This window comes from Winogradskyella sp. SYSU M77433, assembly GCF_029911945.1.
GTDB lineage: Bacteria > Bacteroidota > Bacteroidia > Flavobacteriales > Flavobacteriaceae > Winogradskyella.
The window spans coordinates 173,014-288,356 of sequence record NZ_JARYTG010000005.1 but is presented as its reverse complement, the minus strand read 5'-3'; the positions used below and the strand labels follow the sequence as shown (position 1 = coordinate 288,356).

The following is a 115,343-nucleotide window of genomic DNA, read 5'->3' as shown; positions in this document are numbered from 1 at the left end:
TAGAAAACACTAACATTTTTGCCGCTTCTTTATCTGATGATGGTGAATTTTGCCACCAGTTTTTGTAAAAATATGCTGTGCGACCAGTAGCATGACCACTTACGGGATCTACAATTCTTATAAGATAACGACCACGTTCATTCTCAGGAATTTTTAGTTTGAAACTACCTTTTCCGTTCGCATCTGTGCTGACTAAAAAATCTTGTACAGGTCTGTGATAACTACTAGAGACGTAGCTTGAAAGGTTGTCGTAAGAGGAATTCCACCACCAACGCCATTCTATTTTATAGACTTTTACTTCCAAGTTTTTACGTTGTACAGGTTTGCCGTCAGCAGTAACTGTAGCGACATTAAAAGTGTGATTCTCATCTGTGAAGTACGAGCCGTAACGGCTACCTTCAGGTGACTTTAAGCCGACAAAACTCTCGTAAGGAGCATAAGGCATCGTAAAGGCATCGAGTGAAAAATCTCCACCATTTTCAAAAGCTCTTACCAAAAATTGAGCGTTAAGCATGCCTGGAGCATTTTTTCCAATATTGAGTTCGGTGTTTATTTTAGCATTACCTTCGGCGTCTAAATTACCTTCATAAACATTGGTTTCTTCGCCATTAAAAGTTCGGGTTGGATCGGTAAAAATGTAATCATCGTAATTCTTGAATCCAGTGTAAGAGCTTGTGAATTTTGCTTTAATTTCAGCTTTAAGGTTTTTTGCTGGTGCACCATGTAACCATGCTACATTTAGATCTCCATTTAAAGGAGCGTTATTGGTTAAAATTTCACCTTCAAAATCGATATTTATTTTTAATCGATTCGGTTTTACAGTTTCTATTTTTAAGGCTTTTGAAAAATTAGCTCCACCTACAGAAACTTTTGCGTTGTAATTTCCGGTTTTGTAATCTGTTGAAGTTGGTACTTTAAAATCGTATACATTGTTAACGTTGTCTATGCTAACTTTTCTGTAAACTAGTTTGCCAACAGGATCTGTAATTTCTAGTTTTACAGGATGTCCTTTAGGTAATTTATTAGCAACATCATTGAGCATAAAGGTTAAAAATAGACTGTCTCCAGGTCTCCAAACACCGCGTTCTCCATAGATGTAACCTTTAAGTCCTTGTTGTAGTCGGCTACCAGAAACGTCAAACTTACTTAAGGAAAGCGAGTTGCCGTCCATAAGTTTTATGTAACTTACACTTTTTCCTTTTTCTACAATGGCAAATGTAGCACGTTTGTTAGCTTTAATTTCAACAATACCTTCTCTATTAGAAACAGCATCTTCTAGTTTTTGTTGCTGAAAATTGTAGAGTGTAACTTTTGCTCCACGCTCAGGTTCGGTAGTAAGTATGTTGGTAACTGCAAACAAGTAGGTGTTATTGCTCCCTTGCTTGGCGATAACTCCAAGTTCTGAACCAATTAGATTTTGGGCTACAACACGGTTGCCATAATTATAATAAGAATCGGTACATGGGTTGTCTCTGTCTCTCCATCTATAATTATTGTTTCTGTAGCTGTAGGTTAAATTATCCCAATAGCGTTCTTCTCTTATTTCTGCTTGTTCATCAGAAATATCTTCAGACGTGTAATAATCGTCTTCGTAGTAATAGTCGTCATAATAATCATCCTCTTCAATTTCTGTAGTTTCAGCATTAGACTCACAATCATAAAGTGAATACTCACGCTTAAAACTAAGCTCTACACGGTAAATAGCGCCAGGATTAGCATTCAAATATTTAGACAAATCAATGCTGTAAGCTCTCCAATTCCCAGGGTTAATAGCTTCATCCTGAACTAAAGTGATAGTTTCTTTTGCAATACGTCTTCCAACTTTTTTAATGTTATAGTCGTTATTGCTATTAATGTCATTGTCTTGTAAAAATTGAAGCACATTGTCTTCAAATATTTTAATGATTCTAACATCGACTTTACTAAGATTAACCGCTTCAAAATTGAATTTTAAATCTTTTGAATTTGGTAAAATAGTACCATTATTGATGAGTCTAACTTGTGGTTTTAGAGCATCAAAACGTAGTTGTTCTGAAAAGGCTGTTTTTAATTTATAGCCATCTTCATTTTTTATACCTGTAAATACATCAACTTGAATATCGCCAATTAATTTAGTGTCTGGATAGATTTTTAAAACATTACCATCAACAATATATTTTGGATTTTTTGAACCTTGAAGACTTACTAAACCTGAAAAGTTTTGTTGCTTTTTTATTGGATCTGAAAAATTAATCAAAAGAAATTGTTCTGGACTTTGAACCACTTTAGTGCTAATAATTGTAAAGTTATTTTTTCCAGGAATGACTATTGTGTTTTCACCTTCATTATCAGCGTTTATTGCATCTCCATCCCATTTTACCAAAACTTCACTATCTTCAACAGGACGATTAATACTATCTATTTTAAATTCAAAAAACTTAGAGTTTTCAGAAGCTTCATTCCATACAATTGAAAGTTTTTTATTATTCTGAGATGCCGTTACAAGCTTTTTTGCATTTTTTAGAGAAATGATGTCCGCAGAGCGTAATTGAGCACTTAAGTATTGCCACTCTTTACTGTAAGACTGAAGGTCGTTAGTTACAATATTAAAACTAGGTATTATAGTTTTAAACTGAAACGTATAATCTTCATAATCTGATGGTATTGACTTGTAAATTTCACCAAGTTTCACATTAACTGTATATTCCGTAGAAGGTTCTAAATACTCATCTGGTGTAAAAACTAAAGTATGCTTATTTAAAGCTTTAAGTTTTCCCTGTACATGAGGTTTTACAGTAACTATATTGGCATCTATATCCTGTTCTTCATTCCATGTTTCAACTGGCTCTGAAAGATTAATCCTAATTGGGTCAGCAACAGAAACTAAACCAGAAGTTGTGTAACTAATATAGTCTCTGAATTTGTAAATATTGTCTGTGTTTACAGGCTTTTTTTTGCAGGAAATGGCTAGAGCAACTAGTGCTACAATAGCGAGTAGCTTTTTGATTTGCATGTTGAAATGGTATTAAAATAAAACGTCTACGAAAAAGAAGGGTAGGCACATTCTTGTTAAATAATTACGCTGATTTTTTATGATTTAGTCTTTGAGTAAATGTTAAAAAAAACACAAAGTTTATTATTCGTAAATTTTAATGGTTATTTCACCGCCATCAGTCATACTTGCACGATACATTCCTGCGGTATTAAACTCCATAACCATGTAACCGTTTTTATCAACCGCAACAATGCCTCCATTACCACCAAGGTTAGGTACTTTTTCTTGTATGACCAATTGTGCAGCTTCTTTTAGGGATAAGCCTTTATACTCCATTAAAGCAGAAATATCATGAGCAACTTGAGCCCTGATGAAATATTCTCCCCAACCAGTACTAGACACAGCGCAAGTTGCATTGTTTGCGTAAGTACCAGAACCAATAATTGGAGCATCACCGATTCTGCCATAACGTTTGTTAGTCATACCACCAGTGGATGTACCTGCTGCCAAATTTCCATTTTTATCTAGAGCTACACAACCAACCGTTCCAAATTTTGAATCTTTAATCATGGGATCGTAGAATGCAGTTTTAGCATCATGGTCTAGTTCAGTTTTTTCTTTGTCTTTGATCTTTTTCAAAGATTGGAATCTGTTTTCGGTATAGAAATATTCTGGTGCAACGATTTCTAGACCTTGTTCTTCAGCAAATGTTTCTGCACCTTTCCCTGAAAGCATAACGTGTTCCGATTTTTCCATAACAGCTCTAGCTAAATTTATAGGGTTTTTTACAGTAGTTGTTCCAGCAGACGCACCAGCATTTAAGGTTTTTCCATCCATTATAGAAGCATCGAGTTCATTGGTTGCGGCATTGGTAAAAACAGCACCTTTTCCTGCATTGAAAAGTGGAGAATCTTCCATAACATTTATAGTTTTTTCAACCGCATCGAGACTGCTTCCTCCGTTTTTCAGAATTTCATAACCAGTTCTTATGGCCTCTTCTAATTTAGCCTTGTATGCCGCTTCTTTTTCGGGAGACATGTTTTTTCTTAAAATAGTACCAGCACCTCCATGGATTACAATGGCAAATTCTTGTTGCTTTTCTTCTGTTTTTTCAGAAGAATCTCTGGTAATATTGTTTGGATTTTCATCTGGATTGGGTACCAATTCACCACATGAAAAACATAAAAGTAAAATGACTAAAGCGCATAAAAATCTATTCATAGAAACAACTAATTTTAAGTGCATTAAAGTTACGTTTTTTAAACGCCAAGACTCAAGGGAAACTGACTTTTTATTAGTAACTTCGCATAAAAATTTAATAATTCATAAAAATTAGACATAAATGGAAGCAATTGCTACCGATTTCGGAATAAAAGAAGCTTTAAAACAATTAGGTGTTAAAGATGTTAACGATGGAACTTCTACAGGCTCTAACGGTTTTGGAAGTGGAGACTTAATTTCATCTTACTCTCCAACAGATGGACAATTAATTGCAAAAGTTTCTACTACAACAAGAGAAGACTACGATAAAGTTATAAAAACAGCTCAAGACGCCTTTTTACAGTTTAGAGCAATGCCTGCACCACAAAGAGGTGAAATAGTAAGACAGTTTGGTAATCGTTTAAGAGAATTAAAAGAACCATTAGGTAAATTAGTCTCTTACGAAATGGGTAAATCTTTACAAGAAGGTTACGGAGAAGTGCAAGAAATGATAGACATCTGCGACTTCGCTGTAGGTTTATCAAGGCAGTTAAACGGTCAAACCATTCCTTCTGAAAGACCAGGACACGTTATGAGAGAGCAGTGGCACTCTTTAGGTATTGTTGGGATCATTTCAGCATTTAACTTTCCAGTTGCTGTTTGGTCTTGGAACACAGCTTTAGCATGGGTTTGTGGTGATGTCTGCGTTTGGAAAGCTTCCGAAAAAGCACCACTTTGTGCGGTAGCTTGTCAAAATATTATTGCTGAGGTTTTAAAAGAAAACAACTTACCAGAAGGTATTTCTTGTATTATAAACGGAGATTATAAAGTAGGAGAGTTTATGACAACAGATCATAGAATTCCGTTAATCTCTGCAACAGGATCTACACGTATGGGACGCATTGTTGGTGCTACTGTTGCCGAGCGTTTTGGTAAATCTTTATTAGAATTAGGAGGAAACAATGCTATAATTATTACACCAACTGCAGATTTAAAAGTAGTGGTGCCAGGTGCTGTATTTGGAGCTGTTGGTACATGCGGACAACGTTGTACAAGTACACGTCGTTTAATTATTCACGAGTCTGTTTACGATAAAGTAAGAGACGCCATTGTTGGTGCATACAAGCAATTAACCATTGGTAATCCGTTAGACGAGAAAAACCACATTGGACCATTAATTGATAAAGATTCTGTAAACACGTATTTATCTGCAATAGAAAAAGCTAAAGCTGAAGGCGGAAATGTACTCGTTGAAGGTGGTGTTTTAGAAGGTGAAGGATACGAGTCTGGTTGCTACGTAAAACCAGCAATTATCGAAGCTGAAAATGATTTTGACATAGTACAAACCGAAACTTTTGCACCAATTTTATATCTAATGAAATACTCTGGCGATGTAGAAAATGCCATCGACATGCAAAATGGTGTTGCACAAGGATTATCGTCTGCAATCATGACTAACGAAATGAAAGAAGCAGAAAAATTCTTATCCTTTGCAGGAAGTGACTGTGGTATTGCTAACGTAAATATTGGTACTTCTGGTGCTGAAATTGGAGGCGCTTTTGGAGGTGAAAAAGAAACTGGTGGCGGACGCGAATCTGGATCTGATGCTTGGAAAGTGTACATGCGTAGACAAACCAATACTGTAAACTACTCAGATCAGTTGCCTTTAGCACAAGGTATTAAGTTTGATTTGTAATATTCGAATTAGAGATAAACTATATAAAGCCATATCGAAAGATGTGGCTTTACTTTTTCTATAGTTTTTAAATTCTATTAGATGCTATAATAAGTTACTACAACGAAAAAACCTTGTTCCAATTTAGCTGCTGGCCGTATGAAACAAGGTTTATGTAATTGATTAATAGCAATACAAATATGAGCATAAATATCATTCGAAAATAAAATTTGTGATGAATGGTAGAAAAAAATGTATAATCTGCACAGGCTGAAAAAATAGTTCGACAAGGTGCAAAAATTGGCGTTGAAATTTTGTAAAAATCCGACGAACTAGTTGTATTTCACCTTTCTCAATATTCTGTAAGTCTCTTTATATGAGTTGTAAAGTTCAGTGCTATATTTCTTCAAGTAAATTTTTGATATTTCTAGTTTGGGTAAGGCTTCTTCAAATCCGTTGAGGTAACAAATGAGATAACTTGCTGCTAAATTCTTCAAATCTGAAGTTTCATTTTGAGTCAAAGAAATACCTTTTTCAAGTTTTTCTAAAATAGCATTGTTGGCATTATAAATATGATGCAAAACTTTGCGGTCGAATTGAGGTGGCTCAAAAATCAATTCTGCATCAATGGAATAACTAACATTATTATTGAATTGAATGGTTTTCTCTTCGAGCTTATAGTACTTGTATGAATTATGAAGCCCCAAACGTACATATTCTACTATTTTAAAAGAGTTTTCATCATATTCAATAGAAACTTCATCTAAAGCTGAGTAAAATAACCGTACTTGCTCGTTGACTAGTTCTATATCTACACGCGAAAAGAAAACTTCATCCTTCACTTGTTTCCTTTGTCCAGACCAACAAAGCACAAAATATTCTTTAAAGACTTTATATTTTGGTTCGTAGTCTTTACGCTTATTCATAAAGTCAAAAACACCATCAAGCGTTAGTTGAATATTATTTTGCGCATGATTTTCAATTGAGGCGACAATCTTAGAATTAACATCCTTAATTTCTATATCAAAAACTTTGGGCATACTCATGCTACCATCTCTAAAAAAGACAGAACCACCATAATATTTCCAAATGTTTTTTCTGAGTGAGGTTATTTTTTCGTTGGGTCTTATGGTTACAAGACCAACGACTCTATCGTCAGGTAAGTGAGGAAATGGAATATTTTCATACTGAACAATTGGTGGATTGGTAAGATAAGCGTTGATGAGGTTTTGAATTTTACTGTCATCAAAAAAATCGACACCAACGATTTTATTGTCGTCATTTTCAATACCAATAACAATGTACGAGTTGTTTTTAGGGTTACTGTTAGACAGTGCGCAGATATGTTTTAGAAACTTTGCCTTTCCTTCTCTGTAACTAATATCAATTTTTCGCTTTTTGTCATAAAAACTGTTCTCATCATTATGAGCTAACAAATTTTTTATGAGGAGGCGTTTGTTGATCATAGTTCCTTTTCCGAAACAGGAATCTTTTTAAAGTGTTTCTAATTCTCTTTTTATATTTTCTCTGGCCTTATTTTCAAATTGTGTTTTATAACTTTCTGTAAAGTACAACGTTTCTCGTTCTAAAAAATGTAGAAGTACTTTTTTTCTTCCTGGGTTATACAAAAAATCAGGATAAATTTTATACTCCTGTCGTATCTGTTGCGTGTAATTTTTATAGGTTTCCCAATCTTTTCCAAGAATGGATAAATCAAAATCTAAAAGATAGGCATTATCCGAATTTTTGTCTAAAATAACTTGGTGCTTTTTTGTTGAAATAATCAAATTTTTAACATTTTCAATCTGGTTTTCAGTAAAATTGAGCTTTTTTAAGCTTTTTTGGGTAAAAAGTGCACTTTTTTCTTCGTTGTCTTTTTTTGTTGATTTATAGATTATATCATGATACCAAATAGCATAAAGTAAGGCTGGAAAATCCTCAATATGACTTTTGATGTTTTCTGCTTGTAGAAGCATACTTTCTATATGAGAAAGATTATGATAATGCCTGTTTTTATGAGCGTATTTTTTGTGTAATTCTGACCAAAGCGTGTTTATTAACGCTTCATCGTTTGTGTATTTTGAAGTTAAATCAAACCAAGAAGATTTAATCTTCTCTATCATAGCTCTTTCTTCACAATAGTAGAACTCGCCTGCGCGGTGCAAAACATTAAAACATCAGCAATATTAACATGTGGTGGACGAGACACAGCAAAATAAATCACTTCAGCAACGTCTTCGGCTTGTAAAGCTTTGTATCCTGTATATACATTATCGGCTTGGTTTCCACCTTTAAAACGTACTTGAGAAAATTCGGTTTCTACTAAACCAGGATTTACAGCACCAACTTTTATACCATATGGATTCAAATCTATGCGCATGCCTTCCGTAATGGCTAAAACAGCGTGTTTACTTCCGCAATAGACATTTCCATTTGGATATACTTCTTTTCCGGCAGAAGAACCAATATTGATGATATGTCCAGACTTTCTTTCGGTCATGCCTGGAATGATAGCTTTACTGACATATAGCAAACCTTTAACGTTAATATCCATCATGGCATCCCAATCGTCTAAGCTTCCTTGGTCAATGGGATCTAGGCCATGAGCATTTCCGGCATTATTGATTAAGATATCAATATTTTTAAATTCTTCTGGAAGGGATGCTATAGCTTCTAAGGTTTTTTCGCGGTCACGAACATCAAAGTTTAAGATATGTACATCAGTTTCTTTTGATAGGGCTTTTTGAATACTTTCTAAACGTTGTCGTCTTCTTCCACAGAGTACAAGATTAATACCGTGTTTTGCAAACTCGTGAGCAGTTGCTCTACCTATACCGCTTGTTGCACCAGTTATTAGTGCTATTAGCCCCTTTTTGTTTCCCCTTAGGGGAAAATCATCATTGTTCATAATGCTCTTGGTTTAATAATTTTTTGATGTTTTGAAAGTTCTATCGTATTACTTTAAAAGTTATTATTTGTAGCCCTTCCTTTTGGGAAGGGTTGGGATGGGCTTATTTTAAGGTACTTTATGCCCTTGACTTGCCACCAAAATTAAAAACCAGTCTTCTAATTCCAAATCTATTTTAGAAGCTTCTACTGCCTTAGTTAATCTAGTTTTGTTTGTAGTGCCTACAACTGGATGAATACCAGCAGGATGTTTCATAATCCAAGCTAACAGTAATTGATCTTCAGTAGCATTGTATTTGTCTTTTAATTCTCCAAGTTGCTTATGAATACGTCTCGTTTGCTCATTATCCTCTTTAAATACAGAACCCAAAGGCGACCAAGCCATAGGCTTAATACCACAAGTTTTTAAATAATCTAAAGTACCATCATGCATGGCTGTATGTTGGGTTAAGGAAAACTCTATTTGATTAACACCAATATCTGTTCGCAACCCAATCATTTCCATTTGGGAAGGGGTGAAATTAGAAACACCAAAATCTTTTATTTTTCCTTCTTTCTTTAGAATTGTAACAGCTTCAGCAATGTCTTCAGCAACCATTAACGGACTGGGTCTGTGTAATAGTAAAAGATCTAAATATTCGGTTTGTAGATTTTTTAAAGAGTCTTCTACAGAGCAAATAATATAGTCTTTACTATAGTCATAGTGTTTCACCTTGTTAGGTCTCTTATCACATAAATATTGAATGCCGCATTTTGAAATGAGTTGAATGTCTTCACGATTTATACTAGAATCCGCAAAGGCTTTCCCGAAATCTGCTTCGGTAGTATAAGCTCCGTAAATATCAGCGTGGTCAAAAGTGGTGATGTGGTTTTCAATGCAATGATGCATTAAAGTTTCCATGTCTTTTTTTGAAAGTTGTTTTCCCCAACTTCCCCAGGTCATGGTGCCTGCAATTAATCGAGAATATGTCACGTTAAAATCAGTTTATAAGGGTTTTTGTGCAATTCGTGTATAAAAATACTCAAAACATAAGAAAATCGGTATTATTGAGTGCTATTAATTCCAAATCTATTCGTTATGAAATCATTAATTTCTAGACCGTTACTTTTTGTGTTGTGTATTTTACTTGCTATGACTAGCTGTTCTAAAGATGAAGCTGGTTATGATGGTGAGCTATCTGGAGTTACTGTAAAACTAAAAAGCATTTCTAATGACTTAGGTGATGTGTATTTAGATATTAAAGATGTTCAATTAAAAGTTGAAAACAGTAACAATGCCAATTCTTGGATAAGTCTAAATGTCTTGCAGGAAACATACGATGTTTCAAATTTAGATACAGAACTACTGCTTGTTGATAATTTTGAAGTAAAGTCTGGTGCTATTTATGGAATAAGACTAGTACTTGGAGATAATAACTTTTTAAACCTAAATAATATACTTTATAGTTTGGATGTTGAAAATTTAGGTAATGCAACACCTTCTAATTTGGTTAACACGGAATTACTACGTAACAAATTTTACGATTTTACAATTGAGGTTGATTTAACTAAATCTTTAAGCTTTAATGAATCTGAAAACATGATGGTTTTAAACCCAAAACTGTATACAGAAATAAGAGAAATTCATATTTATTAATTTAATCCGATTTTATAAATATAATAGAGTGATAACCAAGTTGTCACTCTATTTTTTTAACTAAAGTTTAACTGGTTTTTTGGTCTTAATAGGTTATGCTAAATAATCTAAGAACGCTTTTCGTGCGTACCTAATTAATGAACCATAAAATCTAAAACATGAAATTTCTTAAACAAATTCTTTCAATTTTTTCAATGGCATTGTTACTAGTTGCATGTAATGATTCAGAAAGTTCTAACGATTCTGGAACAGCAACGCTATCGGTTAAACTTGTTGATGATCCAGGAGACTATCAAAACGTTTACGTTGAGGTAGAAGATATAATGGTAAAATATGACAGTGATGATTTTGATGAGAATGATGAAGGAGGATGGGAATCTATAGGGATTCTAAATCCGGGAGTTTATGATTTGTTAGAGCTTACAGGAGGTGTAAGTTTAGAGTTGGTAAACAATGAAACAATCCCAACAGGTCTTATTAAACAAATACGTCTAATATTAGGTGATGATAACTCAGTATTATTAGAAGGTGAAACAGAACCAAGACCGTTAAACACTCCAAGTGCTCAACAATCTGGATTAAAGATTATGATAGATCAAAGTATAAATCCTGGATATAATTATGATTTTATCCTAGATTTTGATGTTGAAGAATCTATTGTAATGGCTGGTAACTCAGGGAACATTAATCTTAAACCAGTTCTTAGAGCCAACCTAGAAGTTAATTCAGGAATTATTGCAGGTAATATTCAACCAAACGATATAGCTGCTGAAGTTACAGTAACTAACGGATTGTTCTCTACAACAACCTATACAAATGACTTAGGTGAATTTGAAATTTTAGGACTTCCTGAAGGAATTTATACCGTAACCGTTACTCCAGAAGCTTCTTCATTATTTACTCCAGTGGTAATTGATAACGTAGAAGTCAATATTGGTCAAACAACAAATTTAGATACCGTTATTTTTGAATAGCTTAACATAGTTTGTGAAAATTATTATAAAGCGCAGTACTACATAGTACTGCGCTTTATTTTTTAACCAATTGTTAACAGCAACTAAGAAATAATTTTAACACTTTGCGATGTCGAAAAAATTACTAATCATAATTTTGCTTATAATCCCTTAAAATAATGGAAGAAACGAGTACAGTTGATATTAAATCAATTAATGAAAAGATAGAAAAAGAAAGTGCTTTTGTAGATTTATTAACCTTAGAAATGAATAAGGTTATTGTGGGTCAAAAGCACATGGTAGAACGATTACTTATCGGATTGCTTGGTCAAGGACATATTTTATTAGAAGGTGTTCCTGGTTTGGCAAAAACCTTAGCAATAAACACTTTGTCTAAGGCTATTGATGCAAGTTTTAGTAGAGTACAGTTTACACCAGATTTATTACCAGCAGACGTTGTTGGTACTTTAATCTACAACATAAAGGAAAATGATTTTTCAATAAAGAAAGGACCAATCTTTGCTAATTTTGTCTTAGCAGATGAGATCAACAGAGCACCTGCTAAAGTACAGTCAGCTTTACTAGAAGCGATGCAGGAAAAACAAGTTACTATTGGAGACGAAACTTTTGTCTTAGACAAACCTTTCTTAGTAATGGCAACGCAAAACCCAGTAGAGCAAGAAGGAACTTATCCTTTACCAGAAGCTCAGGTAGACCGTTTCATGTTGAAAACCGTTATTGATTATCCAAAATTAGACGAAGAACAACTTATTGTAAGAGCAAATTTAAGGGGAACTTACGATAAAGTAAATCCTGTGGTTTCTATCGCACAAATTCTTAGTGCCCAGAAAGCTGTTAGGGAAGTTTATATGGATGAAAAAATTGAGAAATATATACTAGATATCATATTCGCAACACGTTATCCTGAAAAATATAAGTTAGGAGATTTAAAAGCTTTAATTTCTTTTGGAGCATCTCCTCGTGGTAGTATCAACTTAGCAACTGCTGCAAAATGTTATGCATTTATAAAGCGTAGAGGTTATGTAATTCCTGAAGATGTAAGAGCTGTAGTGCATGATGTTTTACGTCACAGAATCGGAATTACTTACGAAGCCGAGGCAGAAAATGTAACTTCAGAAGATATCATTAACAAGATTGTAAACGAAATCGAAGTACCTTAATCAGTTGGCAGTATTTAGTCAATAGTCTTCAGTAAAATGCAATATCCTGAAAACTTATAACTAAATACTATTTTAGGACTGCAAACCAAACTGCACACTGAACACGCATACTGAAAAAATGGATACAAAAGAACTTCTTAAAAAAGTACGAAAAATAGAGATTAAGACACGTCGTTTGTCTGATCACATATTTGGAGGCGAATACCATTCAACCTTCAAAGGACGAGGTATGACTTTTTCTGAAGTACGTCAATATCAATTTGGTGATGATGTAAGAAACATTGACTGGAATGTTACTGCACGCTACAACGAACCTTATATAAAAGTTTTTGAAGAAGAACGCGAGCTTACCATGATGTTGGTAGCGGATGTCTCGGGTAGTAAATTTTTTGGTACAAAGAATCAGTTTAAAGACGAAATAGTTACAGAAATAGCAGCAACTCTTGCATTTTCTGCAACTCAAAATAATGATAAAATCGGACTGATTTTATTTTCAGACGAAATAGAACTTTACATTCCGCCAAAGAAAGGACGCTCTCACGTACTTAGGATCATTAGAGAACTTTTAGAGTTTCAACCTAAAAGTAAAAGCACAAATGTTGCTGAGGCTTTAAAGTTTTTGTCTAGTGTTATGAAAAAGAAAGCCATAGTATTTGTGCTTTCAGATTTTATAGCAGATGACTATAAGCAAACACTCAAAATCGCTGCAGGAAGACACGATATAACTGGAATTAGAGTGTACGACAAACATGAAGAAAACATTCCAAATATAGGAATGGTGCAGATGGAAGATGAAGAAACAGGTGAATTACTACTTGTAAATACAGCTTCCAAAAAGGTGAGGTTGAACTACGGAAAATACTATAATGACCGAGTGAATTATTTTAGAGACAGTTTTACTAAATCAGGATCTGGTACTATAGATTGTAGAGTAGATGAGAGCTACGTAAAAAAATTGTTGGGTTATTTTAAAAGAAGAGGATAGAATTAAGTAAGAAGTGAAAAGTATAAAATTAAATAGCATTCTTAAGTTTTGTGGAAAAAGGACATTATTATCTCTAGCCTTTGTTCTAACATCTTTTTTCTCTTTTTCTCAGGTTACAACCGAAGTTGATACGACCAAAATAAGAATAGGCGAACAAATTAATTATAAAATTAATGTTGAAGCAGATTCAACAGCTTTAGTTGTTTTTCCTGAAGGGCAAACCTTTATGCCTCTAGAAGCTGTAGAAGCTACTGAAATAGATACAACAAAGAAAAAAGCAAACTTTTTACTGTCTAGAATATATAAATTAACCCAATTTGATTCGGGTTCGTACACTATTCCACAGCAAAAAATAATCATTGGAGATAAATCATTTCTAACGGATTCTTTACGAATCGACGTCAATACAGTAGTTGTAGACACTACAAAACAAAAGCTTTATGACATCAAACCAATCATTGAAGTTGAAGAACAAAGTGATTTTAATTGGATAGCACTTTTAATTGCTTTGGGTGCAATTCTTCTAGTTGCATTTTTGCTGTATTGGTTTATATGGCGAAAAAAACCACTAACCGAAGAAGAGGAAATAGCGTTGCTACCTCCTTACGATCGTGCAAAACTGGCTTTGAAAAAGTTAGATGAAAGCCAATATTTGATGCGTTCTGAAGTCAAAGATTTTTATTCTGAATTAACGTTTATCATCAGAAAATATCTAGATGAAAAAGTTTATGACAGAGCTTTAGAAAGTACAACAGATGAACTTGTCACTAGATTGCAATTACTCAAAGAAGGTAATCAAGTACCATTATCAAAAGAAACAATTGCCAATATAGAATCTATCTTAAAACGTGCCGATTTAGTAAAATTTGCAAAGTCTGCACCCGATACGGCTTTGGCAGAAATGGATAAAGCAACCATTGATAAAGAAATAGATCACGTCAAGGAAAGCTTGCCAGAACCTTCTGAAGAAGAAAAGTTATTAGATCAGCAATACAAGGAAGAGCAAGAACGCAAAAAGAAGCGTAAAAAAGTAATCCTTACCATTGCTATCTCTCTGTTCTTAATTGTAGCAACATTTGTTGGCTTTGGTATTAAATACGGCTTTAAATATGTAAAAGATACTATTATTGGTCATGAAAGCAAAGAACTTCTAGAAGGCAATTGGGTAGAAAGTGCCTACGGTTTTCCACCGGTTTGGATAGAAACTCCTAAAGTGTTAAAGCGTGTTGAGTTAGAAGTGCCTGAGGTTGATGATGAAAAAATGAAAGTTTCAACATTTATGTATGGAACTTTACTAGATGTTTTTAGTGTTACTGTAAATAACATAACGCTTACGGTTCCTCAACAACAAGCGCCAGGTCAACAAGGTCAGAAAAATGAAGAGTCTACTTTTGATCTTTTAAAAATGTCTGAGGAAACCATAAAGTTACTCGAGGCTCAAGGTGTCACTGATATTATTGTTAAAAACGATAAGATTATAACACCTAATGGTGCAGAAGGCTTAAAGACTTTCGGAACTATGAGCATAAAAATGCCAAATACCGAAAATAAGGTTAAAGCTAACTACATGTTTGCATTTTTTGCCAATAAAAATGTGGCTCAACAGATTATGGTGACATGGCCAGTTGACGATGAATATGCAGATGAAATGGTAAATAGAATAGTAGATTCAATTGAGTTAAACCCAGATGAAGCTGTAGAAGAAGAAAAGTAATGTTTGACAATATAGAATTTTTAAATAAAGAGTTTTTTTGGTTGTTCCTATTGTTGCCAATAGCAATAGTTTGGTACATTTTTAAGCATAACAAACAAACAGCAGAATTAAAAATTTCGACAATCAAAGGCTTTAAAGTAACGTCTTCAAAATGGTCAAAATTGAAACACGTACTTTTTGTTTTGCGATTATTGGCTTTAGGGTTATTAATCGCAGCCTTAGCCAGACCAAGAACAGTTGATGTATCTACAAGAACAAAAACCACAAGAGGTATTGATATTGTTATGGCCATTGATGTATCGGCAAGTATGCTGGCAAAAGATTTAAGTCCAAATAGATTGGAAGCTCTTAAAGAAGTTGCATCAGATTTTATAGATGGTAGACCAAACGATAGAATAGGTTTAGTTGAATATGCTGGTGAAGCCTATACTAAAACACCGATTACAAGTGACAAATCTATAGTGCTTAGATCATTGAGAGATATTAAGTACAACACTATCATTGAAAGTGGGACCGCAATAGGGATGGGATTAGCAACTTCTGTAAATAGACTGAAAGATAGTAGAGCTAAAAGTAAAGTTATCATTCTCTTAACGGATGGTGTGAACAACTCAGGATTTATAGATCCAAAAATAGCAAGTGAGTTAGCTATGGAATATGGGATTAAAGTTTACACTATTGGTTTAGGGACAAATGGTATGGCTTTATCACCAATCGGTATTAATCCAGATGGATCTTTCAGATATGGTCGTCAGCAAGTAGAAATTGATGAAAAATTGCTGGAAGAAATTGCTAATGTTACAGGTGGAAAATATTTTAGAGCCACTAACAATAAAAAATTAGCTGAGATTTATGATGAAATCAATAAGCTAGAAAAAACAGAAATAGAAGAAAAGAAATATTATAATTACGACGAAAAGTATAGACCTCTAGTACTTGCGGCAGGTATACTTTTGTTAATCGAATTATTATTTAGAAATACAATATTTAGAAGCTTTGTTTAGATTCGACGAAAAAATATGGTTTTGGACATTACTGGTTATTCCGGTAATCATACTATTGTTTATAATGCTTCAAATTTGGAGAAGATCTGCACAAAAAAAGTTTGCTGATAGCCTTCTATTAAAGCGTTTAAGTCCTAATCAATCTACATTTAAAAGTGTATTAAAAATACTAGTCCTTTGTGGAGCTTTTGCATGCTTATCTTTGGCTTTAGTCAATCCTAAAATTGGCACAAAACTTGAAACCGTTAGGAGTCAAGGAGTAGATATTGTTTTTGCAGTAGATGTTTCCAAGAGTATGTTGGCTGAGGATATTGCGCCAAACCGTTTAGATAAATCGAAACAATTGGTTACGCAAATTATCAATAGCTTAACGAGTGATAGAGTTGGTATTATAGCTTATGCAGGTAAAGCGTTTCCGCAGTTACCAATAACAACGGATTATGCTTCCGCAAAAATGTTCTTGCAAAACATGAATACTGATATGCTGTCTTCACAGGGAACTGCTATCAGCGAAGCAATTCAGTTAGCAAAAACCTATTATGATGATGAAGAACAAACTAATAGGATTCTTATCATTATTTCTGATGGTGAAGATCACGATGGTGAAGCAATAGATGTGGCAGAAGAAGCTAATGAAGAAGGCATCCGAATTTTAACCGTTGGTGTAGGAGATGTAAAAGGTGGTCCTATTCCTATAAAGCGAAATGGAGTTGTTTTAAACTATAAAAAGGATAGTAAAGGAGAAACAGTAATTACACGCTTAGACGAAACAACCTTGAAAGAAATTGCTAGTGAAGCCAATGGAGTTTATGTTAACGGTAGAAACACAAACGAAGTTGTTACGGCTATTAAAGATGTTTTGGACAAAACGGATAAAACCGAGTTCGAATCGAAACAAATAGCAGATTTCAAAGACCAGTTTCAATGGTTTTTAGCCTTGGGTATTTTATTGTTGTTTGTAGATATCTTTTTCTTAGAACGTAAAACAGCTTGGTTAAAGAAATTAAATTTATTTAATGAGAACTTTTAACTTTAAAATTTCTTTAACGCTAAGTAATTAAAGGGTTTGGTAATTTTAATTAATAAAGTCGGAAATAAAAAAATAAGTAAAATGAAGATAAATTTTGTAGTTGTAGCATTGCTTACTTTTTTTTCAGGTTTCGCTCAAGAAATTAATAAAGCACAATTAAAAGCAGAGCAAAACGCTAATAATTTTGTGTATAAGGCTAATGAATTGCTCAACGAGGATAATTATGTTGAAGCAGAAATGGAATATAGAAAAGCCATTTCCGAAGCACCTAATAAAGCAGTTGGAGCCTATAACTTAGCACATTCCTATTTCAGAAAAGGCAGTTTTGAGGAGGCTCTTTTTAGAGGTGAAGAAGCTGCTAAGAATGCTACATCTAAAGATGAAAAGCACAGAGCCTACCATAATATTGGTAATATTTTAATGCAAAACAAAATGTGCAAAGAAGCCGTAGAAGCTTATAAAAATGCATTGAGAAACAATCCGACAGATGAAGAAACCCGTTATAATTTTGCTCTAGCAAAAGAATGTGCAGAACAGCAACAAGACGATGGTGGAGGTGAAGATAACAAAGAGGACGAAAACCAAGATAGCGAGCAGGATAAAGAAGATCAGGAAAAGAAGCAAGACGAAAATAAGGACGATCAAGATAAGAAAGACGAAGGCGACCAAGACAAGAAGGATGGAGACAAAGAAGAAGATGAAAATGGTAAACCTAAAGACGATAAAAAGGATGATGGTAAAGGAGATAAGGAAGACCAAAATAAAAACCAGCAACAGAAGCCGAAGCCTGGACAAATGTCTCCTCAACAAATGAAGAATATCCTAGAAGCTATGCAAAACCAAGAACAAAAGGTTCAGGAAAAGATGAATGCAGAAAAGCAAAAAGGAGCCAAAGTAAAAACTGAAAAAGATTGGTAACAAATTGTAATAATTTGTAACCCTTAACTAAATGAAAATCGCAAAATACATATCAATTTTAATACTGATGCTTTCTTCAAGTTTAGCTTTTTCTCAAGTTAAATTTGAAGCTAAAGTCAGTAAGAAAAAATTAGGTGTTAACGAACGCCTAAGGATTGATTTTGAAATGAACCAAGATGGAGACAATTTTGTACCTCCTAATTTTGCAGATTTTGATGTAGTTGGAGGTCCAAACACGTCTATGAGTAATTCATGGATAAATGGAAAACGTACTTATAAAAAAACGTATAGCTACTTTTTAGCCCCCAAAAAAAGAGGGAGTTTTACTATAAAGCAAGCGACTATAGAGATTGATGGTGAAACCTATAAAACTTTTCCAGTAACCGTAGAGGTTACGGCAGCAGTAGATCGGCCTAATGCTCCACCTCAAGCTTCAGATATTGCTGATGATAACATCCATTTGGTAGCTGAGGTTTCTAAATCAGACCCGTATCTCAATGAAGCTATAACAGTAGTATATAAACTTTATGTTTCAGCTGAAACAGGTGTAAGTAGTTGGCGAGAAAAGGACAATCCTAGATATAATGATTTCTGGAGTCAGAATATCGAAATAAAGGGTCTTAATATTCAAAAAGGGCAATACAAAGGTGAAGATTATCGCTATGTTGTACTGAGAAAAACAGTATTGTACCCTCAAAAAACAGGAAAATTAAAATTAGAGCCATTAGTATTGGATATCACGGTTGAAGTGCCAACTAATAGATATGATATTTTTGGACGTCCATTAATGACAAAAGTACCTAAGCTCGTCACAGCTGGTAGTAGAACTATTGATGTAAAACCATTACCAGAAGAAGGTAAGCCAGCAGATTTTAAAGGTGCAGTTGGGGATTTTTCATTTAAAGTTACAACCTCAAAAACTGAGTTAGATGCATCGGAATCTCTTCAAGCTAAAATAGAAGTTTCAGGAAAAGGAAATTTAAAATTATTTGAATTACCTAAGTTAACCGTTCCAAGTTCTTTGGAAGTTTATGAGCCAGAGCATAAAGAAAATGTTCGCACAAACTTAAGTGGAATGCAAGGTGGTATTTCCGATACTTATACTATTGTCCCACAATATAAAGGGAAGTATCCTATTCCTTCAATTTCATTTTCTTATTTCGACTTAAAGACTGAAAGTTATCAACGTATTACTTCCGATGAAATAATAATTGATGTGTTAGACGGTCCAATGGCAAATACAAATACTAAAGAAAATGCTACCACAGAAAGTACAAAACAAGCCGTAAAAGCTAATACAAATACGTTTGCTTTTATAAAAACATCAACAGATTTCGTAAGTACAACGAATGAGTCTTTCTTTAAGTCTAATGCATTTTGGTCATTATTATTAGTACCATTTTTAGCAATCCCATTAGCGATTGTTATAAGAAGAAAACAAGACGAGCGTGCGGCAGATGTTGAAGGTAACAGAATTAGAAAAGCAGATAAACTTGCCAAGAAATATCTTGGTGCTGCCAAAAAATCTTTAGGACAAAAAGAAGCATTCTACGTGGCATTAGAAAAAGCTTTGCATAATTACCTTAAGGCGAAGTTGCATATTGAAACTAGTGATTTCAATAAAGAAAAAATAGAAAGTATTCTTACGGAGAGACAAGTTGAAGCACCTGTAATTTCAGACTTTATTTCTATTTTAGAAAGTTGTGAATTGGCACGTTATACACCAATTACGCAAGTTACTATGGAGAATGATTATGAAAAGGCAGCTAAGACAATTTCATTAATTGATAAGCAATTAAGATAGTATGAGAACACTAATTTTTATAGGTCTATATATTTTTAGTCTGTTGGGTTGGTCTCAGAATAATAGCCAATTGTTTGATGAAGCCAATGCCTTATACAATGATGGTAAATATGCAGAAGCTATAGACAAATATGAGTCAATTCTTGGCACTGATGTACATTCTGCCGAATTGTATTTTAATTTAGCAAATGCCAATTACAAACTCAATAATGTTGCTCCAAGCATTTACTATTACGAAAAAGCGCTTTTGCTTAAGCCAAACGATAAAGACATTCAGAATAATCTAGCCTATGCTCAAAATATGACCATAGATGCAATTGACAAAGTTCCTGAAGTTGGTTTTGCGAGAATCACAAAAAACATTGTAAATACATTTTCTGCCGATACTTGGGCTATCATAGCCGTAGTAGGAGTTATTTTGTTTGTTTTAATATTTTTAACCTACCACTTTTCTTATAGAACAACCAAGAAAAGAATTGCATTTGTAAGTAGCGTTGTTATTTTATTCATAGCCTTATTCTCTGTAGCTATGGCATTTCAAAAAAGCGCATTAGAAAAGAAAGATAATCCAGCGATTATCTATGTTCAAGAGAGTAGGGTAAAAACTGATCCTAACCAAACAAGCGAAGAAGTTTTTAGACTTCATGAAGGCACAAAAGTCAAGGTTTTAGAAACCTACGAAGATTGGAAAAAAATTCAATTAGCAGATAATTCTACAGGTTGGGTGCCATCAAAAGACCTACGATTAATCAAAGATTTTTAGTTTATATTTTGAATTTGTTAAATTCTTAATGCTATATTTGAGGTAAATGCAAAAAACCTCAAGACATATAAAAGCACTTTATTTGGCATTACTATTTTTAGTTTTAATATCTGCTCCAACAGTTATTATGTCTATTGATAGCTCTATCGACGTGTCAAGTTTTTACAATGTTAATGAGGAAGAAGAGCATGAAAACCTAAAAATAGTTTTCAAAACTACCGCTTTGGATTCACAAGCTTTATTTGAAGAACTTATTAGCTCAAATCATATAGGCTTTTCTTTTAAAAACTACTCTAAGCCTTATCTAAGTGTAGTTTCTCCACCGCCAGAATATATTTTATAGTTTTAATAAATCCCTTCTAAAAATTATAAAATAGCTCATGAGAAATTCTCATTGGCAAAACAATACATATTATGTTTAAATATTTAAAAAACGATATACCGGCAAGTATAGTCGTATTCTTTGTAGCCTTACCTCTTTGTTTGGGTATAGCTTTAGCTAGTGGAGCACCATTATTTTCAGGATTAATAGCAGGTATTATAGGTGGAATCGTTGTTGGCGCTATGAGTGGCTCTAAAATTGGAGTTAGTGGACCAGCAGCTGGTTTAGCAGCTATAGTGTTTGCTGCCATTAATAGTTTAGGCTATGAAGCCTTTTTGGTAGCCGTAGTTTTGGGTGGAATTATTCAAATAGTTTTTGGATTGCTTAAGGCAGGAGTTATTGGGTATTATTTTCCCTCATCCGTTATTAAAGGCATGTTAACAGGTATTGGAATTATTATTATATTAAAACAAATTCCTCACTTTTTTGGCTTAGATAAAAACCCAGAAGGAGCTTGGGACTTCTTTCAGAGCGATGGTGAAAATACATTCTCAGAACTCTTCAAGATATCTGATTTCTTAAGTCCTGGTGCTACTTTAATTGCATTTATATCTATTGGTATTTTATTGTTATGGAGCAATGTCTTGTCTAAGAAAGGAAAGATCTTTCAAATTATTCAAGGACCATTAGTAGCTGTAGTTGTAGGTGTTGTTTTTTATCTTTTGACAAAGGATAGTTCAACTTTAGGAATTGCTAAAGAGCATTTGGTAAACGTTCCAGTTCCTGGAAGTGTAGACGATTTTTTAGGTCAGTTTGCCACTCCAGCATTTAGTGCTATTACAAATCCAGAAGTATGGCTTACGGCTTTCACTATTGCTTTAGTAGCAAGTTTAGAAACTTTACTTTGTGTTGAAGCAACAGACAAGTTAGATCCAGAAAAAAATGTAACACCAACTAACCGAGAATTACTTGCTCAAGGTACAGGAAATATTGTTTCAGGACTCATAGGAGGCTTACCAATAACCCAAGTAATTGTACGTAGTAGCGCGAATATTCAGAGTGGAGGTAAAACCAAAATGAGTGCCATTATTCACGGATTCTTGCTCTTAATATCTATTGTAACTATTCCTGTTTTATTAAATAAAATTCCACTTTCAGTCTTAGCAGCTGTGCTACTTATTGTTGGTTATAAACTAGCAAAGCCAAGTATTTTCAAGGAAATGTGGAAATCTGGATGGAGACAATTCGTTCCGTTTATTTTAACGGTTTTAATTCTTCAATATAATTTATTAGTTGGAGTTGGAGTTGGTTTAGCAGTTGGAATATTTATAACTTTATACCAAAGTTTTAAAAACAGTCACTTTTTACATAAAGTTGAAGAAGATACCAAAGGTGAACATCATGTAAAGATGACTTTAGCAGAGGAAGTTACGTTTTTAAACAAAGCAACGATATTGAAAGAATTGGATGCTTTACCAGAAAACACTTATTTAGAAATTGATGTTAGAAAAACAACATATCTCGATTTTGATGTCATTGAAATTCTAGAAGATTTTGCAGTGAAAGCAAAACAGAAAAATATTCATATAAAACTATATTCGCAACGAGGAACAATAGAAAATCCTGATAGTTTTGTAACGTTTTTTAAACAGAAAAAAGAAGATATTAATGTATGATCAACTTTTATTGGTCATACAGACAAAGAATAATAATTAACTATATTTAGAAGTCTTAGAGGACTTAAGAGTTTGAATAAAAAAAGAAAAACTGATATGAAAGCACATACAAGAGAGACACAGGCAACTATGACTCCAGAAAAGGCTTTGGAATTTTTAAAACAAGGAAATGTACGTTTTCAGAGCAATTTAAAAGCCAATAGAAATTTACTAGAACAAGTTAACGATACTGCTGAAGGCCAATTTCCATTTGCAACGATTTTGAGTTGTATAGATTCAAGAGTTTCTGCAGAATTGGTATTTGACCAAGGTTTGGGTGACATTTTTAGCATAAGAATAGCAGGTAATTTTGTGAATCAAGATATTCTCGGTAGTATGGAATTTGCTTGTAAACTTGCTGGTACAAAACTTATTGTTGTTTTAGGACATACAAGTTGTGGTGCCATAAAAGGTGCTTGCGATCACGCTAGAATGGGTAATTTAACCACGCTTATCAATAAAATAGAACCTGCGGTTTATGCCGTAGACGAACCTGAAGAAAAGGCGCAACGTAACTCGTCTAATTTAGAATTTGTTGATGCAGTTTCTAAAAAGAATGTAGAAATGGCTTTAGAAAACGTAAGAAATCAAAGTGTGATATTGCATGAAATGGAGGAGAAAGGAGAAATTAAAATTGTAGGAGCTATGTACGATATTAGTACTGGTGAAGTTGAGTTTTATTAAAAACTTAAACACATAAAAATAAAAAAACCAGAATTTGTGTTCTGGTTTTTTTATTTTTACTATTTAATTTTTAGAACCAAGGCTTCTTTCCAACTTGGTAAGTATTGTAGAAGTCCGCATCAGATTTAGTAAGATAAATGATACCTTCAATAAGACCGATGATGCTCATTATCCATACGACAAAAACACCAACTCCAATACATGATAAAACAATACCAATAAGAGTAACACCAAGCATTATTCCTCCTTCTTTACTATAGCCTAAAATAAATTTATGAACACCAAAACAGCCAAAGATTATACCTAGTATTCCGGCTAAAATCTTTTTGTTGTCACCACCTGTTTTGTCAAAAGCTTCTTTAGCTCCTTGAGTAAATTCATTAGCGGTTTCTTTGGCTTCGTCAGAGAATTCCTTTGCTTTTTTACTGATGTTATCAGATGCTTTTTTTGCACCATCTTTTGCGTCATCTAACATATCGTTAAGATCGTCGCCCAAATTTTTGTTATCGTCAGACATTTTAAATTTTTAATTGGTTAGTATTATACGGTTTAAATTTAGTAAAAAAATTGAATGCATTACAGAAAAGTCTTATCAATAGGTTCCCATAATTCAATTTTATTACCATCATTATCAAGGATCCACCCAAACTTTCCATATTCATAAGTCTCCATTTCCCCTACAATTGTTACACCTTCTTCTTTTAAAACTTTTAATAATTCTTCAAGATTTTCAACCCTATAATTAAACATGAAGTCTTTTTTAGAAGGTTCATAATATTTTGTGTCTTCTGCAAAAGGACTCCATTGTGTAGAGCAATCTTTCCCTTCTTTATCTTTCCACCAAAAGGTGCAGCCATAATCATCTGTGTTAAAACCTAAATGCTTTTTGTACCATTCTTTTGAGGCTTTTGGGTCTGTAGTTTTAAAAAATAATCCACCGATTCCTGTTACTCGTTTTTTCATTTTACTTCTTTTTTAATGCTGATTCATAAATTTTTATCCATTCCTCACTAGACATTTTTCTGGTGAGTTCGCCTAATAGTTCATAGGGTATTTCGTCTATGTTTTTAAATCGAATACAACTTTTACCCATGTCTAATTTGCGTTTACAATGCTTCGGATACTCACTAACAAACCAATCTAGTAATTCCTTTTTTGCATAAATTCCCATATGATAAAAGTTGATTGAATTTTTCTGGGAAGCAAAACTCATGAAAGGTAAAGGAATTTTAGGATCACAGTGATAGCCATCTGGATATACAGAATGTGGTACATAGTAACCAATCATTTTGTATTGTATACCTTCTTCAAAACCTTTAGGTAGGTTAGCATTAATTATTTTTCTTAGTTTTTTTAAAGCGTCTTGTCGCTCTTCTGGAACTTGACTAATATAGTCCTCAGGTGAAATTGCATCGTATTGCATTTTAGAGTGGTTTAGTAGTTATTTCTTTTGGAGAATCAATCCTGAAATTAAAGATATAATAAATCCTATTAAGACCACAGTGATAAACATAAGTAATGCCATAAAACCAGATCCTCCATAGTCCTCCATCTGTTTACTCAGTTCAGCTTTTTTTAGGGCTAATTCTTCTCCAGAGTAGAGTGTCTCATAACTTTCTAAGGTTATAGCTAAGTATTCTTCAGCAAAGTCAGGATTTATAACTGTAGTATATAAATAATCCATTAAGCCAACACCAAGCCCAACAAAAGCAGAAATTAATAGACCTATTAATAAAGCTTTACCAAATGTAACTTTTCCATTATTAACATTGTCTCTATAATGTCTTATGCCAAAGTAAACAAAAGACAAAGAGGCTATCATTGAGCCATAGCCAATAATTTCTTGAGTCGTATAACTTAAACCGTTACCAAAGGTTAGAGCTAAACCAAAAATAATAGCTCCAAGTAAGAGTCCATACCCACCAAATTTCAACACTGTATTTTTCATATATTTTCAATTTTAGTTTAAAGCAAATGTATCTGTATACACCATTTTTGGGCTCATACTAAAGTACCAAAAAGCTAATACTAAAGTCTAGAAGTTTGTTTTTTAGATGATTTTCAGAGATTTTGCAATTTGAACAGCTTGCGTTCTTCGTTTGGCATTAAGTTTCAATAAAAGATTTGAAACATGAGTTTTAATAGTGCTTTCAGAGAGAAATAATTTTTCACCAATTTCTTTATTGGAAAGACCTTCAGAAATATGTTGAAGAACGTCATATTCTCTAGTTGTAATTTCTAATTCACTTATTTTGTTTGTGTCTATTTCTGCTGAATCTATATCTTTTTTACGAAGAGATTTCTTATTGATATAAATACCTATAAAGAAAAAAACGAAGGCAATAACCGATACAATTATTTCTGTACTAACATCTCCGGTTATTAGAGCAAATTTGCTAAATTGAAAGAGTAGTAAAATTGCTAAAATTAGCAATCCAAACACGAGAATAGTTTTCTTCATGTTTTAAAATTAGCAAAATTTTGCTTTGATCTTATCAACAATAGTTTGAGCGAGTTTTACTTTGCTTTCTATAGTCCAGCCAGCAACGTGAGGAGACAACAAAACATTTTCAGCGTTGATTAAATACTCAAAAGCTTCTGGCATATCTTCTGAAGTAAAAAGATTTTCAAATGATGATTTTTCATACTCCAAAACATCGAGTCCAGCACCTAAAATTTCACCTGTTTTTAAGGCTTCTACCAAGTCTTTTGTCACAACACTTTTACCTCTTGCAGTGTTGATTAACCAAAATGGTTTTTTGAATTTACTGATGAATTTAGCATCCACCATATTTAAAGTTAATGGTGTTTGCGGTGTGTGAAGACTTAATACATCAGCTTTAGATTGCAATTCTTCTAAAATAACTTGATTGGCATTGGCGTCACCAACTCCATGCTGTATATCATAGCAGAGGACTTCAACATCAAAACCACGTAGTTTTTTAGCAAAGGCTTTTCCCATATTACCATAACCAATAATACCAACGGTTTTACCATCGAGTTCAATGCCACGATTAGCTTCACGAAGCCATTTGCCTTGGCGTACTTCTTTATCCGCTTTGTTGAGTTTGTTAAAAAGAGAAAGTAGCATTCCTAAAGCGTGCTCACCAACAGCATTTCTATTGCCTTCAGGAGCAGAAATGAGATACACACCTTTTTCTTCGGCATAATCGCAATCAATGTTTTCTAAACCAGCACCAACACGACCAATAAATTTAAGGTTTGTAGCAGCATCTAAAAATGTTTTGTCAATAGTAAATCGGCTTCTGATGATAATACCATCATATAGAGCAATTTTATTTTCAATTTCAGATTTTGAAGATGTAAAATCTTCATGGTTTTCAAAACCCAAGGTGTTGAGTTGTTCAATGAGTAGTTCGTGGTTACTGTCTAAATGAAGAATTTTCATAGTCTAAAATCCAATAATCCAACCTGAAAGTACAAAGAATAGATAAATACCTAAGATGTCATTACTGGTTGTAATAAAAGGTCCTGTAGCAATGGCAGGATCAATACCTCGTTTATCTAAAATAATAGGAACAAAGGTACCTATTAAAGCAGCTACGGTTATAACACACATCATAGATATTGCTATAGCAAGACTTTCCGTAGTATTCTGTCCAATTAAAAATCCAAATAGCACCACTAATAAAGCCAAAGCAAACCCGTTAATTAAGGCTAAGCCCACTTCTTTTAAGAGACGGTTTAGTAAACTACCTTTTACATTATCATTAGCCAAACCTTGAACAATAATAGCGCTAGATTGTACACCAACATTTCCTGCCATTGCGGCGATAAGTGGTGTGTAAAAGAATAAAGAAGGTACGGTTTCCATAACTTCCTCAAAACCTTTCATAATAAATACACTACCTAAACCACCAAAAAGTCCAAGAACCAACCATGGTAATCGTGCTTTTGTTAATTCTAAAATGCTATCATCAGCTTCAACTTCTTGGGTAATACCTGCTGCTAATTGGTAATCTTTATCAGCTTCTTCTTTTAAGACATCAACAATATCATCAATGGTAATTCTTCCCAATAAAGTCTGGTTATCGTCTACAACAGGAATAGCTTCCAAATCGTATTTTGCCATAACCTTTGCAACATCTTCAACATCATCATTGACATGTACCCAATCCACACTTTCTTTGGCGATATCTGCAATTTTCTGTTCACTTTTGGCAACGATTAAATCTTTTAGAGATAATCTACCAATAAGTTGCTCTTTTTTATTGACGACATAAATAGAATGTACTCGGGTGACATCTTTTGCCTGACCTCTAATACGTCGCAAACAGCCAGCAACCGTCCAAGTTTCATAAACTTTTACGAGCTCTTTTGCCATGAGACCACCTGCAACATCTTCATCATAAGCTAAAAGCTCTTGAATTTCTGCCTTATGATCTTCATCTTCAATTTCTGAGATAACGGCTAGTTGGCGTTCTTCAGGAAGTTCTGCAATAATATCTGCTGCATCATCGGTATCTAATTCTTCAATCTCTTCAGCAATTTCTTTGGCAGATAGTTGCTCTAAAATCTTCTCTCTGTTATCCTCATCAAGTTCCATAAGGATATCAGAGGTTGTTTCAGAGTCTAAAAGTTTAATAAGGTATAGCGCATCTTCAAGATCTAATTCATCAAGAATTTCGGCAATATCAGCATAGTGGAAATCATTTAAAAGTCTTTTGAGTTCTTTGTCGTTTTTATCTTCGACAAGCACTTCAACTTTTTCAATAAGTTCTTCTGTGAGCTGAAATTGTATGTTATCTTGAGTTTCTTCCACGCGATTATATTATGTCATTTTCGAGAATGAAGAACGTTGTCATTTCCTAAATTTAGCTGTTTGAGCTATAACGATTTTAATGACAGCGTTTTAAATATCGTTTTCAATAAGCGAAGTCAGTTCAATAAAATCTGAAACGCTCAATTGTTCTGGTCGTTGCCCAAATATAGTATTTGCTTTTAAATTATCCGACAGATTGAATGTTTTTAAACTGTTACGTAGTGTTTTTCTGCGTTGCTGAAAACCTGTCTTTACGACTTTGAAGAAGAGTTGTTCATCACAAGGAAGTGTGAAATTTTCTTTTCGTTTTAATAACAATACTCCTGAATCTACTTTTGGAGGTGGATTAAATACTGAAGGTGGAACAGTAAATAGATATTCGGCATCATAAAAAGCCTGAGTTAGAACGGATATAATGCCATAAATTTTTGAACCTTCTTTAGAACAGATGCGTTGCGCAACTTCTTTTTGAAACATCCCAGAGAATTCAGGTACTTGATGTCTTAATTCTAAAGTTTTAAACACAATTTGCGACGAAATATTATAAGGAAAATTACCTATGATTGCGAAAGGTTTTTCGTTAAACACTTCCGTTAAATCATACTTTAAAAAGTCTTTTTCGTAAATTCTGTTAGATAGCGTATGGTAATTATTTTTTAAATACTCAACGGACTCGGTATCTATTTCTACAACATGTGTGGTAATATCTTTTTTGAGGAGATATTTGGTGAGCACACCCATGCCTGGACCAATTTCCAACACATCTTTATAACCATCTAAAGATAATGTGTCTGCAATTTTTTGTGCGATATTTTCATCTTTCAAAAAGTGCTGACCTAAATGTTTTTTTGCTTTTACTTGATTTTGATTATCCATTAGGGTTTGTCAGTTTTAGATTCTTTTATTGCTACAAAGATGATTAATAATCCTAAACCAACACCACAAAGAAACCCACCAATAGTTTCCCATGGTTCAGTATTGTGAAAGTAATAAGCCATAACTAAACCAATTAAAATGAGAAGTAGACTAATACTTCTGAAAAGAAATCGGTTTTTGTATATCTTTTTACGGGCTTTCATATAAGTCTAAGGAACATTAATAGTTCTATTTGTTTCTTTTGAAGCATCATAGATTTCCAGTAATAACTCAATTATGTTTGAGAAAAGTACTATAATCGGTCTTGAAAGAAATCTTAATAAAGGCTTTATAAAATAATCAAGCATAAATACTTAGTTGTAATCTTTCGATAAAGATTAGAACCACTAAATTACTTGAAATTTACCGAATATTCATCAACAACCTCAAGTTCAGTTCTAAAGGCGAGCATTTTGTCGGCAAAACGTTTTAGACCATCTTGTCTTAAACCTTCAGCGTGGTTAGCATAATAGTTTTCTAAAGCTTCTCTGCTGTGCGCTCTGTACTGAATAGAGTAAGTGACTCCACCCATTTCCTCTTCAACTAAAACTTTGGTCAGTTTAGCTTCTTTAAAGTGACCTGTTGCTAACACTTGCGGAATGTGTTCTTTTATCCAAGTAAGCCATTCTTTATGAATGCTGTCGTCTATATTTACTGTGACGTTGTATATGATCATTGTTTGAATTACATAATGAAATTAGATACAAAAGTAAATAAATGAAAGTTGATTGCTTTGTGTTGAAATATCTAGAATCAAAGTTTTTTGACTAAAGACTATAAATCAATTAATACTATCACCTCTCAGCATTCTAAATTTCTTACGCGATTCAATAAAATAAATACTGTCTTCGTGTTCAAAGATAATTTTTTCGTAAAGCTGCTTGGCTTCTTCTGGTTTTGCTAATTGTGTGTTGTATAACTCTGCAAGATAATAATAGGCATCATCTGCTAAAATATCTTCACTATAGTCGCTGATAATTCTTTGGTAGTTAACTTCTGCTTTTTCGTATTGCTTTTTCTTTTCAAATAGTTTGGCTTGCTGAAATAGTGCTTGGTCAACTATACTTTCAGTGCTATGTTCTTTCAAAATTTTATCTAAAAGTGAAATCGCTTCATCTGTTCTGTTTTGAAACGCTAACAAATCGGCTTTGGCATAATATTTTAAAGCGGTTTGTGTGCTGTCTTCAAACTTATTGTCCGAAATCAAAAGTTTTAAGTCTAAAGCATCATTGGCAATAAGTTGCGATGTGGATGCTTTAAGAATTTTAAGTTGGGATTCTGCCCAGTCAAAATCGCCTTTGTAGTAGCTGGTCTTGGCAACTTTAAAACGTGCTTCTTGAGAAATTGTGCTATTCTTTAAATTCATCTGAATTTGAGAATAGAAAATTAGCGCTTCATTAAATTTCTCTTGAAGTACCAAGATATCTGCTAGAAGCAACTTTACTTCAGCCTCTTGAAATTCTGAAATATTGAGCTTCATACTTTGTCTTAAAAAAGCTGTAGCACTTTGTGTGTCCTTTTTGTAAAAGGCTAAAAATTTCCCGTATGCTAGTTGAAGTGGAATGGTGAGTTCTGATTTCCCAAATTCATCAAAAAGCATGCTGTATTTTTCATCTATTGCATCTAGCTCTTTTGTAGAAGTAGCATTGTTAGTGTCAATTTCCAAAATATACTGATGCGCTGTTAAAGCAGTTGAAGCATCTTGAGTGGTTTCAATGATGTAATTAAAAATATCTTTTGCAGTGTCATCATCGTTATCATTATGTGCGGTAACAGCAAGTTCAATGATACGATCTAAACTTACAGGATTGCGTTTGTAAAGTGCCTTTTCTTGTATAAAGGATTTGCTATAGGCTTTTTCTTGAACGTACAGCCAACTCAACATTTCGTACCAATACGGATTAGGCTCTTGTTGCAGTTTTTTTAGTAGTAAACGTCTAAGGAAAATATTATTTTCATTATCACTGTTTTCCGATATAAAATCGCTAATAGCACGTTTTATATTGTTAAGATAATTTGGTCTGTAAGCAACATATTCTATATAATTAGAAAACATTTTTTCTACATCTCCCTGATCTCCATAAATTCTTGCTAACTGAATGCTGAAATCCTTATCTGGTGTAAGTTCTTTACCTTTATTATAAACCCTTATGGCTTGGTCTAATAAGGAATGATCTTCAAATTTTTTAGCGACACTATAAATGTAATTAGGATTTTCGTTTATGTATGAAATAGCCTCTTCATAGTATTTATTGGCTAAATCTAAGCTACCTTTTAATTGGTAGTTGTAACCCAATTCTATCACTATGGTTGGATTACGTCTTTTTTCTAAGCGTTGTACAAGGATATGTTCAGCTTCATCATATTGCTCTAATTGTTGATGGGTTTCAACAAGTTTAAAGATATAATTATAGCTATATGGTTTTTCTTTATTGAGTTCCTCGTAAATGATAAGTGCTTTTTTGAACTCACCACGTTTAAAATAATTGTCTGCAAGCACTTCACTATTTTGAGCAAAACCCAAATGAAGTCCAAATAGGATAGATAATATTAAAATGCCCTTTTGCATGTTACAATTTTTGTAAATATAACAAATGCTAAACCGAGATATTGTAAATGTTTTGATAAAAAAAATGCCTAAACTGAGCGTTTAGGCATTTTGACCAGCAAAATAAATGTGCTATTAACCATTATTCGTTATAAATATGATTCAGTTACTTTGTCTTGGTGTTTTAAAATTTCTTATAGTATTAAAACAGAACTTTAGATACTAAAACTATCAAAGCTACTAGTAAAACAATTCGTTTTATATTTTTCATAATGAGGCCAGTTGTAGTTTGGGATAGCTAACTTCATAAAAATAATTAAAACAAACGAAGAAATACCTAAAAAATCGATAAAAGACCAATATTTTTAACAATCGAACTGTTTTCTTGGTTACTAATCGGTATTAAGAAATCATATCAAAGCCTGTGTATGGTACTAAAACATCTGGGATTTTTATACCATTTTCTGTTTGATAATTTTCTAAAATACCAGCTAAAACTCTTGGCAATGCTAAAGAGCTTCCATTTAGTGTATGGCAAAGTTCATTTTTACCATCACTATTTTTAAAACGGAGCTTTAAGCGATTCGCTTGAAAAGTTTCAAAGTTTGAAACTGAAGAAATTTCTAACCAACGATCTTGCGCTGTAGAAAACACCTCAAAATCATAAGTTAAAGCAGAAGTAAAACCTAAATCTCCACCACAAAGGCGTAATATTCTGTATGGTAATTTTAGTTCTTTAAGGATGTCTTTTACATGATCTACCATGCCATCAAGTGCATTATAAGAATTATCAGGATGTTCAACTCTTAGAATTTCTACCTTATCAAATTGGTGTAATCTATTAAGTCCTCTTACATGAGCACCCCAATTTCCAGCTTCACGTCTAAAACAAGGTGTATAACCTGTAAGGCCAATTGGGAGATCACTTTCATTTAAAAGTGTATCTCTAAAAATGTTGGTAGCAGGAACCTCTGCCGTTGGAATTAAGTATAAATTGTCAGCTGTAACATGGTACATTTGTCCTTCTTTATCTGGTAATTGACCCGTGCCAAAACCAGATGCTTCATTTACTAAATGTGGGACTTGTACTTCAGTATAACCTGCAGCTGTATTTTTATCTAGAAAATAAGAAATTAAGGCGCGTTGTAATCTAGCTCCTTTCCCTTTATATACAGGAAAACCTGCGCCTGTAATTTTGTTTCCTAATTCAAAATCAACAATATCATATTTTTTTATCAAATCCCAGTGAGGTAAAGCTCCTTCAAACAACGTAGGAACGTCTCCTTCACGGTAAACCTCTTCGTTATCCTCATCAGTGTTACCAGCAGGTACAATTTCATTTGGTACGTTCGGAATTCTATATAACAATTGATAAAGTGCGTCGATTTTTTCGTTAAGTTCTTGCTCTAAAGATTTAGTGTTTTCTTTTAAAACACCTGTTTTTTCTTTAAGAGCATTGGCTTTATCTACCTCTCCAGATTTGAATAGGTTACCAATTTCTTTGGATATGGAATTAGATTCTGCTTTTATGTTATCTAAATTAGTTTGAATAGCTCTACGCTCTTCATCTAATGCAATAACTTCATCTAACATTTCTGTAGGATCGATGTTACGCTTTGCTAAGCGTGCAATAACATCGTCTTTGTTTTCTCTAATAAAAGGAACTTGTAGCATATCTAATTCGTTTATTTTTTACGCTAAATAACGTAAGTGAACAAGAGACAAAAGTAAAAAGATTTTAACCGGATTAAAACAAAAAAACAGCCTATTTTGAAGGCAATATCCAGTCGTGGTGTTTAAAGTGATGCCATTCCTCATTAGCAAGATCTACCTTTGAATCTATAAGGTTTTCATAAGATTTGCCATTGATACTTACTCGGGTTCTAACATGGACTTCTACGTCCATCCCTTTTTCAGCAAAATGCTTTTTTAAATATTGAGCAAACTGCCAAATAATATCAGGTTTTGTGGTTGCGCTACGTTGTTGCTTTTTGGTTAAAAAGTCTTTCATTCTTACAGGTGTAGACTTATTTGTCGCCTTATCGGTTATGGTATAGGTAGCGATACCGCCTTTTGACCGAAGCATCATTCGCCAAGATAAACGATGGCCTTCTTCAGTCCATAAGACATTGTCTGAAAAGAAATGATGTCTAAGAGGTAGCCCAATTTGAATTAAAAAATAAACTGATGATAATGCAATTAGCACCTTACTATAATTAGGAACTATAACCTTTTTGGAGTCATAGAAAGGTTTCTTCTTCAAAAAGATGTTTTTAATAGTCTTAGGTTCAAAAAAGAAAAGACTAAATGCTAATGATAAGTAAGGAAAAATACCGATTTGAAATACTATTGAGTTGAACAGATGAAAAAAGATAGAGGCAAAAAAGGCATACTTTCGAGTGGGTTTAAATAACAACAGAGGAATAATTAAACCATCGAATAAAATACCACCATATGCCAAAAAGTAATGCACTGTATTTTGTTGCAAGAAATCACCAATTATAGGATAGTTGGCTTTACCTTTCATCAGTAAAGCAATTACTGTGGTGTCTAGCCAATCTGGATATAACTTAGCAATTGATGCATAAGTGTAAAGTATAAAGAGTTGTATTACAAAAAACCATTTGCACCAACTAGGCATTGAAATCTTTTTAAGATTAGGATTGAGCTTGGCATCAATTGAAGCGTACCGATTTGCTGGCATCAAAACCATAATAAAGCTTAAAATACCTAATAGATAATAGTGGTTGTTGTAAGACGATTTTTGCATTAGGTAAGTTGCAGTCCACATTAAAGCAAACATTAACATGCTAAATCGGTATTTGTAACCAACCATAATGAGCAGTCCAAAAATGGACATTACTACATAATAAACATACATCCAATTTCCTGGAAGTGGTTGTAACCATTCAAAACCAATAAAAGAAAAGGTAAATTGTGGTTCAATCATTACTCTTCTCACCCAGCCAGTAAGTATGGCTCCGAAGGATTCTAAAAAACATAGTAAGCCAAAAATGATTCTAAAAACAATTAGACCAGAATTGTCAATATGTTTAAATAGAAATTTATTCATTTTGGTTTTTGATGAATGCTAAAGCATCAGTTTTGTCTTTAGAAAGTTGATCTTTTAAAGCCTCAAGATTTTCAAATTTTTGTTCACTTCGAAGTCGTTTTAAAAATTCAATTTTTAAATTTTCATTGTAAATATCTTTTTCTAAACCAAAAAAGTGGACTTCAATAGAACGTGTTTTACCACCAACTGTTGGGTTGGTGCCAATATTCATCATACCAAATATTGTAGTGTTATCTATTGTAGATTTTACAACATAGACTCCATCATGCGGAATGAGTTTATAGTCTTCTTTAATAGAAATATTAGCTGTTGGGTAATCTATGGTTCTGCCCAAACCTTTTCCTTTCACAACTTCACCTGTTATAAAATAATTGTAACCCAAATAGGAGTTTGCCAAATCAACTTCACCTTTGTCAAGAGCAGTTCTTATTTTGGTTGAGCTTACCGTGACATCTTCTATATCTTGAGCTGAAATTTCTTCAACTTTAAAATGATATGTTTTTGCAAATGCTCTTAAATCCTCAATATTGGCACTTCTGTTTTTTCCAAAATGATGATCGTAGCCAATGACAACTTGCTTGGTATTTAGTTCATCAACAAGAATACTCTTTACATAGTCTTCAGCAGAAAGATTTGAAAATGCTTTTGTGAAAGGTTTAACGATAACTTCCTCTATTCCGAAAGACTTTAGCAACTCAATGCGTTCATCAATAGTATTCAAAAGCTTTATAGAATTATCTTTTTGAAGCACCATGCGCGGATGAGGGAAAAGGGTTAATACTACAGGCTTATAGTCTTGCTGTCTGGCAAGGTTAACAACACGCTTAAGTATTTTTTGATGCCCAATATGGATACCGTCGAAGGTTCCTATAGTAGTTACTTTTGCAGGTGTTGTGCTCAAATTTTAAATGGTATTTTTTGTTTTAACCTAAATATTTTCAAAAACAAAACTACGGTTATTTTCCGTTAAATTGATTCATTGTATTGCTAACTCCTGCTAAAGCAAAAGATTTAACAAGTTCAGCAGATTTTTCTAAACGTTCTTTAAGTTTAGACTGTTCGTCTTCATCCCATTCGCCAAGTACATAATCGATTTGTCTACCTTTACTAAAGCTATCACTGATGCCAAATCTGAAGCGGTTGTAGTTTGTAGTCTGTAGTTTATCTTGAGTATCTTTTAGGCCATTATGACCTCCGTCGCTTCCTTTGGTTTTTAAGCGTAAAGTGCCAAAAGGTAAGTTAAGATCGTCTGTAATAACTAATAGGTTTTGTAATGGAATTTTTTCTTTTTCTAACCAGTACTTTATAGCCTTTCCGCTAAGATTCATATAGGTGCTCGGTTTTAAAAGTATAAGAGATCTCCCTTTTACTTTCACAGTACACAGGTCTCCAAGTTTAGCGGTTTCAAAAGTTGCTTCTTCACTGTTTGCTAAATGGTCTAAAATTTTAAAACCGATATTGTGTCTTGTTTCCGTATATTTTTCGCCAATATTTCCTAAGCCAACGATTAAGAATTTCTTCATTATTTCTTCTTCTGTTAGTTCTATTTTATGGTTTTTAGTAAACCATTTTTTCCAAAACTTACACATGGTAAATATTTTGTGTAAAAATAAAAAAGCATTCTGTAAAAGAATGCTTTTTTGATATTTGAAAAAGTTTTATGTCTATTCTTGAGACTCTGCTGCTGGAGTTTCAGCTGCAGCTTCTGCAGTTTCTCCTTCTTCAGTTTCATCTTCATCATCGTCAGCACCTGCAACAGACAATCTACTACGTCTTACTTGGCAAACAACAATGTTGTCTGGGTGCATGAACTTGTAGTCTTCATTAGCTAACTCACGGATGTAAAGTTTAGTTCCGATTTTTAATGGAGTAATATCTACTTCAATAAAATCTGGAAGTTTAGAAGGGATAGCTTTTACTCTAAGCTTACGGTAAGGTACTCTTAAGTTACCACCATTTAATACACCTCTAGAAGTTCCTACTGTTTTTACAGGAATTTCCATAGTGATTTCTTTGTTCTCATAAATTTCATAAAAATCTATGTGAAGAATTTTGTCGGTTACAGGGTGAAACTGAATGTCTTGCATTACAGCATTAAAACTGTCTCCGTTATCTAGGTTAATCACAACAGTGTGCGCATTTGGAGTGTACACAAGTTTTGAAAACGCTAGCTCAGGTGCTGAGAAATGCACTGGCTTTGCTTCTCCTCCGTATAGTACGCAAGGAACCTGACCAGCATTACGTAAGGCTTTTGTTGAATTTTTGCCTACGCTTTCTCTTTGAGATCCATCGATTGTAATTGATTTCATTTTAAAAGATTTATTAAACGTATATTAATTTCCTCATTTTGAGGGGTGCAAATGTAAGAATATAAATGGAAAAACGGCAGTATTAAAGCAGTTTTTTTAGAGTCCTAAATTACATTATAAATTTGTTACTTATAGAACTGTTGTGGTGCACGTTGTACATTACTTCAGCAAATAAATCTGCACAGCTTAAAACTCTAAGTTTTTTGCTTTCTTGTTTTAAAGGAATAGAGTTAGTTACTATTAATTCTTCAAGTTTAGAATTTTCAAGTCTATCGTAAGCACTTCCAGATAATATAGGGTGCGTACAAATAGCTCTTACACTTTTTGCGCCACGCTCCATCATAAGATCTGCAGCTTTGGTAAGTGTACCTGCTGTATCTACCATATCATCTACAAGTACAACGTTTTTACCGGTAACGTCACCAATCAATTCCATGTGAGAGATAACATTAGCTTTAGCACGTTGCTTGTAACAAATTACAACATCGCTTTTAAGCGCTTTAGAATAGGCATAAGCACGTTTAGAACCACCCATATCTGGTGAAGCAATAGTTAAGTTGTCTAAATTTAAACTTTTGAGATAAGGTAAAAATATTGTAGAAGCGAATAAATGATCAACAGGTTTTTCAAAGAAACCTTGAATTTGATCTGCATGCAAATCCATAGTTATAATACGAGTTGCACCAGCTGCCTCAAGCATTTTAGCAACTAGTTTTGCCGCAATAGGAACTCTAGGTTTATCTTTTCTGTCTTGTCTAGCCCATCCAAAATAAGGCATTACTGCTGTAATATGTCTTGCAGATGCACGTTTTGCAGCATCAATCATTAACAACATTTCCATAAGATTTTCTGGTCCAGGATGTGTAGAACCAATAATGAAAATTCTAGTACCTCTTATAGATTCTTCATAAGAAGGTTGGAACTCGCCATCACTATAAGTAGACGTTATAACATTACCTAATTTTACACCATAAGCTGAAGCAATCTGCTCTGCTAAATATTGACTTTGTGAGCAAGTAAAAATCTTGGCTTCAGTAGTATTGGTCATTTCTAATCGGAGGTTTAAGAAAAATTGAAAATATTGCGACTATGAAAGGGTCAAAGTTAGAAAATAATTTGGCTTGTAAAAATTATAAAACCTACTATTTTTAATTGCTCTACAGAAATTATTTTCTATTTTTGCTGTCCGAAATTGCTCAAGTGGCGGAATTGGTAGACGCGCTGGATTCAAAATCCAGTTCTTTCGGGAGTGTGGGTTCGATTCCCACCTTGAGTACAGAGGCTTTGACAGAGATGTTGAAGCCTTTTTAATTTTTAAGGTACAACATAGGTACAACAATATTGGTGTGTTTATAGTCTTTAAGACTCATAACCCGAAGGTCACTGGTTCGAGTCCAGTTCCCGCTACTAGTAAACAAAAGGCTTCACAGAAACGTGAAGCCTTTTTTATTTTCTCTGTACAACATATGTACAACATTTTTAATTTTTATTTGAACTTTATTATTCTAGACGTAATTTTTTAAAGAAAATTTTATTTCTTAAGGTTGCATCTTTTAGTAGTTTGTTAAAGCCTACAATTTCAATGTACATTTTATAACCTCTATGATAGCCAAAATATGAATCATTATCTGGACTAACTGTTAATTGATGTTTTTCAGCAAATTCCCTGATTTTATCATTGATTGTACAAACTACATAACCGTAAACAGGAGTGTGGTCATTTACTTTAATTGGTTCAAGTCCTTCTGGCATTTCATATTTTCCATCTCTTATATCTTTTAAATATTTACCAATCTGCATCACAGGATCGTCATCCTCACTATATGCTGTCCTTTTAGGTCTTTTAAACTCAAATATAGTCAAAGGGTTACTAAATTCATTATCACCGTTTCTAAATGAGTTCTTTTTGTCGAAAATTACTAAGTCGGGTTCCTTTAATGCGTCTTTTTTTGTTCCAATTTTTTTATCCGAGGCAACATACTCTGAAAACACTAATCTTTCATCTAAGAGCCATAAATTATGGTCTCGATAATCGAGTGTCTCTGAATCTTTACCCATCGGATAAATTAAGTGATGAATATCCTTTTCTAACTCTCCTTTTCCATCTTCTCGTCTTTTTAGTAAGTTAGTCATAGCATCCAATACTAATTTTCTATTAAAGACATAATGTGCTAAGTCACTTTTTCCAATTTCCGATATGGTCGATATCGCCTCAGATATTTTATCTTGGTTTTCTTCTCCATTTTCCGAGAGAAGTCTTTGTAGTTCCGATTTTGTGAATTGTTCTTTTTTGAATTTTATCTTTTGTAGTTCTGCCTCAATTTCACTTTCATTGATACTATATGGGATATTTGATAAGTCTAATTCAGAAAAATAGGATTTGTGCCAAGGAGCTTGTTCAGAAACATAGTTGCGAATTCTTTTTACTTTTTTTTCGATCCTTGAAGAAACTTCTACATCAAAAAGCCCCTTAGTTACTATGGCTGTTTGTTGTTCTATTTGTTTTTGTGAATAAGGATTATAAATGGTAGATTTTTCTTTATCAAAGTCGAATGTCTCACGTTCTAAAGACACACTGCTATCTAGATACTTACCTATGACATATGTCCTGATAATATAATTCTTGGTGACAGTTTTTTCGTTGGATTCTGATTTGTCAAAAAAATCGTCTTCAAACTCGGGAATATATTTATGAAGATTTGTTTCGGTTACGGCTCTATTGTTAGCAGTTAAAATGATTTTACTTTTTTGATTACCAGCAAAATACATTTTGAATATTTTTACATTAAATGTTTGTGAGTTATCAGTTTTTTCTCCTAAAACAAATTTTTTATCACCTATAAGCTGAATTTCATTTTTTGCTGTTAAATAATCATTCAAGATAATAGAAGTACCATCATCATCTTTGACAATTATTGTTGGACATTTAAAATCATCTCTTAGAAAAAATATCAAAAGCTTATCTAAAAGTTTTCTTGATATTGTCTCAATGTTTTTATCAAAGCTCTTTTGATCATTGAGGTTAAGTAATGAAACTTCTGCATAAGTATCTAAAGTATCTGAAACAGTAATTTTTTCATCTTCAATGATTTCAAACTTTCTACCAAATTTAAAAGTTCTTTTTTTGAAATTTCCCGCATCTTTATAAACACTGTCTACATTTACATTTTTAAAGTATTTAACAAACATAAATCGACCAAAACCTTTTCCGCCAATTTCCTTTTTTTCTTGACTATAGAATGTGTCAAAAGACTCTCTGTTTACTGAGTTAAACCCCTCGCCATTATCTCTTACGATAACCCCTTTTATAAATGGTTTTGAATCATCTAATTCTAATTGTGTATCTCTAATCAGTTTGATTTCAATTTTACCATTTTCAACCCCACTTTTAGAAATTGAATCTATTGAATTAACAACTGCTTCAATAATTGGTGTATACACATTAGATTTGCTTTTAATGTTATCTATTGTTCCCTGAATATTAATTCTACTCATATACTTTCCTTTAAATCCTCAAGAATTTTGATTTTATTATTTAGCACAGTATTCAATTCAACTTTTTTATTGAACTGTTTAGTTCTAGTTATTTCCGATGATAGTTTTAAAATATCTTTCTCTAATTTATCAACTTCTTGCTGATATACCACAATTTTAGTTAGCGATTTTGTTTTAAATTCTGGTTTACCAGATAATTGAATGCAGATGTCTTTATAAACAGCATCCAAAGTTCCTTTTAAATTTAGGATGTATTTGTTTTCTTCAATTTTTAACCAATTTGATTTAAAGGTCCAATCTATAATCGAATTGTCTTGATTTAAAGGGTGAGGATGCTTTGTGGAGGTAGAAATAAACATTTCTTCACCAAACTTCACAATAAAAATAATCGGGTATGGGATAGATTTATTTATTATATCAAGAGGTATCTGTATGTCTTCTTTTGTTTTTAATTCGATTTTAAAAACCTGAATTTCTTCTATTTCTTTTGATGGAAGATTAGTCGTTTCAGTTGATAATTTATGAGTCCACACAATTCGACTTATCAAATCTGTAAATAATTTTTTCTGTTTTGAATTGGTATATTGGTCAAATGCATTTTTTGGAATGACCCTTTGTACTTTAGTCGATATAGGAAGTTCAAAAATAGCCATGTTACCTTACGATTAAAAATGAAATTAGTTTAAAATCTTCAATACCTTTAATCTTATCCTGTAAAGCAGTTGTTCCACCAGATTTGAAAAGACTTAAAATTTCTTTTTCTTCTTCAACTTGTAATATACTGGCAATACTTTTTTTCAATAGTTCTGAAAATTCATGCATATCATGGTATTCATCCGTTTCATTGTTCAACTCTTGGCATAATTCCGAAATTGGTTTATTGACCCCTTTACACAGCATCCTGATAGCATCTAGAATTTTCTTCGACTCTACATGGCTTAATAATAACTCACCAGAGTTTTTTATATAAACCATATAGTAAGGATGTAACCTATTAAGTTTGTTGATATTTACACCTGAATTTAGGTTTTTTAAAATGTAAATAACGCCAGGTTCAAGAATTGGGCTAGATTTAACAACAGTATGTAAACCTTCAGGAATATCCCGAAGCTCTCCATATGTTTTGATATAATTGGTCAAGTCAACACGGAAATCATTTAATCCGAGGTCGGTAATGCTCACCCCTTCCCTTAAATCTTCTAAGTCAATAACTTCTTCTTGTAGTTTTTGAAGCTGTATTTTTCTGTAATCTAAATCTTTTTCATCTGTATTTAGAATGTTATCATCACCAGTACTGGCCATATTACTAATCAACATTTTACTTTCAACACGTTGTTTTAGGTTTATATAGTTATCAAGAGTTGTATCTGGCCAAAAATTAACCATAGTAATACTGGAGTTTTTTGAACCTATACGGTCAATGCGACCAAATCTCTGAATAATCCTTACAGGGTTCCAATGTATATCATAATTGATTAGATAATCGCAGTCTTGAAGGTTCTGCCCTTCCGAAATACAATCTGTAGCAATTAACAAATCAATGTTTTCATTTAACTTAGGATAGAGTTGGTATTTGTCTTTTGACAAAGGCGAGAAACAAGAGAGAATGGCATTTAAATCCGCAGGAATTTTTTTAGAAGTGCTAAGTTTTCGAGTTCCAGTTATCAACGCTGTATTTATACCATACCTGTCTTTTAGGTGTTTATTTAAATGTTCGTATAAGTAATTGGCAGTATCAGCAAAAGCAGTAAAGACTATTGCTTTCCTATTGTCTGTATTAAAAGGAGATTGAATTTTTTTGTCTAAAAGCGAAACTAAATGTTGAAGCTTGGTATCTTTTTCTCCACGAATGTCAACAATGTTGCTCCATAAATTGTTCAAAATAGATAAATCTTCACTTAAATCTTCACGCCATTTAGTGGCATCCATATCATTGATATGAACTTTGATTTTCTTACCAATAACACTTTCTTCATCACCCCAATCAGCTTCCCAATCAAAGTTTTCATCATTTAATTTAGCTTGTAAGCCCTCGTAATCACCTGAATCATTGTCAATTGTTTTTATAGCTTTTTCAATTTGTGAAATAATACCTTCTAATGTAATTCTGAACGAGTCTACTGAACTTTCTAAACGCTTTAAAAGGTTTATGCGCATTAATATCCTGAGACTATTTTCACGGTCTAATTGAGTTAGCCTACCTGATTTTACTGTTTTGTCATACAAGTCTGCATAAAGTTGCATCTTACTTGGTAGAATATAATTTAAGGGTGTATAGATTGATAAATTGAGTAAAGTGAGTTTTTCAGCAATGTCCACATAAGTCACATCCATAGTATCTGTTAGAGGACTTTGTATAGATACAGGTTTATTACGCTCTGGAAACTTTCCAATAGCAGTTGTGTCGTAATAGGTTGTAATGTGTTTTCTTGACCTTGCAATAGTTAAAGAATCTAATATCTCAAAGAAATCAAAATCAAGCATATCAAGAAGCTTTTCTGTGGTGCGCTCTGATGTGTCATACTTACTCCAAATATTGAATGCTTGTTGCGCTCTTTTAAAAACCAGATCAATGCCTTTATCGGTATCAAGTTTATCATCAATATTGACAGCTTCACCCTCATAAGCTAGAGCTAATTGGTTCTTTAAATCATTAAACCTATTGTTTACAGGGGTTGCAGAAAGCATCATTACCTTAGTTTCAATACCTTCTTGAATCACTTTTCTTAATAGGCTTTGGTATCTATTTTCTTTACCAACAACAGTGTTGTTATTTCTAAAATTATGAGATTCATCAATAACGACAAGCCCGTAATTTCCCCAATTTACAGATTCCAAGTTTCGACCATTACTTTGTCCTCTTTCTCTTGATAAATCCGTATGAAAAAGTACATCGTAACGCAACCTATCTTTGGCTAATATATTGTTCTTATCGTTGTGGCGGTATGTATTCCAGTTGGCTTCAAGTTTTTTTGGGCATAAAACTAAAACATCCTTGTTTCGCATTTCATAGTATTTGATAACAGCCAAAGCTGAGAAGGTTTTTCCTAAACCAACACTATCAGCTAAAATACATCCCTTATACTTTTCAAGTTTGTTAATAGCACCAATAACAGCATCTTGCTGAAAATTATATAGCTTATTCCATATTACAGATTCTTTAAAACCAATTTGGTCATTGGGTAGATTTTCTACAGTAAGGTCATCTAAAAAATCATTGAAAATATTGTAAAGTGTAATGAAATATATAAATTCGGGGCTATTTTCTTTGTAGGCACTTTCAAAGTAGCCTTGAACTTTCTCCGTTACGTCTTTTAAGTCATCTTCATTTTCCCAAACCTGGTTAAACCAATCCAAATATGCTTTGCTATCTGGAAATTCTGATTTTTGAATTAGAGTCGGAAATCCTTTTTTGTGTGTGATACCTAAATCAGAACTAGTAAAACTACTTATGTTAGAATAAGCATATTCTTTCTCATCAGAATTTTTGACATGAATCATCCCATTTAAAGGTAAGTTTTCATGTTTATTTGATTTGAAGGTAACCTTTTCTTTTACCCATTTCGAACACTCTTTAGCAATAGAGCGTTGGTTAAGTTGATTCATCAGCCGTAACTCAAACTCACCACCACATAATTCAGACTCTCTGTAAATATGGGGTATGTAAAATTTTCTATCCTGCTTTTGGAAACTTTGCTCAATAAAGGTAGGAGAGGAAAATATAAAACGTAATTCATCAATATTGCCTAATTCTTTTTTCAAGGCTTCAAAGGCATAGATAGAAAAAGAAGCGGCAGCAATACTAATTTTACTACCCTTGTCAATACTAGCTTTTAGGTCGTCACCAAGCCTATTATTTACATTATCTATTAACTTCATTCTTATAATCGTAAAGCCTTTATATGTTTCTTAGTAGCGTTGATTAAGGAGCTCATGGCATTAACCGCTTGATCAATTATTAAATCCCACTTTTCCTCTTCATCTCTATATCCACCTGAACTATACTCTTTTCTAATACTACAAACTCTATATCCTTCCAATTCATCCCAATTCAAACTATCTCCAAAGCTTTCTTCTATGTCTTGTTTTAATTCTTTTAATGTTTTCAAAATAGTCAGATTTTCATCTTCTGACCCCTTACCTCTATCAATGCGAAGCTCAATACGAACATTGTGTTGATTAACCCAGAAAACATATGATAGTCCTCTTACACCTGATGAAGCACCTATCCAAGCATCTCCAGATGGAGAAATAGCAGAGAAGGTTGTTACTCTTTTTGTATTTGTTACAGATAGAAGTTTTGTCCAAAATACTCTTCTTTGTTTATGTCTTAATGAATCTTCCTTTTTAATTTTACCTATTTGTTTAGACTCTTCACTAGGACCAACAATTTTGGATAACAAAGGAGCGGGATTACTTTCACCAATTTTGATGGCTTCGATTTTTAAGAAATAAAAATCACAACCATTATCTGCTTCGTTTAACCATGATATAGCGTTTATGTGTTCTTGTTTTGGATTTTCAACAATCCAAATGGCAACCTTAGCCTCAAAAGAAGTCAAGTACGTTATTAATTTTCCAAGATGGTCATGGTCACTAGGGCCATATTGGTTCTCTATAACAACAATATCACCGTTATCATTTTCAGCTTTAATATCAACGTTGAAGCTTCCCGTACTTTGTTCTCTTTCTGGGTTTATTAATTCAATACCTATTGCATCTCCAAGAACATCAATATTCTCACAAAGCCAGGGTGTAAGACTTCTAGCCTCATAAGGGAAAGCCTCTCTAATTGGGATTCTAATAATTTTTTCTACACTACTCATTGGCTTTGAACTATTTCCATTAACTTGTCGTAACTACTAACTTTTTCAAACCTAACCTCATTACCACTAATTTCTTTAAAATGTTCCCCTGCACAGTGGATTTTCAATTTTTCAATTTCTCTTAAATCCAAATCAGAGTCAGAGCCTTTTGTTTCGGTTACAAAATAGATCTGTCTTACTTTATCCTTGTCAAAAACAATAGCCCAGTCTGGACTGTAATTAGTCACAGGTGTAGAAACATAAAAACTTTTCGGAAGTTTAGCATAAACAACAACTTCTACACTATTTTCTAGGGCAGTAGCAAATTTGGATTCTATGTTTGAATCTGATGTTAAAAAATCATAGATATGCTTTTTGAGTAATTCTGAGTTTCTAAGTGCAAATTTGTCATTAGTGAATACTGTTTTGGCATCATGTCGTTCATCTGTTTTGTGATAAACAATGTTATTTATAATGAGACTTGCTTTTGCCTCATTTATTAATTTACCGGCCTTGGCAATAAACTCTTCAGGATTTTTACGAATGAGTAGAAACTTTTTCTCGCTTATGGATTTTAAAATGGTAACAATGGTCTTTCTAGTTAAATTGGTTAGCGCTTCAATCTCACCAACGATGTCATATACAGTATTCGCATAGAGGTCATTTTTTAGTTTTTGAAATTCCCTTTTAGATTCTTTAACCAAACTGCCTTCTTGCATTTGTTCTTTTGTACCATCTTGCAATTCGCCAGTCTTTACTTCATAGATTCTATCTCCGATATTTAGCTGGGCATTGATTAAAATCTTACTATCTTCAATTAATTTTACAGTATCAAATTTTACTTCATAAATAGTTTTTAGATTTATTTTGTCCCATAAATCTTGAAATTCTTTCTTCTTAAAGTTGCTATTTGTATTTAAAATAACAGTTTCTCGTTCATTTTCGGGTTTAAATTCTTCGCCTGTATAAATAGATTTTAATAGTTGGCAAATGTCATTTCTATATGGTTCTAATTGTTCGGGAAGTGGCACTTTATTTTGTTCGATAAGCTCCCTTCCCTCTATTGTGATTTTATCATCTTCATCAATCACATCTTCTTTATATAGAAGCTTATTCAATTTTTTGGCTTCCTCTTCAGTTATACGATGCTCTTCTTCTTTTTCATTCGTAATTAATTTACCAACAAAATATTCAACTTCAGCTCTTTGTGGTCTGTCTTTCAAGGTTGCTGCAATTTCTTTCTGCAAGCCTTTTGCAAAAGCTTCATAACTTTCCGAGGCAATGACCGTAAGCTTATTTATTTCATGTACTTGTTCGCCTACTGCTTCAAAATCTAAGCGATTACCATTTTTGTTGACACATAATCGCATACCTCTACCAACTTCTTGTCGTCTTCTAGTTAGACTGCCACTTTCAGGGTTTTTTAATGCGCAAATTTGGAATACATTTGGGTTATCCCATCCTTCTTTCAATGCTGAATGTGAAAAGATAAAACGTGTTGGTTCTTTAAAGCTAAGAAGTCGTTCTTTGTCTTTCATAATCAAGTCATAAGCGGAAATATCATCAGATTCTTCTCTTCCACGCTTAACGCTCGGGTCAACCATCTTGTTCTTTTTGTCAATTGAAAAATACCCCTCATGCACTTGGGAAGCATTATCACGTTTTAGATATTCGCCGTAATTGCTAGGCATATAGCCTTTATGCACCAAACTTGGGTCTGTGTCTTTTAAATAATCATTATAATCTTGATGAAAGAGATCAAGAAATTCATTAACGGCATTTTGATATTCTTCTTCAAATATTTTGGCATAATCACCAAGTTCCTGTTCGCCTTCATCATCATAAATTCTGTATTTTTCAACGGAATCAATAAAGAACAGAGATAATACTTTTATACCCTTTTCAAATAATTGTTTTTCTTTTTGCAAATGCGACATGATACATTCACGAATTTGTACCCTTCGAAATGCATTTTCATCCTTATCGTTTAAAATATCGCCAGGGAATATATCTTGACCACCAACAACAATTTTGTTGAGATAACCATTGATTTCAGTAATGGTCTGATTTTTATAGGCTGGCATATTGCCAGATAATTCATAAAGGTTTGCACCTTCACCTAATTTTTTCCTTACCTTTTTAACACCTGAGCCAACACGTTGCTCAAATTCTACCACGGCGAAAGGCGGTTTAGTAGTGCTTAGGCTAATATGCTCTAAATATAAATAGCCTGTAGTACCTGTTGAACCTTTTAAATTGATGCCTTTTACCTGAATTTTTTTAACCAAGCGTTTGTTATATGCATCTAAAGCATCCAAGCGATAAACTTTGTTGTAATCTTCTTTATGTGTTGCAGAGTAACGCAAGGTAAATAGAGGGTTGAAATCTTGCATACTCTCCAAAGTTTTCTTCCCATCAACCGACTGTGGCTCATCAATAATCAAAATTGGGTTGGTTTGGGATATAATCTCAATGGGTTTTCGTGTACCAAACTGGTCTAATTCTTGGTAAATGCGCCTTGCATCTTTTCCTCTGGCATTAAAAGCTTGTGTATTGATAATCATTACGCTTATTCGGCTATCGGATGCGAAATTTTCAATGTCCTGCGGACGACCTGAATTATAGATAAACGGATTTATCTTATGCCCATATTTCTCTTGAAAATGTTCTTGAGTTACTTGAAAGGATTTGTAAACCCCTTCACGAATTGCAATGCTTGGTACGATAACAATAAACTTACTCCAACCATATTTTTCAAATAATTCATACATGGTGCGGATATAAGTATAGGTTTTACCTGTCCCTGTTTCCATTTCAATAGTTAGATTGTAACCTAACTTAACACCTTTAGGTCGTTCAATTTGTGCGCTTTCATGTAGGTCGTTTTCCTTCTGAACAGCCTGTATATTCTTTAAAATTTGATTTTCTAAAATTTGGATTTGACTATTTCTATAGCCTATATCTTCCTCAATATTGAAATCAAGCATGGTTGCGCCAGAGGCAACTTGTTTTGCTTTACGGATAAGCTCTTTACTGCGCTCCAAAGTAAAGCGATTTGTTTTTAAGGGTTGCCCCTCAAAACAGTCAACAACTGCCTTTACAGCTCTTAATTGAAACTCTTGTTCTTTAAATTGTAACTTCATTTTATAATATCAATTCCAATATTCTAGTGCCTGCATCAGTAGTGCTATACATTTGACCAGGATGTGTTGGTTCTTCAGGGTATTTCATAGCTACCCAACCTAATTCAATTAATGGATCAAGATACCTTGCTCTATTTTTAGATTGGTTGCTTAAATTCATTTTTTCAAAAAGTTCTGATCTCTTCATTTGTATTATTAATAATGCTAGCATTTCATCAACTCTATCATGAACAGAATTTTCAATAATCTCTTTAGCAACTTTATCAGCTTCGATACTAACTCCGTTACTAACTTGGTTACTAAAAGCAATAATATCTTCTAAACTACTAAAAACACTAGTCTTAGCTTGGTTAGTAGCTCCGTTACTTTTAGTAAAAGCTTTATGAACAGGAAGAGTTACTAAAACATATGTTTGTTCATCAGTTTCAAATATAGGCTCAGGAGAACCATTAGTAGCCATAGCATCATAAATAGTTGGAAAACCAGTGCCACGACCTTCAGTTAATTTAAGTTCTTTAAGAAAGTCGCCAATACGTCTATTTCTATATTCTCTAGCTACAATACGTTTATGAGTACTAAGTACTTGGGCATTTACAGGAGGTACCGGACTAGGGTGGCTTAGTATTTCTATTTTATCTGGCCAAACTTGAATTTCTATAGGCGACCCCAACTCATAACTTTTGTGGTAAACGGCATTAGAAAGGGCTTCCTCGAAAGCATCAAAGGGGAAATTATAAAACCTTTGGGCTTCGGCTTGGTTGGAATCTTTCACCACTTGCTCAAACATAATGTTGGTCTTAAAGAACGAAAACATATCTCGTAATTGCTTTTGTAAAGGGCCTTTAAAATAATATTCTTTGAACGCTTTCCCCGAATTGTCTTGATGCCACACCAATTCAATCCAGGCTCTAGGGAAAAAGTTTTCAGGGGCTTTGGTAAAAAATAGTAATCCCACATTTACAGGGCGAACATCCTCATTTGCACCCTTAGCAATTAACATCGCTTTACAGAGGTCAACCAAGGGCATAGATGTACTTGAAGCGTATAAATCACTTTTAATTTCCTGTAAGTGTGCTTGTATTAATCCTAAATCGAAATCTTGAATAGTAGATTGGTTATTTATACGGTCATCAAAAGGAATACGAGCCGCCAATTCTTGCAAGCGTCTTAAATTATCGCCACGAGCAACAATACTTCGAGAACCTACCCGAATGTAATGGTGGCGTTGTGCACCATTACCTTGGGTACTTAGTGCAGTATACGGACGATTATCGCCCGCAGGACACCACATAGCTAATATATGTTGTCCATCCAACACATAAGGTTGGGTAATAGGAAAATAATTAGGTTGTATTTGATATGCTAACCTAATTAAATCGCCTTGTATTGCATCCAACTGGTTTTTCTGTAAACCAGAAGGGGGTAAGATAGGCTGTCCATTGTTTTCAGCAATTCCAACAATAATGTAGCCACCGCCCCAATTATGAATGTCGTTGGCAAAGGCACACATAGAATGCACAATATCTTCAGGATTCCAACCTTGTTTAAACTCCAAGCGTTCCCATTCTACGGTATTACCATGTACTAAATCTTGTATGTTTACTGGTAACGCCATAGATTAAATAACTTTCATTTCAGTCTCAGGACTTAATTGTTTTAACAACTGTTTTACGTTTGTTTTAGCGGTGTCATCTTTAAAGCCACTATCCTTAAACACAATACGCAATGGTGCTTCTTTGGCTATTTCTTTGGCGAAAGCCTCATCTATACCGTTATCAAAACAGGCAAATAGTGAATTTTCAGAAACCTTAAACACCTTTTTACCGCTAATTAATGCTTGCTCAATTTTAAGAGACAATGGTAAACCCCAGTCTAGCATTACTTGTGCCACTAAGTCATCGGCCGTTCTATCTGGTTTTATATTGTCTGAGAACAGTTCTAGGTTTTCTTGACTGTATTCTTGGGGCTTGTAATACACATCTTGCATATTGCTGTCGTCTAAGCGATACACTCGGAAACCATAATCTATATCTGCACTGGTTTCTTCTTTTATATTTTTGGACGCTCTACGGATACGTTCTTTACCTATATCTGTTATATTTTTGTACCCCTTTTTATAAGCATCAGTTTTTTCATCAGTGTTTTCAGGTAATTGAATTTGAATAAATTTCCTTTTATTATTGTCTTCAGAATTAGCATCAATAACCGCATGTGCTGAAGTAGCTGAACCTGAAAAAAAATCTAACACTATATCTCCTTCTCCAATATTTCCCAAATTCATAAGATATTTAATTAATTTTATTGGCTTTGGGGTATCGAATACATCTTCAGGCATTAGTTTAAGGAGTTCATATTTTGCTTGTCTATTGTGTCCTGTTTTATCTAAGTCAATCATTAAACTAGAAGGGGGTAAGCCTTTCATATCTTGCAAATAAGTTCTTCTCCTTATGTTTTTTTGATCGGCTGTAAATCTAATTTCGCCTGTACTTATTTTTTCTTGCATTACTTTTTTAGACCACCGCCATCCATTTTTAGGTGGTTCTATAATTGTTCCATTTTCTGATTTAATATTATAAATTAAGTTTTCCCGATAATTAGGTGAATTCAAAGGGTTTCCATCAAAATATGGGCCTCTTGGGTCATTGTCTGGATTTTTAAAATGTTTTTGTTTTGACTCATCTTTAATTAAGGCAGGTTGCCAATTTTGATTTTTAGAATAAACCAATGTGTGATTATGGTCTGTAGAAAATCCTTTGGCATCATTATTACTGTTATCTTTAGAACGCCATATGGCGTTAGATACGAAGCAAATTTCTCCAAAAATTTCATCACAAATTTTTCTTAGATTATGAACTTCGTTATCATCGATCGAAATAAAAATTACTCCATCATCCGTTAATAGGTTTCTAGCCAATTTTAGCCTTGGGTACATCATGCTCAACCAGTCTGAGTGATAACGCCCCGAGGTATCAGGGTTAGCTTGTAGGCGTTGGTTATATTCGTCTTTAAGCCCACTTTCTTCCTTATATTCTTCACTATCTTGAGTAAAATTGTCTTTATAAACAAAATCCTTGCCTGTGTTATAAGGTGGGTCTATATATATCATTTTTATTTTGCCCAAATAGCTTTCCTGCAACAGCTTTAATACCTCTAAATTGTCTCCTTCTATATAGAGATTTTCGGTATTATCAAAATCTACAGAATCTTCTCTTACAGGACGTAGGGTTTTGGTGGTTGGTAGGTTTGCTGTTACAATAGCTTCACGTTTCCCTGGCCACTCTAAGCGGTAACGCTCTTTTGTGCCTTCAACCACAGCATGACTTAATTCTTGCTTTAGTAAATCGAAGTCTATGGCTTTGCCATCGGTACTTTCGGTTACACAGTTTGGGAACAACTGGGCAAGCTTTTCAAAATTTTCATTTACTAAGTCTGGCGAGGCAAGGTCTAGTTTTTCGTTGGTCATAGAGTTTTCCTGTTTATAAACGGCGAATTTTATCTTACTTATAATGAATGAGTAAGATAGCATTTAGCGTATTAAGTGTGTAATGTTTTTTGAATTAATTACGGACACAAATACAAGCATTAATGGTTAACGCTTACTTCTGTTTAACAAATATAAAATTTAACAAGTAAATGCAATAAGCAGAACTTTGGAATTATCAAAATTCATCTTTGAATATAAGTACAAATTTTTAAAAATAGAATTCTTTTTAAAGCGAAGAAAAGAGCTTGTAACTTAGTCTTTATAACATGGCTACAAACTCTTTTCTTGCCTTAGTTTTGAAAAAATAAATTGCTATTTTTCTTTTGTATTATGAACATTAAATAAAATGTTATCATTGACTGCCTTTTCCATTTCATCAGAAACGGTTGGTGGGCTGTTATCATTGGCAGTAATAGCAATTTTGCTCTCTAAAGCATCAGCCCAGCAATATAAATGAAATGATGTTGGGGTTCTTGTCCCACATTCCCATTTACTTACCAATCTGTCTGCTACTCCTAATGAATGATTAAGCTCATCTTGGGTAATTCCAAGCTCAAGCCTTCTCGCTATCAATAAGAGTACGACATCCTTTAGAAAGTCAGTCCTAGTTTTTTTTGGATAATTAAACTTCATAGCCATAATAGTCTCCTTAGTTGTAATTTCTTTTAAAAACTAATTGGGATGGAGATTACGCACTCAATAGTTAACTTTACATAAACAAGTTGCTCTATATTAGTTACAATTGTAGTTTTTAGTGCGTATTCATGACTTTCATTAAGTTTTAGACCTTCTTTTCATACAAAAACAGAAAGGAATCCTAATGGTAAAAACAATTACAAACAACGATGTCATTCTCATCGACCCTGACGAAGAGACTAAAGTTGTCACTCAACTTTTAATCGACATGAATGCCTTTATTTCCATTAAGACTGCCGAGATAGTCACAACATTGGATAAAACGACACAATATAGAGAGCGTAAAGCAGGTAGATTTCCTAAGTTGCACTCGATAACGGCTTTAGGTCAAAGGAAAGCCTATAGGATACAGGACGTGAAGCAATGGCTTGAAAATCCTTGTTCATACTCTGCTCGTTAGACTCATAACCGTTGAACATTGTGTCTCTTGGCAATACTTTTTGTCTGAGAATATCAAACGTAGGAACGCTCTCAATATTTGAGCTGTCAATAATTAAACTAATAGCTTTATTGAGAGCGTTCATTGCATTCTTTTTTTCAATATCATACGTATATTGGTCATATACATCGGTAATATCATTCCTTACGTGGTTTAGGCACATCTTTACCAAATCCTGACGACCAAATAGACCTGCTACGATTGTAGCCCCTGTTCTTCTTAGATCGTGAGGTGTGAAGGGTTCTTTGATTTTAAAGACGTTGAAATGACGTTTTATGGGCTGGCAAAGCGTCCGGTTGTGCAATGGCTTAAGATTTGTCTTTATGACACCACATTTTGAATATTGTCCAGTCGAGCCAAACACCAAACCCTTTCCATCTGAGTATTTTTTGACCTCTTTCAAGATGTTCATTGCTTTATCGTTAAGATATATTCGATGCAAATGACCATTCTTTGTTTTTGGTAATGTCCAAATACGTTCATTAAAATCAATATCTGACCATTTCATTTGCCTTACTTCACCACCTCTGGCTAGGGTCAGCAACATAAATTTTAAGGCATATCTAACAATAGGGGTCATTTTGATTTTATCAACACCGTACCAAAACAAGTATATCTCTTGGGGTGTGAGATGTCTGTTTCTTTTCTTTTTCTTGATATTGAGCTTGATGTCTAAACAAGGATTATCTCTGCGTCTCATCAATCCCATATCTGAGGCAAAATTAAATATTCGTCTTATGTAACTGTAAAGATGGGTTGCACTACTAGGAGCTTCCCTTATTGTAATGATTTCATTGAAGATTTTAGCCAAGTCTTTTGGTTCGATTGTAGTAATTTTTCTTTTTCCTAAATGAGGGATTAAATCTTTTTTTAAGCATTTTTCTTCGACTTTATAGCTCTTTTTTCCTGACTTTTTTGAATGTTCTAAATATAGTTCTACGAGTTGTTTGACAGTCAGCTCTTCATCAAACTGTTTTTTTAACTTTTTTAGTTCATCACTTGGGTCTGTTCCGCACTCAACCTTTGTTTTGGCTTCATTATACAATCGATGCGCTTCACTCAAGCAAACTTTAGGGTATCTTCCTAAATTCAACTTTCGTTGTGTTTTGTTAATTCGGTAGTAATACACCCAGGTTTTTGTTCCTTTCGGTGACACCCTTATACCGAAACCTGATAACCCTTTACACCAGAAAATTTTGCTTTTATCTGTTTTTAAATGTCTTATTGTGGGGTCTGTAAATTTCAGCGAAGTAACTTTTTTGGAAGCAAATTTGGAAGCAAATATGGTGTTTTTGTCTGAATTTAAGTACTGCATTATGCAATCTGTCCTTTCTTGAAAACAAATAGTTAATGCTTGAATACTTAAAATCGGGGAGTACTGATACGCACAGTAAAACGCTGTACGCCTTTATCATCAACACCTACAAATAATACTGGACAAAGCGAAGAAATATATCTATACACTCATAGTCCGTATTTGTACGGTGTGCCCTGATAGCTCAGTTGGTAGAGCAAACGACTGAAAAGCTGATTTTAACAATCTCTTTGCCTAATTTAACCTTTTGATTTTACATGCTATTTTCAAACATTAACCATTTGCAATTACTTTTTAGAAGCAAATATGGAAGCATTTAAGCATTTATTCTTTATAAAGTCAAATGATATTCAATACAATATGAGGAAATACTTTATAATTTATAGTATGTAGAATAAATCTACATCTTACATTCTGAGTATGACCGATTGTGCAAATTTATAGTTAGTATTTCATCGCTTATTTAAAAAATTCGATGATCGGTTTTTGCGAATTTTAAGAGTTAAATTAAGTGCTTAAGTATGAATTATTTCGATTATAACACCTTTAACAGGAAGTATATACCATACTATTTTTGCATAATTCCATATTAAAGGATAAGTTATGCTAGAGTTAATAGGATAAGCCATATCATTAAGACACTTATCTCATCACCAACCTATGGGGTCGACTCTAGGCCTCTAAAATGAATTAAATTTGTTCGGGTAGCATGATCTACTAAATTAATATTTAGTACCTTGTATTCATAATTGTTTGAATAATTTAATAAACCATTTCGGGTTATTGGTGATTAAATATTAATTTCAGCAATTCACACAGAGTATTCCCAATCGTTTCCTTAGCGATTGGGATATTTTTATATTGTCCATAAAATTAAATTTATTTAACTTAGTTCATCTTTAATTGTTCTTGATAACTGAAGTTAGTTAGTAATTGGTTTATTCGGCTTATCTTGACAACCTTAAAACCAGTTAAATCCCGACTTTTTTTGTCGGGATTTATTTTTTCTAAGCGTAAAATGTTGTCCTACTAATTTACAAAAAGTAGAACAATTGGTTTACTTTTTAAAGATAATAAGAGAATGATTTGTTTGAAATTGTAACCTATTGCTTAGAAGACAATTGATAGGTTTAACCTAAGTAAAAACCAATAAGGATAACTCTATGTAATTGCTTTGTATTTTGTCCATTCAAAAAAAATTAAAAATTTCACCGACAAGGTTGTCTATATTATTGTCTAAATTATAGATATGCTCGTCTCTAGTATGTATGTATATATACAATAAGCTTAATACAATAAAATTTATGCATTGATTAATTTCAATCAAAACCTATCTATAATCACCTGGGTTTGTCAAATTTTTTATGAAATAAAAATAAATGTAGTAGGATAAATATACCAAATACTCTAAAGTTAATCGCAGTGCGCTCATATGGTCAATATAAAATACGAAAGAATGAAGAAATGGTATTATGAAGAATATTGACTTTGAGAATTTATATAACTTGATTTGGGATTTACTTTTTAATTGTATTTCTTCTAGTCTGCCAACGTAAATAACAAAACCGCCGAGAATCAATATGGAAATACAGGTGGCTAAATTTATCTCCAACGTATAGGCATATTTACTAACTTGGAATGATCTTATACCTGTTATCGTATCAGTTGCTAAATGGCCCCATTTCAAACCCAATAAAAAGTTAAAAAGCTTTTTAACTTTTACCAAGAATGAAACCATCCAAATAGATGAACAATAGCTCACATATTTTTTGAGTATTTTCAAGTTTACTGAATTTTTTACACTTAACTTGATAAAGTGTCCCCAAATAGCCAAATATAAAATTAGGCCGTAAAAATTCTTTTTCATAATCTAAACATTTTTATTTAATGCTTAGACAAAAGCGCTATTATTCAATCAAATATTTACCTGTGCTAACCAAATAAAAACGACCAATGCCTAAACACATCGAGAGATTTATAATACCTTTTTCGTATTCCACGAAAAAGCCATGTTCTTTTAAATAAGCTCTTAGCTACTTCGCTTGTAGCTTTTGATAAAACATTTTTGCTGAAATGTGTGGTGAATTCCATAAATATTAATTTACTGTTATACAATTATAATTAAAAATTATCTAATAAACAAATATTATATAATATTATATTTTTACGTTGTTGAATTTTGAATAAATAAAAGTTTATTTAAAAAACCAGGGGTTTTGAGGTAATATAAAAGTTGTATTTTTCTGTTTCTAGTAAATATGTTTAAGGTTGATTTTAATTTTCAAGTTAAAAAACATACTTAACAAATAAATTATGTCATAATATTACAATTATTATATAATATATGAAATATTATATTAAATTTATATATTTTACAACTTTTTTTTATTATTTTTATTATTGAATAAAATCACTGTGTGATATTATTCGAAAACTAACAATTAAAACTAATTTTTAAGGATGGTTCAGATTACTAATAATACAACAGCACGAAAACTGTTATTCGACAAGGGCGATAAGGATAAACCTCTGTTCAATAGTTTGATTTCTATGGTAAGGCTAATGGTGAAAGAAGAAAATGGAAGCGAAAATTATACAGAGTCAGAAGAGAAAACAAGGCAGAATAGTATAAACACGCACATGAGCGCATATTTAAACGGCAACAAAAGACTTTCAAAAAAAATTCAAAAGAATTTTATGAAAGTATTGTTTAATCGTTTAGAAACGGATAATCCAAGAGACCCAAAGATAAAAGAAATACTATTTGCTATTGAAGCTCAATTTCAAAATAAGAATAAATTGCTTTCGGAGAATTATTTAAATAGTGAATCTCTCAGACAATTTCATGAAAATTGTCAAGCTTCTAAACGTATAATTTTTGTTACAGCCGAACCAGTAGAATTATCTCAAACAAAAATTGGAAACCGAATGATGGATTCATTATCGGATAACCTCGGTCTTGTTAGAGGTAAATCTAAAAATACGACTAAGTATGTTTACATATTTCATAAACGGAACGAGTTAGATACTATTGCAGTTGAATTCTGGCAAAACTTATATGATCTAAATTTAGAAGTTAGTGACACTGATCCTTTTGAAAATATTAAAGAGATTAATGATAATGATAGGTTATCAGTTTTTTCAATACCTCACGATAACTTATTTGTGTTACCGGTGACTTGGTTTGATTATGGGTTACCTAATCAACGAGCATATGTGAATTTTTTGAATGATACATATTTGGAAATTTTTAAAATGCCAGAGACTGTTTTTGAAAGATGGCATTCACAGATACACGAAGTATTGAGTAGCCCTGAAGAATTCAAAAAACATGAGATTAAATTTAATGATGTTATAAAGAAAAAAAGTATAAAAAAAATAGATTATGAATTTTTTTAAATCCATAATCTATTTTTTTTCACTAACACTTCCTTTCCACTGGATTACTATATTTGTTATATAAGTATTATCATTTCTCGTTATTTCATATCTTATTTTATTAGCGCTGATGCGCTTTAATTCCTGCTTTAGAATTCGATTATACAGTTGATCCAAACAAAATCCTTTAACCGTAACCATATGAGTTGCAAAAAAGATTTTAATAACTCTTTCCTCATTTTCAACACCCAGCCAAGAAGTAAGATAATGACTGTATGGGAAGTTCTGACGTGTTCCATCAAGCAACACAAAATCTATAGTCTTTGATTCACCGATTTCATATGTCTTAAAACCGTCATTTTTAGTTTCATCTATTTCTTTCTTTTGACTAGCCTTGGCAATTTCCAAGCTCTTGAATTTATAGTTCTGGCTCATAATCAATGTCTTTAATTTGTGTTTTTAATACCTCTTTTGTCTTTTCAGGGTTGATATCTAGGGTTTTGGTCTTAAAATAATCGTACTTTATCAGTTCGGTAGCCCCTTGCCGGTCACCTGATTTTTGAATTTGTTCCAACAAATCATCCTTATCATCAGTGTAGATGGTTACATTTTCTCTTGCCCTTGATACCGATACATAGAATTGTTTTTGATTGGATGCGGGAAATGTAACAGCAGGTTGGGAGACGAATACTTTATCAACCGTTTTTCCTTGGGCACTGTGAGAGGTAGAGGCATAGGCATAATCAAAATTACCGTGATTGGCTTCAAGTTTATAAATCGTCTTTTTTGACCTTGACTCCTTAACCGCTTCAATTTCACTTTTACTGTTCACCTTTGTAATTTTTAACTGAGTACCATTATTTAATCTTTTACCATTGGCATCAAAACCGTTTTTGGTAATCTTTATCTCATCCTTTAAGCTCAATTGGATTTCTCTTGTTAAATACAGATCATAATCCTTTGCCCTTTGGGTGGGCAGGATATGATGTTTTCCCTGTTTGTCTTTTACATAGACTTTTTTGTTCTCAATCTTATCAACGCTTAAAGCAGAACCACGTTTTAAACCTTCTAAATTCTGGTTCAATTGAACTACCTGTCCTTTTCTATAGTTTCGTAAATCTTTCTTTTCGGATTCGGTCAGATGTAAATTCTCATATATAGTGACGCTCTTTTCTCTTTTTCCTAAAAAGCCATTTTGCCTTAAACTGTTTCTAATTGCTTGATTAGTTTCCCGAACCTTACTTTTTGTAGGGGCAATAACCAAAGCGGTTTTTTTCTGTTTTTTTGATTCTAGAAAATCATTTACTAGAACATTATCTATTTCAGATGGAGAACATTCTTTAATACATCCTTGGCTTTCCAATTTACCAAAGCCTGTTTTGATATTGCCCTCACTAATATCCTTAACTGCTGATTTATAATGCTCTTCTTTTTGCCTGTAGATGGTTTCCATTGAAGCATAGGGGATATGGGCAACTGTTTGCAAAATGCGCATAGCATCACCACGGTTGACCGCCGAATGTTGTTTTGGGTCACCCGATAGGATAAGTCTAGCTTTTTGCTTTTCAGCAACATCCATTAAAGCTACCATATCCTGTGAACCGAGCATTCCAGCCTCATCAACCCAAATTACTTGCCCTTTTGTTTGTTCTTGGAGTTTCTTGTCAATTAAGAGCCTGGCAACGGTATCAGCTTTTTTGAAGCCCTCTTTCTTTAGGACATCCCTTGACGCCTCAGCCGTAGGTGCAAATAAAAACACGTCTTTACCTGTTCTTTCAATCTCAGGGACAACTGTTTTAAGTAAGGTCGTTTTTCCTGTCCCTGCACCACCTCTAATCATCGTCAGCTTATTTTGGGATTTCATTACATGCTTTATCACATTTTGTTGTTCAGGGTTTAAGTGCTTGTATCTTGAAACATCAAAATCAAATACCAAAGGATGTAATTTGCCAATACCACTACGAGCCATGTTGACCATTTTTCGCTCTTCTTTATGAACTAAATCCGTTGTACATAGGCGTTGACTTCCAACTTGAACTTTAAAAACTTTGTCATTCTTTTCCAAAGCCCTGTCAATATCGTCCAATGACAAATGTTTGTTATCTATGGCATATTTATAACCTTCAGCTAAAATTTGCCTATCTCGTTTAACAGAGTTTCTTGTGAAAACGTGGTCTATAGAGTGTTCAATTGATTTCTCAGCCGTAAGGCCCAAATCCGTTGTAGATATTTCCTCTTTTACTTTCTCATCTATACCTTCTTTGATGAGTTGTTTTTTCCAGTCTTCTCTAAGTTCTTCCATTGTTAAACCTTTTTTCTTTCCCGAACGTGTTCTAGCCCCTAATTGGTCCAGTTCTTTTTGGGATTGAATGCCCTTTTCTTTGGCTACTTGGCCAATAAGATTGGTGCGTTTTGAAAAATGGTCGATTGCCTTTTGTGGAATCATAGCCAGTTCAAAGCCGTTTTTGGTTTTTCTTATGTCATAGCCAAGATTGGAAAGCTTATCAGCTAACCTTTTTTGAAATCGGGCTTGGTGATAGGGCATATCCCTTTTGATATCGTGAAACTGCCCTGCCTTGAACTTATCCTCAACTTGGTCATAGGTAGCGTTGAAACAGAAAATATGGGCGTGTAAATGACAATCTGGCGCATTGTTTCCAACTGGACGAGCGGTTTGATGGATAAAATCAGCCCAAAGTAATTCACCTGTATGCCTATCATCTTGCTGATTCTGTACCCGAATACGAGCTTGGGCATCCTCTTGTATGTCTAGCATTGTTTCTTGAACACTTTGCTCAAAAGCTTTGAGTACTTTTTTATCACCGCTTAGCCCCCACAACAGGCTACAACTTTTACTGGCATGAAACGAAATATCATAACCGACACGTCTATCCTTAACCGTTCTTTGGGTAAGTGAATCCCCAGTTGAAGGATTGATATTATCGCATAACTTATCAAAGATGTCTTTATCAACGGTTTTGCCCTCAATACCTAAACGCATGGCAATCTTGCCATGAAAGCATCCGTTCATTTCTTGATCTTCGATGTAATAATCTGCCTTGGATAAGGCATCCTTAAAGTAATTCTTAGCTTGAGCCGAAGTCTGGCTCTGAAACATTCGTATCATGCACTCTCATTCTTAAAAGATTAAACTCGTCTTTTAAAACTGAATTTTGTATGTGACTACGCACAAGGTTAGAGAGCATAATGCTTAACGAATATAAGAAATTTTTTGTAGAACTAGTTTATTTCTTTCTGTGCGTATTAAAGTCATTCGTTATCCCCTTATATCGATTGAGATGACATACAGCGATAACACCAACGCATTGATTAGCCCTTCACTTGCCCGCACCTAAACCGTGTGGTTACGGGCCAATCAATTCTGCCTTGGTGTTGTTTTCGCCATATCATCTCAATTTTAAATATAAGGAGTTTAATGATGACTACTAAAAACGCAAAACAAGATAAGCCTGGTGACCGCCCTACTCATGGTCTCTATGTAAAGAGTGACCAATTCGGCAATCCTATAAATATGCGATTTTCTGCAATTTGGAACAATTCTGAAAAAGGCTATATGAGCCTAAGCCCTGAAAAGCTTCAAATCAAGGAGAATCCTAAAGCTGAAAATGGAGAACCACGTTTTCAATTATTTCTTAAAACCAAGATTTATGGACAAGATGCATCCATTCAATTTGGAGAAATCAAACCTGAAAAAGAAGCTAACTGCTTCGAGGTCAATCTTGGGGATTTAGTGATTTTTGAGAATAAGCCTCGTGAGGTAGTTGAGAACAAACAAACATCACAGAAGAAAACCGCCGTCAATGGACAGCCAAGACCATAAAACGATAAAGGGGCTTTTGCCCCTTTATTCTTCTTAGGAAAGGAAATTTTAATGTCCAACTATTCAAAAAAAGATATTCAACAGGAAATTACAGACCAGATTATTAACCTATTGGATAAGGTTAGTATTGAAAACTATCAACCACCGTTTGGTCAGCTCTCATCTTTGGGTTTACCAACGAATCCAATAACCGAAAACCCCTACCAAGGAATAAATATACTTAGTCTCTGGTTACACCAACAGGCTAAAGGCTATACATCCAATGAATGGGCAACCTTTAAGCAATGGGATGCAATTGATGCCTCTGTCAAAAAAGGTGAAAAATCCAGCAAAATTATCTTTTATAAGACCCTAATCAAATCTGAAGAAAATAGTAATTCTGAAATTGAGGAACTAAAGATACCGATGCTTAAGGTTTACAATGTTTTTAATGCCAATCAGATTGAAGGGTATAAACCCAAAATAGAAGAAGTTCAAATTGATAAGGTAAAACCTCTAAAAGCTATTGACTTATTCTGTAAAGAAACTGAGGCAGTTGTTAATCATGGAGGCTCTCAAGCCTATTATGATACGGTCAATGATTACATTAATATGCCAATGAAAACGCTATTTCAAGATACGTCTCAAGCTAATGCAACGGTTAATTACTATGCGACTTTGTTACATGAGCTTACACACTGGACTGGTGCAAAGCATCGCTTAAATCGCTTTGGAGAGCAAAACAAAAATGATGATATCAAGGAGAATTATGCTTTTGAAGAACTCGTTGCTGAATTAGGGTCTGCCTTTCTATGCGCCCAACATGGTATCACTCAAATACAACCTGAGCATCATGCAATCTATATTAAGAGCTGGCTGAAATCTCTTAAGGAAAATAAGACTTATATTTTTAAAGCATCAGCCCAAGCTTCCAAAGCAGTTAAATATCTAAATGACAAAGAACCAGTTTTGAGTATGTAAATATTTTAAAACTTTATTCTTCTTAGGAAAGGAAATGGAATGAACTATAACACCAAATTATTGGCAGAGCAAAATGATATGTTCAGAAAGCATATTGGTATGGTTGAAATGGATATAATCGATGTCAAAGGAAAACTCAATATGACTATGGGAGTTGATGCCTTATCTAATTTTCAGAAGTTGGATACACTTATCAAACTTTGGGCTTACGATGATTTCAATGAAGATAACGACCCTCATGGTGAACACGATTTTGGTCGCTTTACCTTGGATGAAAACAAACAGGATATTCTTTGGAAGATTGACTACTATGACACAAATTATGAATATGGTAGTGAAGACCCAAGTAATCTTAAGATAACCCGAAGAGTTTTGACGGTTATGTTACCTAGCGAATATTAACTCTATTAAACAGCATTTAAGATTAAAGCCATTCAGATTTGGATGGCTTTTCTTTATTGTATAAACCCATAGACATTTCATAGTATTAGTTTTGGTAGTTTTGGGGCTTGCAGCGCTTCGCTCGCTTTTTAGTACCTTACCAATGTTGGTTTATATATTTTAAGGTACTTTTTATTTTCAGAATATGGCTTATTTCTAAGGTGTAAAATGGCTTTCATACAGTGCTAACCTCTATCGAAAAACACAGCTTTTTAATATCAGACATCTCCCCTAAGCAGTGCTTGAGGACTTTTTTAAGATTGTATCCTAATAAACTTAAGTTATTTTGGTTTCGGTTTTTTTGAGGAGGAAATTTTATTGTTTTTTTCTTCTGATTTTATTTTATCCCAACGTTTAACAATTCTACTCACAGCAGTTTTTGTCCAAGTTTTGCCTCTAGAGGTTTTTATATTTCTTGAATTTAATTCGTCTGCTTTATCTTTTAAAGAACTAAACCCTAATTTGTCTAATTCATCTAAGGTGATCCCTATTTCTAAAGCAAATTTATCAGCAAGTTTAGAGACTGTTTTGCCAACATATGGATTACCACCTCTACCTAGGCTTTTTTTATTAGATAGATATAATAATGTTTTTGAAAGAGATTCACTATATCGCTGATTGATTATTGATCTAAAAGGAATTTTCTTTTCAACAACCAAATCAATAAATTCAAAATTATCAACAAGGGGCATTATATCGTCCAGTGTAATTTTTTTCTTAGTTTCTTGGTATTCTTTTCTTATTTGTTCAACAATATCAGGGGATTTTGATTTCAAATATAACAATTGTTCTCTACCTTCTTTCTCATAAAGTTCAATAAGTTTTCCGTGTAATTTGTTGTTATGATAATCAAGTTCGTAATCTAATACCTTTTGATTGCTCTGTACATTTTCAATTAAGTCATCAAAAGTTTTGATTGTATCCTCAATTATTTCATTCACAATATCATTTTTTTCTGATTTATTGCCATCAACTGAAGGAAGGCCATAAATAAGATCTGACAATTGAAATTGCTTTTTTATAGCATCATCATTTCTGTTTAATTTACCTTTTTCACTCATACCATATTTTTCATAAAAGTACAAATTATAAATTTTAACATACTAAAGGTATCAAATATAAATATTTTTGATACCTTTGTCTTGTTCTTAATTAATATATAGGGATGAGAAAATTAAAAACATATTATAAGGATGGAAATTCAAAAAATCCATTTGTAAATGCTAAAGAACAGAATTGTCCAAACAACTTTGTTTGGATGAAAAAGAAGGACAATAACGATTTGGCAAATCGGGGTGTGAGTGTATAATTTTAAATTTTAAGCTATGTCAACTAAGAAGTATGTTGTTACGCACAATACTGGGAGCAGTATTGCTAAAGTTCGAGAGTATGGAAACTCTACGATCAAGACGGTTTCAGTTTCTAGTTTGCCAAGTCAGGTAAAAAAGAGACTTTAAAATCAAAAAAAACTGAATTTTGAAGGTTAGAGAGCAAAATCAGTAAACTTATCCTAACTAGCGCATCTTAGTTTAAGTTTTAAAAGACCATCTACTGGACGCAGAAGATGTGTCTTTTATTAATCTCACAATTAAAATCACAAGACATTAAGTATTCATATGCTTGGGGTAAATGGCATATTTCCCCAACAAGGACTCTTGTGTCTAAAAACAAATAAAATGGTAGTACAAAATGATCATTTAGATAGGGTGATTTGGTCTTGGACCAATGAAGATTTCTTTCAAGTTAGGGATGCTTCAAATGGTATCTTTGTTAGTGGTGGCTTAGGTTCAGGTAAAACTTCGGCGGTTGGAAATCTCATCGCTGGACATTATATGCGAAATGGATTTGGCTTTTTGGTACTTACTGCCAAAGAGAACGAAAAAGATCTATGGATAAAATACTGTAGACAATACGGACGAGAAAAAGACCTTGTGGTTTTCTCGCCCAATTCGGGGCATTACTTCAATTTCTTTGAAGAAGAGTTGTTACGCAACGACAATGGTAAGGCTATTGCTCACAACATAGCTGATGTTCTTATGAACGTCATTAAGTCTGGTACAAGGGATAGCCAAGAAAGTGATAAGGCTTTTTGGGATTCAACCCTGCAACAACTGATTGTCAATGCAGTTGATTTATGTCTGTTGACCAAAAACAGAAAATTTGAGCATGTCTATAAAATTATTCAATCAGCGCCAAGAAGTAAGCAAGAATTACAAAATGCAGATTGGCGGATTTCAAGCAAATGTTTTCGCTTGATTGAGCATACTGCCTTCCATTTAGACAAAGCTGAAAACACCCGAGAAAATATAAAGCTCAAAAGGCGATTACAGAATATAGAAGATTTCTTTTTGGAAAGTTGGATACATCTTTCAGAAAAAACGAGAAGTATTGTGGAACAAATGTTCTTTGGATTTGGTGACCGTTTTATGAGAGAGCCTTTAAGGGAATTGTTTTCACTTGACACTACCATAAGACCAGAGGATACCTTTAAAGGAAAAATCATCATAATTGATTTACCAGTTCTTATCTATGATAAAACAGGACGTGATGCTCAAGTGCTTTGGAAGTACCTTTGGCAAAGGGCTATACAGCGTAGAAAGTTAAAAAACGATACCCGACCCGTTTGTCTTTGGGTCGATGAATTCCAAAACTTTATCAACCCTGACTATGACATCCAGTTTCAATCCATAGCTAGGGAGTATAGAGCTTGTACAGTGTATATGACTCAAAACCTACCTAATTTTTATCTGAATGCCGGTGGAGGTGAAATCGGCAAAACAAGATTTAAGGCTCTAGCAGGAAATTTAGGAACAAAATTTTTCTTGGCCAATTCTGACCCCGAAACCAATGAGTACGCATCCGAATTAATCGGGAAAGACTGGAAATGGTCTCAAAACGAGGGGCTGACGTTTGGTGAAAAAAATAGCAGTAGTCAAGGAAGATCCGAAATATTTACAAATATCGTTGAGCCTTCGAATTTCACAAGATTAAAAACTGGAGGTCCTGAAAATGACTTTATGGTTCAGGCCTATGTCCATAGACAGGGCAAGACCTTTAAATATTACAGGCAATACCAAAATGGCGAATTAGAGGTCATTGAAGAAAGCCACAAGTTAATCCATTTAAAACAAAACATATTATGAGACGAGAAAGACAAGAATTCCAACACCGAACAGGAAAACAGACCATTTTTAGAACTGTAACTGCAGGTAGGGCAAGTGCTTTGTATCAGATGGGAAGCGATCTAATCTTTGCCATTAGTTTTTACCCAAGCTATATATCAGAAGCTTTTATGCGAAAGCACTATGGAGAACGCTATTTTTCATTTTCAGTAGCTATTATAATCTCACTCTCTATGCTTTATCCATATATCTTTTTAGGCGATAAAGTCCGAGAGGTACTTGGATTGCCTTGGCTACTATTTACTTTAATATTTCTTTACAAATCTATTCGTCACCGTATGGAGTTCAAGCGATATAGTATGAATTATGACTTTGATAGATTTAGTTACAGTGATGGGCAAATATTTGATTTTTGGTATGATTTGATTGGAACAAAAATATTAGGTTTGACCGTTACTAGATACCGTATCTTGGTGCTTTTTGAACCTGCAATTCCTATTTTAGTTGGATTGTTCTTAATGTTAGTTTCATTTACCAGACCAGTAGGTATTTTGATATTCTTAAGTGGGCTTTTTTTCGGTTATCGAAGCTTGATGAAAGCATATTATGCAAGAGGCTATGTATTGGATGCTATTGATGAACAGGTTGTATCCAAATGGAAACATGATGTCATTATGGAAGAAAAGCCAAAGGCTCAAACAGGAGGCCTTTCCTTTCCTATAGAACTGCCCAAAAGCAACGACTTAAGGCAAAACCTCATTAGCAATGTGGATGAGAAAAACCCTTTAGATATTTGGGCAAATGAATAGGTTTAACAGCTTTTGCAATTGTCGCTGTGCAACATCATCTTATTTACGAAACGGACTTGGAATTCGATATAGTCATTCAAGTCCTTACGGGTGGTCTCACCCAAATCGTGGCGTCTTAAGGCAGACCTTATGTTCAGCTCAGAGAGGACGGATATATAAAGAGGTGGCGTGTAGCCAAGACCATTTACGAGTAAATCACGAGCTTGGACCTTATAGTCCAAGTCCTTTTCCCTGTAGGTTTTTAATTTGTCTTCACAGATAGGAAGTCCAAAAGAATGAGTCACCGTTACACCTCTTTGTTAAAAGAAAGTGTAACACAAAATCAAAGGAAATGACACAAAAACCAGATGACCTTGAATTGAAATATATCCAAGAACTGGCTAAGAGCAGTAAAGAAGTACAGGATTTGTTAAAGGAAAAGCAAAAGGCTATTGATGATTTAAACAGGGGCAAAAAAGTATCTTTCAATAAGTATGAACCGGCACCCTCGCCAAAGGGTGATATTCGACTTATTAAAACACATACAAAAGAGCTAAAATCCGATAAGCAAATCGAAAAAGAAACCTTTGAGGTCAAGAATGATTATAATGAAAAGATAAAACAGGCTTTAGAGGAAAAAGCTTTTAAGAACGACCAAGACTATATCTATCCAGTTGTCAAGAAAATGGACAAAGACGATACTGTTATTCTTCTTGAGCAAGGTAGGCAAGCCTATAAGGAAAAAGCAGTTGAATCATCCCTCGCCTATGATTTGGACGAAATAGACGACCAATACCAATCCCTTTATTTGAGTTTTGAAGAAAATGAAAAGGATATCGATAAATCACCATCGCCAAGCGATGATTATGAATGAGTAATTATGCAAGTTGTTTGTTTAGAAGAAAAAGCATTTTATGCCCTTTTTGATAAGGTCGTTGCCTATCTTGACGAAAAGCAAAAGGAAGAACCACTTCAATGGATAGATGGTGAACAGGCTATGGCAATGCTCAATATTGCCTCCAAAACAACCTTACAAAAGCTAAGGGATGAAGGTAAGATACGTTTTTCACAGCCTCAAAAACGCATCATTCTTTATGATCGTTATTCCTTGCTTGATTACTTGGAGCAACATGCCAAAGAACCTTTTTAGCTATGGAAGAACAACACAAGGTAGACAAGGACTACAAAGAAGCATTTAATCAAGGTTATATGTTATCAAAAGAATTGGGATTGAAACCAGATATTTTGGACGGACTCAAAGCAGGAAAACAACGTATAAGAGCGATGAAAGATGGTATGTCACAATACCAAGAGGAAATCAGTCCAAGCAAAACCAAAGATCAATATAAAGACAACATTCCATCATTGGACATTGATAGTTTGGACAATTTTTACATTGACCTTAAGGATCAGGACAAAGACTTGGACAAGGATATTGGTATGGATATGGACTGATACAATAAAATAGCCCGCAAACCCTAACCTTATTGCGGGCTATCTATCACGAATGGGAAAACCCTGTGTTATTTCCAATCCGTTTATTTAAACACTATTTCGCCGACTTTATTGTCCCAACCATTAGGATAATAGAATTCAACCTTTTTTACATTGACAATTAAAAGTCCTAAACGATGATCCGGTTCAGGCTTTTCAAGTGCATAAGTTATGATGGTGTTCAACTGTTTGGAAGGTGGAAATTTGGGATGAGTTTTATTTTCTTCGAAATAATCAAAGAGTTTTTCTGCTTCATCGGCAGAAATATCCAAATCTTTAACATGACGTGATTTTCCGCCCTTGTATCTAAAATCTAACTTCCCATACCAATTGCCTTGTCTACCTCCAAAATCAATCAAGATGCTTTGGTTGATTATCAGTTTGCCAGATGGTACATCATATGTGTTTACGCTAACATTCCTAAAGCCTTTGTATACCAATGCTTTGGAATCATAATCTTTGGCTTCTTCTTCCGCTTTCTCAATTTTTTCCTGCCATTGCTTTCTAATTTCCTTTAACTTAAAAGGGTTGTCACTATTTATAGAAATACTGCGATCGCCATCCATCGCATAAACATAATACTCGGCGAGACTTATGTATGGTTTCTGAACTGAGTTACTGCAACAATTACCACCTTTTTTATATTCTTCATTCGACCTTGGATTATCCAAATAATTACTGTAATCTATATCCGAGCATAGGTTAATGGCACCAAGGAACATTGTTCTTAGATTATCCTTTTTAGTTTCAAGTTTGAACTTTTCTATATCCTCTAATGTTTGTGGTGCTGATTCATTACATCCGACTAGACCAATAAATAACAGAGCGAGCTTTATAGTCTTTAAATTTCTCATGTTATTCAAGTGTTATTGATTCAACAATGGCTTCATATGAACTTATACGCACGGATGTAATCGTCTGTCCGTTTAATTGATAAGAGTTATCTTCGAAAATATCTTCGGTGTCGTTGACGGCAAAAATTTCATCGACCACCTGTTCACCGTTATAGAAAGTAATAGGTGTTTGACTGTTTATGAATATTCTTGCTGTTATACTTGAAACACCACTAGCTTGACTTAAATCAAGTTCTATATAACTGGCGTTTCCATCTTGTGGATATGCTAAGAGCAGACCAGGATAAACTTCCGAAGGATTTGGTTCTACTCTAAATGCTTCAAAGGAATAGCCCTGTACCTCAAAGGCTGTGTCATCTAGACCAATTGGTATATTGGATAAATCAATTGTAACAGGGTCAAAGGTTGGATTGTTATCTTGGTTGCCGTCATCGTCACTAGAACAGGAAGCGGCCATTAAGACTGGACAAAGAATACTGATAAATAATATTTTGAAAATTGAAGTTTTCATATAGATAAATTTTTAAAATGATTAATAAACTTTTTGATTTGGGAGTTGTGAAAAAGAATTACTTAAGGGGAACGGATGCGAGGTGTTTTCATATCGGTAAAAAAGAAGCGTGGAACTTAGTGTGTCTCGATATCGTGGTACTGGTATACCAAAGAGTCAAAGACAGCAACTAAGCCCACGCCTTACCGTGGGCAATAGCTTCTGACTTATCACATGACTCTTTTAAAAATTACCAGTTTTCGATATCAGTGAAAAAGTTAGCTAATGCTTATTATGTATGTTCTAATAAATTATATATCTATACTTGTTCGTTATTTTAATTATTGAATCTAAAATAGTGATTCCAAAAACCACGCCAAAAAGATTCTGAGATTTTTTTAAATTAAGGAGAAAAGCTGACAAGGTTTTCATCAGCAAATGAAGTATAGTTAGTATCAGTAATTATTAGATGGTCCAAAATCTTTAAATCAAGATAACCAGAACCTTTAACCAAACGTCTTGTTAAGTTGATATCCGATTGACTAGGCTTAGTGTTGCCAGAGGGATGATTGTGTCCAAGAATAATGGCACAAGCCCTCGCCTTCAATGCAGAGGCAAAGACCAGTTTTGCATCGACTAAGGTACCTGACACACCACCTTGGGATATGGGGACAATTCCCATACAGCTATTATTACGATCAAGGAGCAATATCTTAAACTCTTCATAAAGATTGATGGTCAAATCATTCCAGTTTTCCCTAAAGAGCTTTTCAGCGTCTTTGGAACAAGACACTTTAGGACGCTCTGAAGCCTTGACTTTACGCTTATAGTTGAGTGATATTTCACTGATATTTGTTTTAAATTTTTCTGTCATCATAAATTATTGAAGGAAAATGTTTGATTTTTGTACGCACTGAATAGATATATTTTTTTATATTTGATTATCCCTTAATGAATTAATTGATAGCTCGTTTTTTATTTGATAACACTTTTTTGATTATCTAAAAAATGAAGCAAAAATTTTCAGTCCTAATTGTTGAGGACCATCAAATCAACATTGATAGTTATAAAAATGCATTAGAATTTGCTGGTGAGAAAGCAAATGTGAATTTCACGGTGTCTGAAGCATTAAACTGTGACCAAGCGTTTGAAAGAATAGCATCTCTTAAAGAGAGTGGCGAATTAGATATAGTAATTCTTGATATCAGCCTACCTCCAAGTAAGAAATATGATATATTGAATGGTGAAGGCTTAGGTTCTCTAATCAAACAAAAATTTCCAAAATGTAAATTAATGGTTTGTACTAGCCTTAATGATAATTTTAGACTTAATAGTATTCTTAAATCATTAAATCCAGATGCTTTTTTAATTAAATCTGATATTACTTTCTTGGATTTGGTTTCAGCCATTAATAAAATCTTAAAAGACGGTTCCTTCTATAGTGAAACAATACTGAATCTAATGAGAAAAAAACTTACTTCTGATTTGGTATTGGATGATTTGGATGTCAAAATTCTACAAGAAATTTCGAATGGGGCAAGGATGAAAGAGTTAACAGATATAATTCCGTTGTCGAAAACTGGAATTGAAAGAAGGAAGAAAAACTTGAAAAATGTTTTTAAAGTGAAAAACGATAGTGATAGGGATTTAATTATAAAAGCACGAGAGAAAGGCTTTATCTAATTTAACAATCTAAAGTATTCAAAATGAACATATTTTGTAGGCGTTTTTAATTTTTAAAATTGGAATAAATTGTTGATTTTTAGGTTGTAATAAAGCGGAAGTCGAAAAGCTAAAAAGAGTAGACAAAATTTAAATAATAATTATGAAAAAATTTTCAAAAATCGTGCTAGCATTATTTTTAGGAGTATGGACATCTAATCTTGCTGCTAGCGAGCTGAATTCATTTGCAGAAAATACAGACGCATACGTCTTAAACGACTGTTCATTTGAAGAAAAACTATTAGCTACAGACGCGCTATATTTTGTTAAGATTCCTTTAAAAGGAACATTTACTCTTCATGGTTGCACTATGACTTATGACATTACTGTAAGTTATAGCGTTATACAAAATCAGGTCACTAATATAAGTGGCAATATTTCTTTCAGTGGTGCTTGCTCGGGCTCGATTGATTTTGATATAGATATGAGGTCTAATAGTGATGGTACTATTAATGAATTACCAGTCTTTGATGAGGTGGATGTTGATAATAAAACTGAATTTGAACAGCATCTTGTTAGTGAAATCAATAGAGCTATAACCAAATAATAATTAAAGAAAGTATTGTTATTTTTTAGGAGCCATTCTCGGTTAAGAATGGGAATGGCTCTAATTTCCTTCAGATAAATAATTTTAGACTTAATAATATGAAAACTATAGAATTATATTTTATTAATGGTTTATTGACCGCGCTTTTGTTACTTAGTCAAGTTTCTTCATATACTGATAATTCTTCTCTAAAAGTTTCCAAACATGATTCAAAAAAGTTTGTGCCTTCATTCTTTTCATACAAGACATTTAATACAAATGATTTTGGAGCAGATGTTCCTTTGGAAGAAAAAATCGCTAAATCTGCATTTAATAATTTTCAAAGGGATTTTATAGCAAACTCTAATGTTCTTCTTTTAGATGGTTATGTTTTTGCAAATCTCGATCCTGGTGTATCGGTTAATTTTGAGGGTGAAAATTTCGTATTTTCTTATAGACATGGAAATATAAAAATGGATGTTTCATCTGATCAATGTTATGAATTAGAACCTGTCAAATTTAAAAAAATGGAAAAAACGGATTTACTCAAACTCGAACCTACAGAAAGTGCATATGTTCATGAGGATGGTAATTTTATTATAGTTATAGATGCCAATTTGGATTGGAAAATTCAACCCGCGCTCTTTGCAAGTCAAATGTTCCCTTACGGTGTATCCAAAGTTTACGATAGAAAAGAAAAAACATTAACAAAGCTTATTAATGTAGAAAACGCTACATCCGAACAAATCTCTAAATTGGAATTAAATGATTTTAATTCTACCAATTGTACTAAAGTTAAACCATTTTTTTTGTAGTGGAAGATAAAATTTAGGCTAAATTAAGTATAGTGGAATTTTGTTCATGTAACTTTTGAGAAAATGCGGCCCAATATTTCTTACTTCTTTGATATTTTTCTCTCTTAATTGAAAAACCTTCGATTTTTTATATTCTTGAAGTTGACGCCGATATCTATTTTTATAATTAAAATGAAGGCTTAGTCATAAGTTAAGCTTCTAAAAATTAATTACTGAATCTAAAGCTTCATCAGTTTCTTTGTGTGTAAAATTTTGTTGATAGTTTATAGTCGTTGTAATAGAGGAGTGACGATAAAGCTTTTGCAACATTTGTATTGGAATTTTATCACCTGATAGATTGCCAAAAGTATGTCTGGCAATATGCATCGTTAGTTTTTTATTGATTTCAGCTTTTTCAGCAATTTTTTCAAGGTATTTATTGAATTTCTTATTTGCTGTTTTAACCTTGTTATAAATGTCTTTTGGGTCTTTCAAATTGGCTTTTTTCATTTCTGAAAAAATAAAGTCATCATTGGATTGTTTATTTATCTTATAAGACTCTAAAATTGAAATAATTTTCTCAGGCAATTTAAGAGAGAGTAACTTGCTGTTTTTACTCATTCTATAATGCAATCGACCATCATAAATATCATTCCATTTTATCATCAGAACATCGCCTACTCGCATACCGGCAAGATAAAAGCTAAATAGCCATATATTTTTTGCATTTTCTTCTTGTTTGGAAAGATTATCTAACCTTTCTATGGCTTGTATCTCTTCAATAGTTAGTCCTATTTTTTCTGTCTCAGGAAATTTAATGCGAATTTTGTCCGCTCCAAAAGGATATAGTTTACGATCTACAATCCCTAAGCGAATAGCTCTATTATAGAGTGTTCTAATAACTATAAGATTATTGATGATTGAACGTTCAGAATTTTTGCGTTTTGTTTTTAAATGAAGAGAAAATTGCCTTAATAACGCCTCATCTATTTCATTGAAGCTTAAATCATCATTATTTACAAAATTTGTAAAGTGATTTACGCGAGCCTTATCTGATGACAACCGTCTTAATTTTCCAGATTTTTCTAGCTCATTCATATAGTCGTCTGCAATCTCTTTAAAGCTTGTTTTTGTTAATGGTGAAGTAATTTCTTTTTTTATTTGTTTTGAAGACACTTGTTTTTTTTGTGACTCTAAATCAAGCAATGTTTGGTTGGCTTCTGCCAACTTTATTAAAAGAAGATTATTAAGACGATTAGCATTTGGGTAGGACTTACGGACTTTGTTATTAGAGCTATCCCAATATTTATCATCAATATACTGACCTGTATAAAGATATGTTGTTTTACGATTTTTTGTAATTCGAACTGCTAAAGGATATAGACCTTGTTTGTTTGCTTTTTTTCGAAGGACTACTTTTATACTTGATGCCATGTCATTGAATTTATATCAAAGATACAAATTTTAGGTACAACATAGGTACAACAAATAATGGTTTTTAATGTTTTTAAATGATGAGTTTTGATTTGTATTTAATGTAATTATTTGAAAATCAATATAAATAAGATTGGTAAACTTCATTACACGCTGGATTCAAAATCCAGTTCTTTCGGGAGTGTGGGTTCGATTCCCACCTTGAGTACTTGTAAAAACCGTAATTCATTTATTATCAAATGATTACGGTTTTTATTTTGGTATGTTTTTTGTGACTATTTTGTTGTTAACTAATTGCAAACCAATCACGTCATGATAAGCAAATCAACTATCTTCAGCTTCTTTTTTTTAATTAGTTCAATTTTCATCAACGCACAAAAAGAAATAGAATGTAATATGAAACTTTCTATTTCTCATGAGTTAGTTAAAAGTGAAAAATACGATACTGCTTATGAACCATGGTCTATTGTAAATACCGATTGTCCAGAATTAAATTTTGCTATTTATGTTGATGGTGAAAAAATATTAAAGTATAAAATAGATAATTCTGTAGGTACAGAAAGAGTTGGTTATATAGAAGAGTTGTTGGCTTTGTGGCAAAATCGTAGTAAGTATTATGAGAGTAAAACTCCTAAAGGTGAATATCAGGCAAAAGCTTGTCAATTAATCTATGATTATAGAGATGATTTAGGTAAAAGCAAACAAGAATTATTTGCCTGTTTTGATACTACTTTTGAAACAGATAAAGAAACCTTTACACATCCTAAGAGTTTATATACTTATTTTTCCTTGGTTGTAGATCTTTATGAAAAAGGTGAAAAAACTGCAGCAGAATTATTCAACACATATGACAATATCAATGAGAAAATTCAATTAGAAATTCAGAATTATTCCGAAAAGCTAAATGTGTTATTACAAAAGCAGGAGAATGGAGAGGCACTCAATAAAACAGAGAAAGCAAATAAAAGGGCTTATGAAAGTTACCTTAAAAATTATACAATCATTGAAGAGAGTATAGATGCTATTTCTAGCTCAAAGGCTAATTGTGATAATTTAATACCTCTTTACACTAAAGATTTTAATGCTAATAAAGATGATTCAGTTTGGTTAAAACGTGCTGTAAGTAGAATGTATCATAAAGAGTGTACAGACCATGAATTATATGAAAAATTGGTAAAGCAATATGATCAGGTTTCTCCATCGGCAGATACTAAGATTTATGTAGCAACGGTTTTACTCAAAAAGGGTAAAAATGAAGAGGCTTATAAGTATTTAGAAGAAGGCTATCGTTTAGAAACAGATACTTACAAAAAATCAAACCTTGCTATAAGAATAGGTGTTATATTTAAAAGTAAAGGGCAATATACTAAAGCACGAAACTTTTTACAGGATGCGGTGAAATTAAATCCTTCTAATGGTAGACCACACCTAATAATTGCAGATATGTATAGTGATAGTGCAAAGAACTGTGGAAAAGATAATTTCTATCAAAGAGCTGTATTTTGGTTGGCAGCAAAAGAAGCTGAAAAGGCAGCTCGTTTAGACCCTACGTTACAGAAAACAGTTAGTAAATATGTTGCTAGTTATGAAGCTAAAGTACCAACAAAAGAAGAAATATTTTTGCGTGAAATGTCTGGCAAAACAATAGAAATAGGTTGTTGGATTAACAGGTCTATTGTAGTTCCGTAATTTTAGTCTTTTAAAAATATAATCTAAATACCGCATTAGTCGTTAGGCCTAGAGAAAATCTTGAGAATTTATCTACGCTATCGCTATCGTTAGTTCTAAAGTAATTGTTGATTGCATTTTTTCTGTCGGATATATTCCAGACTGAAGCACCAACTTCAGATCTAAAAGTGCTACTTATTTTAAACTTATAAAGTGTTGAAGCATCTATTCTTAGATAGTCTTTTAATCGCTCACCGTTAGCAACATCCCAGTTAATATCACCATCTTCAATTTCGTTATTTTTTATTGGTATTGAGGTTGGTTTGCCAATTCTGTAATTAATACCTGCAGAAATATTCCAAGAATCAGTGCTGTAGGTGCTACCTAATGCAAAGGAATGGGTAATATCAAAATTGCTCGGAAACTCTATCTCTTCTAAATCTTCAAAAGTGTATTTGTTGTTTATATATGAGTAGCTCAACCAATTGTTAAAGTCGTTCAGTTTTTTTCTACATAAAAATTCAAAACCGTATGCATTGTAGCTCCCTTGTTCTCTAGCAAACTCATACTTAGTCGTAAAACTTTGGCTTTGCGTAGTAATACCATCAACTGTTTTGTAATAAAGTTTAGAGTCTAAAAGCCAACCTTTGTTTTTGTATAATATTCCGAATGAAGCCTGTTTACTTTTAATAATAGGAATACTGTCATTTTCGGTAAGCTGCCATCTTCTTTTTTCAATACCCAAAAAATCATTTTGAAAATTTACAATTTGAGATACATTTTGATGTTTGAATTCTCCTAAAGCTTCAATTTCTATATGATTTCCTAATGCTTTTCTAATACTAAGTCGAGGTTCTACGATAGCTTTTTGGAACTTTGTAATATAGTTGCCTCTAATACCTGCTCTAATAGCAAAATCATTAGCTGCATTACTAAATTTTGCTTGACCATAAACAGCATGTTCTCTTAAAACTTCTTCATCTCGCCTTACAAAACGAGGTAAATCAATATCGTTGAGATTAGTAATCTTAGTTTCTGTAAAATCATAGCCCAACTTTAGCTTCCAGAGATTTTTAGTGTAAATGTTTTGGACTTTAATACCTGTTTCAGACACGATGTTTTCCTGTAAAAAAAGCTGGTTAGAAACAATATCAGCATTTAAGGATTGCAATTTGTAATCTGAGTTGTAAGTGTTTATTATGGTTTCAAATTCTTTATTCCATTTTCTGGTATAATTCAGGCCAAATCCTAGTGTACTTTGAGACACTTTACTTTGTCTAGTAATCATGTTATCATCCAGCTCAGTTGTTTCATTAAAACTTAAATCGTTGCTGTTGTGAATAAAATTCAATCGGATGAAATCTTTTTCAGAAGGATTGTATAGCCAGCGCAATGAAGCGTCATAAAAATTGAATTCTTGATCTGATTTTGCAATTTCAGAATTGTTGTTTTGAATCTCGTTATCTTGGGTTATTCTATCAAAATACACTTTGTAAGTCGGTGTTCTTACAAACTCATCCAACGATTTTCTTGAAGCTACTTGAAGTGATGATTTTTCGCTAATGGGTATGTTGGTAAATAACTCTGCATTCAGAAAATTTATGCCAAAAATGCCTTCAAAATCTGAATTGATTTTTCGGTCAGTTTTCATATGAATTGTACCAGAAACACCATCAGTAAAAGACACGTCCGAGCCATTATTGATAATAGTGGCTTTCTGGGTCATATGAGGATTAAAGCTAGACATAAGCCCAAAGAAATGACCTGTTTGGTACATTTTTATATTATCCCAAAGAATAAGGTTTTGGTCGTTAGAACCACCTCTAATGTTAAGGTTAGATACTGTTTCATCGGTACTTAAAATACTTGGTAAAGCCTGTACGGTTTGAAGAACATCAGACTCAATTAATCCTGGTAAAAGCGTAAACTCACTATAATCTATAGAGGTTGTCCAGTCACTATCTTTATCTATACCTTGAACTAAATAAGCTTTTAATAAAACGGTACTGATCATTTCGTGATGCTCTGACATAGTAATGACACTACATTGTTCTAAATCAAAATATCTGGCTTGTCTTTCTATAGTTTTAAAACCAATAAATCGTATGGATAGCATATCGTCCAAAGAATTTAATTCTAATTCAAAATAGCCATCTTTGTCACTTATAGTGTATTTAGAATCACTGGTTATAGTTGCTCCTTCAAGCGGTTCTTGTAAATATTCATCTTTTAAATAGGCACAAATTTTTATAGGTTTAGATATGGTAATTATAGCTTTACTGACTATTGTAAAAACTAAATTTGTTTGGTTATGAAGGCTTTCAATTTTAGCTGATAGGTCTAAATCCTTACGAGGCTCAAAAACTACAATATCATCAAGAAGCCCACTTTTGTAATTAAATATTACGTTGTGGGCTGTCTCTATTTTAGTTAGTATGTTTTCAATAGGGAGTTTATTTTCTTGGTCATTATCCTGACCTTGCAAAAAAGCAATTGAGAAAAAAAACAGTAGTAAAAGAAGTAAGTATTTATTTGGTGGCATTCTCTATTGTCACTTCCTTATTTTGGATAAGAAAAGACAAATTTAGAGGATTTGTAATAGATTTTAAAGCATTTTCAAGGTTATTATGCTCAAAGGCACCAGTGAAATGTATTGTATGACTTCCTTGGTAGTTTATTTTAATATCATATTGCTTTTCAAGCTCAGTAAAAACATCTTGCAAAGTGGCATTTTCAAAAACACTCATACGTTTTATCCAATGAGGTTCGGCAATAGTTACCTTAGTTTTTTCTGTGTTACCAGATTTTAAGGAAAATTCTGTTCCTGCAGGAACGATTACTTCTTTATTATTATAGTTTACAGTTACTAAACCTTCATAACAAGACACTTTAAACTCATTTTCTCTAGAAAGTACATTGAATTCTGTACCTAAAACACTCACGTTTCCTTGATTGGTAACCACATCAAAACGTTTTCCTTTTTCAACATCAAAAAAGGCTTCACCTTCAAGATTTAGAGAGCGTTTTTCACTCCATTTAGAGGCATTATATTCTAAATGAGATAGTTCGTTAAGGTTTACTATTGAGTTATCTGGAAGAGTAATAGTTTCGTTTTGCGCTAACTCTGTAGTGTAGCTATTTATATTGTCTTGGTTTAGAACGGTAAAAAGTGCTATGCCAACAACCAAAATTGCTGCAATGCTAGAAATTACTTTAGTCCAGTTTATAGTTTTTGTGGTGTTTTTGGCAGGTAGTTGCTTTTCAAATTCGTCAAAAGACAAAACTTTAGCATTCTCGTTTCCTCCAAAACGTTGTGCTTCTTCAACAATTTCTTCATATAAAGCAGCATCTTTCAGAGCTTTAAAGGAAGTCATCTCTGATTCAGATAGTTCGTTGCTTAACCACTTTTTAACTAAAATTTCTTGATCCATGACTTTGGGGTGTTCTATATTTAAAACAACTCTCTTTTAAAATGTCCCAAACTTTTTTGAAATAAATTTTAATTGAGCTGTTTATACTTAAAACAACTCATGTTAAAATATCCCAAAATTATTTTTTGTTGAGTTCTTCTAACTCGTTCTTTAATTTGTTCAATGCTGCATAAATCCTATGCTCAGCAATCTTTTTTGTGATTCCTAAAATTTCTCCAATTTCCTTATGTGTCTTACCATCGACCTTGCTGAGTAGAAAAGCAGCTCTTTCATCTTCTCTCAAATTTGATAATGCACGTTCGTAACGTTTAGAGAATTCTTTTTTTCTTAAAATAAATTCTGGAGACTCGTTGGTGTAGTCTTTTGGTTTTACTTCTTGATATTTAAACACTACTTTTTGATGCTTTACTTCGTTTAGCATTAAATTATTTGCAGTAGTGTACAAAAATGATTTTACAGCTTCGGGTGAGACCTTACTGCAGTTTTCCCAAAGTTTAATAAATGCCTCCTGAACTTTATCGGAAGGATTTAGCAAATCTCCATATTTATATAAGAGAATATTACTTAAACTCTGAGCATACTTTTCGTAAACTCTAGAAAAGCGAAATTTATCGCATATGTCGTTATGTAAAGATTTAGGCAAAGGTTAGGGGATCTTTGTTCTTTATTAGGGTGTCGAAATATAGAAAAAAAATAAACTCAGCATGTGCCCTTTTAGTTAAAGTGAAGTAGCAATATTGATTTGTTAGAAACATCTATATTTTTTTGTTTATAAATCACAAAAAACCGCTTTTTTTTGAGAAAAATTCAAAAGTGATTTTTGAAATAAAAAAAATAAAATTTTTCTTGGGACAATCGATTACAGGGTTGTTTTAATATTAAGAACCCCTAACGAATTAATCCCTATTATGAGTAGTAACTTAAACATCGCCCTTACGGAATTGAAGTTAAAAAATGTAGACTTTCGTCCTAATCTTAATGAATTATTATCCCAATTAAAAAATAAAGAAATTAATTATTATCGTACTAAGGTGGTGGCCCTATCCGAAGCTGTAATTGTAGACCCTTATAACAATTCTCAGCAAGAAGAACTTAAGTCTTCCCTAAATCAATTAGAGAGACTTTTGACAGCATCATAAATCCTTAATAGGAAGTGTAGAAATTCCTGTTAAACCAAATTCCCTAACTAATCCTACTTAAATGGTCACAACGTTAAACGTAAATAGTATTTCTTCTCAGTTGAAAGCTGAAGAAATTAATAGATACAGATCGAAAGTTATAAGCCTTTCAGAAGTATTATTATTAGATCCAGGTAATAGGTCATGTCAAGCATTACTTAATATGACTTTAAAAAGATTAGAAAGATTACTTAAGCCTTAAGATTTAATAATACCGAAAGAAAATGATTGAAAACTTTGATATCAACACCAAAAAAATGGTACAGTTTCTTTCTGAATTAAAAGAGAAAGAACTGGTACAGTGCAAAGACAAAATTGCACAACTAAAAAGAATGTTAGTACAGAATCCAAATGATTCTGTTAACGAATACAAATATCAATTAGCTCAGATTCGCTATGATCAATTAAAGCGAACAACTAAAGGACTAAAACAACTAGAAAGCGGATGGAAGTTGTAATTTTGGGCTTTAAAAATATATTGAGAATGATGAATCGAATCACAAAACCTTACTTTTTATTAAGTGTTTTGGTTATGGCATTAGTTTGTTCGTGTAGAACGGAAAACGACCTAAGTATAGATCCGCCTGAAAATGAATACATTCACCCCAACTCTACATTAGCCAATCTAATGGGAAGAGTAGCGATGAGTGATGGTTCAAGTGATAATATAATAGACCAATCAAGTAGTTTAAGAATTCAGTTGCCTGTTACGGTTACAGCTAATGGAACGGAGCTTTTTATAGAAGATGAAGATGGCTACCAAGACATAGAAAACATTTTTGATCTTTCTGATGACGATGAAGACATTTTAATTATTTCTTATCCTATTACTGTAATAGCACCAGACTTTACAACATATAGTGTGAATTCTGATTCTGAACTAGAAGATGTTACAAACATATTTCCTACTACTGAGGATGATGATGACATTGAGTGTATAGACTTTGAGTATCCAATAACCCTATATTATTTTAATGAACTTACAGAAACTATGGATTCTGTAACTATCAATGAGGATAGCGAATTATTCAATTTTATTATTGATTTACAAGATTATACTGCCGTTACTATAGGTTTTCCGGTAGTTATGATTTTTTCAGAAGGAACAACAGAAACCATAGAAACTGCTGAAGATTTAGAGAATATCATTTTAGTTTCAGATAATACTTGTGATGAAGATGATGACAACGATTATGGTGATGACGATTGCGAATCTTGTTCAACAGCTGATCTCGAGGATGCCTTAGCGCAATGTACTGAGTGGTCAATAGATAAGTTGTTCAGAGATAATAACAATTTGGTGAACCTCTACACCGATTATACATTCACTTTCAATGGTGATGGAACTATAACTGTAATAGAAGGAGCAAACATCTTTGAAGGTACTTGGGAGGCTGTTATTATAGATGATGAATTATTTTTTGATGTTAATGTTACTGATTTACCAGATTTCAGTGATACTTGGGAAGTCATCAACATAAATATGCAACCAACAGAAAAGAAAATAGAATTAAGATTAGGTGTAGACCGATTAAGATTCGGTAGCTACTGTAACTAACTAAATCCCTTACTAACAATACTAACTTTAACATATAATCCATACAAATAGAGTATTAATAGCAATTTTATATGTTCAATGCCTTTGTCCAAATCGACAAAGGCATTTTTTATTTACAAAACCTAACTGTTACATTTAAAATGTAAAAGCTAATCTTAACACGGAGCTTAACAAAAAATGTCAATATTTTCCATTACATTAGTGCGCAACTAGCAAATTGAATATACCAAGGCTTTTGCAGCTGTTTTGGTAACACTAAACAACAACTAATTATAATGAATAAACAGACCTATTTAATTCTTATTGCTGCGGTTTCAGCATTAGGAGGCTTATTATTTGGATACGATACAGGAGTAATAAACGGTGCACAATTTTACCTCACCAAGTTTTTTGAATTTAATGAAACCACCCAAGGTTTTGTTGTTGGTAGTGCTCTAATTGGTTGTTTTGTTGGTGCTATTGCAGCAGGGTTTTTAAGTGTTAAAATAGGAAGGAAGAATTCATTGATTTTTTCTGCTATTCTATTCACGGTGTCTGCTTGGGGATCTGGACTACCAGAAATACTCCCTCAAACTATACCTGTTTTAGTGGTGTTTAGAATTATTGGTGGATTGGGAATTGGTATAGCATCCATGAATGCTCCAATGTATATTGCGGAAATTGCACCAAGCAACATTAGAGGCAAAATGGTTACCTATTACCAATTAGCTATTGTAATTGGTTTTTTTGTTGTGTTTTTGGTAACCTATTTTATTGGTAATAATTTATCGGAAGCAGAGAATTTAGAATTTGGTTGGCGACGCATGTTTTGGTCGGAATTGATACCAAGTACTTTATTTCTAATACTTCTGTTTTTAGTTCCTAAAAGTCCAAGATGGTTGGCTTTGAAAGGTCAAGATACTGCAGCTTTACAGATTTTAAATAAAATCCACGGAGTTGAACAGGCTCAAAAAGAAATTGAAGAAATAAAAAGTTCTTTAGAAACAGAAGAGAACAAAATAAAAGTGAATTACTTTTCTAAAGCAATATTTGTCATTATTCTAATAGGAACTGTATTGTCAATGCTTCAGCAATTCACAGGAATCAATGCTGTGCTTTATTATGGTGCCGATATATTTGAAAAAGCATTAGGTTTTGGAAAAGACGATGTGCTTTTACAACAAATTTTATTGGCTTTTGTAAATCTGGTATTTACGTTCGTTGCTATGTTCACGGTTGATAAGTTGGGTAGAAAACCATTATTGTACATAGGTTCTGTAGGAATGATTATAGGTTTCTTATTATTAGGAGTCTCATTACAGCAACAAGCTGTCGGTTTTGTATCTCTTTTAGGAGTATTAATTTTTATTGCGTCTTTCGCTATGTCCATGGGACCAATAGTTTGGGTAATATTGTCAGAAATGTTTCCTAACAAAATTAGAAGTGTTGCCATGTCTGTTGCAGTTGCGGCACAATGGGCAGCCAATTATTTAGTGACTCAAACTTTTCCAATGGTTATGCAAAGTGAAGTAAATAACGGGCCAACGTGGAATGGTTCTTTACCTTATTTCATTTTTATCGGTTTTATAGTTGTCATCATATTTTTGACTTATAAATTCATTCCGGAAACTAAAGGAAAATCTCTGGAGGAAATTGAAGCTTTCTGGAAGAAATAATTAATCGTACATATTTAAATAAATAATAAACTAAAGTCTTTCCATTTTGAAAGGCTTTTTTTTAAATTTATGTATGAAACAAACCGTAACATTTGGTGAGGTGCTCATGCGCCTTTCACCACTAGGAAACAAAACACTGATGCAGTCTAACCACCTTGAGTTTTATTTTGGTGGTACAGAAGTTAATGTTGCTATTTCTATTGCTAATTTTGGTGGAAAAGTAAAGCACGTTTCATCAATATCTGATGATTTTGTAGGTGATACAGCAATATCATATCTCAGAAAGTTTGGGGTTAGCACCTCCGAAATTGTACGTTCTAAACGTCCTTTAGGAATTTATTTTTTACAAGTTGGTGCCGTAATGCGCCCAAGTTCTATTTCATATAATAGGTCGCATTCTGCTTTTTCTGAAATACAACCCAGTATGGTAGATTGGGAGAAATCACTTAAAAGGTGTCATTGGTTTCATTGGACAGGTATTACACCAGCCTTATGCGAAGGTGGTTATAAAACTTTAAAAGAAGGACTACAATTGGCAAAAGAAAAGGGGATTGAAGTCTCAGCCGATCCTACTTATAGAAGTGGTTTGTGGAAATATGGTGCAGATCCTAAAGATACCCTTTCAGACTTGATGCAATATTCTACCATCTTCATTGGAGGAATTAACGAAATGAATGAGCTTTTGGGTACGAGTTATAGCTATTCAAATGAAGATTTTATTGAAGCTAGTAAAACCTTAATAGAAACATTTCCTTCCATAAAGAAAACTTTTGATAAGATTAGAACTCCTATTAATGCCTCTTGGCATAAGATAAGATCTAGAATGTGGAATGGTCAGGAATTTAGAGAAACAGAGGATCTAGATATTACGCATATTGTAGACAGAATAGGAACTGGTGATGCCTTTGCAGCAGGTTTAATTTATGGTCTGCAAAATTTTGATGACTATAAAGCCATGCAATTTGCGGCTGCAGCGAGTGCATTAAAACACACATATGAAGGTGATGTTAATTTTTCTTCGGTTGGAGAAGTTATGAATATTTTAGAAGGAAATACTTCAGGAAGATTTAACAGGTAAACCTTATTTATCTGAGGACTCCCTAACTATTAATTCAGATTTTAAGATATTTTTGTTTAAGGTTGGCTTCCAATTTTCATCGTTAACTCGACTTAAGAAAGTTTCAGCAGCAATCTTGCCTATTTCGGCACTATGCTGATTTACTGTTGAAATTGTTGGACTTACCAAAGATGTAAATGGTTCGTTTCCAAAACCAATCAAACAAATATCTTCAGGGACATTAATATGATGCTCATTCAATACCTGAAGCGCTCCTAAAGCCGCATTGTCACTCGCCACATAAACAGCATCAGGACGTTGCTCTAACTGCAAAAACTTTTCCATCATTTCTCTACCATCTTCAAGCGTAAGATTGCTTTCAGTAAGTAAATTTTCATCTAAAGGCAGATTGTTTTTCTTTAAAGCATCAATATAACCTCTAATTCTATTGTTAAAAATTCGAGTTCGTCTATAACCACCAATATGAGCAATACGCTTGCAACCTTTTTCAACTAAATGTTCAACAATCATATGGCTGCTGTCATAATCATTTATGCCAACGTAGTCAACATTTAGGTCATTTTCACCACGATCAAAAAGAATCAATGGAATTCCTTTAGATTTTATTTTCTCGTAAAACGACAAATCAGTTGTTTCATTGGCCATAGAAGCAATGATGCCATCTACTTGAGTGTAAAGAAGCGTATCTATATTTTTACATTCCTTTTTAAAAGATTCCTTCGACTGCGTAATAATGATATTGTAACCAGCCTTATCAAGAACAGCCTCCATGTTTTCAATAACTGAAGAAAAGAAATTACTGTTTGTACGAGGTACAATAACTCCAACCAAGTTGCTTTTACCTTTTCTAAGTGCGCTGGCTAGGTGGTTAGGTTGGTAGTTTAATTCTTTGGCAACACGCTTAACGGCAGCTTTAGTTTTTTCGCTTATTCTAGAGTCATCGTGCATGGCTTTAGATACTGCTGCAGGTGATATGTTGAGCACATTAGCAATGTCTTTTATAGTCGTTCTTTTTTTATTTGCCAAGTTTTTATATATTTGCTTAATCGTTTAAGCAAAATTAACGTATTTAATTTTAAGAATCAAAACTAAGACAGTTTTGATTTATTTTTAAATCAAATGCTTAAACGTTTAACCAACAATAATTTTATAAATAATTAAACTAATATTTAAGAATGAAAAAAGTAGTCACTTTTGGAGAAATAATGTTAAGGTTAGCTCCTCAAGGTTTTTTAAGATTTTCACAGGCATCTAGCTTTGATGTAGTATATGGAGGTGGAGAGTCTAACGTAGCAGTATCGTTAGCTAATTATGGTGTGCCAGTTGATTTTGTAACGCGTTTACCAAAAAATGATATTGGTGAGTGTGCTATGATGGAAATGCGTAAAAGAGGTGTAGGTGTAGATAAGATTATTTATGGTGGTGATCGCTTAGGAATTTATTTCTTAGAAACTGGTGCTGTAAGTAGAGGAAGTAAAGTAGTATATGATAGAGCACATTCTGCAATTTCTGAGATTGAGCCAGGTATGGTAGACTGGAAAGCAGTTTTTAAAGATGTCGCTTGGTTCCACTGGACAGGTATTACACCTGCTATCTCTCAAGGTGCAGCAGACGCATGTTTGGAAGCTGTAAAAGTGGCGAGTGAAATGGGTGTTACTATTTCAACTGACTTAAACTATAGAGCAAAGCTTTGGACGTATTGTGATGATGCGCATAGAGAAAAAATAATGACAGAATTAACATCGTACTGTGATATCGTTTTAGGAAATGAAGAAGATGCAGAAAAGCATTTTGGTATTCATCCAGAAGGTTTAGACGTACACAAACACGGACACGATGTAAAAGCAGAAGCATTTTTATCTGTTTGTAAGCAAATGATGGCTAAGTTTCCTAAAGCTAAAAAAGTAATTACAACTTTAAGAGGATCAATTTCTGCTTCTCATAACACTTGGGCTGGTGTATTATACGATGGAGAAAAAATGTACGAAACCCGTCAGTATCAAATCACTGATATTGTAGATAGAGTTGGTGGTGGAGATTCATTTATGGGTGGATTAATTTACGGATTATTAAAATACCCTGAAGATGATCAAAACGCATTAGACTTTGCTGTTGCTGCTTCATGTTTAAAGCACACTATTAAAGGTGATGCTAACTTAGTAACAGTTTCTGAAGTAGAAAAATTAATGGGAGGTGATGCTTCTGGACGTGTAGCAAGATAAGTTATGGCAAATTATTCAAGAATAGAAGTTGTAAATGTTATGAAACAAACCGGTTTAGTACCGTTGTTTTATAACTCAGATATCGAAGTAAGTAAAAAAGTAATTAAGGCTGTTTATGATGGTGGCGCAAGATTACTTGAGTTTACTGCAAGAGGAGATTTTGCTCACGAAGTTTTTGGTGAGTTAAACAAATATGTTCTTAAAGAACTTCCAGGAATGATAATGGGTGTTGGTTCTGTTACCGATGCTGCATCTGCGTCTCGTTTTATGGCGCTTGGTGCTAACTTTATCGTTACACCTGTATTAAGAGAAGACATTGCTATTGTTTGTAATAGAAGAAAAGTAATGTGGTCTCCAGGATGTGGTTCTTTAACTGAAATCTGTAGAGCAGAAGAACTTGGTTGTGAAGTTGTAAAGTTATTCCCAGGTGGTATTTACGGACCAGACTTTGTTAAGGCAATAAAAGGACCTCAACCTTGGACAAGCATTATGCCTACAGGTGGTGTATCTCCAACTAAAGAAAACCTAGAAGGTTGGTTTAAAGCTGGAGTAACTTGTGTTGGGATGGGCTCAAAATTAATCGCTAAAAATGCTGATGGTAATTACGATTTAGCAAAGATTGAGTCGGATACTAAAAATGCTTTAGACATTATTAAATCACTTAGATAATTATTTAGAAATTGAAATCCTCTACGTTAACTATAAAAGAAATCTCTTCAATGTCTGGCTTTTCTGTGTCAACAGTTTCAAAAGCTTTGAACGACAAGCAAGATATTAGTATAGAGACACGAAATGCTATTAAAGGAATTGCAAAAAAGTTTAATTATGTACCCAATAATTATGCTGTTGCTTTGAGAATAAAAAAATCGCAATCTATAGCTATAGTTTTACCTGAGGTCACTCAAAAATCTTATAACCAAGCTCTTTGTTATTTACAGCAATCAGCAGAGGGATTTGGTTATAGGGTTTTATTATACCAAACATTTAATTCACCTACAAAGGAAGAAGATTACATTAATAGCTTAAATGATGGTTCTATTGATGGAGTTATTATTGTTTCTACAGAAAATAAAAGCAAAGTAAGCTACAACAATTCTTCAATTCCTTTAGAGTTACTACAACTCAATCTTAATCATTCACCAGAAGAAATAAAACAACTTTCACATAGTAGTTTAATGAGTCTTTTGAATATTGAATAACTATCAAAGGACTATCTTTACCGAAACCAAAAGAACGCATTATATATGAAAGACGTTGTATGGGGAATTATCGGTTGTGGTGATGTTGCTGAAATAAAAAGCGGTCCTGCATTTCAGATTTGCGAAAATTCTTCTTTGCTAGCTGTAATGCGCAGAAATAAGGAAAAAGCACAAGATTTTGCCAAAAGACATGACGTGCCATTATTTTTTGATACTGCTGAATCTATTTTGAATCATCCAGAAATTAATGCGGTTTACATAGCAACTCCTCCTTCAACACATTTGTCTTATGCCATAGAAGCTCTGAAGCATAACAAAAATGTGTATTTGGAAAAGCCAATGACATTAAATTCAGAAGGGGCGAGAGTATTGTGTGAAGCTTTAGAATTAAGTCATTCAAAATTAACAGTAGCACATTACAGAAGGCAACTGCCAGCTTTTTTAAAGGTAGAACAACTTTTAAAAGAAGGTGTTATCGGAGATATTATTTATGCTGATATTCAAATTTTACAGCCAAGAACTAACAACATAATTGCCAATACAGAGGATAATTGGAGGTTAAATCCTATAATTTCAGGAGGAGGATATTTTCATGATTTAGCACCACATCAAATAGATTTAATGTTGAAATGGTTTGGAAAAGCAAAATGGGTAAAAGGGTTTAACTCAGAAGCAATTCCTAACGTTTCTACGACAGTAAATGGCATAATAGAATTTGAAAGTGGAGTTCAGTTTAGAGGTCTTTGGAGTTTCAATGTTTCAGAAGCTAACAAGAAAGATGAATGTTTAATCTCTGGAACCAAAGGCTATATTAAATTTTCATTTTTTGGTGATAAAGTAGAGCTTCATACTGATGGTGAAACGACTACTTTTCAATTTGAAAATCCTAAGCATATTCAGCAACCAATGATTCAAAATACAGTGGATTATTTTTTAGGTAAAAAAGATAATCCTTGCACTGCAGATGAAGGGCTTTCAGTAATGGAGATTATGGATACTTTTACGAAAAAAGCCTAGACTATTGAAAAAGGCAATTCAATATATGTTTATCTGTACTTCAGCATTTACATGTATGAATCTGTTTGTTAAATCACTTGACAGCTTCAATGTTTTTCAAATTGTTTTTTTTAGATCCTTAGGTTCTTTATTCTTTACACTACCTTATTTATTTAAGAATAAAATTTCTTTAGCAGGAAACCGAAGAGGACTGTTGATATTACGAAGTATTTTTGGACTCATATCTATGATGCTTTTCTTTTTATCCTTAAAATATATTGCTTCAGGAACAGCAGTGTCTATTCGATACATATCTCCTTTTTTCGCAACTTTTTTTGGTTTAGTACTTCTCAAAGAAAAAGTAAAACCAGTGCAATGGTTGTTTTTTGCCATAGCATTTTTAGGTGTCATAATTCTAAAAGGTCTGGATTCCGAATTAGAACTAGAAGGTGTTCTTTACGCTTTCTTATCGGCTTTTTTTGCGGGCTTAGTTTATATATCTATTAGAAAAATTGGAAGTGATGACCACCCAGTAGTTGTGGTTAATTACTTTATGCTTATTTCAACTCTAATAGGCGGATTATTATCTATACATGTTTGGATTACTCCAGTTGGTACAGAATGGCTAGTACTTATGAGTTTAGGTGTTTTTGGATATTTCGGACAACTCTACATGACTAAAGCCATGCAAATAGCAGAAACCAATCAAATAGCTCCTTTTAAATATTTAGAAGTTATTTTCACCATTATTCTCGGTTTAGTATGGTTTGATGAAAGCTATACCGTTTGGAGTTTGGTTGGAATACTTCTTATTGTTTTTAGGTTTAACAATGAATGTACTTGTAAAAAAGAATTAGCGTTCTTTTTTTAAAATACCGCTTCGGCAATCGCTTTAATATTATCACTTTTTCCCATAGAATAATAATGCAATACGGGCACGCCAGCTTTTTGTAATTCTTTAGATTGGTTAATTGCCCACTCGATACCAACTTGTCTTACTTGCTCGTTAGTGCTACAATTATCAACTGCATCAATTAAATCTTCTGGTAAATCTATTTTAAATACTTGTGGCAATAACTGTAAATGACGTTTTACAGCAATGGGTTTTATACCAGGAATGATTGGCACATTTATACCTTCTTGTTTTGCTGCGTCTACAAACTCAAAATACTTTTTATTATCAAAAAACATTTGTGTTACAACATAATCTGCACCAGCATCTACTTTTTCTTTAAGGCGTTTTAAATCGGTTTTTAAAGATGGTGCTTCAATATGTTTTTCTGGATAACCAGCAACACCAATGCAAAAATCTGCTTTATCATCAACCTCAATAACATCGTGAAGGTATTTACCTTTATTTAAATTCTGAATTTGTCCTACCAATTCCTTCGCAAACTGATGTCCGCCTTTACAAGCCTCAAAATACTGCTGATGTTTCATTGCATCGCCACGTAACGCCATCACGTTATTGATTCCTAAATAATGGCAATCTACAAGTAAATATTCTGTTTCTTCTTTTGTAAATCCGCCACACAACACATGCGGTACTGTATCTACATCGTATTTATGTTTTAACGCCGCACAAATCCCAACCGTTCCTGGTCGCATACGTGTAATTTTCCGATCTAAAAGTCCTTCTTTTTCAATATAAACGTACTCTTCTCTAGACGTTGTCACATCAATAAAAGGCGGTTTAAATTCCATTAAAGGATCAATATTATTATACAATTGCTGTATGCTATTACCCTTTTTTGGCGGAATAATCTCAAACGAAAACAAGGTTTTTCCGTTGGCGTTTTTTATGTGTTCTGTTACTTTCATTGTTAGTGTTTAGTTTTTGGTGATTAGTGTTTAGTTATTTCTAAAAACAAACAACTATAAACTATCAACCAAATTTGGGCTTAACCATTTTTCAGCGTCTTCTTTGCTAATATTTCTTCTTTTTGCGTAATCTTCTAATTGATCTTCGGTGATTTTTCCTAAACCAAAATATTTAGCTTCAGGATTTGCAAAATAATAACCACTTACACTCGCTGCTGGCCACATGGCTAGACTTTCGGTTAATTTTACACCAATGATTTCTTCAACTTTTAAAATGTCCCAAATGGTCCTTTTCTCTAAATGATCTGGACAAGCTGGATAACCTGGCGCAGGACGAATACCTTTGTAGGCTTCTTTAATCAACTCTTGATTGCTTAAATTTTCATTAGATGCATAACCCCAAAAATCTGTACGCACTTTTTGGTGCAAATACTCTGCAAATGCTTCGGCTAATCTGTCGGCTAATGCTTTAATCATTATGGAATTGTAATCGTCGTGATTCGCTTCAAAATCTTTGGCTAATTGCTCGGTTCCAAAACCTGTAGTCACGCAAAAACAACCGATGTAATCTTGAATTCCTGTGTCTTTTGGCGCGATAAAATCGGCTAATGCGAAATTTGGAACACTTTCTCTTTTTTTGAGTTGTTGACGCAGTGTTAGAAACTTCACCGAGTTTTTTTGAGATGCTGAATCAAGTTCAGCATGACAATCTTCGATCATCACCTCAATATCATCATTGTTAACTGAATTTGCAGGAAATAACCCAAAAACTGCTTTTGCTTTCAGCAGCTTTTCATCAAACACTTTTTGTAGCAATACTTTGGCATCTTTATACAATTCGGAAGCTTGTTTACCAACCACTTCATCTTCTAAAATCTCAGGAAATTTACCATGTAAATCCCAACTTCTAAAAAATGGTGACCAATCGATATAGTCATATAAAAGTGTGATGTCAAAATCTTGAATATCTTGAATTCCTAATTGATTTGGCTTTATAATTTCAGTAGTATTCCAATCAATTTTAAACTTTTTTTGTCGCGCTTCTTCAATAGAAATATATTCTTTTTGCTTTGTTCTGTTTAGAAATTTTTCTCTAAACGCATCATATTCTTCTCTTATTTGCGATTTAAATACTTGGTTGTCTTTCTGTAACAAATCACCAACAACCGTTACTGCACGAGATGCGTCGTTAACATGAATAACTGTGTTACTATAATGTGGCGCAATTTTCACAGCCGAATGTGCTTTAGATGTTGTAGCTCCACCAACCATTAATGGAATCTTAAAATTTTGTTTTTCCATTTCTTTGGAAATGGTTACCATTTCATCCAATGATGGTGTGATTAATCCGCTTAATCCAATAATATCTACGTTTTCTTTTTTTGCCGTTTCTATGATTTTTTCTGGCGGAACCATAACGCCTAAATCAATAATTTCGAAATTATTACAGCCTAAAACAACGCTAACAATATTCTTCCCAATATCATGAACGTCACCTTTTACAGTTGCCATCAATATTCTTCCTGCAAACTCTTGTTTTCCATCTTTTTCAGCTTCAATAAATGGTTGAAGATAGGCTACTGCTTTTTTCATCACTCTTGCAGATTTTACCACTTGAGGCAAAAACATTTTTCCGCTTCCAAACAAGTCGCCAACTACATTCATTCCAGTCATTAGATGACCTTCAATAACTTCTATTGGTGCAGCGACAGATTTTCGTGCTTCTTCTACATCTTCAATAATAAAAGCATCAATACCTTTAACTAAAGCGTGTGTAATTCGGTTTTGTAAAGCTTCATTTCGCCATTCTTGAATCGCGTTATCGGCTTCTTTTTTATTGCCTTTTACAGTTTCGGCGTAGTCCAATAATCTTTCAGTTGCATCATCACGTCGGTCTAATAACACATCTTCAACACGTTCTAATAATTCTTTCGGAATTTCATCATAAACCTCTAACATGGTTGGGTTGACAATACCCATATTCATTCCGTTTTTAATGGCATGGTAAAGAAAAGCGGAATGCATCGCTTCTCTTACGGTATTATTTCCTCTGAAAGAAAACGACACGTTACTAACGCCACCAGACACGTTTGCGTGAGGTAAATTTTCTCGAATCCACTTGGTCGCATTGAAAAAATCAAGTGCGTTTTTTCGGTGTTCTTCCATACCTGTCGCCACAGGAAAAATGTTAGGATCAAATATGATATCTTGAGGTGGAAAGTGGACAATGTCCACTAATATTTTATAGGAACGCTCACAGATTTGGATGCGTCTATCAAAGGTATCTGCCTGACCAACCTCATCAAAAGCCATCACAATAACTGCTGCACCATAACGCTTAATACGTTTAGCTTGACGAATAAATTCAGTTTCACCTTCCTTTAAACTGATAGAATTTACAACCGATTTCCCTTGCACAACCTGCAAACCAGCTTCAATAATTTCCCATTTTGAGCTATCAATCATAATTGGAACACGTGCAATATCAGGTTCCGAAGCTATTAAATTTAAAAAGGTAGTCATAGCGTAAACGCCATCTAACATACCTTCATCCATGTTAACATCTATGATTTGCGCACCGCCTTCAACTTGTTCTCTTGCTACATCTAGCGCTTCGTCATATTTTTCTTCTTTAATTAATCGTAAAAATTTACGCGAACCTGTTACGTTTGTGCGCTCACCAACGTTTATAAAATTACTTTCTGGTGTAACAATTAATGGTTCTAAACCTGATAACTGTAAGTATTTGGTGTTTGGTGTTTGGTGTTTGGTTGAATTCATCATTACTTTTTATTTTTGAAATAATTAATGAATCCGTTTAATAATCTTTTTACAGAAGTAATCTCTTCTAAAACTTCTGAAAGCTGTTTTTCTGAAATATATTCTAAATCATGAGCTAGAAACAACTGAGTTTCGAGTTCAAAAAGAGAACCTTTTGAGATATATAAAAATTGAATAGTCTCTTTATCTGATTGCCTTCCTATACCTTCAGCAATATTTGAAGGGATTGAAATTACACTTCTATTAATTTGATTTGTAAGACTATATATTTCAGTATTTGGAAATTGAGACGTCAAGCTGTAAACAGTCTTCACCAATTTTCTTGCAATCTTCCAAACATCTAAATCTGTATAATTCTTCATAATTCTTTCTTCTTTAATACTAAATACAATAAACTAAACACCAACAACTACTTGTCTAGGTTTATATTTTTTAGCCACTTCAGCAATAGCTTTAATGTGTTCAGGACTTGTGCCGCAACAACCACCAATAATATTGATTAAGTTATCCTTTAGATAGTTTTCTATAAGTTGTTGCATCTGTTCTGGTGATTGGTCATATTCACCAAACGCGTTTGGTAATCCAGCGTTTGGATGTGCAGAAGTATGAAATTCAGTTTTGTCGGATAAGCGTTTTAAATACGATTGTAATTGTTCTGCACCTAATGCACAATTAAAACCAACACTTAACAATGGGATATGAGATACTGAAGTTAAAAAAGCTTCTACCGTTTGTCCTGACAATGTTCTTCCTGATGCATCTGTTATTGTTCCAGACACCATAATTGGGATATCAATATCTCGTTCTTCTTTTACTTCTTCTATAGCAAATAATGCTGCTTTTGCGTTAAGCGTATCAAAAATGGTTTCGACTAACAAAACATCTACGTCACCATCTATTAAAGCTTCGACTTGCTCTTTGTAAGCTACTCGCAATTCTTCGAAAGTAATAGCACGAAATTCTGGTCTGTTTACATCTGGACTTAAGCTTGCGGTACGGTTTGTTGGACCGATACTACCAGCTACAAAACGAGGTTTTTCAGGGTTTTGCTTAGTAAATTCTTCCGCAACTTGTTTGGCTATTTTAGCGGACTCAAAATTTAATTCATAAACCAAATTTTCCATTTGGTAATCTGCCATAGCGATTGATGTACCTGAAAAGGTGTTGGTTTCAACGATATCTGCACCAGCTTCAAAATACTTACGATGTACTTCTGCAATTGCTTCTGGCTGTGTTAAAGACAGCAAATCGTTATTGCCTTTTAATGGCGTTGGATAATCTTTAAATCGCTCGCCACGAAAATCTTCTTCAGTAAATTTATATTGCTGAAGCATAGTACCCATTGCTCCATCAAGTACTAAAATTCGTTTTTGTATTTCTTCTTTTATGTTTGGCATTACTTCAAAGCTTGTTTTAAATCGTTAATAATATCTTCGGCATGTTCTAAGCCAACAGAAATACGTATTAATCCACCTGAAATACCTGTTTTTAGGCGATCTTCCTCCGATAGTTTAGCATGCGTTGTTGATGCAGGATGCGTAACAATACTTCTGGTATCTCCTAAATTAGCAGATAGTGACAAGAGTTTTATGCTGTTTAAAAAGTTTCTGCCAGCATCAATGCCTCCCTTTATTTCAAAAGCGACAATACTACCACCGAATTTCATTTGTTTTTTTGCTAATTCATGTTGAGGATGAGATTTCAGAAAGGGGTATTTTACAAAGTTTACCTTGTCGTGATTCTTTAAAAACTTAGCTGTTTTCAATGCGTTATCACAATGTTTTTCTACTCTTACAGGTAAGGTTTCTAGGCTTTTTGATAAAATCCAAGCATTGAAAGGTGAAAGCGCCGGACCAGTATTTCTTGAAAACAAATAGATTTTTTGAATAAGCTCAGCATTACCAACAGTTACGCCACCAAGAACTCTACCTTGTCCATCAATAAGTTTTGTTGCTGAATGAATGACCAAATCTGCACCAAACTTAATGGGTTGTTGTAAATAGGGAGTTGCAAAGCAATTATCTACAATAAAAATGAGATTATGTTTTTTAGCAATATTACCTAAAAGTTCTAAATCTAGTATATCAACAGCTGGGTTTGTTGGGCTCTCAGCATAAAGAATTTTGGTGTTAGGCTGAATTAAATTTTCAATACGTTCAATTTCATTTATTCTAAAGTAGCTTGTTGAAATATTCCACTTAGGAAGAATGTTATTAAACAAAGTCTGGGTAGAACCAAAGATACTCTGACAAGACACAATATGATCACCTGAATCTAAAAGAGCAGCAAATGTTGAAAACACAGCAGACATACCAGTTGCAAATGCATAGCCACGTTCGGCACCTTCCATTTGGCATATTTTTTCTACAAATTCAGAGCTGTTAGGATTACTATATCGACTATAAATATTACGCTCTTTTTCGTCTGCAAAAGAGGCGCGCATATCTTCAGCATCTTCAAAAATATAACTCGATGTTAGATACAAAGGGTTAGAATGTTCTAAAAACTGTGTGCGCTCTATTTGAGTGCGAATTGCGGCAGTTTCTATATGTTTAGAATTCATTTTCTATTAAATTTTATGTATTTGGTAAAACCAAAAGCCCAAAGCGCCATGTTTAGACGTGCTTAATAGGAAATGTTATAAAGAAATAATAATGCGGAAATGCATATTTTGTTTTAGTTATCTATCTAATTTTTTGATAAATGGATCAAAAAATCAAGTAGAATTTAGCACCTTCTTAGTAAGTCTAAGGGTTGCTAAGGCTTCAAAGGGTCTAATCCCTCCACCTTTCTTGATAACATCTCAATAAGTTGTTTGAACTTTGAAAGCACAAAACTCTGAAAGAAAATAAGAATAAACAAATTTTATTCTCTTTATTTTGATTGAATAGTATTAGTTATATCTTTGGTTTTACCCAAACGAATTAATTATGTTAGATAACTTTTGGTTTAATGTTCAGTATGGCATTAATCATGTTTTAGACCTCGATGGTTATGACCACGTCCTTTTTTTAATGGTATTAGCAGTGCCTTATCTTTTTAAGGATTGGAAACGTGTACTGTTATTAGTATCAGTATTTACATTAGGACATACGCTTTCACTTGTATTAGCATCTTATGGTATTGTAAGTGTGAATGGTTCATTAGTGGAATTCTTGATTCCTGTAACGATATTGATAACCGCTATTTATAATGTGTTTACTGCTGGCAAAAAAGAAAGAAACAGTAAAATAAGCTTACTGTTTTTCTCCACATTATTTTTTGGTCTTATTCATGGACTAGGTTTTGCGAGAGAATTTAAAATGTTTGCAGGGCAATCACAGAATAGGCTAGAACTTTTAATAGAGTTTGCTTTAGGAATAGAAATCGCACAAATAATCATTGTTTTTGTCGTTTTATTCATAGGTTTTTTATGTCAAACTATTTTTAGATTTTCGCGTAGAGATTGGGTAATGGTTCTTTCTTCTATAGTTATAGGGCTTGTAATTCCCATGATAATTCATAGCGAATTGTTAAATTAAGACGAAAGTTTGATAAAACTTTAACTGGTAGCGAATTGTTTATAAAATACTATCCTTTTATATTCGTTACTTAGATGGTACGTTTGTGCCCTAATATTTATATATGTCCAAGACTAAACAATTGCGTTATGATAAGGCTTATCTTAGGATAGCTAAAGAATGGGGAAAATTATCACATTGTAAACGTAAGCAAGTAGGAGCACTCATTGTAAAAGATAGAATGATTATTTCAGATGGTTACAATGGTACACCAACAGGTTTCGAGAATTATTGTGAAGATGAAGAAGGATATACCAAATGGTATGTTTTACATGCTGAAGCCAATGCGATATTAAAAGTAGCTTCATCAACACAATCGGCTAAAGGGGCTACTTTGTACATTACTTTATCTCCATGTAAGGAATGTAGTAAGCTTATTCATCAAGCTGGCATAATTCGTGTTGTATATCAGCAAGGGTACAAAGATGACTCTGGATTACAATTTTTAGCAAAAGCAGGTATAGAACTTGTACAAATAGAAGACTTAAAAGCCTAGTGGCCACAAAAAATAAATACATACCACTAATTATTGGTGTTGCAATTGCAGCAGGTGTTGTTATTGGTGGAAAATTAAACTTTACAGATACTTCAGATAATCTTTTTACCACGAATAGTAAAAAGGATAAAATAAATCGGCTTATAGATTACATAGACTACGAGTACGTAGATGATGTAAATACAGATAGTATTGTAGATGTTACTGTTAATGGAATTTTAGATAATCTCGATCCACATTCTACTTATATTCCAAAAGAAGATTTAGAACGCATTACAGAAAACATGAAAGGTGATTTTGTAGGTGTCGGAATAAATTTTTACACCTATAGAGATACTATAACTGTAGTAAAACCTACTGAAGGTGGTCCAAGTGAGCGCGCTGGAATTATAGCTGGAGATAGAATATTGATGGCAGATGGTGACACGCTTTATGGAAAAAACATCACTAACGATCTTATTACAGAAAAGCTAAAGGGCGATAAAAACACTAAGGTAAAATTGACTGTATTCAGAAAAGGTGAAGATGATTTGCTTGAGTTCACTGTAAAGCGAAAAGACATTCCTATCAAAAGTGTTGATGCGGCTTACATGCTTACGGATAACTTAGGTTATATTAAAATCAATCGTTTTGCAGAATCTACGTTTAATGAATTTAAAGATGCCCTTGATGAGCTTCAAGAACAGGGAGCTACAAAATTAGCTTTAGACTTAAGAGATAATCCAGGTGGTTTTTTAGGTATAGCAGAGCAAATTGCTGATGAATTTTTAGAAGATGATAAACTAATTTTATTTACTAGAGATAAGAAGGGAAGAGAGGAACGAACCTATGCAACCAAGCGAGGGGATTTTGAAGATGGTGAAATTTATATTCTTATAAATGAAAATTCTGCTTCTGCAAGCGAAGTTATTGCTGGCGCTTTACAAGATAACGATAAGGGTATTATTGTCGGAAGACGGTCTTACGGTAAAGGTTTAGTGCAACGTGAAATGGCATTAGGTGACGGAAGTGCGGTTCGGCTTACAGTTTCAAGATATTATACTCCAACAGGACGTTCTATTCAAAAACCTTATACTACAGGTGATAATTATAGTTATTATAATGACTATTATAAACGTTTAAGAACAGGCGAACTTATTGATGAAAAGAATATTGAAGTAGATGATTCCTTAAAGTTTACAACTCCAAAAGGAAAAGTCGTGTATGGAGGTGGAGGCATTATACCTGATGTTTTTGTACCTGTAGATCGACTGTTTGATAACGAAACTATTAATTACCTAAGGAGAAGAGGCCATTTCGGATATTTTGTTTTTGAAGAATTAGATAAAAATAGAAGTGTTTATAAGAATGTTACTAAATACGATTTTATAAATAATTTTGAAGTCAGCGATGATATTGTAGTTCGTTTTCAGGATTTTATTAATGAAAGAGAACGTACAAATATTACTTTCGTAGCTTATAATGATGAAATAAGACGTCTTATAAAAGCTACTCTTGCGCGTCAGTTGTTTGATGACAATGCCTTTGAGGAAATTATAAACAAAGATGATATTATGGTTGAAGAAGTTATTCTTTTAAGCCAAGAATATCCAAGCCTTCAGACAATAAAAAACTAGCTGTGCTTGTCGTGAACTTTGGTGTGTTTTCCATCGTTCCAGAGTGTTAGAATATCTGTAGCCACATGAGCACCACTTCCGCTAGCAATAGAAAATTGGCTTCTCCAACCTGCCAAAGTACCAGCAACATAAAGGTTCTCTTCAACTAAATGATCAGTATTTTTTAACCAAATTCTATCTTTTTCAATGGCGGCTCTTGGGTGCGGTTCAATATAGTTTTCTAAACCTTTAATCGTTATTAAGCTTGTATAGCCAACAGCAACTACAACAATTATGGAGATGTAACTATTTTTATTGGTTTCAACTATAAATCCTTCAGTAGTTTTTATTACCGATTTTACTTTCTCTTTTTCAATTTGGTCAATATGAGGGTATAAATTTCTTAACTGATTTTTTCCACTCTCTAAGATATCCTTGCCCAAAGTTCTAGGTTCTAGACCGAGAACATTATTAAATAACGCTGTTTGTAAATGTGAAGTCTTTTGATGTGTTATAATACCTATTCTTTTATCTTTTGCATAAGCTTTGTCTTTAGCTGACCCTAAGACCAAAGCACAAGATAAACCTGCAGCTCCTCCACCGATAATTAATGTATCAAACATATTTTTTGTTTATTCTATCAATTAACAATATAAGTTATATTTAATGTTTCATATGTGATATTAAAATTTTTTTTGAAACAGATTTTATGAGGTTTTTATTCCGATTGTTTTTAATTCTTACAGTGTCAATCTTTTTGGGTTCCTGTAAAGGAAAAAATGAAACTGATAATTTAAATAACAAAAATGTTCATAATGAAACTGAAGCTACATACCAAGATAGTATACAAATAAAAAAAGCGAGATCTATACTTGCTGAAGCTATCAAGAATATTCAAAAAGAACGGCTGGATGGTAAAACCGAAAAACTCTTAGATAGTGCCAGGTTATATTATAAAAAATTAAAGCACATACCCATTGAAGATCTGAGTAACCTGTACAGTTATTATGATGTTTTCACTTACAAGACAAATCAACTTGATAAGAACATTCTATACAACAAAGAGTTTATTGATCTGTATAAGAATTATGATAATAAGAATTATCAAAAATTATTAATGGCAACTACAAATCTAGGTTACTCTCTAGGTGATATTGGTAAGCCATTAGATGCTCTGCAAGAAAGTGTTTTTCCTATCAAAAATACTATAGATTCTCTATTAAAGGAAACTATACCTGATTCGCTAAAACTTCAACTACAAGTTACAAAAATGGTTAATTACAGGCAGCTTATAATATATGCTCAGGAATTAGAAAACGGGAAGATATTAAGAGAGTCGGTAGATGATTTTGAAGCGTATTTGCTAGAAGATAACATTCCAAAGCAGGCTGAAGAATTTCTGCCTTATGCTCTTAGTAATTTAGCAGATGTCTGTATAGATTTAGGTGAGTTTGAAAAAGCTAAAAATCATATCTCACATTGGAAATCACTGATACCAGCAAACAAGTATATAGATCAACTAATGATTATAGACTTGGAATCCAAAATTCAGGAATTGAATGAAGAATACGATCAACTGACCTTTAGTTTTGAAAACGCAAATGAAGTTTATGATTTAATTGAAGAAAATAATAGGTTTAAGAATATGTTTTATTCCTCAATAATTCATAGAGAGGCTAAAATTGAACTCAAGAAAAAAAAATTGACCACGAACTTTTAGATGATAGAATTAAACGGCTCATGGAAATGAGTGTTTCGGATATAAAGAAAGACCAAATGTTTGCTTTATATGCATATGATTTAGAGGTGAAAAAAAGATTCTTATCTAATAATTTAGATTCTATACCATATTACTTGGACATTCACCTAGAACTCGCTAATAAATTCCAAAGAGGTGACTTTTTAAATAAACATACCCTAAATAGTGTAAAATATGCTCTACTAAGGAGCGATAGTAAAGATTTAGATATTACAATCAATAATTATTTGAAACGTATTAAAGTAAATAGCTTAGATGAAATAGGTGCTTCTGATATAACAAATAATCACTTGTATGGTAGTTTGCACACAGCTCAAACATTAATAGAATTAAGTAATTTGATTTTAGAGAACGCCAAACTATCCAATAATCAAAATTTGTTTCAAAAATCATTTAAGTTGGCCTTGTTATCTGGAATGTTAGTGAATGAAAATAGGAGTCAATTCAACTTTAATGTTTTTGAAAAAAATCTAATTGATAATATAAATACTAATCTATTACTATGTAGATCATTATTAGAAGTAGATCATACTGAAAATAATATGTTCAATGACAATATTGTTAATGTTGTAGAGCAAAATACTAACTCGCAACTTACTATAAAAAACACTATCAATAATATTAAGTATAGTTACAACGAGGGAGTTAAAAAAGTTTTAGATACCCTCAATTTAATAGAAGTAAGGATTGCTCAGTTAAAATCTCGACTGATAAAAAATGATGATGATAAAAATCTAATTGAAGAACTTGATAGCTTAAAATTGAATAAATCAAATCTGTTATTGAGTCTAAAAAAGCAATCTTATGATAGTAAAATTAATGATGCTTTAGATTTTAATCTTGCAGAATTAAAATCTAACCTATCTAAACAAGAGGTTATTGTGCGTTTTTATGATTACGATAACTTGTATGCCTTTTTAATTTCAAAAAATAAAATACAGTTTTTTAACCTTGGAAATAGTGAAGATTTATCTCAAAAGTTTTTCAATTTTTTAAGTGATGTTAAACAACTTAAAAATTACAAAAACAGTTATAATGATGTAAGTTCCAACTTGGAGTTCTTAAATAAGAACCTAAATTTTAAAAAAGTAACCATAGTGCCAGAAGGTAATGTTTCTCTAATACCGTTTGAACTTTTTTTGGATAAAAACTTGGAAAGTGATAGAGTTGTAAACTACAATACATCTTTAAAATTAATAGGTAATATCAATAGAGACAGTAATGAACTTTTAGCATCATATTCACCTACTTATTTGGAAAAACCAGATAATAAAAATGAATTTAGAGCATCTATAGAGCGTAGTAATAATACGTACCAGTTGCCTTTTGCTGAAGAAGAAGCAGCTTATGTAGCATCTCTATTTGATGGCGATTTGTATAACGGTACTACAGCTAATAAAGAGAATTTTATAAGTACGGTTTCTAATTATGGGGTGCTTCACTTAGCAATGCACGCTTATGTAGACGAAGACAATGAATATAACTCTAAGCTATTATTTTCTAGTAGCGGTAGTGAAGATCATTTAGATTTAAATACAATTTACAATCTTAAGTTAAATGCTGATTTAACTACACTAAGTGCTTGTAATACAGGTTTTGGGCGTGTAGATTCAGAGGAGGGTGTTTTAAGTCTTTCAAGAGCTTTTCAATATGCTGGTAGTGATGCAACATTAACAAGTTTATGGCGTGTTCCAGATAAAGAAACTTCAATTATAATGAAGCGTTTTTATGAATATTTAAAAGAAGGTTTATCGAAAGATGAAGCACTAAAAAAAGCGAAACAAGAATACTTGGAAAGTGTTGATGACGCTAATTTAAAACACCCATATTACTGGGCAGGCTTTGTGCTTACAGGAGATACATCACCAATTACTAATAGTCCTAACTATTGGATTTATATTATAGTTGGTTCCTTATTTTTTTTAGTGTTGGTAATCATTATGAAAAAACGTTCTAATTTAGGTTAGAACGTTTTTGAATTTTATTTCTTCAAGACTTTAAAATTTTGAACCGAGCTTTCAACTTTTATATTCAATAAATAAATACCCTTTGTTAAATTGAATATATCAATATGAGAATCCACATGAGTTAGTTTACCTTCGGCTATAGTTTTTCCTTGTAAGTCGAACAGTCGATAAGTACCATCATTTTCTATGCCATAGATATTGATTGTATTTTCTACTGGATTTAAAATACGGATGTTATGAAACGTAGGTGATGTTGTAGATAAGCTATTACTTAAATTATAAATATATACAGCACCAGGACTTCCCTCAGGTAATATGTTTCCATTGATGTCACCTCTATCTGCGTAGGCACCAACAGCTAGTTGATTACCATCCCAAGATGTAATATAACCAAACTCATTTGTGCTGTCTGGAAATGGTGGTGGAATGACATATCTGTTATCAATATTTCCATTACTATCTATATTTAGTTCCTCTACAAGCCCAGATGCTCTTGTAGAGCCATTGTATGGCACTCTACCTCCCTTATAGCTTATCAAAGCAGTGTTCCCTATCAAATTTATGGAAGCGCCATAACCAGCATTAAATTCTACATTTGGTGGTTCAACAATTTCAGTTTGAGACCAAGTATTATTCACCTTTTTGAATATATAAACAATACCACAGTCTGCAGTATTGCTAGTTCCTGGTTGAACTCTTGTTTCATTAGAAGCGCCAACTACTAATGTGCTATCGTTTATATCTAAACCATCACCAAAATCAGCATTTGCAAATCTTGTACTTGGTACTATTTTTTGCTGTAATAAGAATTGCCCCATGTTATTACTTTCGAAAACGTAGACCGCTCCTGCGAAATTTAGGGGATTGTTTCCATTAGCATCTTGTTGTTCTCCTCTAGTACCAACTGCAAGAGTGTTTCCAAATAGGGAAATTTCAGTGCCAAAGAAATCATTTGAGCTAGGTTCTGGATTATCAATACCTTGACTATAGGTTACATTACCACTATTGTCATAATCGTAAACGTGAATTTTACCACTTCTTAAAGCATTAACACTAGTGTATCTATGTTCTACTTCACTTATAAAAATTTGATTGTTGGTTAAATAAACTCTATATCCAAATAAGTGATTAAGCTGTCTTGTGGGAGCAAATATCTGATTGACCAATTCCCACTGGTTGGTAGCAGAATTATATTTATAGAGGAAAACAGCACCAGCGCTCTCTACAGTCGGAAAACCATTAGCACTATCGTTATATTTATATCTAGGTGCTCCCACAGCTATAAAATCACCATTAATTTCTACTTCGCTTGCATAATTATCATAAGATTCAAGGAATGGTGCTTTTAGTTTTTGTTCAAAAATGAAGTTACCGCTAGAGTTTTTTCTAAAAACATATGCAGCACCAGTATTAGGTTCGCTAACTGTACCATCAAATATATCTCCTCCCACTAAAATATCACCTTGTATATCTACAGCCCAACCAAAACGGTCATTAAATGAGCCATCAGGTGCCATAATTTTTTCATTAAAGGTTGAACTTTGTGAATAGGTAATTATTGATATGCAAATAAGGATAAGAGTAGTTATTTGTGTTTTCATAGGTTTTAATTTATTATAGTGAGATTATAGGTTGCTATATTCCCAAAAAAATTGATAGGTTGAACTAGAGTTATTGTAAGTTCTTATCATATCTGCTGCTATTGGATAATCGCTTTCTAGTAAATAATTGAATGAATATGTTAATGTCTCGCTAGAATTATTAGAATATGCAGTTATATCTATATTGGAGAGATTGTTTTCGTTAATGTAATAGAGTCTAAAATAAACATAGTTGCTAATACCAATAGTAACCCAATAACTAGGATTTAAATCCTGTAGGTCTACCCAAGTTACATTAGTATTCATTCCTATTTGGTTGTATAACTCGTATAATGGGTTTATAGAAGTATGGTATATTAGGTCTACATCTTGCCTTACGATATAAGATGAATTTGTGCCATTGGTATACGAGTTTACGACTCTAACAACTTGCCCTTCATTGTTGTATGTTAATGTGTATTTTTCAATATTAGAATTGTCACTATTCGTTTCGGTAACTTCTGTTAGCTGGTTTTCAGTGTTATAAATTAAATTTCTCTGTATGGTCAGTATTGGGTTACCTGTTAATGAGTGAAGTATTACAATATCTTGTCTAGTTAATTGATTCTGGATATTGTAAATTAAGGTACAACTTCCCTCATCGTTAGTTATTGTTTCTAACCTTCCATTGCTGTCATAAGTATAACTGTTGTTAGAGAAACTTGTGAGTTTATCCTCCGCAAAAATTATTGGTGTTATTGCGTTATTAGAGTTTATAATAGCTTGTGGCTTACCACTGTTTTCATAAGAAATTTGATAGTTTTCTGTATCATTAGAAAAACGCACCAGTTTAGGTGTGGGTGAGTTTTGGTTTCCTCCGTCATCATCTTTACTGCAGCCTAGAGTAATGAGGGCTATTAATAATAAAGCAAATCTTTTGATAAAATATGTCATAATAGAATGGTTTTCTATTAATGACAACCTTTACAAAAGGTAAACATGGTTAATTCAACTTTTTTAAAATTATTTCTGCAGTTTTATGCTTGTAAGATTTTTTATTTACAATTTCCTGTAACAGAGTTTTACCTTTTTCTACGTTATTACCTTTTAGGTAAGCTAAAGCCAAATACCAATTACGATGTTGAGATAGGTTATCCGAATATTGTTTATGGCTATTAAGTAATTCTATTGATTTATCTTCGTTGCCTAGTTGTAGTTCACATATAGCTTGGTAAAACAAATAATAAGATGTTGAGGTGGCTTTATATAAATCTGCAAATTGTTCTGAAGCTATTTTGTATTTCTGAGTATCATAATTTCTAAAAGCTATTGCTTTTGGGCTTTCTACTTCATTACTACGAGAATTAGGTACAATAATATTGTCATAAGGTTGAAAATATGCTGCAAATATAGCATCGTTACTTATGGGTTGATTTTGTTTCCATATACCTACAATACTAAGACATATAATTAGAGAAGCGGCAATAGCTATTTTATAATATTTAGATGTTTTTTTGTTAGCCTGCTGATGTTCAATTTGTTTTAGACGTTCTTTTAAGTCTTCTTTTTTTGTAGAAATAATAGCCTTTTTTACCTGCTCTTCTAGTTCAAATTGAGCTCTAAACTTCTCATCTGTATCGAGTAGGTTCTCAAAAACAGTTTTTTGCTCAGTACTGAGTTTGTCTTCAAAATAAAGTTCTATTAATTCTTTGTGTTCCATTTTACTTTTTTACGAGTTGTTTTAATTTTCTTAAACATCTCGATTTTTGACTTTTAACAACATCTGTATTGTCATAATTTTCAATAATTTTTATATCCTTGAGTGTTTTTCCTTTGAGGTAAAACAGCTCTAAAATTAGTTGACATTGTTTACCTAGCTTTTTAAAATTAGATTTTACCAATTGCTCTCGCTCAGATAAAACTTCTGTATCTAGGTTAAGATTTTCTAAGGTAATTTCAGAATTTATAGGTTCATCAATAATTTTGAGCTTAGAAGTACTTCTTAAATGTTCATATATCTTAAACTTACCAATACTAAAAATATAGGTTTTTATAGAGCTGGTGAAATGGGTTATTTTACCACTAAGCAAATTTTCATAAAAACTTAAAAATGCTTCCTGGTATATATCAATCAGATCTTCTTCTTTTAAAGAAAATGTCTTTCCAAAAGCCAAAAAATCACTTTTATAACTGGAGTAAAGCTTTTCAAAGGCTTTGTCACTATCCTGTAAAAGTGTTTGTATCGATGGCTCTTTATTCATTAATGTAAATAGGGCAAATAAGTAAACTCAAATTTAGAAAAAACATTTTTATGACGATTTTTATTACAAATGAATGTTTACTTTTTTTAAAAGTTGTCATTAATGGGAAAATGATTTTTCAATAACCAAAACACAAACAAATGAAAATGTTTAAAACAATTTTACTTTTACTATGTATTTCTATTATGCCATCTTGTAGTAGCGACGACTCGAATAATAATCAAGGTGATAATAATTCCTTTTTTACAAAAATAGATGGTGAGGATTTTGATGCTGATTTTGCTTCAGGTTTTGTTACCACTTTTAACACAACTATCACTATATCTGGAAGTGATGGAAATGGTAAAGAGGTAACTTTGATATTTCCTATAACAGCAACAGCTGGTAGCACTTATACAATACAAAGCCTAGATTTTGTAGCTTCTTACAATGCAGATGAAAATGATGTAAGTATGGCTAATTCAGAAGGCTCTATAACAATTACTTCTCACGATACCGATGATAAACGAGTAAGCGGTACGTTTAACTTTGTAACAGAACCTGTAATGGTAGGTTCAAGTAATGGGTATACCTTTACAGAAGGAAGCTTTAATGTAACCTACACAGAACTTTAATATTCAAATAAAGAATTGTAAGCCCATGTGCTATTTGATTTTGAGTTAGTCAAATAGTGTTTGGGCTTTATCTTTTTTTACTAAGTTTTTCTATTTTTTTTGAAACTCTAAGAATCTGTAGTAATAATATAGCACATAGTGCCGCTATAATGGTAAGGATAGCTGTGTAACTTTCTCCTTCAAAAAGTGCTTCGAAATTTAATTTTGTAGCATTAAATATAATTAACCCAATAGCAACAACCGATAAGATTAAAGTGAATATTTTCATAATAAGAATTTAAATTAACAGTGCCTTTATATTATGAGCAAATAACTTCACTGCTATGGCTAACAAAATTACACCAAAAACTTTTCTTATAATGTTAATACCATTAGATCCTATGAATTTTTCAATTTTTGCTGAGGTTTTCAAAACGATATAAATAACTATAACGTTGAATATTACAGCAACTATGATGTTTTCAATATCAAATTCAGCACGTAATGATAATAAGGTTGTTAAACTTCCTGGTCCTGCAATAAGAGGGAATGCTAACGGAAATACAGAAGCAGTAAGGGCATTACTTCCATCATCTTTATAAAGGGTGATACCTAAAATCATTTCTAAGGCTATAAAAAAGATGATAAATGCACCAGCAACGGCAAAAGAATTGACATCGATACCTATTAAGTTTAATAAACTTTTTCCTAAAAAAAGGAAAACAATCATAATAACTCCAGCAATAATTGAAGCTTTTTCACTTTGAATATGGCCAACTTTTTTGCGTAAATCTATAATGATAGGAATGTTGCCAATTATATCTATTACAGCGAAAAGGACCATAAAGGCTGTAAAAATCTGTTTAAAATTTAGTTGCATTTTATGCGCTTTTGAAATTCGGCGCAAAGGTGCGACTTTAATCATGAATTTCCATATTAAATAACCGTAAAGTTTAACTATTTTTGCGGCATGTTTCAACTCGGAAAAACCATTATCTCAGAAGAGATTATAGAAAAGGATTTTGTTTGCAATCTTTCGGCTTGTAAAGGAGCTTGCTGTATTGATGGAGATGCAGGTGCGCCTTTAGAAAAAGAAGAAGCTAAAATACTTGAGGATATTTATCCTAAAGTAAAACCTTTGTTACGAAAAGAAGGAATAAAAGCTATTGAAGCACAAGGAACGTCTATTGTTACAGATTTTGGGGATATTGAAACACCTCTCATTGATGGAGCTGATTGTGCGTATGTAATTTTTGATGAAAAAAATACGGCACTTTGTGCAATTGAAGAAGCTTATAACCAAGGTGAGATTGATTGGAAAAAGCCTGTATCGTGCCACTTGTATCCAATTCGTATAAAGGATTACACGGAATTTTCAGCAGTTAATTATGATAAATGGGAAATTTGTGATGATGCTTGTACTTTGGGTAAAGAACTTCAAGTACCTATTTACAAATTTGTAAAAGAAGCCTTGATTAGAAAATTTGGGGAAGACTGGTACGCTGAGTTAGAAAAAGTTGCTGAAAAGATGAATCAATAGCTTTGGTTCAGCAGATTTGCTATTTAATTTTTTTGATAGGTATTTTTAAAATCACTTTAGTTCCTGAAGGCTGATCATTTTCATACAAATCTTCAATTTCTAAGCTATAAGAATTAGCAAAAGACTCAGAAAAGTTGGCTAAGCGAGCTTTTGTAATATCAATTCCGACCGAATTTCTCTTTAGTTTTTTGCTTTCTTTGATTTCGGCAGAAGCTTTTCTACCAATACCATTATCTATGATTTCTACAGTTATATAATTAGCAGAAGTCTTAAGAATGTTAAGTTCTACTTTTTTATCATTTGGTTTAGACGATAAACCATGCCATAGTGCATTTTCTAAGAAAGGTTGTAGTACTAAGGAAGGTACTTTAATAACATCTGTATTTATAGAGTTATCTACATGTATTTTAAAATCTATTTGATTGGAAAAACGTATGTTTTCTATATTCATGTAGAGTTTCATCGTTTCTATTTCATCTTCTAATGAGCTCTCTTTTTCTTTTGAGGCCATTAATATTTTCCTAATCAGTTTAGAGAATTTGTTGAGGTAATAGACTGCATTTTCTTTCTCATTATTGATTATGTAAAGTTTAATTGAGTTTAATGAGTTAAAAATGAAATGCGGATTCATTTGATTTCTCAGCATATCTTGTTCAAGCGTTAAAATGCGTTTGTCTCGTTTTAACGCTTTATTTCTATTGATGATAATTAGAACAATACTCAGTATAGCAAGACCGAGAAGTGAAGTCCATAAAATTTTTCTGTTACGCTCTAAACGAAGTCTTACAGCTTCGTTTTCTGAAGCTAACGCTTTTATTTGGTTGTTTTTGTCTTCATTTTCATATTCAATAGCAATATCATTGACATATTGAAGGTTTTGCTCGGTAAGTATAGTGTTTTCAATTTCAACTGCTTTTTTGTAATAGTCTAATGACGACTTATAGTCATTATTTTTTTGGCTAAGTTTAGAAAGTAGCTTGCAAGATTGAGCAATGGATGATCTTAAATTATAATTGGTTGCAATGTCGTAGGCTTTCTTTAGATTTTTTTCTGCTGTTTCTAACTGATTAAGTTCTATCTCTAATTGCCCAAGATTGACATAAGATGAAGCAATATAAAATTTATCTTCCACCTTTAAAGCTCTGTCTAGTGCTTCGTTAATTATAGGTTCAGCATCTTCATAGTTTTTTTGTTTTAGATAAATACCTCCAATACTGTTGTAACAAATTACACGACCAATTTCTGAGTCTATTTCATTGTTATAGCTTAGCGATTTTTCATAGTTTGCTAATGCGGTATCTAAATCGCCTAAGGCTTCTTTAGCATATCCAATATTGTGATAGTTTATAGCTAAACCAAGTTTGTTATTAGCTTTACTTTCAATTTCTAATGACTTTTTAAACTGAATTATAGCATAATCATACTGTTTTAAAGCCAGATAAATATTACCAATACTGTTTTGTGAAACAGCGATGCTATTTTCTATAGTTTCGGAAGGATTAATAACAGAATAGGCAATTTTAAGTGCTTCGGTATGGTTATCTAATGCAGGTTTTATAAGGTCCATACGTCTATAAGCTACACCAATCATATTGATGCTTATGATTTTTAGTTCAATATTTTCAGCTTTTTCGGCATATGCTTTGGCTTCTTTATGAAGTGCGATAGACTGATCGTAATTGGAAATATTTCTATTAATTATGCCAAGAGCATTAAGTGAAAAGCAAATACCTTCATTGTAATCATCAGCTCTAAAAGTTTTTAAAGCCAGTTTCATTTTAGTGCTGTCTCTTTCAAAACTGCCAAAAATAGAATCGATTACTTCATATTTTGTAGGTTTCTCGTTTTGAATATACTTTAATGTAGTTTCAAAATTAACGTCTTGGGAAAAAGCAACTTGAGAAAATGTAAGTGCTAAAACGAAAATAAATTTATAAACCGATAGACGTTTCATTAACTATAATTTTTCAAGAAAATCAGATTTTCTTTGTCTGGCAACAGGGATTTTTTGATCACTATCCATAATCACATAACCTTCGTTTTTTATAAAAGCTTTAATCTTATTTAGGTTAATAACGTACGAATTGTGAATTCTAAAAAAATAATGTTCAGGTAAAATTTTATCTATTTCCTTAAGCTTTTTGGTAACCACAATTTTCTTCTGATCTTTTAAAAAGAGTGTACAGTAGTTGCCGTCAGATTCAACATAAATGATATCATCAACATCTAGGAATAAGAGTTTCCCATCAGTGTTTATGGTAATACGTTTTTTATCAAATTGCGAATTAAAATTAGAAAGCATTTGTTCTAATTTTGCAGAATTAATATTGCGTTCGCTATGTTTCTTAATTTTTTTTATGGAATCTTTTAAGTCGTCAGAGTCTATTGGTTTTAAAAGATAATCGATAGCTTCGTGCTTTAATGCTTTAATTGCATATTCATCATAAGCTGTGGTAATAATTACTGCAAAATCAATGTCTTTTAGCTTTTCCAAAAATTGAAAACCACCAATTGTTGGCATTTGTACATCTAAAAACAAACAATCTGGTATGTGAGATTCTAAAAACTGTAGCGCCTTATTTGGGTCAGTAAAAGAGGCAATCACTTCAATATCTTTTTTAAAGTTACCGAGCTCCCAAATTAAGCTTTGGATAGCTTTAGGTTCGTCATCAACAATTACAGCTTTTAACATAGTGAAAACTTTAAAACATAAATATATACATATAATAAATGCGATGCTTACAAATATGTGTGTGATGTTTGGTTTTATGTATAATGAGTTATTTCTGATAGTTCGGAATTTTCCGAAACCAGTTATACATTTTTTTAAACCAGTTATACAATGAGGTTTACCAGCAGAGTATATAATTAAGATATTTGTATAACAATCTATAAAGGGTAAAGTGGGGACTTACCTCTATAGTTTAAGCTATTAATCTGTAAAAGTCGAAATTTTAGGTTTAGACTTTTATGGTGTTAATTTTAAGGATAAGCAATTTCAATGTTGCTTTTCATTAATTTAGTTAGTTATTAGGGAAGAAAAAGAGCGTTTAATTCAAGCGCTCTTTTTTTATTTAACCCTTTTCCTTTTGAAAATAAACTTCATGTTTTTTTGATTAATAGTTGTCTAAAAAGCATATAAGCTAGAAGTCTAACGAATATTTATGTATTAATAACGATAATTTACTTTGGTTAAGGTTTTGATATATAGCTTTTTTCTATATTGAAAAATAAACCGTTAGTAAATTATAAAGGAATGGAAGAATTGAATATCTCTGCTGCAAGTCAATCTGGTTGCTCAATATGTAAAACACCTATGGTGTCAGAAAATATTTTTTGTCCAGAGTGTGGCTTTCCCGAAAACGGTACAGATAAAGATGTTGCTCAATTTCATGCACGAAATGCGATGAAAAATAATGAGCATATGGATGCAGATAAAAAAATTAAATCAGCAAGAAACGTACTTTACGTTTTAGCTGGGTTTACTATTGTCTTTGGTATTATATACTTTTTTATTGAGAAAGATGTTGCGATTTTAGTGACAAACGTAATATTGGGACTTATCTATTTAGTTTTGGGTTCATGGACTACTAAAAAGCCATTAGTAGCTATTTTATTGGGTTTTTTGTTATACTTAACAGTTATCATTATTTCTGCAATAGTTGAGCCTTCATCAATAGTTAGAGGTGTGATATTTAAAATTATTATTATTGGTTATTTGGCTAAAGGAGTATATTCAGCATCATCTATTAAGAAATAGATTAACTCTATGAGCCAAATTTGTAATAGCTGTAATACCATTTATCAAGATGAGGCAAAATTTTGCACGAATTGTGGTAAGTCACTTGTAAAAAGAGCTGCCGAAACACGTGCAGAATCATTGAATTCTATCATTGTTTTTTATGTGATTTTTTTGGTATATGCCGTTGTATCTTATTTTTTATACAGTGAATATCCAACAAGTTTAAGTGTAGAGATAGGTTTAGAAAGTGTTTTTGCGCTTCTTGTTATTGGTTTTTCTCTAATAGACTACAAGAATATTTTACGCTTATATAAAATTCCATATGTAAATTGGAAAATCATATTTTTCTCGTTTATTTTTCCCGTATTTTCTGCTCTAACAGTCTATTTCTTTACGGATTATACTAATTCATTCTTATTCGATTCAGAGACCGATAATTATTATTTAGGATATATTTATTTAGAGAATCCTATGTTTTGGGCTATTTTATTCATAGCTATTACACCTCCAATTTTTGAAGAATTGGCTTTTAGAGGATTTTTATTTAACCAACTGCAAAAAGTAGTTAGCGAAAGAGTAACCATCATAGCAACTGCATTTATTTTTGCTTTGGTTCACTTTTCTTTTATTTCGCTACTTTGGATATTTCCATTTGGAATTGTTTTGGGCTATTTAAGAAGTAAGTACAATACTTTGTGGTATGGTATTATAATTCATTTCATCCATAATTTTTTGGTCTTGATGATGGATTACTATTTTTATAATTCAAGTTTGTCTATATAAAAAAAGCATCCAATGCCGAGTTTTACGGGAGGATGCTTTTTATAAAATTTTACCTTTTATTTCAATGGATTAATTTGCTTCCATTAAAGCAAAGAATTTATCAATATTAGGTAAAAGTATAATACGTGTTCTTCTGTTTTTAGAACGGTTTTCTCTAGTGTCATTATCAACAAGAGGTTGGTAGCTGCTACGACCTGAAGCAATTAATTTTGCCGGATCTACGTCATAGTCATTCTGTAATTTTCTTACTACAGATGTAGCTCTTAAAACACTAAGATCCCAATTGTCTGCAATTTTCTCAGTACTTATAGTTCTAGAGTCCGTATGACCTTCAACCATTACATCAATACTTTCTTCAGAATTAATAACATCTGCTAACTTCTGAAGTATGTTGTTTGCTTTACTACTTATTCTATAACTTCCTGTATTGAATAACATTTTGTCTGAGATTGAAATCATTACTACCGTTTCATTAATGTTTACAGCAATATCTTCATCTTCATTTAAATCTGAAGTGTCCATAGATTTAGCTAAGTTATACTGAACAGCTAAATTCATAGAATCTTTTAAGGTCTTAGCTTTAGCTAATTCTTCTTGATCAACATTCTTTAAAGTCGCAAGCATTTTTCGCTTACTCTCATTAGAAAGTACAGTGCCATCCTCATTGACATCTATTTTAATGTCATTTTCTATTTTAAGACCTTCAACATCATCATTTAGTGAGTTGATTTTAGAGTTGTATTCATCTACACGTGCTTGGATTTTTGCAAACTTATTCTCTAAGTCTTCTTTTTCTACTCTAGTTTTGGTTAGCTCACTTTTAATCTGGCCATTTTCTTCTTGCAAAGCCACATATTTCTTTTTAGAAACACATGAGCTTACTAAGATTGCTGTAACTAAAAGGATTGAAATTTTCTTCATATTGTGTTTTTAGGTTAATTAAATACACTATTATATACGATGAAAGTTTATTTTTAGACGTTGAAATACGTATAATTTTAATAAAAAATGCCTAAGATGATCATCTTAGGCATTTTGCAAAATATATTTTTGAGGAATTTTATTCTTCTTCCTTGTCTTTGTCAATTGTTAAAGTAGCTGGTTTTACAGAACTATCATGTGCTCCATAATATTCATCCAAAAGATTCATGGTTGCCGTTAATAGGTCTTTAGTTTCTAAAAGTAAACTAAAGTAAAGCGTTGTGTTCTTTGGACTAGATTCTTCATTGCGTGTACGTTCTACTTGCTTTTGAATCTTTTCTTTAACAAGTTCAAATACTTCTGCTTTTTTGTCTAAAACAGCACCAATTTTTTCAAATGAACGAGATTCAAATGCGTTTTGTGTTGTAGTAAATAAAGCTTCCATACGAGCATCTAAATCCTTAAGCTCTTTAATTTGACTAAATTTTAATTTTTTGTGATTATTGTTGATATGCTTGTGGCTCACTTTAGAAATGTATTCTAGGGATTGAGTCATATCTTGTAAGTAACCTAAAATATTGATGTAAAAGTTACTTGCAGCTAAACTAGGCTCTTCTAAATTTTTAATGAAATAGAAAATGTGAT

General features: G+C 32.9%; 105 protein-coding genes, 1 tRNA gene and 1 riboswitch (2 of these 107 only partly in view). Of the genes, 47 read left to right on the top strand and 59 right to left on the bottom strand.

Annotated elements, in window-relative coordinates; genetic code table 11:
- Positions 1-2,992 carry the 5' portion of an Ig-like domain-containing alpha-2-macroglobulin family protein gene (locus tag QGM60_RS12130; protein ID WP_281140513.1) on the bottom strand. The gene continues 2,585 nt to the left of window position 1, outside the view, so 2,992 of the gene's 5,577 nt are visible here — the first part of the coding sequence; its start codon is at positions 2,990-2,992; its stop codon lies beyond the left edge, outside the window.
- 123 nt (positions 2,993-3,115) lie between these two features.
- Positions 3,116-4,195 carry an isoaspartyl peptidase/L-asparaginase gene (locus QGM60_RS12125; RefSeq protein ID WP_281140512.1) on the bottom strand — a complete coding sequence of 360 codons (1,080 nt, stop codon included), beginning with the start codon at positions 4,193-4,195 and terminating at the stop codon, positions 3,116-3,118.
- Positions 4,196-4,316: 121 nt separating this feature from the next.
- Here QGM60_RS12125 and QGM60_RS12120 point away from each other — a divergent pair, with 121 nt between their 5' ends.
- The gene (locus QGM60_RS12120) at positions 4,317-5,870 is read left to right on the top strand and encodes an aldehyde dehydrogenase family protein (protein ID WP_281140511.1); all 1,554 of its coding nucleotides are present in this window, start codon (positions 4,317-4,319) and stop codon (positions 5,868-5,870) included.
- Positions 5,871-6,181: 311 nt separating this feature from the next.
- Here the strand turns inward: QGM60_RS12120 and QGM60_RS12115 are convergent, their stop codons facing one another.
- The 4 genes from QGM60_RS12115 to QGM60_RS12100 form a co-directional block, all read right to left on the bottom strand.
- The gene (locus QGM60_RS12115) at positions 6,182-7,315 is read right to left on the bottom strand and encodes an ATP-binding protein (protein WP_281140510.1); all 1,134 of its coding nucleotides are present in this window, start codon (positions 7,313-7,315) and stop codon (positions 6,182-6,184) included.
- A 27-nt stretch (positions 7,316-7,342) separates the two neighbouring features.
- Positions 7,343-7,972 carry a hypothetical protein gene (locus QGM60_RS12110; protein ID WP_281140509.1) on the bottom strand — a complete coding sequence of 210 codons (630 nt, stop codon included), beginning with the start codon at positions 7,970-7,972 and terminating at the stop codon, positions 7,343-7,345.
- Positions 7,969-8,757: an SDR family NAD(P)-dependent oxidoreductase gene (locus QGM60_RS12105; protein WP_281140508.1), complete on the bottom strand. Its 789-nt coding sequence runs from the start codon at positions 8,755-8,757 to the stop codon at positions 7,969-7,971. The genes QGM60_RS12110 and QGM60_RS12105 overlap by 4 nt, the downstream gene beginning before the upstream one ends.
- A 108-nt stretch (positions 8,758-8,865) precedes the next feature.
- Positions 8,866-9,729: an aldo/keto reductase gene (locus QGM60_RS12100; protein WP_281140507.1), complete on the bottom strand. Its 864-nt coding sequence runs from the start codon at positions 9,727-9,729 to the stop codon at positions 8,866-8,868.
- Between the two features lie 105 nt (positions 9,730-9,834).
- On the opposite strand from QGM60_RS12100, the gene QGM60_RS12095 reads away from it, so the two are divergent.
- The 13 genes from QGM60_RS12095 to QGM60_RS12035 all read left to right on the top strand — a co-directional run bounded on the left by QGM60_RS12095 (position 9,835) and on the right by QGM60_RS12035 (position 23,465).
- Positions 9,835-10,392 carry a DUF4382 domain-containing protein gene (locus QGM60_RS12095; RefSeq protein ID WP_281140506.1) on the top strand — a complete coding sequence of 186 codons (558 nt, stop codon included), beginning with the start codon at positions 9,835-9,837 and terminating at the stop codon, positions 10,390-10,392.
- Positions 10,393-10,550: 158 nt separating this feature from the next.
- Complete coding sequence (locus QGM60_RS12090; protein WP_281140505.1) at positions 10,551-11,366, top strand: DUF4382 domain-containing protein; 816 nt, start codon at positions 10,551-10,553, stop codon at positions 11,364-11,366.
- A gap of 158 nt (positions 11,367-11,524) precedes the next feature.
- Complete coding sequence (locus QGM60_RS12085; protein ID WP_281140504.1) at positions 11,525-12,526, top strand: MoxR family ATPase; 1,002 nt, start codon at positions 11,525-11,527, stop codon at positions 12,524-12,526.
- Between the two features lie 118 nt (positions 12,527-12,644).
- Positions 12,645-13,511: a DUF58 domain-containing protein gene (locus QGM60_RS12080; protein ID WP_281140503.1), complete on the top strand. Its 867-nt coding sequence runs from the start codon at positions 12,645-12,647 to the stop codon at positions 13,509-13,511.
- Between the two features lie 13 nt (positions 13,512-13,524).
- Complete coding sequence (locus QGM60_RS12075) at positions 13,525-15,225, top strand: hypothetical protein (RefSeq protein WP_281140502.1); 1,701 nt, start codon at positions 13,525-13,527, stop codon at positions 15,223-15,225.
- On the top strand, positions 15,225-16,229 hold the full coding sequence (locus QGM60_RS12070; protein ID WP_281140501.1) for a VWA domain-containing protein: 1,005 nt from the start codon (positions 15,225-15,227) through the stop codon (positions 16,227-16,229). The genes QGM60_RS12075 and QGM60_RS12070 overlap by 1 nt, the downstream gene beginning before the upstream one ends.
- A complete protein-coding gene (locus QGM60_RS12065) occupies positions 16,222-17,259 on the top strand; it encodes a VWA domain-containing protein (protein ID WP_281140500.1) in 1,038 nt (345 codons plus the stop codon). The genes QGM60_RS12070 and QGM60_RS12065 overlap by 8 nt, the downstream gene beginning before the upstream one ends.
- 81 nt (positions 17,260-17,340) lie before the next feature.
- A complete protein-coding gene (locus QGM60_RS12060; protein WP_281140499.1) occupies positions 17,341-18,177 on the top strand; it encodes an aerotolerance regulator BatC in 837 nt (278 codons plus the stop codon).
- Positions 18,178-18,208: 31 nt separating this feature from the next.
- Positions 18,209-19,981: a BatD family protein gene (locus tag QGM60_RS12055; protein WP_281140498.1), complete on the top strand. Its 1,773-nt coding sequence runs from the start codon at positions 18,209-18,211 to the stop codon at positions 19,979-19,981.
- A 1-nt stretch (position 19,982) separates the two neighbouring features.
- Positions 19,983-20,744 (top strand): tetratricopeptide repeat protein, encoded by a 762-nt coding sequence (locus QGM60_RS12050; protein WP_281140497.1) that lies wholly within the window; start codon positions 19,983-19,985, stop codon positions 20,742-20,744.
- A 46-nt stretch (positions 20,745-20,790) separates the two neighbouring features.
- The gene (locus QGM60_RS12045; protein WP_281140496.1) at positions 20,791-21,087 is read left to right on the top strand and encodes a hypothetical protein; all 297 of its coding nucleotides are present in this window, start codon (positions 20,791-20,793) and stop codon (positions 21,085-21,087) included.
- A gap of 71 nt (positions 21,088-21,158) precedes the next feature.
- Positions 21,159-22,742: a SulP family inorganic anion transporter gene (locus QGM60_RS12040; RefSeq protein ID WP_281140495.1), complete on the top strand. Its 1,584-nt coding sequence runs from the start codon at positions 21,159-21,161 to the stop codon at positions 22,740-22,742.
- Positions 22,743-22,814: 72 nt separating this feature from the next.
- Positions 22,815-23,465 (top strand): carbonic anhydrase family protein, encoded by a 651-nt coding sequence (locus QGM60_RS12035; RefSeq protein WP_281140494.1) that lies wholly within the window; start codon positions 22,815-22,817, stop codon positions 23,463-23,465.
- Between the two features lie 70 nt (positions 23,466-23,535).
- Here QGM60_RS12035 and QGM60_RS12030 read toward each other — a convergent pair whose 3' ends face one another.
- The 17 genes from QGM60_RS12030 to QGM60_RS11950 form a co-directional block, all read right to left on the bottom strand.
- Positions 23,536-23,982, bottom strand: coding sequence for a TM2 domain-containing protein (locus QGM60_RS12030; protein WP_281140493.1), 447 nt, complete (start codon positions 23,980-23,982; stop codon positions 23,536-23,538).
- Positions 23,983-24,041: 59 nt separating this feature from the next.
- Positions 24,042-24,428: a VOC family protein gene (locus tag QGM60_RS12025; protein WP_281140492.1), complete on the bottom strand. Its 387-nt coding sequence runs from the start codon at positions 24,426-24,428 to the stop codon at positions 24,042-24,044.
- 1 nt (position 24,429) lies between these two features.
- Positions 24,430-24,888, bottom strand: a complete 459-nt coding sequence (locus QGM60_RS12020) for a DUF1801 domain-containing protein (protein ID WP_281140491.1) — start codon at positions 24,886-24,888, stop codon at positions 24,430-24,432.
- A gap of 18 nt (positions 24,889-24,906) precedes the next feature.
- Positions 24,907-25,413, bottom strand: coding sequence for a DUF4199 domain-containing protein (locus QGM60_RS12015; RefSeq protein ID WP_281140490.1), 507 nt, complete (start codon positions 25,411-25,413; stop codon positions 24,907-24,909).
- Between the two features lie 102 nt (positions 25,414-25,515).
- Positions 25,516-25,926 (bottom strand): response regulator transcription factor, encoded by a 411-nt coding sequence (locus tag QGM60_RS12010; protein ID WP_281140489.1) that lies wholly within the window; start codon positions 25,924-25,926, stop codon positions 25,516-25,518.
- 9 nt (positions 25,927-25,935) lie between these two features.
- Positions 25,936-26,874: a 2-hydroxyacid dehydrogenase gene (locus QGM60_RS12005; RefSeq protein WP_281140488.1), complete on the bottom strand. Its 939-nt coding sequence runs from the start codon at positions 26,872-26,874 to the stop codon at positions 25,936-25,938.
- A gap of 3 nt (positions 26,875-26,877) precedes the next feature.
- Complete coding sequence (gene mgtE, locus QGM60_RS12000) at positions 26,878-28,248, bottom strand: magnesium transporter (RefSeq protein WP_281140487.1); 1,371 nt, start codon at positions 28,246-28,248, stop codon at positions 26,878-26,880.
- Positions 28,249-28,338: 90 nt separating this feature from the next.
- Entirely contained in the window at positions 28,339-29,124 is a 786-nt protein-coding gene (gene rsmA, locus QGM60_RS11995) for a 16S rRNA (adenine(1518)-N(6)/adenine(1519)-N(6))-dimethyltransferase RsmA (protein ID WP_281140486.1), read from the bottom strand.
- Positions 29,124-29,327: a hypothetical protein gene (locus tag QGM60_RS11990; RefSeq protein WP_281140485.1), complete on the bottom strand. Its 204-nt coding sequence runs from the start codon at positions 29,325-29,327 to the stop codon at positions 29,124-29,126. Before QGM60_RS11990 ends, rsmA begins: the two co-directional genes overlap by 1 nt.
- A gap of 188 nt (positions 29,328-29,515) precedes the next feature.
- The gene (locus tag QGM60_RS11985; protein WP_281140484.1) at positions 29,516-29,839 is read right to left on the bottom strand and encodes a DUF4286 family protein; all 324 of its coding nucleotides are present in this window, start codon (positions 29,837-29,839) and stop codon (positions 29,516-29,518) included.
- Positions 29,840-29,944: 105 nt separating this feature from the next.
- Positions 29,945-31,732: a tetratricopeptide repeat protein gene (locus tag QGM60_RS11980; protein ID WP_281140483.1), complete on the bottom strand. Its 1,788-nt coding sequence runs from the start codon at positions 31,730-31,732 to the stop codon at positions 29,945-29,947.
- Positions 31,733-32,113: 381 nt separating this feature from the next.
- Positions 32,114-33,385: a serine--tRNA ligase gene (gene serS / locus QGM60_RS11975; RefSeq protein ID WP_281140482.1), complete on the bottom strand. Its 1,272-nt coding sequence runs from the start codon at positions 33,383-33,385 to the stop codon at positions 32,114-32,116.
- A gap of 91 nt (positions 33,386-33,476) precedes the next feature.
- Positions 33,477-34,784 (bottom strand): HTTM domain-containing protein, encoded by a 1,308-nt coding sequence (locus QGM60_RS11970; RefSeq protein ID WP_281140481.1) that lies wholly within the window; start codon positions 34,782-34,784, stop codon positions 33,477-33,479.
- Positions 34,777-35,685 (bottom strand): bifunctional riboflavin kinase/FAD synthetase, encoded by a 909-nt coding sequence (locus tag QGM60_RS11965; RefSeq protein ID WP_281140480.1) that lies wholly within the window; start codon positions 35,683-35,685, stop codon positions 34,777-34,779. The genes QGM60_RS11970 and QGM60_RS11965 overlap by 8 nt, the downstream gene beginning before the upstream one ends.
- Positions 35,686-35,740: 55 nt before the next feature.
- Entirely contained in the window at positions 35,741-36,373 is a 633-nt protein-coding gene (gene pth, locus QGM60_RS11960; RefSeq protein ID WP_281140479.1) for an aminoacyl-tRNA hydrolase, read from the bottom strand.
- Between the two features lie 75 nt (positions 36,374-36,448).
- Complete coding sequence (locus tag QGM60_RS11955) at positions 36,449-37,093, bottom strand: 50S ribosomal protein L25/general stress protein Ctc (RefSeq protein ID WP_281140478.1); 645 nt, start codon at positions 37,091-37,093, stop codon at positions 36,449-36,451.
- Between the two features lie 109 nt (positions 37,094-37,202).
- Positions 37,203-38,141: a ribose-phosphate pyrophosphokinase gene (locus QGM60_RS11950; protein ID WP_281140477.1), complete on the bottom strand. Its 939-nt coding sequence runs from the start codon at positions 38,139-38,141 to the stop codon at positions 37,203-37,205.
- Positions 38,142-38,287: 146 nt separating this feature from the next.
- On the opposite strand from QGM60_RS11950, the gene QGM60_RS11945 reads away from it, so the two are divergent.
- Positions 38,288-38,369 (top strand) — tRNA-Leu (locus QGM60_RS11945).
- Positions 38,370-38,593: 224 nt separating this feature from the next.
- Here QGM60_RS11945 and QGM60_RS11940 read toward each other — a convergent pair.
- The 9 genes from QGM60_RS11940 to QGM60_RS11900 all read right to left on the bottom strand — a co-directional run bounded on the left by QGM60_RS11940 (position 38,594) and on the right by QGM60_RS11900 (position 54,470).
- Positions 38,594-40,588, bottom strand: a complete 1,995-nt coding sequence (locus QGM60_RS11940) for an ATP-binding protein (protein ID WP_281140476.1) — start codon at positions 40,586-40,588, stop codon at positions 38,594-38,596.
- Positions 40,585-41,241, bottom strand: a complete 657-nt coding sequence (locus QGM60_RS11935; protein ID WP_281140475.1) for a DUF4391 domain-containing protein — start codon at positions 41,239-41,241, stop codon at positions 40,585-40,587. The genes QGM60_RS11940 and QGM60_RS11935 overlap by 4 nt, the downstream gene beginning before the upstream one ends.
- Position 41,242: 1 nt before the next feature.
- A complete protein-coding gene (locus QGM60_RS11930) occupies positions 41,243-44,467 on the bottom strand; it encodes a helicase-related protein (protein WP_281140474.1) in 3,225 nt (1,074 codons plus the stop codon).
- 2 nt (positions 44,468-44,469) lie between these two features.
- Positions 44,470-45,414, bottom strand: coding sequence for a DUF4268 domain-containing protein (locus tag QGM60_RS11925; RefSeq protein ID WP_281140473.1), 945 nt, complete (start codon positions 45,412-45,414; stop codon positions 44,470-44,472).
- Positions 45,411-48,536 (bottom strand): DEAD/DEAH box helicase family protein, encoded by a 3,126-nt coding sequence (locus QGM60_RS11920; RefSeq protein ID WP_281140472.1) that lies wholly within the window; start codon positions 48,534-48,536, stop codon positions 45,411-45,413. Before QGM60_RS11920 ends, QGM60_RS11925 begins: the two co-directional genes overlap by 4 nt.
- A 1-nt stretch (position 48,537) precedes the next feature.
- Positions 48,538-50,151, bottom strand: coding sequence for an RNA-binding domain-containing protein (locus tag QGM60_RS11915; protein ID WP_281140471.1), 1,614 nt, complete (start codon positions 50,149-50,151; stop codon positions 48,538-48,540).
- Positions 50,152-50,154: 3 nt separating this feature from the next.
- Complete coding sequence (locus QGM60_RS11910) at positions 50,155-51,999, bottom strand: site-specific DNA-methyltransferase (protein ID WP_281140470.1); 1,845 nt, start codon at positions 51,997-51,999, stop codon at positions 50,155-50,157.
- Positions 52,000-52,332: 333 nt separating this feature from the next.
- On the bottom strand, positions 52,333-52,659 hold the full coding sequence (locus QGM60_RS11905; protein WP_281140469.1) for a helix-turn-helix transcriptional regulator: 327 nt from the start codon (positions 52,657-52,659) through the stop codon (positions 52,333-52,335).
- 356 nt (positions 52,660-53,015) lie between these two features.
- A complete protein-coding gene (locus QGM60_RS11900) occupies positions 53,016-54,470 on the bottom strand; it encodes a site-specific integrase (RefSeq protein WP_281140468.1) in 1,455 nt (484 codons plus the stop codon).
- 2,460 nt (positions 54,471-56,930) lie between these two features.
- On the opposite strand from QGM60_RS11900, the gene QGM60_RS11895 reads away from it, so the two are divergent.
- A complete protein-coding gene (locus tag QGM60_RS11895; protein WP_281140467.1) occupies positions 56,931-57,869 on the top strand; it encodes a hypothetical protein in 939 nt (312 codons plus the stop codon).
- Positions 57,870-57,878: 9 nt separating this feature from the next.
- Here QGM60_RS11895 and QGM60_RS11890 read toward each other — a convergent pair whose 3' ends face one another.
- Together QGM60_RS11890 and mobF are read right to left on the bottom strand one after the other, a co-directional pair.
- Positions 57,879-58,283, bottom strand: coding sequence for a hypothetical protein (locus QGM60_RS11890; protein ID WP_281140466.1), 405 nt, complete (start codon positions 58,281-58,283; stop codon positions 57,879-57,881).
- Complete coding sequence (gene mobF, locus QGM60_RS11885) at positions 58,267-60,975, bottom strand: MobF family relaxase (RefSeq protein WP_281140465.1); 2,709 nt, start codon at positions 60,973-60,975, stop codon at positions 58,267-58,269. The genes QGM60_RS11890 and mobF overlap by 17 nt, the downstream gene beginning before the upstream one ends.
- 312 nt (positions 60,976-61,287) lie before the next feature.
- On the opposite strand from mobF, the gene QGM60_RS11880 reads away from it, so the two are divergent.
- From QGM60_RS11880 to QGM60_RS11870, 3 genes are read left to right on the top strand one after another with little or no spacing between them, the layout of a single operon-like run.
- Entirely contained in the window at positions 61,288-61,689 is a 402-nt protein-coding gene (locus QGM60_RS11880; protein ID WP_281140464.1) for a hypothetical protein, read from the top strand.
- Between the two features lie 51 nt (positions 61,690-61,740).
- Positions 61,741-62,649, top strand: a complete 909-nt coding sequence (locus tag QGM60_RS11875; RefSeq protein WP_281140463.1) for a zincin-like metallopeptidase domain-containing protein — start codon at positions 61,741-61,743, stop codon at positions 62,647-62,649.
- Positions 62,650-62,688: 39 nt separating this feature from the next.
- Positions 62,689-63,051, top strand: a complete 363-nt coding sequence (locus QGM60_RS11870) for a DUF3768 domain-containing protein (RefSeq protein WP_281140462.1) — start codon at positions 62,689-62,691, stop codon at positions 63,049-63,051.
- A 320-nt stretch (positions 63,052-63,371) separates the two neighbouring features.
- On the opposite strand, the gene QGM60_RS11865 is transcribed toward QGM60_RS11870, so the two are convergent.
- Entirely contained in the window at positions 63,372-64,151 is a 780-nt protein-coding gene (locus QGM60_RS11865; protein ID WP_281140461.1) for a hypothetical protein, read from the bottom strand.
- Between the two features lie 615 nt (positions 64,152-64,766).
- On the opposite strand from QGM60_RS11865, the gene QGM60_RS11860 reads away from it, so the two are divergent.
- From QGM60_RS11860 to QGM60_RS11840, 5 genes are all read left to right on the top strand, one after another.
- Positions 64,767-66,233, top strand: coding sequence for a TraM recognition domain-containing protein (locus QGM60_RS11860; RefSeq protein WP_281140460.1), 1,467 nt, complete (start codon positions 64,767-64,769; stop codon positions 66,231-66,233).
- Positions 66,230-67,021, top strand: a complete 792-nt coding sequence (locus QGM60_RS11855; protein ID WP_281140459.1) for a hypothetical protein — start codon at positions 66,230-66,232, stop codon at positions 67,019-67,021. Before QGM60_RS11860 ends, QGM60_RS11855 begins: the two co-directional genes overlap by 4 nt.
- 331 nt (positions 67,022-67,352) lie before the next feature.
- Positions 67,353-67,874 carry a hypothetical protein gene (locus QGM60_RS11850; RefSeq protein WP_281140458.1) on the top strand — a complete coding sequence of 174 codons (522 nt, stop codon included), beginning with the start codon at positions 67,353-67,355 and terminating at the stop codon, positions 67,872-67,874.
- A gap of 6 nt (positions 67,875-67,880) precedes the next feature.
- Complete coding sequence (locus QGM60_RS11845; RefSeq protein ID WP_281140457.1) at positions 67,881-68,150, top strand: helix-turn-helix domain-containing protein; 270 nt, start codon at positions 67,881-67,883, stop codon at positions 68,148-68,150.
- A gap of 2 nt (positions 68,151-68,152) precedes the next feature.
- Positions 68,153-68,455 (top strand): hypothetical protein, encoded by a 303-nt coding sequence (locus QGM60_RS11840; RefSeq protein WP_281140456.1) that lies wholly within the window; start codon positions 68,153-68,155, stop codon positions 68,453-68,455.
- A gap of 83 nt (positions 68,456-68,538) precedes the next feature.
- Here the strand turns inward: QGM60_RS11840 and QGM60_RS11835 are convergent, their stop codons facing one another.
- From QGM60_RS11835 to QGM60_RS11825, 3 genes are all read right to left on the bottom strand, one after another.
- Positions 68,539-69,348: a hypothetical protein gene (locus QGM60_RS11835; protein WP_281140455.1), complete on the bottom strand. Its 810-nt coding sequence runs from the start codon at positions 69,346-69,348 to the stop codon at positions 68,539-68,541.
- 1 nt (position 69,349) lies between these two features.
- Entirely contained in the window at positions 69,350-69,805 is a 456-nt protein-coding gene (locus QGM60_RS11830; protein ID WP_281140454.1) for a hypothetical protein, read from the bottom strand.
- A gap of 436 nt (positions 69,806-70,241) precedes the next feature.
- Complete coding sequence (locus tag QGM60_RS11825; protein WP_281140453.1) at positions 70,242-70,715, bottom strand: JAB domain-containing protein; 474 nt, start codon at positions 70,713-70,715, stop codon at positions 70,242-70,244.
- 131 nt (positions 70,716-70,846) lie between these two features.
- Here QGM60_RS11825 and QGM60_RS11820 point away from each other — a divergent pair, with 131 nt between their 5' ends.
- The 3 genes from QGM60_RS11820 to QGM60_RS11810 all read left to right on the top strand — a co-directional run bounded on the left by QGM60_RS11820 (position 70,847) and on the right by QGM60_RS11810 (position 72,901).
- Positions 70,847-71,521 (top strand): response regulator, encoded by a 675-nt coding sequence (locus QGM60_RS11820; RefSeq protein WP_281140452.1) that lies wholly within the window; start codon positions 70,847-70,849, stop codon positions 71,519-71,521.
- Positions 71,522-71,663: 142 nt separating this feature from the next.
- Positions 71,664-72,107 carry a hypothetical protein gene (locus QGM60_RS11815; RefSeq protein ID WP_281140451.1) on the top strand — a complete coding sequence of 148 codons (444 nt, stop codon included), beginning with the start codon at positions 71,664-71,666 and terminating at the stop codon, positions 72,105-72,107.
- A 98-nt stretch (positions 72,108-72,205) separates the two neighbouring features.
- Positions 72,206-72,901: a hypothetical protein gene (locus tag QGM60_RS11810; protein WP_281140450.1), complete on the top strand. Its 696-nt coding sequence runs from the start codon at positions 72,206-72,208 to the stop codon at positions 72,899-72,901.
- A gap of 198 nt (positions 72,902-73,099) precedes the next feature.
- Here QGM60_RS11810 and QGM60_RS11805 read toward each other — a convergent pair whose 3' ends face one another.
- On the bottom strand, positions 73,100-74,314 hold the full coding sequence (locus QGM60_RS11805) for a site-specific integrase (protein ID WP_281140449.1): 1,215 nt from the start codon (positions 74,312-74,314) through the stop codon (positions 73,100-73,102).
- A 396-nt stretch (positions 74,315-74,710) separates the two neighbouring features.
- Between QGM60_RS11805 and QGM60_RS11800 the strand changes: the two genes are divergently transcribed.
- Positions 74,711-76,003 carry a hypothetical protein gene (locus tag QGM60_RS11800; protein ID WP_281140448.1) on the top strand — a complete coding sequence of 431 codons (1,293 nt, stop codon included), beginning with the start codon at positions 74,711-74,713 and terminating at the stop codon, positions 76,001-76,003.
- Positions 76,004-76,013: 10 nt separating this feature from the next.
- On the opposite strand, the gene QGM60_RS11795 is transcribed toward QGM60_RS11800, so the two are convergent.
- The 3 genes from QGM60_RS11795 to QGM60_RS11785 form a co-directional block, all read right to left on the bottom strand.
- Positions 76,014-78,524, bottom strand: a complete 2,511-nt coding sequence (locus QGM60_RS11795; protein ID WP_281140447.1) for a TonB-dependent receptor — start codon at positions 78,522-78,524, stop codon at positions 76,014-76,016.
- A complete protein-coding gene (locus QGM60_RS11790; protein WP_281140446.1) occupies positions 78,511-79,413 on the bottom strand; it encodes a FecR family protein in 903 nt (300 codons plus the stop codon). Before QGM60_RS11790 ends, QGM60_RS11795 begins: the two co-directional genes overlap by 14 nt.
- Before the next feature lie 118 nt (positions 79,414-79,531).
- A complete protein-coding gene (locus QGM60_RS11785) occupies positions 79,532-80,056 on the bottom strand; it encodes an RNA polymerase sigma factor (protein WP_281140445.1) in 525 nt (174 codons plus the stop codon).
- Positions 80,057-80,321: 265 nt separating this feature from the next.
- Between QGM60_RS11785 and QGM60_RS11780 the strand changes: the two genes are divergently transcribed.
- The 5 genes from QGM60_RS11780 to QGM60_RS11760 all read left to right on the top strand — a co-directional run bounded on the left by QGM60_RS11780 (position 80,322) and on the right by QGM60_RS11760 (position 84,882).
- A complete protein-coding gene (locus QGM60_RS11780) occupies positions 80,322-80,552 on the top strand; it encodes a hypothetical protein (RefSeq protein ID WP_281140444.1) in 231 nt (76 codons plus the stop codon).
- Positions 80,553-80,815: 263 nt separating this feature from the next.
- On the top strand, positions 80,816-81,049 hold the full coding sequence (locus QGM60_RS11775) for a hypothetical protein (protein ID WP_281140443.1): 234 nt from the start codon (positions 80,816-80,818) through the stop codon (positions 81,047-81,049).
- Between the two features lie 26 nt (positions 81,050-81,075).
- Positions 81,076-82,149, top strand: a complete 1,074-nt coding sequence (locus QGM60_RS11770) for a hypothetical protein (protein WP_281140442.1) — start codon at positions 81,076-81,078, stop codon at positions 82,147-82,149.
- A 275-nt stretch (positions 82,150-82,424) separates the two neighbouring features.
- Complete coding sequence (locus QGM60_RS11765) at positions 82,425-83,804, top strand: sugar porter family MFS transporter (protein ID WP_281140441.1); 1,380 nt, start codon at positions 82,425-82,427, stop codon at positions 83,802-83,804.
- Positions 83,805-83,877: 73 nt separating this feature from the next.
- The gene (locus QGM60_RS11760) at positions 83,878-84,882 is read left to right on the top strand and encodes a sugar kinase (protein ID WP_281140440.1); all 1,005 of its coding nucleotides are present in this window, start codon (positions 83,878-83,880) and stop codon (positions 84,880-84,882) included.
- Positions 84,883-84,885: 3 nt separating this feature from the next.
- Here QGM60_RS11760 and QGM60_RS11755 read toward each other — a convergent pair whose 3' ends face one another.
- Positions 84,886-85,908 (bottom strand): LacI family DNA-binding transcriptional regulator, encoded by a 1,023-nt coding sequence (locus QGM60_RS11755; RefSeq protein ID WP_281140439.1) that lies wholly within the window; start codon positions 85,906-85,908, stop codon positions 84,886-84,888.
- A gap of 149 nt (positions 85,909-86,057) precedes the next feature.
- On the opposite strand from QGM60_RS11755, the gene QGM60_RS11750 reads away from it, so the two are divergent.
- Genes QGM60_RS11750 through QGM60_RS11730 form a run of 5 tightly spaced genes read left to right on the top strand, consistent with a single transcriptional unit; the run spans position 86,058 to position 90,170 of the window.
- A complete protein-coding gene (locus QGM60_RS11750) occupies positions 86,058-87,104 on the top strand; it encodes a sugar kinase (protein WP_281140438.1) in 1,047 nt (348 codons plus the stop codon).
- A gap of 3 nt (positions 87,105-87,107) precedes the next feature.
- Positions 87,108-87,773: a bifunctional 4-hydroxy-2-oxoglutarate aldolase/2-dehydro-3-deoxy-phosphogluconate aldolase gene (locus tag QGM60_RS11745; protein WP_281140437.1), complete on the top strand. Its 666-nt coding sequence runs from the start codon at positions 87,108-87,110 to the stop codon at positions 87,771-87,773.
- 11 nt (positions 87,774-87,784) lie between these two features.
- The gene (locus tag QGM60_RS11740) at positions 87,785-88,303 is read left to right on the top strand and encodes a LacI family DNA-binding transcriptional regulator (protein WP_281140436.1); all 519 of its coding nucleotides are present in this window, start codon (positions 87,785-87,787) and stop codon (positions 88,301-88,303) included.
- Positions 88,304-88,348: 45 nt separating this feature from the next.
- Positions 88,349-89,320: a Gfo/Idh/MocA family oxidoreductase gene (locus QGM60_RS11735; protein ID WP_281140435.1), complete on the top strand. Its 972-nt coding sequence runs from the start codon at positions 88,349-88,351 to the stop codon at positions 89,318-89,320.
- 4 nt (positions 89,321-89,324) lie between these two features.
- A complete protein-coding gene (locus QGM60_RS11730; RefSeq protein WP_281140434.1) occupies positions 89,325-90,170 on the top strand; it encodes a DMT family transporter in 846 nt (281 codons plus the stop codon).
- Here the strand turns inward: QGM60_RS11730 and metF are convergent.
- Genes metF through QGM60_RS11705 form a run of 5 tightly spaced genes read right to left on the bottom strand, consistent with a single transcriptional unit; the run spans position 90,167 to position 96,464 of the window.
- The gene (metF, locus tag QGM60_RS11725; RefSeq protein ID WP_281140433.1) at positions 90,167-91,120 is read right to left on the bottom strand and encodes a methylenetetrahydrofolate reductase [NAD(P)H]; all 954 of its coding nucleotides are present in this window, start codon (positions 91,118-91,120) and stop codon (positions 90,167-90,169) included. The two genes, QGM60_RS11730 and metF, sit on opposite strands and share 4 nt — an antisense overlap.
- Positions 91,121-91,174: 54 nt before the next feature.
- Positions 91,175-93,901, bottom strand: coding sequence for a methionine synthase (gene metH / locus QGM60_RS11720; protein ID WP_281140572.1), 2,727 nt, complete (start codon positions 93,899-93,901; stop codon positions 91,175-91,177).
- A gap of 2 nt (positions 93,902-93,903) precedes the next feature.
- Positions 93,904-94,263: a four helix bundle protein gene (locus QGM60_RS11715; RefSeq protein ID WP_281140432.1), complete on the bottom strand. Its 360-nt coding sequence runs from the start codon at positions 94,261-94,263 to the stop codon at positions 93,904-93,906.
- A gap of 33 nt (positions 94,264-94,296) precedes the next feature.
- On the bottom strand, positions 94,297-95,298 hold the full coding sequence (locus tag QGM60_RS11710; protein WP_281140431.1) for a homocysteine S-methyltransferase family protein: 1,002 nt from the start codon (positions 95,296-95,298) through the stop codon (positions 94,297-94,299).
- A complete protein-coding gene (locus tag QGM60_RS11705; protein ID WP_281140430.1) occupies positions 95,298-96,464 on the bottom strand; it encodes an aminotransferase class I/II-fold pyridoxal phosphate-dependent enzyme in 1,167 nt (388 codons plus the stop codon). The genes QGM60_RS11710 and QGM60_RS11705 overlap by 1 nt, the downstream gene beginning before the upstream one ends.
- A 114-nt stretch (positions 96,465-96,578) precedes the next feature.
- A riboswitch (SAM riboswitch) is annotated at positions 96,579-96,703 on the bottom strand.
- Positions 96,704-96,831: 128 nt separating this feature from the next.
- On the opposite strand from QGM60_RS11705, the gene QGM60_RS11700 reads away from it, so the two are divergent.
- The 3 genes from QGM60_RS11700 (at position 96,832) to QGM60_RS11690 (ending at position 99,573) form a co-directional block, all read left to right on the top strand.
- Positions 96,832-97,422: a HupE/UreJ family protein gene (locus tag QGM60_RS11700; protein ID WP_281140429.1), complete on the top strand. Its 591-nt coding sequence runs from the start codon at positions 96,832-96,834 to the stop codon at positions 97,420-97,422.
- Positions 97,423-97,525: 103 nt separating this feature from the next.
- A complete protein-coding gene (locus tag QGM60_RS11695) occupies positions 97,526-97,957 on the top strand; it encodes a dCMP deaminase family protein (RefSeq protein ID WP_281140428.1) in 432 nt (143 codons plus the stop codon).
- The gene (locus QGM60_RS11690) at positions 97,957-99,573 is read left to right on the top strand and encodes a S41 family peptidase (protein WP_281140427.1); all 1,617 of its coding nucleotides are present in this window, start codon (positions 97,957-97,959) and stop codon (positions 99,571-99,573) included. The genes QGM60_RS11695 and QGM60_RS11690 overlap by 1 nt, the downstream gene beginning before the upstream one ends.
- Here QGM60_RS11690 and QGM60_RS11685 read toward each other — a convergent pair.
- Complete coding sequence (locus QGM60_RS11685) at positions 99,570-100,175, bottom strand: FAD-dependent oxidoreductase (RefSeq protein WP_281140426.1); 606 nt, start codon at positions 100,173-100,175, stop codon at positions 99,570-99,572. The genes QGM60_RS11690 and QGM60_RS11685 overlap by 4 nt on opposite strands.
- A gap of 86 nt (positions 100,176-100,261) precedes the next feature.
- On the opposite strand from QGM60_RS11685, the gene QGM60_RS11680 reads away from it, so the two are divergent.
- Together QGM60_RS11680 and QGM60_RS11675 are read left to right on the top strand one after the other, a co-directional pair.
- The gene (locus QGM60_RS11680; protein WP_281140425.1) at positions 100,262-101,272 is read left to right on the top strand and encodes a hypothetical protein; all 1,011 of its coding nucleotides are present in this window, start codon (positions 100,262-100,264) and stop codon (positions 101,270-101,272) included.
- A gap of 26 nt (positions 101,273-101,298) precedes the next feature.
- The gene (locus QGM60_RS11675) at positions 101,299-103,278 is read left to right on the top strand and encodes a CHAT domain-containing protein (protein WP_281140424.1); all 1,980 of its coding nucleotides are present in this window, start codon (positions 101,299-101,301) and stop codon (positions 103,276-103,278) included.
- A 14-nt stretch (positions 103,279-103,292) separates the two neighbouring features.
- Here QGM60_RS11675 and QGM60_RS11670 read toward each other — a convergent pair whose 3' ends face one another.
- From QGM60_RS11670 to QGM60_RS11655, 4 genes are read right to left on the bottom strand one after another with little or no spacing between them, the layout of a single operon-like run.
- The gene (locus QGM60_RS11670; protein WP_281140423.1) at positions 103,293-104,879 is read right to left on the bottom strand and encodes a T9SS type A sorting domain-containing protein; all 1,587 of its coding nucleotides are present in this window, start codon (positions 104,877-104,879) and stop codon (positions 103,293-103,295) included.
- Positions 104,880-104,903: 24 nt separating this feature from the next.
- The gene (locus QGM60_RS11665) at positions 104,904-105,812 is read right to left on the bottom strand and encodes a hypothetical protein (RefSeq protein WP_281140422.1); all 909 of its coding nucleotides are present in this window, start codon (positions 105,810-105,812) and stop codon (positions 104,904-104,906) included.
- 49 nt (positions 105,813-105,861) lie between these two features.
- Positions 105,862-106,578 (bottom strand): hypothetical protein, encoded by a 717-nt coding sequence (locus QGM60_RS11660; protein WP_281140421.1) that lies wholly within the window; start codon positions 106,576-106,578, stop codon positions 105,862-105,864.
- Between the two features lies 1 nt (position 106,579).
- Positions 106,580-107,119 (bottom strand): sigma-70 family RNA polymerase sigma factor, encoded by a 540-nt coding sequence (locus QGM60_RS11655; RefSeq protein ID WP_281140420.1) that lies wholly within the window; start codon positions 107,117-107,119, stop codon positions 106,580-106,582.
- Positions 107,120-107,259: 140 nt separating this feature from the next.
- Between QGM60_RS11655 and QGM60_RS11650 the strand changes: the two genes are divergently transcribed.
- Positions 107,260-107,733, top strand: a complete 474-nt coding sequence (locus QGM60_RS11650; protein WP_281140419.1) for a hypothetical protein — start codon at positions 107,260-107,262, stop codon at positions 107,731-107,733.
- Between the two features lie 67 nt (positions 107,734-107,800).
- On the opposite strand, the gene QGM60_RS11645 is transcribed toward QGM60_RS11650, so the two are convergent.
- Positions 107,801-108,001 (bottom strand): hypothetical protein, encoded by a 201-nt coding sequence (locus QGM60_RS11645; protein ID WP_281140418.1) that lies wholly within the window; start codon positions 107,999-108,001, stop codon positions 107,801-107,803.
- A gap of 9 nt (positions 108,002-108,010) precedes the next feature.
- Positions 108,011-108,592 (bottom strand): MarC family protein, encoded by a 582-nt coding sequence (locus QGM60_RS11640; protein WP_281140417.1) that lies wholly within the window; start codon positions 108,590-108,592, stop codon positions 108,011-108,013.
- 90 nt (positions 108,593-108,682) lie between these two features.
- Here QGM60_RS11640 and QGM60_RS11635 point away from each other — a divergent pair, with 90 nt between their 5' ends.
- Complete coding sequence (locus QGM60_RS11635) at positions 108,683-109,252, top strand: DUF3109 family protein (protein WP_281140416.1); 570 nt, start codon at positions 108,683-108,685, stop codon at positions 109,250-109,252.
- 19 nt (positions 109,253-109,271) lie between these two features.
- Here QGM60_RS11635 and QGM60_RS11630 read toward each other — a convergent pair whose 3' ends face one another.
- Both QGM60_RS11630 and QGM60_RS11625 read right to left on the bottom strand, forming a co-directional pair.
- A complete protein-coding gene (locus QGM60_RS11630) occupies positions 109,272-111,206 on the bottom strand; it encodes a tetratricopeptide repeat protein (protein ID WP_281140415.1) in 1,935 nt (644 codons plus the stop codon).
- A gap of 3 nt (positions 111,207-111,209) precedes the next feature.
- Complete coding sequence (locus QGM60_RS11625; protein WP_281140414.1) at positions 111,210-111,944, bottom strand: LytTR family DNA-binding domain-containing protein; 735 nt, start codon at positions 111,942-111,944, stop codon at positions 111,210-111,212.
- A 564-nt stretch (positions 111,945-112,508) separates the two neighbouring features.
- Between QGM60_RS11625 and QGM60_RS11620 the strand changes: the two genes are divergently transcribed.
- On the top strand, positions 112,509-113,012 hold the full coding sequence (locus tag QGM60_RS11620; RefSeq protein ID WP_281140413.1) for a hypothetical protein: 504 nt from the start codon (positions 112,509-112,511) through the stop codon (positions 113,010-113,012).
- Positions 113,013-113,021: 9 nt separating this feature from the next.
- On the top strand, positions 113,022-113,777 hold the full coding sequence (locus QGM60_RS11615; RefSeq protein WP_281140412.1) for a CPBP family intramembrane glutamic endopeptidase: 756 nt from the start codon (positions 113,022-113,024) through the stop codon (positions 113,775-113,777).
- Positions 113,778-113,846: 69 nt separating this feature from the next.
- Here QGM60_RS11615 and QGM60_RS11610 read toward each other — a convergent pair whose 3' ends face one another.
- Both QGM60_RS11610 and QGM60_RS11605 read right to left on the bottom strand, forming a co-directional pair.
- Positions 113,847-114,698: an OmpA family protein gene (locus QGM60_RS11610; RefSeq protein WP_281140411.1), complete on the bottom strand. Its 852-nt coding sequence runs from the start codon at positions 114,696-114,698 to the stop codon at positions 113,847-113,849.
- 139 nt (positions 114,699-114,837) lie between these two features.
- A protein-coding gene (locus QGM60_RS11605) for an inorganic phosphate transporter (RefSeq protein ID WP_281140410.1) crosses the window boundary here: on the bottom strand, positions 114,838-115,343 show its 3' end. The gene runs 1,789 nt beyond the window's last position; only the last 506 of its 2,295 coding nucleotides appear in the window; its start codon lies beyond the right edge, outside the window — the gene reads right to left on this strand; the stop codon is at positions 114,838-114,840.

Excerpts from the sequence above, each read along its gene's own strand:
- QGM60_RS11800 (WP_281140448.1), top strand. The coding sequence starts at position 74,711 with ATGAAACTTTCTATTTCTCATGAGTTAGTTAAAAGTGAAAAATACGAT.
- QGM60_RS11940 (WP_281140476.1), bottom strand. The coding sequence starts at position 40,588 with ATGAGTAGAATTAATATTCAGGGAACAATAGATAACATTAAAAGCAAA.
- QGM60_RS11760 (WP_281140440.1), top strand. The coding sequence starts at position 83,878 with ATGAAACAAACCGTAACATTTGGTGAGGTGCTCATGCGCCTTTCACCA.
- QGM60_RS11955 (WP_281140478.1), bottom strand. The coding sequence starts at position 37,093 with ATGAAATCAATTACAATCGATGGATCTCAAAGAGAAAGCGTAGGCAAA.
- QGM60_RS11905 (WP_281140469.1), bottom strand. The coding sequence starts at position 52,659 with ATGGCTATGAAGTTTAATTATCCAAAAAAAACTAGGACTGACTTTCTA.
- QGM60_RS12030 (WP_281140493.1), bottom strand. The coding sequence starts at position 23,982 with ATGTCTGACGATAACAAAAATTTGGGCGACGATCTTAACGATATGTTA.
- QGM60_RS11715 (WP_281140432.1), bottom strand. The coding sequence starts at position 94,263 with ATGAAGAATTATACAGATTTAGATGTTTGGAAGATTGCAAGAAAATTG.
- QGM60_RS11700 (WP_281140429.1), top strand. The coding sequence starts at position 96,832 with ATGTTAGATAACTTTTGGTTTAATGTTCAGTATGGCATTAATCATGTT.
- QGM60_RS11620 (WP_281140413.1), top strand. The coding sequence starts at position 112,509 with ATGGAAGAATTGAATATCTCTGCTGCAAGTCAATCTGGTTGCTCAATA.
- QGM60_RS11850 (WP_281140458.1), top strand. The coding sequence starts at position 67,353 with ATGACACAAAAACCAGATGACCTTGAATTGAAATATATCCAAGAACTG.
- QGM60_RS11680 (WP_281140425.1), top strand. The coding sequence starts at position 100,262 with ATGAGGTTTTTATTCCGATTGTTTTTAATTCTTACAGTGTCAATCTTT.
- pth (WP_281140479.1), bottom strand. The coding sequence starts at position 36,373 with ATGTGTAAGTTTTGGAAAAAATGGTTTACTAAAAACCATAAAATAGAA.
- QGM60_RS11840 (WP_281140456.1), top strand. The coding sequence starts at position 68,153 with ATGGAAGAACAACACAAGGTAGACAAGGACTACAAAGAAGCATTTAAT.
- QGM60_RS11870 (WP_281140462.1), top strand. The coding sequence starts at position 62,689 with ATGAACTATAACACCAAATTATTGGCAGAGCAAAATGATATGTTCAGA.
- QGM60_RS11925 (WP_281140473.1), bottom strand. The coding sequence starts at position 45,414 with ATGAGTAGTGTAGAAAAAATTATTAGAATCCCAATTAGAGAGGCTTTC.
- QGM60_RS12015 (WP_281140490.1), bottom strand. The coding sequence starts at position 25,413 with ATGAAAAATACAGTGTTGAAATTTGGTGGGTATGGACTCTTACTTGGA.
- QGM60_RS12110 (WP_281140509.1), bottom strand. The coding sequence starts at position 7,972 with ATGATAGAGAAGATTAAATCTTCTTGGTTTGATTTAACTTCAAAATAC.
- serS (WP_281140482.1), bottom strand. The coding sequence starts at position 33,385 with ATGCTACAAGTTCCTTTTATTAGAGAAAACAAAGACGATGTTATTGCA.
- QGM60_RS11750 (WP_281140438.1), top strand. The coding sequence starts at position 86,058 with ATGAAAAAAGTAGTCACTTTTGGAGAAATAATGTTAAGGTTAGCTCCT.
- QGM60_RS11735 (WP_281140435.1), top strand. The coding sequence starts at position 88,349 with ATGAAAGACGTTGTATGGGGAATTATCGGTTGTGGTGATGTTGCTGAA.
- QGM60_RS11815 (WP_281140451.1), top strand. The coding sequence starts at position 71,664 with ATGAAAAAATTTTCAAAAATCGTGCTAGCATTATTTTTAGGAGTATGG.
- QGM60_RS12020 (WP_281140491.1), bottom strand. The coding sequence starts at position 24,888 with ATGCAATACGATGCAATTTCACCTGAGGACTATATTAGTCAAGTTCCA.
- QGM60_RS11990 (WP_281140485.1), bottom strand. The coding sequence starts at position 29,327 with ATGAAAGCCCGTAAAAAGATATACAAAAACCGATTTCTTTTCAGAAGT.
- QGM60_RS11985 (WP_281140484.1), bottom strand. The coding sequence starts at position 29,839 with ATGATCATATACAACGTCACAGTAAATATAGACGACAGCATTCATAAA.
- QGM60_RS11665 (WP_281140422.1), bottom strand. The coding sequence starts at position 105,812 with ATGACATATTTTATCAAAAGATTTGCTTTATTATTAATAGCCCTCATT.
- QGM60_RS11630 (WP_281140415.1), bottom strand. The coding sequence starts at position 111,206 with ATGAAACGTCTATCGGTTTATAAATTTATTTTCGTTTTAGCACTTACA.
- QGM60_RS11935 (WP_281140475.1), bottom strand. The coding sequence starts at position 41,241 with ATGGCTATTTTTGAACTTCCTATATCGACTAAAGTACAAAGGGTCATT.
- mobF (WP_281140465.1), bottom strand. The coding sequence starts at position 60,975 with ATGATACGAATGTTTCAGAGCCAGACTTCGGCTCAAGCTAAGAATTAC.
- QGM60_RS12120 (WP_281140511.1), top strand. The coding sequence starts at position 4,317 with ATGGAAGCAATTGCTACCGATTTCGGAATAAAAGAAGCTTTAAAACAA.
- QGM60_RS11640 (WP_281140417.1), bottom strand. The coding sequence starts at position 108,592 with ATGCAACTAAATTTTAAACAGATTTTTACAGCCTTTATGGTCCTTTTC.
- QGM60_RS11795 (WP_281140447.1), bottom strand. The coding sequence starts at position 78,524 with ATGCCACCAAATAAATACTTACTTCTTTTACTACTGTTTTTTTTCTCA.
- rsmA (WP_281140486.1), bottom strand. The coding sequence starts at position 29,124 with ATGGATAATCAAAATCAAGTAAAAGCAAAAAAACATTTAGGTCAGCAC.
- QGM60_RS12105 (WP_281140508.1), bottom strand. The coding sequence starts at position 8,757 with ATGAACAATGATGATTTTCCCCTAAGGGGAAACAAAAAGGGGCTAATA.
- QGM60_RS12005 (WP_281140488.1), bottom strand. The coding sequence starts at position 26,874 with ATGAAAATTCTTCATTTAGACAGTAACCACGAACTACTCATTGAACAA.
- QGM60_RS11910 (WP_281140470.1), bottom strand. The coding sequence starts at position 51,999 with ATGACCAACGAAAAACTAGACCTTGCCTCGCCAGACTTAGTAAATGAA.
- QGM60_RS11685 (WP_281140426.1), bottom strand. The coding sequence starts at position 100,175 with ATGTTTGATACATTAATTATCGGTGGAGGAGCTGCAGGTTTATCTTGT.
- QGM60_RS11860 (WP_281140460.1), top strand. The coding sequence starts at position 64,767 with ATGGTAGTACAAAATGATCATTTAGATAGGGTGATTTGGTCTTGGACC.
- QGM60_RS11645 (WP_281140418.1), bottom strand. The coding sequence starts at position 108,001 with ATGAAAATATTCACTTTAATCTTATCGGTTGTTGCTATTGGGTTAATT.
- QGM60_RS11675 (WP_281140424.1), top strand. The coding sequence starts at position 101,299 with ATGAGTGTTTCGGATATAAAGAAAGACCAAATGTTTGCTTTATATGCA.
- QGM60_RS12090 (WP_281140505.1), top strand. The coding sequence starts at position 10,551 with ATGAAATTTCTTAAACAAATTCTTTCAATTTTTTCAATGGCATTGTTA.
- QGM60_RS12050 (WP_281140497.1), top strand. The coding sequence starts at position 19,983 with ATGAGAACACTAATTTTTATAGGTCTATATATTTTTAGTCTGTTGGGT.
- QGM60_RS12010 (WP_281140489.1), bottom strand. The coding sequence starts at position 25,926 with ATGAAGAAAACTATTCTCGTGTTTGGATTGCTAATTTTAGCAATTTTA.
- QGM60_RS11655 (WP_281140420.1), bottom strand. The coding sequence starts at position 107,119 with ATGAATAAAGAGCCATCGATACAAACACTTTTACAGGATAGTGACAAA.
- QGM60_RS11825 (WP_281140453.1), bottom strand. The coding sequence starts at position 70,715 with ATGATGACAGAAAAATTTAAAACAAATATCAGTGAAATATCACTCAAC.
- QGM60_RS11765 (WP_281140441.1), top strand. The coding sequence starts at position 82,425 with ATGAATAAACAGACCTATTTAATTCTTATTGCTGCGGTTTCAGCATTA.
- QGM60_RS11875 (WP_281140463.1), top strand. The coding sequence starts at position 61,741 with ATGTCCAACTATTCAAAAAAAGATATTCAACAGGAAATTACAGACCAG.
- QGM60_RS11670 (WP_281140423.1), bottom strand. The coding sequence starts at position 104,879 with ATGAAAACACAAATAACTACTCTTATCCTTATTTGCATATCAATAATT.
- QGM60_RS11900 (WP_281140468.1), bottom strand. The coding sequence starts at position 54,470 with ATGCAGTACTTAAATTCAGACAAAAACACCATATTTGCTTCCAAATTT.
- QGM60_RS11615 (WP_281140412.1), top strand. The coding sequence starts at position 113,022 with ATGAGCCAAATTTGTAATAGCTGTAATACCATTTATCAAGATGAGGCA.
- QGM60_RS12060 (WP_281140499.1), top strand. The coding sequence starts at position 17,341 with ATGAAGATAAATTTTGTAGTTGTAGCATTGCTTACTTTTTTTTCAGGT.
- QGM60_RS12115 (WP_281140510.1), bottom strand. The coding sequence starts at position 7,315 with ATGATCAACAAACGCCTCCTCATAAAAAATTTGTTAGCTCATAATGAT.
- QGM60_RS11805 (WP_281140449.1), bottom strand. The coding sequence starts at position 74,314 with ATGGCATCAAGTATAAAAGTAGTCCTTCGAAAAAAAGCAAACAAACAA.
- QGM60_RS11895 (WP_281140467.1), top strand. The coding sequence starts at position 56,931 with ATGGTTCAGATTACTAATAATACAACAGCACGAAAACTGTTATTCGAC.
- QGM60_RS11980 (WP_281140483.1), bottom strand. The coding sequence starts at position 31,732 with ATGCAAAAGGGCATTTTAATATTATCTATCCTATTTGGACTTCATTTG.
- QGM60_RS12070 (WP_281140501.1), top strand. The coding sequence starts at position 15,225 with ATGTTTGACAATATAGAATTTTTAAATAAAGAGTTTTTTTGGTTGTTC.
- metH (WP_281140572.1), bottom strand. The coding sequence starts at position 93,901 with ATGAATTCAACCAAACACCAAACACCAAACACCAAATACTTACAGTTA.
- QGM60_RS11775 (WP_281140443.1), top strand. The coding sequence starts at position 80,816 with ATGATTGAAAACTTTGATATCAACACCAAAAAAATGGTACAGTTTCTT.
- QGM60_RS11660 (WP_281140421.1), bottom strand. The coding sequence starts at position 106,578 with ATGGAACACAAAGAATTAATAGAACTTTATTTTGAAGACAAACTCAGT.
- QGM60_RS11835 (WP_281140455.1), bottom strand. The coding sequence starts at position 69,348 with ATGAGAAATTTAAAGACTATAAAGCTCGCTCTGTTATTTATTGGTCTA.
- QGM60_RS11770 (WP_281140442.1), top strand. The coding sequence starts at position 81,076 with ATGATGAATCGAATCACAAAACCTTACTTTTTATTAAGTGTTTTGGTT.
- QGM60_RS11610 (WP_281140411.1), bottom strand. The coding sequence starts at position 114,698 with ATGAAGAAAATTTCAATCCTTTTAGTTACAGCAATCTTAGTAAGCTCA.
- QGM60_RS11780 (WP_281140444.1), top strand. The coding sequence starts at position 80,322 with ATGAGTAGTAACTTAAACATCGCCCTTACGGAATTGAAGTTAAAAAAT.
- QGM60_RS12055 (WP_281140498.1), top strand. The coding sequence starts at position 18,209 with ATGAAAATCGCAAAATACATATCAATTTTAATACTGATGCTTTCTTCA.
- QGM60_RS12080 (WP_281140503.1), top strand. The coding sequence starts at position 12,645 with ATGGATACAAAAGAACTTCTTAAAAAAGTACGAAAAATAGAGATTAAG.
- QGM60_RS12125 (WP_281140512.1), bottom strand. The coding sequence starts at position 4,195 with ATGAATAGATTTTTATGCGCTTTAGTCATTTTACTTTTATGTTTTTCA.
- QGM60_RS11625 (WP_281140414.1), bottom strand. The coding sequence starts at position 111,944 with ATGTTAAAAGCTGTAATTGTTGATGACGAACCTAAAGCTATCCAAAGC.
- QGM60_RS11705 (WP_281140430.1), bottom strand. The coding sequence starts at position 96,464 with ATGAATTCTAAACATATAGAAACTGCCGCAATTCGCACTCAAATAGAG.
- QGM60_RS11845 (WP_281140457.1), top strand. The coding sequence starts at position 67,881 with ATGCAAGTTGTTTGTTTAGAAGAAAAAGCATTTTATGCCCTTTTTGAT.
- QGM60_RS11745 (WP_281140437.1), top strand. The coding sequence starts at position 87,108 with ATGGCAAATTATTCAAGAATAGAAGTTGTAAATGTTATGAAACAAACC.
- QGM60_RS12045 (WP_281140496.1), top strand. The coding sequence starts at position 20,791 with ATGCAAAAAACCTCAAGACATATAAAAGCACTTTATTTGGCATTACTA.
- QGM60_RS12095 (WP_281140506.1), top strand. The coding sequence starts at position 9,835 with ATGAAATCATTAATTTCTAGACCGTTACTTTTTGTGTTGTGTATTTTA.
- QGM60_RS11710 (WP_281140431.1), bottom strand. The coding sequence starts at position 95,298 with ATGCCAAACATAAAAGAAGAAATACAAAAACGAATTTTAGTACTTGAT.
- QGM60_RS11880 (WP_281140464.1), top strand. The coding sequence starts at position 61,288 with ATGACTACTAAAAACGCAAAACAAGATAAGCCTGGTGACCGCCCTACT.
- QGM60_RS11695 (WP_281140428.1), top strand. The coding sequence starts at position 97,526 with ATGTCCAAGACTAAACAATTGCGTTATGATAAGGCTTATCTTAGGATA.
- QGM60_RS11950 (WP_281140477.1), bottom strand. The coding sequence starts at position 38,141 with ATGACCAATACTACTGAAGCCAAGATTTTTACTTGCTCACAAAGTCAA.
- QGM60_RS11890 (WP_281140466.1), bottom strand. The coding sequence starts at position 58,283 with ATGAGCCAGAACTATAAATTCAAGAGCTTGGAAATTGCCAAGGCTAGT.
- QGM60_RS11650 (WP_281140419.1), top strand. The coding sequence starts at position 107,260 with ATGAAAATGTTTAAAACAATTTTACTTTTACTATGTATTTCTATTATG.
- QGM60_RS11855 (WP_281140459.1), top strand. The coding sequence starts at position 66,230 with ATGAGACGAGAAAGACAAGAATTCCAACACCGAACAGGAAAACAGACC.
- QGM60_RS11810 (WP_281140450.1), top strand. The coding sequence starts at position 72,206 with ATGAAAACTATAGAATTATATTTTATTAATGGTTTATTGACCGCGCTT.
- QGM60_RS11970 (WP_281140481.1), bottom strand. The coding sequence starts at position 34,784 with ATGAATAAATTTCTATTTAAACATATTGACAATTCTGGTCTAATTGTT.
- metF (WP_281140433.1), bottom strand. The coding sequence starts at position 91,120 with ATGAAAGTAACAGAACACATAAAAAACGCCAACGGAAAAACCTTGTTT.
- QGM60_RS12085 (WP_281140504.1), top strand. The coding sequence starts at position 11,525 with ATGGAAGAAACGAGTACAGTTGATATTAAATCAATTAATGAAAAGATA.
- QGM60_RS11920 (WP_281140472.1), bottom strand. The coding sequence starts at position 48,536 with ATGAAGTTACAATTTAAAGAACAAGAGTTTCAATTAAGAGCTGTAAAG.
- QGM60_RS11830 (WP_281140454.1), bottom strand. The coding sequence starts at position 69,805 with ATGGCCGCTTCCTGTTCTAGTGACGATGACGGCAACCAAGATAACAAT.
- QGM60_RS12025 (WP_281140492.1), bottom strand. The coding sequence starts at position 24,428 with ATGAAAAAACGAGTAACAGGAATCGGTGGATTATTTTTTAAAACTACA.
- QGM60_RS12040 (WP_281140495.1), top strand. The coding sequence starts at position 21,159 with ATGTTTAAATATTTAAAAAACGATATACCGGCAAGTATAGTCGTATTC.
- QGM60_RS11865 (WP_281140461.1), bottom strand. The coding sequence starts at position 64,151 with ATGAGTGAAAAAGGTAAATTAAACAGAAATGATGATGCTATAAAAAAG.
- QGM60_RS11820 (WP_281140452.1), top strand. The coding sequence starts at position 70,847 with ATGAAGCAAAAATTTTCAGTCCTAATTGTTGAGGACCATCAAATCAAC.
- QGM60_RS11790 (WP_281140446.1), bottom strand. The coding sequence starts at position 79,413 with ATGGATCAAGAAATTTTAGTTAAAAAGTGGTTAAGCAACGAACTATCT.
- QGM60_RS11915 (WP_281140471.1), bottom strand. The coding sequence starts at position 50,151 with ATGGCGTTACCAGTAAACATACAAGATTTAGTACATGGTAATACCGTA.
- QGM60_RS11930 (WP_281140474.1), bottom strand. The coding sequence starts at position 44,467 with ATGAAGTTAATAGATAATGTAAATAATAGGCTTGGTGACGACCTAAAA.
- QGM60_RS11635 (WP_281140416.1), top strand. The coding sequence starts at position 108,683 with ATGTTTCAACTCGGAAAAACCATTATCTCAGAAGAGATTATAGAAAAG.